The sequence below is a fragment of the Pelagibacterium mangrovi genome, from assembly GCF_036662815.1.
Taxonomy (GTDB): Bacteria; Pseudomonadota; Alphaproteobacteria; order Rhizobiales; family Devosiaceae; genus Pelagibacterium; species Pelagibacterium mangrovi.
In genome coordinates this window covers 165,850-279,240 of record NZ_JBAFXA010000005.1, presented here as the reverse complement: position 1 = coordinate 279,240, position 113,391 = coordinate 165,850, and the positions used below count along the sequence as shown (strand labels likewise).

Here is a 113,391-nt window from a genome sequence, read left to right as displayed (position 1 = left end):
GACGGTCTCGACGGTGGAGTTGGGGAGGGGCTGAAACTGGATTCCGGGAATGAATCCCGGAATGACAGACGGGAGAGGGGGTAGCGCCGTGCCTCAAACACTCGCTTGTTGCCCCGGGTGACAGCGGGGTGGGGAGAGGGACGGGGATAAGGTTCTGGCGGTGGTGGGCTTTTCGCATGGTTGCGAAATGGTAACCACTCGGGTGGTAATTTTGCATTCTGCAAGACGTGCGTCGGGGTTGGGCTGCCGCGTTTTGCTTGAAGTGATTATCTGGCCGCGTATCGGAGCCGTGCATTGACTGCTATTTCCGCCTGGTTTTCCCGAGAACGAAAAACCCCCATCGCCGAGTGGTGGTGGACCGTGGACCGCGAATTGCTGTTTGCGCTGGTCGCGTTGATGGGGTTCGGGGTGCTGCTGAGCTTTGCGGCGAGCCCGCCGGTGGCCGAGCGGATCGGGTTGGGGCCGTGGCATTTTACCCAGCGCCATGTGATGTTCTGCATTCCCGCGCTCGCCGTGATGATCTTGGCGTCGCTGGTCAATGCGCGCTGGGCGCGGGTGATCGCGCTCGTGACGCTGGTCGGGGGCATTGGGTTGCTGGCGATGACGCTGCGTTATGGCGTCGAGGTCAAGGGCGCGCGCCGCTGGGTGTCGTTCATGGGGCAATCGCTCCAGCCGTCCGAATTCGTCAAGCCCGCCTATGCGATCATGGCGGCGTGGTTCATTTCCGAGCGGATGAAGCGCAAGGATGTGCCCGGGCATATCCTTGCCATGGCGACCACGGGGCTCATCGTGGCCTTGCTGCTGTTGCAGCCGGACGTGGGGCAGACCGCGCTCATGGTGGCGACCTATGGCGCGCTGCTGTTTCTTTCGGGAATTTCCTGGTGGGTGATCAGCGGGCTCGCCGCAGGGGCGGTGGGATTGGGCGGACTTGCCTATCTCGCTTTCCCACACGTGGCGCGCCGTATCGACGCCTTCGTCAATCCCGAGACAAGCGACAACTATCAGGCCGAGCGGGCGCTTGAATCGCTTTTGGAGGGCGGATGGTTCGGGATGGGGCCGGGCGAGGGAATCGCCAAGCGCTACCTGCCGGACGCCCACGCCGACTTCGTATTCGCGGCGGGGGCGAGCGAGTTCGGTATCGTCTTCTGCCTGATGCTGGTGTGCCTCATCGCCTTTATCGTGGTGCGGGCGCTCAATCTGGCGCTGAGCCAGCAGAGCCTGTTCAACAGGTTGGCGGCGAGCGCGCTGGCCGTGCAGTTCGGCGTGCAGTCGGCGATCAATCTGACGGTGAACCTCAATCTGATCCCGCCCAAGGGGATGACGCTGCCCTTCGTCTCTTATGGCGGCACCTCGATGATTGCCATTGCGCTGGGCATGGGGTTATTGCTGGCGCTGACCCGCCGCAAGCCGGAAGAAACATTCGCCACCGGCCTGCCGATCCGCAGCGCGTTGAAGAACGGGTAATATGAGCACTTTTGCCTTGATGGCCGGGGGAACGGGAGGACATCTCTTTCCCGCCATGGCTCTGGCGCAGGAATTGCGCCGGCGCGGCCACGATATCCATCTGGTGACCGACGAACGGGTCACCCATTATGGCGCCGAATTTCCGGCGAGCGGCATCCATGTGGTGCCGGCGGCGACCCCCTCGATCCGCAACCCGGTCAAATTCGTCAAGGCCGGCGCGACGATAATGGGGGGTACGGCCAAGGCGATGGGTATTCTGCGCGAGATCAGACCCGAAGCCGTGGTGGGCTTTGGCGGGTATCCGTGCTTTCCGCCGTTCCTTGCAGCATCGCTTCTCGGAATTCCGGGCATATTGCACGAGCAGAACGCGGTGATGGGCCGGGCCAACCGGGCGCTGGCGCGGTTCGCCAAGGTGCTGGCGATGAGCTTTGCCGACACGGCGCATGCGGAAAAATTCAAGCTGCGGAAAGTGCTGGTCGGCAACCCGGTGCGCGACAGGGTGCGCGCCGTGGCGGGCACGTCCTATCCGGCGCTGACCGAGGACGGGCCGATCAATCTGCTGGTCTTCGGGGGCAGCCAAGGGGCGCGGGCCTTTTCCGACATCGTGCCGGCGGCGATCGCCGAGCTCGATGAAAAGCTGCGCCGGCGGCTCAACGTGACCCAGCAATGCCGGGAAGAAGACCTCGACCGGGTGACCGAGGCCTATCGCGCGGCGCGGGTGAATGTGGAACTGGCGGCGTTTTTCGCCGATTTGCCCGAGCGGATCACCAATAGCCATCTTGTGATCGGGCGGGCGGGTGCCTCGACCGTCGCCGAACTGGCGGTTCTGGGCCGGCCGGCCATCCTCGTGCCGCTCCCCGGTTCGCTCGATCAGGACCAGCGCGCCAATGCGCTGGTGATGGAGCGGGCGGGAGGGGCGTGGGTGGCCGACCAAGCCACGCTTTCACCGCAATCTCTTGCCACCCAGCTTCACGATCTCTTCCTCGCTCCGGATCGTCTCGCCGTCGCGGCCCAGGCCGCGCAATCGGTGGGCGTGGCCGACGCCGTCGAACGGCTGGCCGATCTCGTCGAGCAAACCGCCAAAGGACAATCATGAACACCAAGATGCCACGCGATATCGGGCCCGTGCACTTCATCGGCATCGGCGGGATCGGGATGAGCGGTATCGCCGAGGTGCTGCACACCCAACGTTACGTGGTGCGCGGCTCGGACGCGGCCATGAACGCCAATGTTGGGCGGCTTCAGGCGATGGGCATCGAGGTCAAGATCGGGCAGAAGGCCGAAAACATCGGCGACGCGGCGGTGGTGGTGGTCTCTTCGGCCATCAAGAAGGACAATCCCGAGCTCAAGGCGGCGCGTGCCAGGGGATTGCCGATCGTGCGCCGGGCCGAGATGCTGGCCGAGATCATGCGGCTCAAGAACTGCATCGCCATCGGGGGTACGCATGGCAAGACGACGACGACCTCGATGGTCGCGGCGCTGCTCGATGCGGGCCAGTTCGATCCGACGGTGATCAATGGCGGCATCATCAATGCCTATGGTACCAATGCGCGGCTGGGGCAGGGCGACTGGATGGTGGTCGAGGCCGACGAGAGCGACGGCACCTTCGTGAAGTTGCCCGCCGACGTGGCGGTGGTGACCAATATCGATCCCGAACACCTCGATCATTATCACGATTTCGACGGGGTCAAGAAAGCGTTCCGCAATTTCGTGGAGAACGTGCCGTTCTATGGCTTCGCGGTGATGTGCCTCGACCATCCCACGGTGCAGGCGCTGGTGGGCGAGATCGAAGACCGGCGGATGATTACCTATGGCCGCAACCCGCAGGCCGACGTGCGGGTGATCGATGTGACCAACGACAACGGGCTATCGAGATTTTCGGTGGTGATCCGGGACCGGGTGAGCGGCAGGACGCGCACCATCGCCGGGCTGGAACTGCCCATGCCGGGGATGCACAATGTGCTCAACGCGACGGCGGCGATTACCGTGGCGCAGGAACTCAAGATTTCCGACGAGCAGATCCGTGCGGGGCTCAAGGGGTTCGGCGGGGTCAAGCGCCGCTTCACCAAGACCGGGGACGTCAACGGGATCACGGTGATCGACGATTACGGGCACCATCCTGTCGAGATCGCCTCGGTGCTGCGCGCGGCGCGGCAATCGGCGCGGCGCGACGTGATAGCCGTGGTGCAGCCACACCGCTATTCGCGGCTCAAGGACCTGTTCGACGATTTTTCCGCGTGCTTCAACGAGGCCGATACCGTTCTGGTGGCGCCGGTTTATGCGGCGGGCGAAGCACCGATCGAGGGGGTGACCCATACCGAATTGGTCGACCGGATCAGGGCGCGCGGGCATCGGGATGCACGCGTGATCGCCGGGCCGGAAGATTTGGCCGGGCTGCTCGCAAAGCGGGCCGCCGCCGGCGATTATGTGGTGCTGCTGGGGGCCGGAAACATTACGCTCTGGGCGGCGGCGCTGCCGGGCGAACTGGAAGCCGAACTGGCCGGCAAGGCGCGGGCCAGCGCATGAGCTTTCCTGATCTTCTTGTGCAATTTGCCGGCTGGATCGGCGAGGTGCGGGGCACGCTCATCGCCAATCATCCGCTGGCCAAGGTGAGCTGGTTCCGCGTGGGCGGGCCGGCGCAGCTCTATTTCGAGCCGGCCGACGAGGCCGATCTGGCGCTGTTCCTCAAGAATTTGCCCGCCGAGATCATGGTGACGGTGATCGGGCTGGGCTCGAACCTTCTGATCCGCGATGGCGGGATCGATGGGGTGGTGATCAAGCTGCCGGCCAAGGCGTTCGGGGGAACCGAAATCCTCGAGGGGCACCGCATCCGGGTCGGGGCGGGGCTGCCGGACGTCAAGGTGGCGACGGCGGCGGCCAAGGCTGGGATCGACGGGATGCAGTTTTATCGCGGCATTCCGGGGGCCATCGGCGGAGCGCTTTACATGAACGCGGGATGCTACGGCACGGAAACCCATGAACGGGTGGTGAGTCTGCGGGGCGTCGACCGGAGCGGCGAGATCGTCGAATTGTCCAACGCCGAGATGGGCTACAGATACCGCAAATCGAACGGACCCAAGGGCGTGATCTTCACGTCGGCGGTGTTCGAGGGAAGCGCGGGGGATGGCGAGGAAATCCTCGCCAAGATGCGCGAGATCACCGACCGGCGCGAGTCGACGCAGCCGACCAATACGCGCACGGGTGGATCGACCTTCAAGAACCCCGATGGGCTTTCGGCCTGGAGGCTGGTCGATGAGGCTGGGTGCAGGGGATTGCGGATCGGGGATGCCCAGGTTTCCGAGATGCACACCAATTTTCTCATCAACCTCGATGCGGCGAGCGCCCATGATATCGAGACGCTGGGGGAGACCGTGCGCGCGAAAGTGCGGGAAAAGCACGGGATCGACCTGGTGTGGGAAATCCGGCGGATGGGGCATTTCGAGGCCGGGCGGGAAGTCCGGGAATTTCTCGATGGGGATGTGTTTGGCGGCGTGAAATAGCGGGTGGGGTGATCGGGGCTGACTCAGAGCACCCCTCACCCCGGCCCTCTCCCCTCATGAGGGGAGAGGGGCGAAGACGGCAGGCGATTAGGACAATGAAGGCGGGACGGGTGATGGCCAAACATGTTGCGGTGCTCAAGGGCGGGTGGTCGCATGAGCGTGAGGTGTCGCTCAATTCGGGCGCCGAATGTGCCGAGGCGCTGCGGCGGGCCGGGTATGAGGTGACCGAGATCGACGTCGGCCGCGATATCGCCGACGTGCTGACCCGGCTTAAGCCCGATGTGGCGTTCAACGCGCTGCACGGGCGGTTCGGGGAAGACGGGACCATCCAGGGGCTGCTGGAGATTTTGGGGATTCCCTATACCCATTCGGGCGTGCTGGCCTCCTCGCTGGCCATGGACAAGCATCAGGCCAAGGTGATGTTCAAGGCGGCGGGGGTCAACGTCACCGATCACGTGATCGCGACGCGCGACGAGATCGCGCGGACCCATGTGATGGCGCCACCCTATGTGGTGAAGCCCTATAATGACGGGTCGAGCGTCAACGTGTTCATCGTCAAGGACGGGCAGGAGCATCCGCCGCAGGAGATCCTGCGCACCGATTGGGACGGGGACGAGGAGTTGATGGTCGAGCGGTTCATCCCGGGGCGCGAGCTTACCTGCGCGGTGATGGGCGATGTGGCGCTGGGGGTGATCGAGATCGTCACCGACCTGTCTTTCTATAATTATGAGGCCAAATACGTCTCGGGTGGGTCGCGGCATGAGTTGCCGGCGCAGGTTTCACCGAAAATTTACGAAAAAGTTCAGAAAATGTCGTTGATGGCGCATGCTGCTTTGGGCTGTCGCGGCGTAACGCGGAGCGACTTCCGGTACGACCCGCGCGGAGGCGACGACGGCGAGCTGGTGTGCCTGGAGATCAATACCCAGCCGGGCATGACCAAGACCTCTCTGGTGCCCGAGCTGGCGGCCCATGCCGGCCATTCGTTCGAAGAGCTGGTCAGCTGGATCGTGGAGGACGCAAGTTGCAACAGGTGAGGCGCAAGGAGTCCCTGATGGACGCGCCCGTTTCAGCGCCTCTCGCGCCGCCTGCGCCGCGGATCGAGCGCCCCGCCCTGCGCGTGGTCTCCAGCCTTTCCCCCACGACGCGTGATCGGGCGCTGGTTCCGGGCGGACGGACCATGCTGGTGCCGGTGCGCCGGCGTGGCGGGATGCTGGTCACGCTGGGCAATTGGTGGGTGCTGCACAAGCGGCTGGCGCTGCGGGTCATCGCGCTGCTGGTGGCGGTGACGCTGGCGATCGGCGGCTATCTGATGCGCGAGGATCTGGGCGAGGGCCTGGGGGTCGTCGCCGCTCTCATGAACGGGCAGATGGCCGATGTGGGCTTTTCGATAGCGAGCATCGAGATCAACGGGCTGTCGCTGACGCGGGAGGCCGATGTCGCCCATGCGCTGGGGATCGAGGAAGGCTCGACGAGCCTGGGTTTCGATATCGCGGCGGCGCGGCTGCGGGTGGAAGAAATTCCGTCCATCGCGGAAGCGACGATCCGCAAGGTCTATCCGGATTCGCTGGTCGTCTCGATCACAGAAAAACAGCCGGTGGCGCGCTGGCGGATCGATGGCGCGACGATGCTTGTCGACGCCTCGGGTTCGCCCATAGCCCCGGCGGGGATCGAGAACGCAGAGCTGCCGCTGGTGATCGGGGAAGGGGCCGGGGACGACGCGCTGGCGATGATCAATCTCGTCAACCGCTATCCGGACCTGACGTTCGACCTCGCGGCGCTGAACCGGGTTGCCGATCGGCGCTGGGATTTGATCTTTTATTCCGGCCTGCGCGTACAACTGCCCGAAACCGGGGTGGTGGATGCCCTGGGCCGGCTCAACGACTATCAGTTGGATCACCAATTGCTACAGCGTGACCTCGATCTGATCGACATGCGCGTGGCGCAGTATGTGGCCGTGCGGCCGACCGTTCGCGAAGAAGACGACCAATGATGACCTCTGCGATGACAGCGCGTTTGAAGCCCGTTCAGCCCGGACGGTCTTCGCTTGTGACGGTGCTCGACATCGGATCGACCAAGATTTGCTGCGTGATCGCGCGGCTGGTGCCGCGCCCCGAGGGCAGGGCGCTGCGCGGGCGCACCCATGTGGCCGAAATCATCGGCTTCGGATACGGACCCTCGGCGGGGGTCAAGAGCGGGGTGGTGACCGATCTGGACAAGGCCGAGCAGGCAATCCGTTCGGTGGTCGGCATGGCCGAGCGCGCGGCGGGGATCACCGTGCAGTCGGTGGTGGTCAACGTAACGGCGGGGCGGCTGGGATCGGAGACGTTCTCGGCGACGGTTTCGCTCGACGGCCATGAGGTCGAGCCGTCCGATATTTCCCGCGTGCTGATCGCTGTCAACGAGCGCAGCGTGCGCGACGAGCGCTCGATCATACACGCGCTGCCGATCGGCTATGCGCTGGACGGGCAGAAGGGCGTGCGCGATCCGCGCGGCATGGTGGGCGAGACGCTCGGCGTCGATGTGGCGGTGATTTCGGCCGAAACGCTGGCCATGCGCAATATCGAACTGGCGCTCAACAAATGTCACCTGGAAGTCGAGGCGCTGATGGCGACGCCTTATGCTTCGGGGCTGGCGACGCTGGTGGACGACGAGGCCGATTTGGGCGTTGCGTGCATCGACATGGGTGGGGCGACGACGACGGTTTCGGTGTTCGCCGACGGGCATCTGGTCTATGCCGACGCGCTGGCGATCGGCGGGCATCACATCACCCTCGATATCGCGCGCCAGCTCTCTGTGAGCGTGGCGGATGCCGAACGGCTCAAGACCCTTTACGGCTCTTGCCTGCCGGGGCAGACCGACGAGACCGACGTGATTACCGTGATGCCCATCGGGGCCAATTCCCATGAATCGCCCAATTCGATATCGCGCGAGATGCTGACGCGGGTGATCCGGCCGCGCGTCGAGGAAATTCTCGAAGCGATCCGCGACCGGATGCAGGCGACGGGCATGATGGACATTTCCGGCCGGCGTTTCGTGCTGACCGGCGGTGGGTCCGACCTGACCGGATTGCCCGAGCTTGCCCGGCGCATGCTGGCGCGCAATGTGCGCAACGGGCGTCCGTTGGGGATTTCGGGGTTGCCTGACCGTGCCAAGGGACCGGCCTTCGCGACAGTTGCAGGCATGCTGGTCTATCCGCAGGTGTGCGGGGCCGAATACGTCCAGCCGCGCCCGATGCGCAAGATCACCGGCTCGGACGGCTATCTCGCCAAGGTGGGAAGCTGGCTCAAGTCGGGCTTCGTGTAGCGCCGTCGCCTTTTCGCCATTCGCGGGCGAGTAGCCAGATCAGGTAAATTCCGCCCATAGCGCCCGTCAGCAAGCCCACGGGAATTTGCAGAGGCGCGAGAAGGCGCTGGGCGAGCAGGTCGGCGGCCACGACCAACAGGCTTCCCATCGTCGCCGAGGACACGACGCCCATGCCGGGCGTACGCGTCAGGCGGCGCGCAAGCTGCGGTGCGGCCAGGGCGACGAAGCCGATGGGTCCAGCGCCGGCGATGGCGAGGGCCGTCAACCCGACGGCAAGGCTCAGCAGGACGAGCTTGGACCGCCCGAGCGGCAGGCCCAGGGCCGAGGCGAGGTCATCGCCCATTTCGAGAATCCGCAATTTGTCCGAGAACGCGAGTATGGCGGGCAGCAAGACGAGGCAGCCGAGGGCCAGCATGGTGGTCACTTCCCAACCGGTGGCGTGAAGCGAGCCGAAAAGCCAGGTTTTGGCGGCCTGGGCGCGTTCCAGTTCGGCGCGGGTGATGAGGAAATCATTGGCCGCGCCGAGCATGGCGGCGATGGCGATGCCGACGACGATCAGCTTCTGGCCGACCACGCCGCGTTCGAGCGCGATGAGATAGACGAGCAATGCGGTGGCAAAGCCGCCGATCAGCGCGCCAACAGCGATACCCATGCCGCCCTGTCCAGCAATGAGAATGATGACCAGCGCGCCGCTGGCCGAACCGGTGGTGAAGCCCACGATATCGGGGCTGGCCAGGGGATTTCGGGCGATGGACTGGAAGACCGCGCCGGCAACGCCAAGTGCCGCCCCTACGAAAATTGCGGCGAGAAGGCGTGGCAGGCGCAGGCCGAGGACGATCATGCCGCCCACAGGATCGTCGGGGGCCGTAAGGATCCGCCAGATTTCGGCGAGCGTCAGTTGGTATTGTCCGGTGGTCATGGTGACGACACCGAGGGCGAAAATCGCGAGGACGAGCACGGACACAGCGATGATCGTCCGGCGGTCGTAGAGGATGGACACCCCGGCCGATGGGCGCCACGCCCGGCGCAGGGGAGTCATGGCCGCTCCTTTCGGGTGGAAGTCACCAGTTTGAGCAGGACCGGCGCGCCGATGAAGGCGGTGACGATGCCAACTTCGATTTCGCCGGGCGGAGCGATGACCCTGCCCACGATATCGCTGGCCAGAACGAGAATGGGGCCGGCGAGCAGCGAATAGGGCAGCACCCAGCGCCAATCGGGGCCGAGCAGCAGCCGAAGGGTGTGGGGGATGACGAGGCCGACAAAGCCGATGGGACCCGCAGCGGCAGTGGCCGCGCCGCAGAGGAGGGCGATGGATGCGAAGCCGGCGGCCTTGAGCAGGCCCAGCCGGACGCCGAGGGCGCGGGCGACATCGTCGCCCAGGGCAACGGCGTTGAGCTGGCCGGACAGGGCAAGGCCGATAAGGCCGCCCGAGGCCGCGAAGGGGATCACCTGCCACAGGCTGTCGACGGTTTGTCCGTTGAGCGCGCCGACCACCCAGAAGCGATAGGAATCGAACGCCTGGCTATCGACCATGGTGATGATGCCGGTGACGGCGCCCAGACTGGCGCTGATGGCCGCGCCGGCGAGGATGAGGCGCACGCGCTCGACCGAGGATGCCGGGCTCACGGCCAGAAGATAGACCATGACGGCGACGGCCATGGCCCCGAGAATCGCGAACCAGACGAGGCCGGAATAGCTGGTGATGGAAAAAACCGAGATGGCGATGACCACGCAGAAGGACGCTCCGGCATTGATGCCCAGCAAGCCCGGATCGGCGAGTGGATTGCGCGTCAGCGCCTGCATGAGTGCGCCGGCCAACCCCAGAGCCGCGCCAACGACGATGCCGAGCGCGGTGCGCGGAAGGCGCAATTGCCAGACGACGAGCGCGTCGCGCCCGGCATCGGGATGGAGGAGGGCGTCGATGACCGTGGGCAGCGATATCGGCCGGGCGCCGACGGCAATGCTGACGAGGACGAGCAGGCAAAAGAGGATTGCCAGCATGACGAAGCCGGTGATCCGGCGCTCCATCCGCGCGCGCAACGAGCCGTTTTGTTCCGGGATACCGGCGGGCAATGTCTGCGACGGTCGGGTTGCGGCAGGTGGCATTGATTTCGTCTATTTAACTTGACTGTATATATCAAGAATAATACGCCGATGGCAGAGCCGGCGTCGCAAGCCAACGTTGGCCGGCTTGCCGCTCGCTAGCAGAGAGATCCCAGATGCAGCCGTTTTCCAAAGCCTTCCTTTTCGCCGGATTGATCCTGTCGCTCGGAGCCGGGCCGGTGCTGGCGCAATCCAATGCAGATTATGCCGCGCCCCGGTTTCTGGAGGGCACGGGAAGCCAAGAGCCCGATGGGGTGTTTCCCCGGGTGGTGACCGACGAGGTGGGGGAGGTGACCATCGAGGCCGAACCGCAGCGGATCGTCGTGATCCAGACGGGCCAGCTCGATGGCGCTCTCAATCTGGGCGTCATGCCGGTGGGCGCGGCACGGGGCTTGAGCCTGGACGTTTATGGCGACTACATGCTGGAGGCGTTTCCCGACCTCGCCGGCCAGATCGTCGAGATCGCCGATGTCGGTGCGCGCCAGGAGCCCGATATCGAGGCGATCGCGCAGCTCGATCCGGATTTGATTTTCATCAATGCCGCCGCGATGGAAGAAGCGACCTATACGGCCATGCAGCAGATCGCACCGGTGGTGGTGACCAAGGGCACGGGCGTCAACTGGAAGGTGGACTTCCTTTTGATGGCGCATGCGCTGGGCAAGGCGCAAGAGGCGCAGGCCCTGCTGGACCAGTATCATGCCGACGCGGAAGCTGTGGCCGAGCGGCTGGGGGACGCGGCGCCGGCCGTATCGTTCGTGCATTCGAACGGCACGCGTACGCGGGTGATGGGGATTTCCTCGTTTGCCGGATCGATCGCCGAGGACATGGGGCTCGACCGGCCCGAGGCGCAGGCGTTCTACGAGACTTCGGAAGATATCAGCCCCGAATTGCTCGATATCGCCGATGCAGACTGGATTTTCTATTCAGGGCAGGGCGACGGCATTTCGCTGATCGCAGAGGCGCCGCTCTGGCCCACGCTGGAGGGTGTGGCCGCCGGGCAGGCGGTGTTCGTGGAATATGAGCCGTTCTATTTCAATGCCGGGCCGAGCGCTGCGCGCATCGTGCTCGAAACGATTGCCGAAACGATCGAATGATCCTTGGCGTCTCCGTCGCAGTGGGCGGCGGGGGCCTTGCAACCTAGGCAAGGATTGGGGAACTGGCCCGAGTTGGGGGCATTGGTCCGGGGGGCTCATTATCTGGCACCCAAGTTTCGGAGGACCATGTCCATGAAGTCCCTATTGGTTGGCGCAGTCGCGGGCTGTGCGCTTTTCGTATCGCCGGCTCTGGCCCAGGAGCAGACCGCGAGCGCCACTTTCATCGACGCCGAAGGGCAGGAGGCCGGGACGGCCAGCCTGACCGGAACGCCCAATGGGGTGTTGATCGAACTCGAAGCGACAGGGTTGCCGGCCGAACAATGGGTGGCTTTCCACGTGCATGAAACCGGCAGTTGCGACGCCGAGACCGATCATGAATCGGCGGGCGAGCATTTCAATCCCGCCGATGTCGAGCACGGCTATTTCAGCGAAACCGGCCCCCACGCGGGGGATATGCCCAATCAATATGTCGATGCACAAGGCGCGCTCAACGCCCATGTGTTCAACCCCTTCGTCACGCTCGACGAGGGAGAGGCCGGGATCATTGGGCGGGCGCTTATGATCCACGGTGGGGGCGACGACTATCAGAGCCAGCCGTCGGGCGACGCGGGCGACAGGATTGCCTGCGCGGTGATCGAATAGACAAGAGAGACTGCGGGATGGCTCCCGCAGCCTTATGGATCACTCGCCTCGATAGGCCTTTTCGAGGTCGGCCACGATCAGCTTCTTCATGCCGACCATGGCCTTGGTGGCGCGTTCGGAGCCGGCCTTGTCCTTGCCAGTGACCGTATCGTAGAGCGCCCGGGGGATGATCTGCCAGGACAAGCCGAACCTGTCCTTAAGCCAACCGCATTCGACTTCGGCGCCCCCGCCTTCACGGAGCTTGTCCCAGTAATAGTCGACCTCGGTCTGGTCCTTGCAGTCGACGATGAATGAGACGGCCTCGGAGAATTTGAAGTGCGGGCCACCGTTAATGGCGTTGAAGCGCTGGCCGAGCAATTCGAAATCGCCGGTCATGACCTTTCCCGGCTCGCCCATGCCGCCTTCTACATAGCGGGTCGTGCCGTGGATTTTGGTGTCGGGGAAAATGGAAGCGTAAAATTCCATCGCCTCCTCCAGATTGTTGTCGAACCACAGGCTCGGGGTGATCTTGGACATCGTTCGCTCCTCCATTTAGAACCATAAAGTTATATTCTGATTTGGTTATATACATGGAAACGCGAATGTCAAGCGGCGGTTCCCGCCTGGCGGTGCAAATCATGCTTAACGTGCGGTAACTTTGTGGCTGTCAACCCTGGCATTTTGCAGTTTGGTTAACGAATTCGGTAGCTTTGTTAGGGTCCGGTTAACGAATTGAGCGCTACATCTTGCCCATACAGCCACGATGGGGCCAGAGATGACAATCAACCTACAGATTCCGGGAATCCAAGAACTTAAGCCGAGAATCACCGTCTTTGGCGTCGGTGGTGCAGGCGGCAACGCGGTCAACAACATGATTAATTCGGGCCTTGAAGGCGTCGAGTTCGTCGTGGCCAATACCGACGCTCAGGCGTTGGCGCTTTCCCGCGCCCAGCGCGTGATACAGCTCGGTGTCGGTGTTACCGAAGGCCTCGGTGCGGGGTCGCACCCCGAGGTGGGCCGTGCGGCCGCCGAAGAAAGTTTCGATGAACTCAACGACCACCTTTCCGGCTCGCACATGGTGTTCATCACCGGCGGCATGGGCGGTGGCACGGGGACGGGCGCCGCGCCCGTGGTTGCCCGCGCCGCTCGCGAGCAGGGGATATTGACGGTCGGCGTGGTGACCAAGCCCTTCCAGTTCGAAGGCAATCGCCGCATGAAGCTGGCCGATGAGGGGATCGACGAGCTGCATCGCCATGTCGATACCCTGATCGTCATTCCCAACCAGAACCTTTTCCGTGTTGCCAACGAAAAGACCACCTTCGCCGACGCGTTCGCGATGGCCGACGAAGTGCTGTTCTCTGGCGTTGCCTGCATCACCGATTTGATGGTCAAGGAAGGCCTCATCAACCTCGATTTCGCTGACGTGCGCGCCGTGATGCGCGGCATGGGCAAGGCGATGATGGGGACCGGCGAGGCCGAGGGCGAAGATCGTGCCCGCCACGCCGCCGAGGCGGCAATCGCCAATCCGCTGCTCGACGACGTTTCGATGCAGGGCGCGCGCGGCCTGTTGATCTCGATCACCGGCGGCAAGGACATGACGCTCTACGAAGTCGACGAAGCTGCTTCGCGTATCCGCGAGGAAGTCGACTCCGATGCCAACATCATCCTCGGCGCGACGTTCGACGATTCGCTGCAGGGCAAGGTCCGCGTTTCGGTCGTTGCCACCGGCACCGATGCGCTGATGGTTCAGGCGCTCGACCCGGTCAAGCCCAATGCTTCGCGTCAGCCGTTGCAGGCGCGTCGTCCCGGTGAAGGTCCGGCCCAGCCGCAGCAGTCTGCGCCCGTGCCGGCTCAGGCTCCCCGCGCCCAGCAGGTAGCTCCTGCGGCTCCGGCCGAGGTTGCCGCCGATATGGGCGACGATCAGTTCGAGGCTGCCGTTGCCCAGGCGATCAAGAGCAACAATTCGGCTGCCGCCGACGCGATGGCCCAGCAGGCGCCGGACAATGGCGTCACCATCGAGCCCTATACCCCGGCCGCCCATGCGCGCCAGGCGGTGGAAGAAACCCAGCGTGCGCCCGAAGCGGCAATGCCGCGGCCTTACGTGCCTTCCGGTGCGGAACGTCCGCAGCTTCAGCGCCGCGCCGTGCGTCCCGACGATCTTCCGCCGGTCGCTCGTGCGCAGATGGAGCAGCCCCGGGGTGACGAGCCGCGCAATGCGCGGGCCCTGTTCCGCCGGCTCGCGTCCAATGTTGGGCTGAATCTTGGCGGTGAAGCCGATACGCAACCCGAACCCCAACGCGTGCAGCCTCAGTTCGACGACGCTGCAGCGCGCAGCGCGATCGAAGCTGCTCCCTCCCGTCAGGCGCCGCGCCAGCAGCAGCCGGAAGGGGCAGCGGGACATCTCGACGCACACGGCCGGGCCCCGGCGCGGGCGCCGCAGAAAGAGCAGCTGGAAATTCCGGCGTTTCTCAAACGCCACGGTTAGTCCTAAATCTGGTGCTACACATTGAATCGGCCTGGCGCGTCTTTCGCGTCAGGCCGAACTTCGTTAGTAAGGCGATTGGGCCGCCGACCAACCAGAGGGCCCGGAGTACCAATGAAAAACCCGACAGTGCGTCAATGTACGCTGACCCGCCCGGCCGAGTTCGCCGGAATCGGCGTTCACAATGGCAAGCCTTCCCGCCTCACGATCAAACCCGCCCCCGCCGACAGCGGCTATACGCTGACGAGTATCGCGGAAGATGGAACCGTGTTGGGTAGCGCCAGGATCGACCATACGCGCGTTAGCCGCACCTCGCTGTGCACGGTCATCGACCTTGGACAATCGGTCAGCGTCGCGACGGTTGAGCACGTGCTTTCGGCTCTCAACGGGCTGGGCGTCGACAACGCCGAAATCGTCGTGAACGGCGAAGAGTGCCCGATCATCGATGGCAGCGCCGAGCCCTTCGTGGAAGCGGTGCTGGATGCGGGGTTGTCGATCCAGCCGCAGCGCAAGAAGTTCATCCGTATCCTGCGCTCGGTGACGGTGCGGGACAATGATGCATTCGCCATGCTCGAGCCCTATAATGGGCGCGCCTTCGACGTCGAGATCGATTTCAACTCAAAGGTCATCGGCCGACAGCGGATGATCTTCGACTGGTCGCCGCGCAAATTCGCCATCGAGGTGGCGCCGGCCCGTACGTTCGGGTTTTTCGCGCAGGCCAGAGTGTTGCGGCAGGCGGGATATGCTCTCGGTTCGAGCCTCGAAAACTCGATCGCCATCGAGGAAGAAAGGATCGTCAATCCGGACGGGCTTCGCTTCGAGGACGAGTTCGTGCGCCACAAGCTGCTCGATGCCGTGGGGGACCTCGCGCTGGCGGGCCTGCCCATCTATGGCCGGTTCCGCTCGTACAAGGGTGGCCATGGGCTCAATGCGCTGGTGCTCAAGTCGCTGTTTGCCAGCGAAGCCAATTTCGAGATCGTGGAAGCCGATGCTCTGCCGCTCGAAATGGAGGCGCTAGGCGACCTGCCCGAAAGGCTGACGGTCGAGCCCTACTTGCGTTCGATCGGCTGAATAGGCCATAACCCCCGTCACAGTTTTGAACATATTCCCCGCTAGCGGGGAAACATGGACGTGCGGGTCACGGTTTTTGCCGGGCCATGAGAGGACGGAGTATTTCGTGAATATCATAGCCAGACAGAGCAAATCGCCCGCGCTTGTGCGGATGGCAATGGCCATCACCCTGGTGGGCGCGCTTGCCGCCTGTTCGCCGTTCAGCATGTTTTCCCGCGAGGATGACGCGCCGCTGGTGCCGCCCGAACAGCTTTACGCGAGCGCGCTCGAAAATATGGAGAACGATCGCTACAACGCAGCGATCGAGGATCTCGAGACGCTGGAGCGGCAAAATCCGTTCTCGGACGTCAACGAACGGGCCAAGGTGATGCTCACCTTCGCCAATTTCCGTTCGGGACGGTTCGAGGAAGCTGTGATGTCAGCCGACCGGTTCCTGGCGCTCTATCCCAATTCGTCGGAACGGCCGTACGTTCTGTTTCTCAAGGGCAGCGCGTATTACCAGCAGATCACCGATATCACGCGCGATCAGGAACTGGCGGCCAACGCCATCGAAACCTTCACGCAGTTGCAATCGGCCTATCCCGATTCCCGCTACGCCGAAGAATCGCGCCAGATGATGTTGGTTTCGCGCGATCAGGTGGCCGGCAAGGAAATGAGCGTCGGGCGCTATTATCTGGGCAATGGCCAATATACCGCCGCGATCAACCGCTTCCGGGTGGTGGTCGAGGACCATCAGACCAGCACCCATGTGGAAGAAGCGCTTTATCGCCTTGTCGAGGCCTATCTCGCGATCGGGCTCGTGGGCGAAGCACAGACTGCGGCGGCGGTGCTGGGCACCAATTATCCGGGTTCGGAATGGTATCAGCGCGGATTTACCCTGCTGCAGAATCAGGGGCTTTCGCCTCAGATGATGACCGGAAACTGGATGTCGGACTGACACATCGGCTTTTGTTGCCAATCTATCGACGCCTCGGCCGATGTGCCGAGGCGTTTTCGTTTCGGCTTGCGGACGGCAAAATGTTCTTGTAATGTTCCGGTCGGTTAAGCTGTGGATCGCGAGGTGGCAGAGGCTCAAGCGGTTTGCGCGGCCGGGCGCGGGCGGGGTAAAACGGACGCCGCAACCACCATGGGAGCAGTTGGGGCGATGCTAAACACGCTGTCGGTCCGCAACATCGTTCTGATCGATCAACTCGACCTCGCCTTCGAGACGGGGCTGACGGTGCTGACCGGCGAGACGGGCGCGGGCAAATCGATCCTGCTCGACGCGCTGACCCTGGCGCTGGGGGGGCGCGGCGACGCGGCGCTGGTGCGCAAGGGTGCGGATAGCGGCCAGGTGGTGGCGGTGCTGGCGCTGGCCGAAAACCATCCGGCCAGGGTGCTGCTACGCGAAAACGAGATCGCCGACGATGCCGAAATCATCCTGCGTCGCGTGCAACACGCCGATGGGCGCACGAGGGCTTTCATCAACGATCAGCCGGTTTCGGCTGGGCTGCTGAAATCGGTCGGCGCGTTGCTGGTGGAGATCCATGGCCAGCATGACGACCGGGCGCTGATCGACGCGGCGACGCATCGGCTGCTGCTCGACAGTTTCGGGGGATATGAGAGCGAGCTGGATGCCGTTGCGAACGCTTATGCGAAGCTGACGGCGGCGCAAAAGGCGGTGGATGTGCAGCGTGCGCGCGTGGAGCAGGCGGCGCGTGAGGAGGATTACGCGCGGCACGTGGTTGAGGAGCTTTCCGCGCTCAAGCCCGAGGCAGGGGAGGAAGAGGGGCTGTCCGAGCGCCGGCAATGGCTCATGGGCCTCGAAAAGGCGGCGGGGGAAGTCAACGACGCCGACGAGATTCTCAACGGCACCAATGCCCCTGGGCCGACGCTGGCCATGCTGCTGCGGCGGCTGACGCGGAAATCGGACGCCGAGGCGGCCCTGTTTGCTTCCATGGCGGAAGCCGTGGATCAGGCCCTGGTGGCGCTCGATACCGCCAGCGAGGCGCTTGAGGCGATCCGGCGCGAAATGGCGTTCGATCCGCGCGAGCTCGAACAGGTGGAGGAGCGGCTGTTCGGGCTGAGGGCAGCGGCGCGCAAGCATCAGGTTGAGTGCGATGAATTGGCGGACGTGCTGGCCAGATACCAGGCCGATATAGAAGCGCTCGAATCGGGCGCCGAGACGCTGGCGGCGCTGGAGGTCGAACTTACGGTCGCCGATAGCGAATACCGCAAGGCCGCAGGGGTGTTGAGCAAGGTTCGCGAGAAGGCGGCAGGGGCCCTGAGCAAGGCGGTGGAAGCCGAATTGCCGGACCTCAAGCTGGGTGCGGCCCGGTTCATCGTCGACCGGCAGGTGGAGGCCGAGCGGGTATCGGCGCATGGGTTCGACCAGATCGCGTTTCACGTCCAGACCAATCCCGGCACCTCGCCGGGGCCGATGATGAAGGTCGCTTCGGGGGGCGAGCTTTCCCGCTTCCTGCTGGCTCTCAAGGTGGTGCTGGCCGACAAGGGCTCGGTGCCCGTGCTCATTTTCGACGAAATCGACACCGGGGTCGGCGGCGCGGTGGCCGATGCGATTGGAAAGCGACTGGCGCGGCTGGCCCAATCGGTGCAGGTTGTGACCGTGACCCACGCGCCGCAGGTGGCGGCGCGGGCCGGAACGCACCTTCTCATCGAAAAACAGGCGATCGAGGAGGGGGCGTTCATGCGCACGCATGTGCGGCCGCTCGATCCCGATACGCGGAGCGAGGAGGTGGCGCGCATGCTTGCCGGCGCGACAATTACGGATGAAGCGCGGGCGGCGGCAAGGCGGCTGATGCGCGAAGTTGGCGTTTGATTTGAGGGTGGTTCGATGAGTGTCGAGGTGCGTGTGGACGAGCTGTCGCTGGAGGGCGCCAAGGCCGAACTCGACAGGCTGCATGCGCTGATCGAGAAGGCGGACCGGGCCTATTATCAGGATGACGCGCCCGAGATCACCGACGCCGAATATGATGCCGCACGCCGGCGTTACGCGCAGATCGAGGCGGAGTTTCCCGAATTGCGGCGGCACGATTCGCTGTCGGACCGGGTCGGTGCTGCTCCCGCCGAAGGCTTTGCCAAGGTGCGCCATGCGGTGCCCATGCTTTCGCTGGGCAATGCGTTCGACGATGAGGACGTCGCCGATTTCGTGCAGCGTGGGCGGAAATTCTTCGAGCGGGACAAGGGGCTCGAACTGGCGTTTACCGCCGAGCCCAAGATCGACGGCCTATCGGCTTCATTGCGGTATGAAAACGGTGTTTTCGTGCGCGGCGCGACGCGCGGCGATGGGACCGAGGGGGAGGATATAACCGAAAACCTCAGGACCATCGCGCAGGTGCCCCATAAGCTTTCCGGTTCGGGCTGGCCCGACGTGCTCGAGGTGCGCGGCGAGGTTTACATGACCCATGCCGATTTCGCGGCGCTCAAGGAGCGCTCGGCGGCCGAGGGGGGGCAGGATTACGTCAATCCGCGCAACACGGCGGCGGGCTCGCTGCGCCAGAAGGACCCGACGGTTACGGCAAAGCGCAACCTGAAGTTCTTTGCCTATGGCTGGGGGGAGGCGAGCGGGGCGATCGCCGACACTCAATATGAGGCGGTTCAAAGGCTGGAGGAATGGGGGTTCACCATCAACCCGCTGATGATCCGCACGACGAGCGTTGAGGAAATGCTTGAGCATTACCGCACGATCGAGGCGCAGCGGGCGACGCTGGGCTACGATATCGACGGCGTCGTCTATAAGCTCGACCGGCTGGATCTACAGCAGCGATGGGGTTTCGTGGCCCGCGCGCCGCGTTGGGCTATTGCGCATAAATTTCCCGCCGAACAGGCGACGACCATTCTGCGCAAGATCGATATTCAGGTAGGTAGAACCGGTACGCTGACGCCGGTGGCGCGGCTGCAACCGGTGACCGTGGGCGGCGTGGTCGTCGAGAACGCGACGCTGCACAATGAGGACTATATCGCCGGGCGCGACAGCACCGGCGCGCCGATCCGTGACGGCTACGACATCCGCGAGGGCGATACGGTGATCGTGCAGCGGGCCGGTGATGTGATCCCGCAAATCGTCGCCGTCGTACCCGACAAGCGCCCGGCGGATGCGCAGCCTTTCGTATTTCCCGAGCGTTGCCCGATCTGCGATTCCGAAGCGGTGCGCGAGACCAATCCCAAGACGGGCAAGCTCGATGCGCGGCGGCGGTGCAGCGGCGAATTGATCTGTCCGGCCCAGCAGGTGGAAAATTTGAGGCATTTCGTGGCGCGGGACGCGATGGATATCGACGGGTTCGGTGCCGAGAATGTGGATCTGTTCCATTCCGAAGGTCTGATCCGCACGCCGGCCGATATCTTTACTCTTCACGACCAACGCGATGCCGTCCAGGCGGCGCTTTTCAAACGCCGCGAGGAGCAGGCCGCCGAACGCGAGCGGACAACGGGCAAGGTGCGCAAGAATGTGAGGGCCGCCGAGCAGCGCAATTATGCCGGTTTGGATAAGCTGTTCGCGGCAATCGACGCGCGGCGCGAACCCGAGCTCGATCGCTTCATCTTCGCGCTGGGCATCCGGCATGTGGGCGAGACGACGGCGGCGCTGTTCGCCAAGGCATTCGGAACATTCGAGGCTTTCCGCGAGGCAGCGTACACTGCGGGGCACGGCGACGAGGAGGCGCGTGGGGCGCTGATCGGGATCGACGGAATTGGGGAAACCGTCGTGCAGTCGGTCTGCGCCTTTTTCGCCAATGAGCGGAACGAAAAAGCCATCGATGCGCTGCTCGCCGAGGTGAGGCCCAAAGAATATGTGGTGACGATTTCCGCCGATAGCGTCGTGGCGGGCAAGACTGTGGTGTTCACAGGCAGTCTCGAGCGGATGTCGCGGACCGAAGCCAAGGCCATGGCAGAACGGCTGGGGGCCAAGGTCTCCGGGTCGGTCTCGGCCAAGACCGATCTTGTCGTGGCCGGGCCGGGGGCGGGAAGCAAGCTCAAGCAGGCGGAAAGCCATGGCATTGAAGTGATTTCGGAGGATGAGTGGTTCACGCGGACGGGGCAGGGCTGATGGTTCGTTTGCTGGCCGTTGCCGTGCTGCTGTGCAGCATGGCGGCAAGCGCGATGGCGCAGGAGACGACTGCAGACAGTCTGCGGCAGCATCTCTATGAGGGGCGGCTGGCCGATGGGCGGGCGGCCATGGAAGCGCGGGACGATGCGACGGCTGCGTTCGGGCTGGGGCTTTTTACGGTGCTCGAGGGCGTCGAAAGGCTGGCGCAACGGCTATACGCCCATGGGTTCGATCCCGAAGGGGGCATTGCGGTCAGCCCGTTTTTCGGGATGCCGGCTGGAGACGATGACGTTGCCCGCCGGGTTGAGCCGCTGACGTATGGATCATTGCGCGGTTATCTCGAAATTTTTTCGGCCGATATGGACGCGGCTCTGCCGCTGCTGAGCGCGGCGGGCGAGGGAGATTTCGCCGTCGAAATCGACGTTTCCCGGATACGGATCGATATCGATGGAGACGGGATGGCCAGCGAGACGGAATCGGTCGGGGCGTTCTGGGCCATGGCCGCCGGAATGGGACAGCGGCTCGATATGGGGGCGGGGCTGGCGCCCGGAGCGGAGATGCCCGAGACGATTTTCGCGTTCGATGGCTCGGACGCGATCTGGCTGGCGGGGTATTCGCAGATATTGGCCACGCAGGCGGATTTCCTGCTCGCCCATGATTTTGAAACCTTCTTCGAAGCGGGTTTCCATCGCCTGTTTCCCGGTGCAGGGCTGCCGATGGAGCGCGAAGGCGAACGGGGTTCGCTGTTTATGGACCGCGACACCGATGCACTGCTCGCCGATGCGATTGCCATGATCCATACGGTCAACTGGCCGATCACCGAGCGGGACCGGTTGATAGCCGTGCAGGAGCGCGTGTTGCGCGTGATGGATTTGTCGCGGCGCAATTGGGAATTGGTTCTGGCCGAGACCGATGACAATCGCGAGTTCATGCCCTCGCCGCGCCAGACGCCGCTCATCGCTCAGATGACGGTCAGCAAGGCGATGGTGGAGGCGTGGCTGGAAACGCTCGATGTGGCAGAAGCGATCGTTCGGGGTGAGTTGCTCGTGCCGCACTGGCGTTATCGGGATGTCGGTTTCGATCTCGCCGCGTGGGTCGAAGGGGCCGAGCGGACCGATTTCGTGCTGTTGTTCACCGGCCTCGATGCGTTGCCCTATCTTCGGGAAGGCGAAATCGCCGACGCAGAATCCTTTGCGGCGGCCAACGATGTGTTCGGCAGCTCGATCTGGAATTACGCGATCTGGTTCAACTAGCGTTGTCGATTGGTGATATGCCGCTGCCGGACCCCGGGAATAAATCCCGGGGTGACGGGAAGGTGAGTGTGGAGGCAATGAGCCGAAAATTCACTCCCGAAAGGGCTGATCTCGTCTGAACCTAAAGCGCCGCTGTCGCCTTATCCAGCCATGCGCGCGTTGACGCGTCGAGATGGGGGCCGATCTCGCGGGCGACGCGGGCGTGATAGGTATTGAGCCAGTCGCGTTCGACCGGTTCGAGCATATCGACGGCGATCAGGCGGCGATCGATGGGGGCGAGGGTGAGGGTTTCGAATTCCAGATAACCCGGGGCGACGCCGCTTTCCCTGACCACTATAAGGTTCTCGATGCGGATGCCGTATTGGCCTTCGAGGTAAAAGCCGGGTTCGTTCGAGAGCACCATGCCGGGCTCGAAGGGAACGGTATAGCGCGGAGAAATGCCGGCCGGGCCTTCATGAACCGAGAGGAAGGCACCGACGCCGTGGCCCGTGCCGTGATTATAGGTCAGGCCCACCTGCCAGAGAAACTGTCGGGCAAGGATATCGATCTGCGCGCCGTTGGTGCCCTTGGGGAAACGCGCGCGGGAAATGGCGATCATGCCCTTGAGGACACGGGTGAAATGATCCTTCTGGCGGTCGGTGACCGAACCGGTGGCCATTGTGCGCGTGATGTCGGTGGTTCCGGAGAGATATTGGGCGCCGGAATCGAGCAGCATCAATTCGCCGGGGGCGAGGGTGCGATTGGTTTTTTCCGAGACGCGGTAGTGGACGATGGCGCCATTGGGGCCTGACCCGGAAATGGTCTCGAAGCTGACGTCGACCGCTGTGGGGTCCTCGCGGCGGAAGGCTTCGAGCATCTTGACGATGTCGATTTCGGTCAGGCCACCCTGGGGGGCGGTCTCGTCGAACCATGCGAGGAATTTGGCAAGGGCGATGCCGTCGATCTTGTGGGCCTCGCGCATGCCGGAGAGTTCGGCATCGTTCTTTCTGGCCTTGGGCAGCAACACCGGATCGCGCTTTTCGATGAGGCGAGCGCCGTTGTCCGAGAGGACCGATTTGACCTGAAGGGGGGCGGTTTCCGGGTCGAACCAGACCGATTTTCCTCCGGCGGCCAGACCGCTCAGCGCCGCTTCGAAACCCGATTTCTCGACAAGCTGGGCGACATCGCCCAGCGCCGCGCGATTTTCGTCGGTGAGTTTGTTGTCGGCAACAAACAGCGTCGGCGTGCCTTCGGCGGGGACGATGGCGAAACCCAGAACGAAGGGGTTGTGGGGGATATCGCGGCCACGCACGTTGAACAGCCAGCACATCGATTCCGGCAGGGTGAAGACAACGGCGTCCGCTCCCTCCTTATCCATGGAGGCGCGTAGATCGGCGAGCTTTTCAGCCGCCGCTTTGCCGGTGCGGTTGTGGCCGAGCACCTCGAGCGGGCCCTGGGGCGCGGCGGGACGATCGGTCCAGATGGCATCCACGGGGTTGGCGATGGCAACGAGTTCGATCCCGGTCTTGTTCAGCGGCTCGCTCAGGGCGGCCAACTGGCGTGGCGTGTGCAGCCAGGGGTCGAAGCCGACGCGGCTGCCCGAGGGCAGGTTGGCCGCCATCCACTCGCCGGGATTGACGGTCGTCGTGTCGTGGACCGAAACCAAGGCGGTGTCGGTCTGGCCCGGCGCCTGGAGCGTATAGCGGCTGTCGACAAAAAGGGCGGCGGTGTCGCGCGTCACGAGCGCCAGTCCGGCCGAACCGGTAAAGCCCGTGACATAGGCAAGCCGCGCATCGCGGTCCGGGACATATTCGCCCTGATGAACGTCCGAACGCGGCACGAGAAAACCATCTATGTCCAGTTCGGCGAGGCGGGCGCGAAGGGCCGCCAAGCGCGGCGCCACCTGTGCGGGATCGGATTTTTCCTCGAAGGTTTGGAACTGGGCGTCGGGGATCGCTGATTGGGCGGGCATAATGGGCTTTCTCGTTAACCGTCCATGCGCGTCGGGCATGGCTGGGTTTCGTTTTGAGGTCTAACTATCAGAGCCGATTGGGGCTATCTATCCATTCGACGGTCAGGTTACCTCAATTTGCCGTCGGACCAAGGAGAGATGACATGGTTGAAGACAAGAGCTTCTTCCGCAAGGCCCTGGACGCCATGATCGAAGCGCGCAGCCGTGAAGCGGCCCGCCAGGTCGATCGTTATTCGCGGATCTACGGGTGCGACTTCGGGACGTCCAAAAAGGGCACGAACTGAAGTATCGGAGCCTAAAGCTCCTCACACCGTAACGACGAGCCCCACGGCACCCGCCGGCGGGGCTTTTTGTTATGATTTTTCCAGAATCAGCGTCGTCCAATCCTTGCGCACGATGCGGTCCTTGAGCACCATTCCCTGCAAATTATAGGCGGCGATGACGCGCTGGGCCTGGGTGGTGAGCAGACCCGAAAGGATGATGGCGGCGCCCTTGTCGGCGATGCGGCCAATATCGGGCGACAGCGTCACCAGCGGTCCGGCGAGAATGTTAGCGATGACCAGATCGTAGGGCGCGTTGCCCTGGATGGTGGAATGGTCGAGACCGGCGGCATCGACCTCGACGATCAAGTGGCCGACCCCGTTGGCCTTGGCGTTGTCGCGCGTGATGCGCACGGCGAGGGGGTCGATATCGGAGGCGATGACCGGAACCTTGCGCTTCTTGGCCACGGCGATGGCGAGGATGCCCGTGCCGGTTCCCACGTCGATCGGACGGACGGGACGCTTGCGCTTCAATACTTTCTGGATGGCTTCGAGGCACCCTGTGGTGGTCTCGTGATGGCCTGTGCCAAAGGCCTGGGCGGCGTCGATATGGATGGGAATGAGGCCACGCGGAAGGCTGTCGGCGTCATGGCTGCCATAGACGTAAAACCCGCCGGCGGTGACCGGCTTCAATCCCTCGAGCGAGCGCGAGACCCAATCGGCATCGGCATCGATGGGATCGACCGAGAAAGTCACCTCGCCGCCGAGAACCGCCTTGGCGAGCGCCTGGAACGCCGCCATGTCGGGCGGGCTGTCGCAGGTGGCTTCGAAAAACCACTCGCCGGTCTCCTCGTTCTCATGGGCCGAGGCGGTGAGCGCCAGGTCGTCGCGTTCCATGACGGCGTCGACGAGGGCGTAGGCCTGGTCCTTGGTGAGCGGGGTCGAAATCTGGTCCTGGGGCATGGAAAACTCGTCGGTGAGGGCTTGGCGGGTTGTGGGGCCGGTGGCGGGGGAAGTCAACAATCTCGGCGTGACGGGGTGGACATGGGCGGAAAATCGTTCTTTATTTGTTCGCGAAAGGGAGAGCGATATGTATGGTTTGATCGGGCGGATGATTGCCGTGGAGGGGCGGCGCGAGGAACTGCTCGCCATTCTCAAGGAGAGTGTGGGCGACTATATGCCGGGGTGTCACAGCTACATCGTGGCGCGCTGCAAGGAGCATCCCGAGGGGGTGTGGGTCACCGAAGTGTGGGACAATCCGGAAAGCCACAAGGCTTCGCTCGATCTGCAACAGGTGCGCGATGCGATTGCGGCGGCAAAGCCCCTGATCGCCGGGTTCGACAACCGGTTCGAAACCGACCCGGTGGCCGGGATCGGGCTTTAGGCTCAATCGACACTCGGAAGACCCGGGTTTGCGCGACACTGGATTCCGGAAGGCCCTTCGAGCGTAGTTCTCAGGGCGTTCGTGCGCTGTCAAAGCTCCACCGGAGCTTTGACTTCGGCTACACCGAACCGCTTCTCACTCCCGGAATGACAAACTGGGTTTTGGGCCGTGCCTTTGAACTCTGCGCGAGCCTGACGGCGATCCAGCCTTTGGCGCTCGCGGCTAGTCTTTCAGGGCTTCGATCAGGGCGCCCAGTTCGGCCAGGGACCCGATCTTTGTGAAACGCGGCGCGTCGGTGGGTTCGTCGGCCCGTTCGTAATCCCAGGTGAGTTCATGGGGCACATATGTGCCCCAGCCACCGGCTTCGATGGCGGGGAGGACATCGGAGCGGAGCGAATTGCCGACCATCATGGCGTGCGCCGGTCCGTCGCCGTGACGGGAGAAGGCGCGTTCATAGGTGGCGGCGGATTTGTCCGAGACGATCTCGACGGCATCGAAGAAGTCGCCAAGGCCCGATTGGGCCAGCTTGCGTTCCTGATCGAACAGATCGCCCTTGGTGATGAGCACGAGGCGGTGGGTGCCGGTCAGAGCTTCGAGCGTGTCGTGGACGTGAGGCAGGGTCTCGATGGGGTGGCTGAGCATTTCGCGGCCAGCCGAAACGATCCGGCCGATGATTTCGCCCGGCACCTTGCCGTCGGTTACCTCCAGGGCGGTTTCGATCATCGAAAGCGTGAAGCCTTTGATGCCGAAACCGTAATGGGCGAGGTTGCGCTTTTCGGCGTCGAGAAGCCGGGTGGTCAGGTGCTCATGTTCAGCGAAATCGGCCAGGAGCTCGGCGAAGTGCCGCTCGGTCAAGCGGAAGAAATGCTCGTTTTCCCAGAGCGTGTCGTCGGCATCGAAGCCGATGGTGGTGAGTTTCATCATGGCCGGTATTTGCCACGGACGGAACGTTGGCGGTAGTCCTTTCAGCCGTCGAGCTTGCGCTTGAGCAGTTTGATGCGGTTGGCCGCCTCGATGCTGGTGAGATCATCTCCATAGGCATCGAATTCCTCGGCGCGCTGGGAAAGGCACAGCAGTTCGGCGGCTTGCGTGGCCGTCATGGGGCCGTCGCCGGGAATATAATCGTCCCGGTCGGTGCGGAGCGCGTCGGGATTGGCGATGGCGATGCCTGGATGGATATCGGACATGAAGGGACTCCAATTATATGCCGGGAAACGGGTTTTTCCGAGCACGGGTTCCCTCGGAAAAGAAGATGAGGATGCGCGATGCCTGAACCGCCGGTTCGTTGGCCGCGACCTGAACGCAGGTTAATGCGGGAATGGGCAAAAAGCGTGACGGATCAGGGGCTAAGCGCGGCATAATTGCGGCGCGAGCCGGGCACCTCAGCCGAGCTTGACTGCGGTGCCGGAGACCGAGACCATGAGAATGGAGCCCTTGTCGCCCACCACTTCATAATCGAGATCTACGCCCACGACGGCATCGGCGCCCAGGGCACGGGCTTCGTGTTCGAGTTCGGCGATCGCTTCGCGGCGTGCGTCGCGCATGGCGTTTTCATAAGAGCCGGCTCGGCCGCCCACGATGTCGCGGATGCCCGCAAAGAGATCGCGGAAGATGTTGGCGCCGATGATGACCTCTCCCACCACGATTCCCAAATATTCCCGGACCGGACGGCCTTCGAGGACGGCTGTGGTGGTGATGATCATGGGGTTCTCCTTATCCGGCGGGTCGGTGCCGGGCCGTAACGAAGCAAGGCCCCAAGTGGTTGCATGTCCGGTTCAGCCTCGCTTGACGAAGCTGTCGAGAACCTTTTTGGGGCCGGCCTTTTCGAAATCGATCGAGAGCTTGTTGCCTTCGGTGGCCGTTACCGTGCCGTAGCCGAATTTCAGGTGGAAGACACGCTCGCCGACCGAATAGGCGGCGGTGGGGCCCGAGGAGCGGGCGACCAGATCGCCCTCGATCGTCAGGGGGCCGGGGCCCTTGCGCTGGGATTGCTGGCGTTGGGCGCGTTGCCAGCCGGGCGTTTCGTAAACGCTTTCGAACGGGTCTCGCTTGTCGAAGCGGGTGGCGGCGCGGCTGCCATAGGTATAGCCGCCGTAGGAGGAGCCGGTGTCGGTGACCTCGACCACATGGGCCGGCAATTCATCGAGGAAGCGCGAGGGGATGGCCGATTGCCAGAGGCCGTGGATGCGGCGGTTCTGGGCGAGGGATATCCGGCAGCGCTTCCGGGCGCGGGTGATGCCGACATAGGCGAGGCGACGTTCTTCTTCGAGGCCGGCCATGCCGGATTCATCGAGCGAACGCTGATGGGGGAACAGCCCTTCCTCCCAGCCGGGGAGGAAGACGGTATCGAATTCGAGGCCCTTGGCTGAATGGAGCGTCATGATGGAAACCGCGTCTCCGCCTTCGCCGGAATCGCGGTCCATGACCAGGGCGATATGTTCGAGGAAGCCGTTCAGATTTTCGAACTCTTCCATGGAGCGGACGAGTTCCTTGAGGTTTTCGAGCCGGCCCGGCGCGTCGGCGGATTTGTCGTTCTGCCACATGGCGGTGTAGCCGGATTCATCGAGAATCTGCTCGGCTAATTCGTGGTGGGGGATGGTGCGCAGCCGATCGGCCCAATCGTCGATCTGGCGGACGAGTTCGCGGAAGGTGGAACGCTGTTTGGGCTTGAGCTCTTCGGTTTCGACCAGATCGCGGATGGCGGCCAATAGCGGGATGTTGGCGGCGCGGGCGGTATCGTGGACGATCTGAAGCGTTGCGTCGCCCAGGCCGCGCTTGGGGACGTTGACGATGCGCTCGAACGCCAAATCGTCGGCCGGTTGGGCGACTATGCGCAGATAGGCCAGCGCGTCGCGGATTTCCTTGCGTTCGTAAAAGCGCGGGCCGCCGATGACGCGGTAGTTGAGACCAAGCGTGATGAAGCGCTCTTCGAACTCGCGCATCTGGAACGAGGCGCGCACGAGGATGGCCATGTCGTCGAGATTGTCGCCCTCGCGCTGGTATTGTTCGATCTGTTCGCCGATCTGGCGCGCTTCTTCTTCGCTGTCCCAGACCGAGGTTACGGAGAGTTTTTCACCTTCTTCTCCAACGTCGGTCTGTAACGTCTTGCCCAGGCGGGATTCATTGTTGGCGATGAGGTGCGAGGCGGCGGAGAGGATATTGGAGGTCGAGCGGTAGTTGCGTTCGAGCTTGATGATTTTCGCGCCGGGAAAGTCCTTTTCGAAGCGCAGGATGTTGTCGACCTCGGCGCCGCGCCAGCCATAGATGGACTGGTCGTCGTCGCCCACCACGCAGATGTTGGCGGACGTCTTGCCATCGCGGCTCTGGGCGAGAAGGCGGAGCCAGAGATATTGGGCGGTGTTGGAATCCTGATATTCGTCGACCAGCATGTAGCGGAAACGGTCGTGATATTCGGCGAGCACTTCGGCATTTTCCTTGAACAGCCTTATGCCTTCGAGCAGCAAATCGCCGAAATCGGCGGCGTTCAGGGTTTTGAGACGGGCCTGATAATCGGCGTAGATCTTCTGTCCCTTGCCATTGGCGAAATAGCCGGCGTCGGCAGGGGAGATGTCTTTGGGCAGCAGGCCGCGGTTTTTCCAATTGTCGAGCATGCCGGCGAACTGGCGGGCCGGCCAGCGCTTCTCGTCGATGTTTTCGGCCGAGAGAAGTTGCTTGATGAGACGTATCTGATCGTCGGTATCGAGGATGGTGAAATCGGGGCGCAGGCCGACCAACTCGGCATGACGGCGGATGATGCGCGCGCCGATGGAGTGGAAGGTGCCCAGCCAGGGCATGCCCTCGACCGAGGCGCCGACCAGCTTGCCGATCCGGTCCTTCATCTCGCGGGCGGCCTTGTTGGTGAATGTCACCGCCAGAATCTGCCCGCCACGCGCCTTGCGGGAGGCGAGGATGTGGGCGATGCGGGTGGTCAGAACGCGTGTCTTGCCGGTGCCGGCCCCGGCGAGAACCAGAAGCGGCCCTTCCGTGGTTTCCACCGCCTCGCGCTGTTCGGCGTTCAGCCCAGCGAGATAGCCCGGTTCGCGCGGGGCGAACTGGGACGTGATGGGGCCTTGCGGGCGATGTGGTGGAACTGCCGACATACTGACTTGACGAATCTCTTTTTGTTCTCCTGCCGAATATATAGGCGCGATGGGGCCAAAAGTATATCCACAGCGCCAAATCGGGCTGTCACAGAAGTGTTGCCTAGGGGGCCTATCACGCCAGCCGTGAACATCTCACGCCTTACGGGGGACCCCATGAACAAATCCGTTCTGCTTGCCGCCATCGCGACAGGGCTTCTGGCCAGCGCGGCCGTACCGGCCAGCGCGCAGACCTATTTCAACCGCATCGCCAGCTTCCCGGTGGCGCTCAACACGCCCGATATCGAAGCCGAGGAAAATTCGGCCGAAATCATCACCGCCACCGAAGACGGCATGACGCTGGTTTATTCCAATGCGCTGCTGGGCGGCGTCGGGTTCATCGACATCACCGATCCGGCCAATCCGCAGCCGGGTGGCTTCGTTGAACTCGAAGGCGGCCCGACTTCGGTTTCGGTGATCGGCAACAAGGCTCTGGTGAGCGTCGACACCACCGAGGATTTCACCGCGCCGACCGGCTATCTGGCCGTTATCGATATCGAGACGCTTGAAGTCGAATCCGAATGCGATCTGGGCGGCCAGCCCGACGCGATCGCCCGCAATGCCGATGGATCGCTGATCGCCATCTCGATGGAAAACCAGCGTGACGAAGACTTCAACGACGGCGTTATTCCGCAGCTTCCCAGCGGCAACGTCACCTTCCTTGACGTCACCGACGGCACGCCCGATTGCGGCACCCTGCGCGTGACCGAACTGGCCGGGCTTGCCGATGTGGCCGGTGAAGACGCCGAGCCCGAATATACCGATTTCAACAGCGCCAACGAACTTGCCGTGACGCTGCAGGAAAACAACTACATCGTCGTCATCGACGGCCCGAGCGGCGAAGTGATCAACCACTTCTCGGCCGGTTCGACCGACCTTGCCGGCATCGACACCGAGGAAGACGGCCAGCTCTCCTTCACCGACAGCATCGAGGGCGCGCTGCGTGAGCCCGATGCCATCCAGTGGCTGGACGACGACCGGTTCGTCATCGCCAATGAAGGCGACTATGAAGGCGGTTCGCGCGGCTTCACCATCTTCAACAAGGACGGCACCGAGCTTTACGAGAGCGGCCCGTCGATGGAGTACATTTCCGCGCAGCTCGGCCATTATCCCGAAGGGCGTTCGGATGCCAAGGGCATCGAGCCCGAAGGCATGGAAGTGGGCTTCTGGGAAGACGAAACGCTGATCTTCGTCAACCAGGAACGCGCTTCGCTGGTCGCAATCTACCGCGATACGGGCGCCGAGCCGGAATACATCCAGTCGCTCCCCTCGGGCATCGGGCCTGAAGGTGCGCTGGCGATCCCTGCGCGCAACCTCTATGTCACCGCCAACGAAACCGACGTTTCCGCCGATGGCGGCGCTCCCGCGCACGTCATGATCTTCGAGCGTCAGGACGTGGAAGCGCCTGATTATCCGCAGATCATGTCGGCCATGAACGACGATGGCACGCCGATCGGCTGGGCCGCCCTTTCGGGCCTTGTGGCCGATGCGGAAGAAGCCGGCAAGCTCTATGCCGTGTCCGACTCCTTCTTCTCGATCATGCCCACGATCTATACGATCGACGCGACGCAGACCCCGGCGATGATCACCGAAGCGCGTCTCGTGACCCGTGACGGCGCCGCTGCCGAGGCACTCGATCTCGAAGGCATCGCGCTCGATGGTGAAGGCGGATTCTGGCTGGCGTCGGAAGGCGACAGCGAGGAAGAAATCCCGCACGCTCTCTACCACGTCGATGCCGAGGGTGCGATCGTCGAGGAAGTGATGTTCCCCGAAGCGCTTCTGGCCAACCAAACCCGCTCCGCGTCCGAAGGCGTTTCCGCCATCGGCGAAGGTGACGATATGGTGCTCTGGATCGCGATCCAGCGCGAATGGGGCGACGATCCCGAAGGCATGGTGAAGCTGGTTTCATACCAGCCCTCGACCGGCGAATGGGGTGCGGTGCACTATCCGCTCGAAGCCCCGGCCGAAGGTGCCTGGGTTGGCCTGTCGGAAATCACCATCCACGGCGACTACGCTTATATCGTCGAGCGTGACAACCAGATCGCTGCCAATGCGCAGCTCAAGAAGCTCTACCGCGTGCCGGTCGCCGAACTGGTCGGGGCCGAGCTCGGTTCGGACCTGCCGGTGGTCAGCAAGGAAGAAGTCCGCGACTTCATTCCGGACCTTCTGGCGCTCAACGGCTATGTGCTCGACAAGGTCGAAGGCTTTGCCATCGATGCCGCCGGCGAAGGCTGGGTCGTCACCGACAATGACGGCGTGGACGACAGCTCGGGTGAGACCAATTTCTGGTCGATCGGCACTGTCGAATAAACTTCCGTTTCCATAGGACACGGAAAAAAGGGGTCGGGCCAAAGCCCGGCCCTTTTTCTTGGTCAGGATGTGAAAATCTCGCCGCCACAATGGTTAAGCCGGGTGACGCGGTGGATTGTTATGCCTAATGTTCGCACGGATATGCCCAGCTTCAGGTGATGGCGGGCTGCAAATGGCTTCTTTCTGCGCTTCCGGTACTCACGTACTCAAAGTACGCTCCGTTCCGGTTCTCGAAAGCCACCATTTTCGCCGCGTCCTCACCTGAATCTCGACACATCGGTATTCAACGCAAGGGTTCTCCGGGCTTTGGCCAACCGCATCTACATTGCCATCGGGTTGATCGCGATCCTCATTATGGGTGGGGCTTTCGTCATTCCGTGGTTTATCGACTGGAACGCCTATAAGCCCCGGATGGAGCAGATGGCGGCCGAAGCGCTGGGGATCGAAGTCGAAATCGCCGGGGACATGGAATTCACCCTGTTGCCCCAGCCGCGCCTGCATTTCGAGAATGCCCGGCTGGGGCCCGCCGATGCGCCGGTGGGCGCGGCGCGGCTGGTCGAGGCCGATTTCTCGCTGATGGATTTCCTGCGCGACCGGTTCACCGTCACCCAGTTGCGGCTGACCGAACCCGAACTCAATCTGGTGATCGGCGAGGACGGCGAACTGCAAACGCCAATCGCGCTGGCGCAGGACCCGACGGTGTCCAACGTCTCAATCGCCAATGCGCGCTTCGACGACGGCACTCTGCGCCTGACCGACATGCGCAGCGGAGAAGCCTGGGAGGCGCAGGGATTTACCGGCGACATGCAGCTCACCGCCATTCGCGGCCCGTTCGCGCTGGAGGGGCAGGCCAGCCATGAAGGGACCCGCTATGCCGTTCGGGTCGGGACGTCGACCATCAATGCGGATGGGGACATGCAGATCAACGGCTTCGTGCGGCCGCTGGATGGGCGGTTTTCGGTTGCGGTCGATGGGCTTGTGGAAACCGGAGATGTCCCGCGGCTGACGGGGGCATTGACCTATCGTCAGGCTCCCTTGACGCAGGGCGATGCGGCGGTTGGCGCGCTGGTGCTGAGCAGCCCCATAACCGCCGATACCAATTCGATCCGGCTCGAGGAATTCACGCTGCTTCCCGATGAAAACCAGACAGCGACGCGCCTGACGGGCGAGGCAGCGGTGACGCTGGGCGCCGAACCGGCCTTCGATGCCACCGTCTCGGGGGGCGTTGTGACGCTGCAGGCCAATTCGCTGGCCGATGAGGGCGCGCAGCCGTTCGAGATTGTCAGACTGCTGCGCGGCATGCCAGAGCCGGTGATCCCGCCACTACCGGGGCGGATCGATATGTCGATCAACGAACTCGTGGTACGCGGCATTTCGGTGCGTGATGTCAGCCTCGACGCTTCGAGCGATGGCGAACTCTGGGCCATCGAGGAATTTTCCGGTCGGCTGGCGGGCGATACGACGCTCAAGCTCACCGGATCGCTGGGCCGTGGGGCGGGATGGCCGGCGTTCGAAGGTACGCTGGCGATGGCATCCTCGCGGCTCGACGCGCTGTCGCTGCTTTGGTCGCGGCCGGAGGAGGGCAACCCGCTGTTCGGGATTTCGGGTTCGCTCAACAGCAATGTGCAATTGGTCAACGACCGGTTGCGGCTGGAAAACGGAATTCTCGTCGTCGACGATACGGCACATACGGTTTCGGGCACCATGCGCTTTGGCGAGGCGCCCTCGCTTGAGCTCGCAGCGAACCTTTCGGCGCTCAATGGCCGGCAGAGCGCGGCGTTTCGTGCGCTGTTGCCGCCGATCGAACCTTCGGGTGCCTTTGGATTGAGCTTTCCCGAAGGCCGGCTCGATATCGATTTGGAAGCCGCGCAGCTTGGCGGGCAGGCGGTGAGCGGGCTTTCGCTGCGCTCGGCATGGAATGGTGCGGGAGTGACGGTCGAAGATCTCGACGTTCAATCCTTCGGAGGCATAGGTTTTTCAGGGAATGGGGCGCTATCGGGCACGATGGCGGCGCCGGTTGTCGTCGCCAATGGCGATCTCGACGTTGCCGCCGGTGCGCGGGCGCTCGACGCGGTGTTCGGCACCGCCCAGGCGGGAAATCCGGTGCGGCAGGCGATTATGGGAAGTTTGCCGGCGCAATTGGCGCTTGCGCTGGAGTCTCCGGGGCGCGATGGCATGCAATCCATGTCGCTCGCGGGTATGGCCGGGGCGGCGGAAATTTCCGTGGGGCTGGAAATGACCGGCGGGATTGCGGGGCTCGGGCGCGAAAATCTGGGCATCTCGATCGAGGCGGCAGCCGATAGCGGTGCGGCGATGCTCGAACAGGTGGGGCTCGCGCCGTTGATACCGGGAACCGACGGAGCCATTGCCAGCGTGCGGCTGGATGGAAATCCGCGCGGCAATATGGAGGCCGAGCTTTCGCTTGAAGGCGGCGGGGAGCGGATCGATTTTTCGGGAACGCTGGTGCTTTCCGATCTCGCTTCGATCCGGGGGCAGGGGCAGACCTCGTTTCTGTTTGCCGACGGCGCGGCGCTGGCCGAATTGGCCGGGGCGCAGGGAGTGTGGTTTCCCGCGCTGGAAGGGCAGGCCGATATCGGCTTTGTGGGTTCGGAAAGCGTGCGGCTGTCCGAGATCACGGCCTTTGCCGGGGACAGGTCGGTGCAAGGTGAGCTGACGTTTTCGGCGCAGCGGAACGCCGCTCTGGTCAACGGATCGCTGGCTTTGGATGCTGTCGATGTGGAAACGCTGGCGGCCATGCTGGCGGGGCCGGCGGGCGTGCTCAATCTTTCTGACGGCCTTTGGCCGGATGGGCCGATCGACCTTGGCGGCGCTCCGCGCGCGACGCGGGGACGGATCGCGGTGACGGCGCCGGTGTTGATGGCTGGCGAGCAGCGGCTGATCGAAGCACTGGCGTTCGATTATGCCTGGAGCGAAGAGGATGTGGGGCTGCGGGGACTGTTCGGCGAATTCGGCGGCGGCACGGTGCAGCTCGACGCAACGGCGTGTTGCGCTTCGGCGCTGCCCGACAAAAGCGTTACCGGGCGGCTGACGCTCAACGGGGTGGCGCTGGACGCCATTTTGCCGCAAAGCCCCTCCGATGCGCTGGGCGGGACGTTGACGCTGGGGACCCAGTTCCAGGGCAGCGGCGACAGCTATCGCGCGCTGGCTGCTTCGCTCAATGGCGAGGGGAGCTTTTCGGTTTCCGATGTGCGGATCGAGGGTTTGTCACCGGCGGCGTTCGATGCGGCGGCGGATGTGGACAATCTGGTCGAGATCGCGCCCGATGCGCTGGAAACACTGGTGGCGACGGCGCTCGATTCCGGACCGTTCCTTGCCGACGATGCCGGCGGGTTGGTGAGCCTGATCGGCGGAAATGCGCGCATTTCCAATATCGCTATCGATGGCGACGGGGCCCGATTGGTGGGCGGGGGGAGCCTCGGGCTGGAAACGGGGGAACTCGACGCAAACTGGACGTTGGCGCTGACCCGGGCGTTGACCGGCAATGGACTGATCACCGAAACCACCGGGCGGATCGGGGTCGGTGTGGACGGCACGCTGTTTGCGCCGGAACGGGCGCTCGACCTGGGGCCGATGGTCGATGCCATTCAGATGCGGGCCTATGAGATCGAGTTGGACGAACTCGAAGCGCTGCGGGCCGAGCAGGAAGCGCGGCAGCGGGCGGCGGCCGAAGAGCAGGCACGGCTGATGGAGGAAGAGGCGCGGCGGCAGGCTGAATTGCTGTTGCAGCAACAGCAGGAAGAAGCCGAGCGCCTGCGGCTGGAAGCCGAACAGCAGCGGCTTGAAGAGATCGAACAGCAATTGAGTGGTCCGGCCGCCGCGCCGTCCTCGCCCCTTACCTCGCCGAGCCCTTCGGTGACCGTCTTCGACGCTCCGCCATTCAATTTCGACCTGTCGCCGCCTCCGAACGGGCCTGGTACCAGACCAATACCGCAACTCTGATGGACGAGGATAGGTTCGTGTCCTGCCGCTGCTCGTCGATTTCGGCGATCAGGGTGGGCAGGGACATGTCGCGCTCGGCGGCGATGGCTTCGAGCGCGGTCCAGAACTGGGGTTCGAGCGCAATTGACGTGCGGTGGCCCGCAATGGTGAGCGAGCGCTTACGCACTGAAAACGTTCTTATTTTTTTCGGAAGGAATCGAGGCTGACGACCTTTTCGCCGCCGCCTTCGGGGGCAGGTTCGTCATCGTCATTGGGGGCGTCTTGTGCATCGTCAACCTCATCGGAGACCGCCACGGGGCCGGTGCCCGGCTGGGCTTCGGCAACCTCGAACTGGAGGCCGAACTGAACGGAGGGGTCGAAGAAACCCTTGATGGCCGAGAAGGGGATGTAGAGAATTTCGTTAATGCCATCAAAGGACAAGCCGACTTCGAAGCCGGTTTCGGTGACCTTGAGATCCCAGAACTGGTTCTGGAGAACGATGGTCATTTCCTTGTCGTACTGGCCGAGCAGCTTTTGGCTCAGGCGGACGCCAGGGGCTTGAGTTACAAAGGAAATAAAGAAGTGATGGTCGCCGGGAAGGCCGGTGCGGGCGACTTCGGAGAGGACTTTCCGGACGACGCCGCGCAGGGCTTCCTGGGCCAGAATGTCGTAGCGGATATGGTCCTGTGCCATCGATGGCGGCTCCCGAGTGCAGAATCTGAAGGGGCATAACAGCCCCAATTCGCGAGATATTTCAAGGGAAAAGGAATGCAGGCTTCTGTTGCCAGGTGCCTGCGGACCCCGCCTGATTCCTGCTACAGAATCAGGGCTTTAATTCGAGGTATCGCGCCGCATTACGCAGCGAGACGTGCCTCAGCATAGTTGTCGTTGGCAACTATAATTGTAGCCCGATAACGGTGGTACAATGCCGAGCGAAAGAACACCTTTTACGCCCTCGTCGATCCTGTTTCGCCCCCATAAGCCTCTGAAACCAGAGGGAAATTTGGTGGAGGCGCCGGGTACTGCCCCCGGGTCCGATGGGTTTATTACGATGACAGTTTATCGCCATAGCCGTTGCCGGCACGCTCAATATAGGGACCTTGCGCCGCGATGAAAAGGGGGCTCAACATATCGGTGGGAAGCGGTGCAATGTTGAGGGTATTGAACGGGTAGAATCACGGTATTGAACGAGTCATGAAGCAATATCTCGATCTTATGCGTCACGTGATGGAAAACGGGGTCGACCGGGCCGACCGGACCGGCACCGGCACGCGTTCCGTTTTCGGCTACCAGATGCGGTTCGACCTCGCCGATGGCTTCCCGCTGCTGACGACCAAAAAGCTCCATATCCGATCCATCGTCTATGAACTGCTCTGGTTTCTGCGCGGGGACACAAATGTGCGCTGGCTGCAGGAACGGGGGGTGAAGATCTGGGACGAGTGGGCCGACGAGAACGGCGACCTCGGGCCGGTCTATGGCAGCCAGTGGCGGAGCTGGCCGGCGCCGGACGGGCGGCACATCGACCAGATTTCCAATCTCGTCAGCCAGATCAAGACCAAGCCCGATTCGCGGCGGCACATCGTTTCGGCCTGGAACCCGGCGGAAGTGGATGAGATGGCGCTGCCGCCATGCCACTGCCTGTTCCAGTTCTACGTGGCCGATGGCAAATTGTCGTGCCAGCTCTACCAGCGTTCGGCGGACATTTTCCTCGGCGTGCCGTTCAACATCGCCTCCTATGCGCTGCTGACGCATATGATGGCGGAGGTGACGGGGCTGGAGGTGGGCGATTTCGTCCACACCTTCGGGGACGCGCATATCTACCACAATCATTTCGAGCAGGCGCAGACGCAATTGGCGCGCACACCCAAGGCGCTGCCGCGGCTGGAGATCAGGACCAAGCGGAGCTCGATCTTCGATTTCGAGTTCGAGGATTTCGAGATCGTGGATTACGATCCAGAACCTCACATCAAGGCACCGGTGGCGGTATGAGGCTGAGGGCGGCAGTTGCGATAGCGGCGGGGCTGGCTGCCCCGGTCTGGGCCAACGATACGACGGCGACGATCGGCGTGGGCGGTCTGGAGTTCGTCCAGAACCACAATGTGCGGATGGTTTCCGAGGACCTCTATCTGTCAATGGAGGAAGTTCGGGTGGTCTATCGGTTCGAGAACCTGACCGATAGCGACCAGAGCGTGATGGTCGCGTTTCCCATGCCCGACATGCAATCCGATTTCTATTCGGACCAGGGATATCCGACTGACGATCCGGACAACATCTTTGGATTTTCCACCCTGTTCGACGGCGAGCCGGTGGACGCGCAATTGCACCAATCGGCGTTCGTCCTGGGCGTCGACCGCACCAAGGACCTCACCAGGCTCGACATTCCGCTGACGCCGCAGGCGATCGGGACCGATGCAGCGCTCAACGCGCTCGACGCCGACGATCTGGCCCATCTCGAACATATCGGCGCGGTGGTCAATTGGGGCGGGGAGGGCGACAATGCCTATTACTATCCGGCCTGGACGCTGAAATCGGCCTATGTGTGGGATGCGGTGTTTCCGGCCGGGGAAACAGTGACGGTGGAACATCGCTATACGCCCGGGCTGGGCGGCACCGTGGCGACGACGTTTCTGGACGATGACGAGGACTATTCGACGCGCGGAGCTTACGAGACCCGCTATTGCCTCGATGACAGTTTCGTCGCGGCGGTCGAGCGCAATCTGACCGATCCCAACGATTTGTGGTCGGCACCCTATACGGAAACCTGGCTCGAATACGTGCTGTCGAGCGGCGCCAATTGGGCCAATTCGATCGGCACGTTCCGGCTGGTGGTGGACAAGGGCGATCCGGACAATCTCGTGTCGTTCTGCGGCGAGGGCGTGACCAAGACGGGGCCGACCACGTTCGAAATGGTTCACGAGGACTTCGTCCCGTGGGAGGATATCGAGGTGTTGTTCCTGGTGCGCAGGCCCGATGAGTGATCGGGCGGGGTGAGGTGGCTTCATGTCGACCGGCTCGGTAGCGCTCGTTCCACGTCCAACTGGCTTTGTTCCCGCCCCCGAGCGAATTGAAGCCGGCGTGGCCTTGCTTGAGGCGACCGCCGCCGGGGCGGTGCGGGTTGTCCGTCATCGCGGCATCGAGCTTTTCGATTGCGGCGAAAATTTCAGCGGCGTGCTGTGCCCGCATTGCGGCGCGGAAATCGATGATTCCCGGTGGGGAGACATGATGAGCGCCGACTATGTCGCCACTTCCAAGAGCTCCTTGCCGGATGAAGGCGAGACCGGATTTCAGTTGAAAGCCTTTGCCCTGCCGTGTTGCGGGAAGACCGCGTCGGTGGATCAATTGGCTTATCGCTGGCCCATGGCCTTCGGGCGGTTCGGGCTGGTCATCGAGCGCCGGGATGCGGTGCCGGGCGATGGCGATCTGGAACGGCTGGAGGCAGCGCTGGGGTGCGAGCTGACAATGGTGGAGGGGCATTGGTAGCGGCGCGTGGGGGGAGTTCGCGTTTGTTTTTCAAGGTGGAATCGGAAAGGGTTCGAGGGTCGACCACGATAGAGTAGAGCAATGCCCCTCATAATCCGCCGAGCCGGCCCAACAGACGCCGGGCTGGTGCTCGAATTCATCATCAAGCTGGCTGAATATGAAAAGCTCAACGACGAGGTGAGCGCGACCGAGGTCGATATCGAAAAGCATCTGTTCGGGCCCGAGCCGAAGGTGTTTTGCGAGATCGCCGAATATGATGGCAAGCCGGTGGGGTTCGCGCTGTGGTTCTATACGTTCTCGACCTTTCAGGGTCGGCACGGGATCTGGCTGGAAGACCTTTATGTGGAACCGGGCGTGCGCGGCAACGGGATCGGCAAGGCGCTGCTGCGGCATCTGGCGCGGCGATGCCGGGACGAAGGGCTGGGGCGGCTGAGCTGGTGGGTGCTCAACTGGAACGAACCGGCGATCAAATTCTATAAGGCGCAGGGTGCGGTGATGCACGACGAATGGACGGTGTGCCGGGTGAGCGGGGCCGAACTCGACGCGCTGGCGGAGGAGAAATAATGGCAAGGATTGCGATGATCGCGGCGGTGGGGCGGAATGGCGCCATCGGGTCCGATGGCAAGCTGCCCTGGCGGCTGCCGTCCGATTTCGCGTTCTACAAGCACACGACAATGGGCAAGCCGCTGATCGTGGGGCGCAAGACTTTCGAATCCATCGGCAAGCCACTGCCGGGGCGCACCAATATCGTGGTGACGCGGCAGGGCGGCTATGCGCCCGAGGGGGCCGAGGTTTTCTCCGATCTGGACGCGGCCATAGCGCGGGGCAAACAGATTGCCGAGCGCGATGGGGTGGACGAGATTTTCATTAATGGCGGGGCGGAAATCTACCGCGCGGCGATGGAGAAGGCGGACCGGCTCTATATCACGCATGTGGATGCCGAACCCGAGGGCGATACGTTTTTTCCCGAGATCGATCCGGCGGTGTGGGACGGGCGCGATTTGCCGGACGTGGTGCCGGGGGAAAAGGATAGCGCAGGGTTCGTGGTGAGGGTTTACGAGCGGCGCTGAGGCGGTATCGCAATAAGGTCGTCGATGGTGGTGGTGCTGACAGGGGAGCGGTACGGGGACGGGATATGGATACCAAAGAAGTCGCGCGCCATTGGGAGAGCAATGCCGAGAATTGGACGATCTATTCGCGGGCCGGCTATGACAGATATCGCGATGCGCTCAACACTCCGGCTTTTATGGAGATGCTGCCGGCCGTAGAGGGGCTGGCGGGGCTCGATCTGGGGTGCGGGGAAGGGACCAACACGCGCACGGTGGCGCGCCGGGGCGCCCGGATGACGGGACTGGACGTGGCGCCGACCTTCATCGCCCATGCCCGGCAAACCGAGGCCGAAGACCCGATGGGGATCGAATATATGGTCGGTGACGGCGAGGACCTGCCGTTTGAGGCCGAAAGTTTCGACTTCGTTACGGCGTTCATGTCGCTGATGGACATGGCCGACCAGCAAAAGGTTCTCCGGGGCGTGGCGCGCGTTCTCAAGCCGGGCGGTTTTTTGCAGTTTTCGATCCTGCATCCATGCTTTGTGCCGCCCAGGCGCCGGAATGTCCGCAATGCGGAGGGGGACGTCGTGGCGGTGGAAGTGGCCGATTATTTCGAGGAAACCGACGGGACGATCGACCGGTGGATATTTTCGTCGATCCCCAAAGAGGAGCGCGACACGCTCGAACCGTTTTCGGTGCCGCGCTTTCACCGCACGCTGACGAACTGGGTGTCGATGATCGTGGGGGCAGGGCTGACCATCGAGGCGTTCGGGGAACCCAGGGCTTCGGAGGCGGTCGCGCGGAGCGAACCTGTCGTCGCGGACACGCGCGTGGCTCCGATCTTTCTGCATGTGCGGGCGCGCCGGCGTTCACCATAGCGTAAGCGCGGCAATGCCGCGCCCGGTTTCGATTGATCCCTCCGTCGCGCTTCCCTATATAAAACCGAGACATAAGTGGTCGCGGTTTCGAGCCGAAACCGCTCTGGGCACAAAAAGCGTTTTCACGACAACCGAAAGGGACCAAATGCCGTGGGAAGACAATAGGGGCGGCCGCCGGAGCCGCAGCGGCGGCCCGTGGGGCCAGGCGCCGGGCGGGGGAGGTGGCGGTGGGCCACGTCGGCCCAGCGGTGGGAATACTCCCAATCTCGAAGACATTCTCGCCCGTGGGCGCCAGCAATTCGGCGGCGGGGCGAACATTCCCGGCGGCGGGCGGTGGATCGTCATCGGCGTCATCGCGGCGGGGCTGATCTTCTGGGCCAGCCAGTCGATCTACACCATCGCGCCCAACGAAGTGGGCGTGGAGCTGCTGTTCGGGGAACCCAAGGACGAGTTCTCCAATCCGGGCCTGCATTTCCATTGGTGGCCGCTCGAACGCGTCGAACGCGCCTCGACCACGGAAAACCAGACCCGCGTCGGGACCAACACCAGAGCGGGCAACGCCAACGATGGGCGTGCAGATGGGCTGATGCTTTCGGGCGACCAGAACATCGTCAACATGAGCTTTTCGATCCTGTGGCGGATCGCCGATCCGCGCCTTTATCTGTTCGAGGTCCGCGACCCCGACGAAATGGTGCGCCAGGCTGCCGAAAGCGCGATGCGCGAAGTGGTGGGGCGCCGCACGGCGCAGGACGTGTTCCGTGACGACCGTACCGGCATCGCGCTCGAAGTGCAGCAGATCACCCAATCCATCCTCGACAGCTACGGGGTTGGCGTGACGATTTCGAACATCTCGATCGAAAACGTTGCACCGCCGGCCGAAGTTGCCGATGCGTTCGACGAAGTGCAGCGCGCGCTGCAGGACGAAGACCGCTTCCAGGAAGAAGCGCGGCAATATGCCAATACCCTGCTCGGCAGCGCCCGAGGCCAGGCGGCGGCGATTCGCGAAGAGGCAGCCGCCTATCGCGACCGCGTCGTCAACGAAGCCCAGGGTCAGGCGGCACGCTTCGTCGCCATCTACAACGAATACCGCAATGCGCCCGAAGTCACCCGTCAGCGCATCTTCCTCGAAACCATGCAGGAAGTGCTGGGCGGCACCAACAAGGTGCTTCTCGAAGGCGGAGAGCAGGGACAGGGGGTGATCCCCTATCTGCCGCTGCCGGAATTGCGACCCACGCCGTCGGCCAACCCGTCTTCGGGAGGTAACCAGTGATGAACAGGCTCGTTATCGCAATCATCGCGCTGGTCATCGCCGGCTACGTGCTGCTCTCCTCGATCTTCGTGGTCAACGAACGCGAACAGGCGATCGTCATGCGCTTCGGCGAGATCACGCGCGAAATCCAGGAGCCGGGGCTTTACTTCAAGATCCCGACCGATTTCGTCGAGACGGTGCAGTATATCGACAAGCGCCTGCTGCGCTACGATCTGGAGCGTATCCGGCTTCAGGTTTCGGGCGGCCAGTTCTATATCGTGGACGCTTTCATCACCTATCGCATCGCCGATCCGATCCGGTTCCGGCAATCGGTGCTGGGCAGCTTGCAGCTTGCCGAGCAGCGTATCTCCACGCGTCTGGAATCGGCACTGCGTGCGGTTTACGGTCTGCGCGAATTCGATGCGGCGCTCTCCGAGCAGCGCAACGAAATGATGCGTGAGGCGCGGGACCTGGTGGCCGCCGACATGGTGGAACTGGGGGTCGAGGTTGTCGACGTGCGGGTGCTGGTCACAGACCTCACGCCGGAAGTCAGCCAGCAGACCTATGAGCGCATGCAGGCTGAACGTAACGCTGAAGCGGCGTTGATCCGGGCACGCGGCCAGGAGCAGGCGCAAATCCTGCGGGCGATCGCCGACCGTCAGGCGGTCGAGGTCGTTTCGGCGGCCAACCGCGACTCGGAAATCATCCGAGGCGAGGGTGACGCCGAGCAGAACCGGCTGTTTGCCGAGGCCTTCTCGCAGGACGAGTCGTTCTTCCGTTTCTACCGTTCGATGGAAGCCTATCGTGGGGCGCTGACGGATGGGAACACCACCATGGTGCTCTCGCCCAATTCGGCCTTCTTCAGCTATTTCGGTTCGAACGGGGAGCTGCCGGAGTTTTCGGCGCCGACAGCAACTCCGATCGATATCGGGGTGCAGGGGCCGACCGAGCAGCCGGTCGACGCGACTGAAATCGACGACCTGCTGGCCACGGACGCGCTGGTTTCGGGCGAAGAAAATACCGATCTGGAAACCGAGGTTCAAAATCTCGAGACGCTGATCGAGACCGAAAACCTGGGAACCGAAGTGCTGCCCGAGGGCGAAACGCCGGCGACCGAGGTGACTCCGGAGGGTGAAGCAGCCCCCGAAGCGCCGGTTGAAGAGGCGCCTGCGCCTGCCCAGTAAGAGGCTCGCACCATGAACAGAAGGCGCGCCTTGCCGGGCGCGCCTTTTTCGTTTTGACAGAGGAATTTCAAGTTGAGCGACCTGTTTGCCGCGCTGGCTTTGGCGGTGTTTATCGAAGGGCTGCTTTATGCGGCGTTTCCCGAGCAGATGAAGCGCATGATCGCGCAGGTGCTCGCCATGCCCGCCGGACAGCTTCGCATGGGCGCGCTGGTGATGGCGGCGGCTGGGCTGGTGCTGCTGTCGATCGTGCGGGTTTAGGGCGCGTTGCCGGCCCTTACCACTGGTTGCGGCCGTCGAGGTGTTCGATGGGGAGAGCTTCGACGTCGAAATCGTCGAGGACCCAGAGGTTGATCGAGATGCGGCGTCTGGTGGGGTCGAAACTGGCCTGGGCGGCTTCCCAATCGCCGGAGGCGAAATCGGAATAGTCGGGGTTGTCCGAATAGGTGGTGCAGCCGCAGGTCGGGCAGAAATAATGCCGGTTCTCGGGCGTGGTGGGGGAATATTGCCGCGCGTTGCGCATGGGGGTGAGCAGGCGGAACTGGTCGGGCTCGCAATAGGCCCAGAGCGCGCCGCGCTTGGTGCAGAAGCTGCAATTGCAGCGGGTGGCGGTTTGCGGCGTGAAATCGACCTCGAATTTGGTCGCGCCGCAGTGGCAACTGCCTTTGAGGGTGGTCATGGCCAATCTCCTTGTTCGATGGGAAGAGAGTAGCCGGGTGTCTTGACAGGGCCTGTCAGGAGAGATGCGGGTTGGCGAGGCGGTAGAGGACGTGCGGGCGGAGCCTGTGGCCTTCCTCGATGCGCGGATGGAGGAAATCGCCCTGCGGGTCGCGCGTCATGCCGAGTTTTTCCATGACGCGTTGGGAGGGCGTATTGATTTCGGCAGTGAAGGCGACGAGTTCGGGCAGGCCGCGTTGCCAGGCGTGGGCGATGTGGGCGGCGGCGCCTTCGGGGGCGTAGCCCTGGCCCCAATAGGGACGGCCGAGAACCCAGCCGATTTCCTCGGGCGGGTTGCCGCGCAGGGGCATGTCGATGCGTCCGGTGCCGATCAGGCCCAGCAGCGCGCCATCGGATTTTCGCTCGGCGGCAAGAAAGGCGGAGCTGCCTTCCGAAAGGTTGGCGATCATCCTGTCGATCCAGGCATCGGAAGCGGCGCGGTCGCGCGTGGATGTGTAAAAACGCATGACGTGCGGATCGCCGACGATTGCGGCGAAGGGCTCGCGGTCACGCTCCTGCCAGGGGCGCAGGACGAGGCGCTCCGTTTGGAGCTTCATCTAACGATTTCGTCTTCGGAATAGCCCTGGAGGTAGAGGAGAGCTGTCAGATCGCCGTGGTCGATGCGGACTGCTGCCTGTTCGGCGACGATGGGCTTGGCGTGGATCGCGACGCCGAGGCCGGCGGCCTGCAGCATGTCGAGGTCGTTGGCACCGTCGCCCACGGCCATGGTCTGGGCGGTGGTGAGGTGCTTTTCGGCAGTGAGCGCCATCAGGCGGTTGCGCTTCGTGGTCTTGTCGACGATGGGCTTTTCGACGGTGCCCGTGAGGGTGTCGGCCTCGTCGAAGACGAGGACGTTGGCGACAAATTCGTCAAAGCCGATGCGCTTGGCAAAATGTTCGGCGAACAGGGTGAAACCGCCCGAGACGAGGGAGGTATAGGCGCCATAGGCCTTCATGGTCTGGACGAGGGCGCGGCCGCCGGGGGCGAGTGTAATCCGCTCGCGGCGGATGGCTTCGACCATTTTGCGCTCGAGGCCCTTGAGCAGGGCGACGCGGGTATCGAGCGCGGCTTCGAAATCGAGCTCGCCGCGCATGGCGCGTTCGGTGATTTCGGCGACCTGGGGCTTGAGATCGAGGGCGTCGGCGAGTTCGTCGATGCATTCCTGCTCGATCATGGTGGAATCCATGTCGGCGACGAGGAGCTGCTTCTTGCGGTTGGCGGCGGGGACGAGGGCGGCGTCGATGGGGTGGCCATCAAGGACATCGCGGGCCATTTCGACCGGATTGCCGGCGCGAGGACCAACGATCTCGCAGGCTATGCCTTGCGCGAGCCAGTTGATTTCGCCATGGGTTTGCCGTTGCACGGCCTCGACAAGCGCATTGGACAGCGCGGCTTGGGCAGGATTGGCGATCAGGACGAGAACGGACATCGGGCCAGGCCATGGTTGAAACGGACAAGAAGCGAGCGGTGTTGATAGCGGGTCCCACGGCGAGCGGCAAGACGGCGCTGGCGGTGGAGAGGGCGCAAAAAAGCGGCGCGCGCATCGTCAATGCGGATTCCATGCAGGTCTATGGCGTGCTGGACCGACTGACGGCGCGGCCCAACGCGGAGGAATTGGCGGCGGCACGGCATGAGATGTTCGGGCATGTGCCCCCATCGGTCCGGTATTCTACGGGGGCGTGGCTGGCCGATGTTGAGAAACAGATTCAAGACGCTGAGAAAGAGAATCAGGAGCTGATTTTCGTTGGCGGGACAGGGCTTTACTTCGATGCGCTGACCAAGGGATTCGCCGATGTTCCGGCGGTCGGGGCAGAGTTCGTCGCTCAAGCTGAAGCTTTGATTCAAGGGCTCGATGCGGACGGGCGGATGGCATTGCTGGCGGAGCGGGACCCGGAAACGGCGAGGCGGATCAAGGTGGCCGATCCGCAGCGGGTGGTGCGGGCGCTGTCGGTGCTGATGGCGACGGGGAGGCCGCTGAGCGAATTTGCGCAAAGCACCGGGCCGGGGCTGCTGGCGGGATATGAGGTGGAGAGGATCGTGCTCATGCCCGAGCGGGGGTTGCTGCGCCGGCGCATCGGGGAGCGGTTCGCGGCCATGATGGAGGCGGGGGCGGTCGAAGAGGTGGAGGCGCTGTTGACGCTCGGACTCGATCCGTCGCTGCCGGCGATGAAGGCGATCGGGGTGGGGGAGATTGCCGACATGCTCTCGGGAGTGATGACGCGCGAGGAGGCGGTGGAGAAGGCAGTTACGGCGACGCGGCAATATGCCAAGCGGCAATCGACGTGGTTTCGGAACCGGTTTGGGGATTGGAGGTTCGTCGATCCGTTCGGGGGGTGAGCGGCTGAGGGGGCGGACTCGGGGCATGAGCCGGAGCTCTGCCGGGATAACCGGGACGGGCTGGGGAACACATTTCTACTGAGATTGTCGGAGCCTTGCGGGTCTCCGGGTCGAGCCCGAAGACGACGAGGTGGAGGGGTGGGGGAAGGTTCTGGCGGTTGTGTGTGGCGTTAGCTCGGCGCACCCTTCATCCGCCCCTTCGGGGCACCTTCTCCCTCAAGGGGAGAAGGGGGCGGAAGCGTTACGGCAGGGGTTTCTATATCTTCGCAATGTGCAGCGTTTATGCGCCGATAGCCAGCCAGCCGACATAGGCGATATAGGCGATGAGGAAGGCGATGCCTTCCCAGCGGACGATTTCGCGGCCCGTATAGGCGAAGGCGAGAAGAAGGGCCGTGGCGCCGAGCATGACCCAGATGTCGAGGCGGGCGATTTCCGGGGGAACCGGGATGGGCTGGACGAGGGCGGTGGCACCGAGGATGAACAGCACGTTGAAAATGTTGGAGCCAAGAATATTGCCCAGAGCCAGATCGGTATGGCGCCGGACGGCGGCGATGACCGAGGTGACCAGTTCGGGGAGCGAGGTGCCCACCGCGACGACCGTCAAACCGATGATGGTTTCGGAAACGCCGAGCGCGGTGGCGATTTCAACGGCGCTGGAAACCAGAAGACGGGCGCCGAAGATGGTGAGGGCCAGGCCGGCGACGACGAACAGGATCGAGACGGGCATCGGTTGGTGGCCGCCGGTGGCTTCGACTTCGGCCTCGGCGCCCGGCGAGGCCTGGGCCTTGCGGTCGGCGAAATAGCTGTAGATGACATAGGCGATCAGCATCGCGATGAGGACCACGCCGGCGATGCGGCCCAGATTGCCGATCATGACGATGGCGAGCGCGGCAAGGGCGGCGATAACCAGGACCAGCCCGTCGCGGCGCAGGACGGCCTTGTCCACGAGGATCGGATAGATCAGCGCCGTGATGCCCAGGATCAAGAGGATGTTGGCGATGTTGGAGCCCACCACATTGCCCACGGCAATGCCGGGAGCCCCATCGAGGGCGGCCTGAACGGAGGTGACCAGCTCGGGGAGCGAGGTGCCGAAGCCGACGAGCGTCAACCCGATGAGGAGCGAGGACATGCCCAGGCGACGGGCTATGGCGACCGAGCCGCGCACAAAACCTTCGCCACCGGCCACGAGGAGGACGAGGCCGGCAAAAAGGGTGAGATAGACCATTTGAGCTCCCAAGGAATCAGGTGACTGAAATACGGACCGCGCCGGTGGTGCGGGCGAGGTCGGAAGGCGTAATCTCGAACACCGAGCGTGCGTTCCCTGCCGCGGCCCAGATCGTTTCGAAAGCGAAGAGATCGTCGTCCATATAGATGGGTATCTCGCGCAGATGACCGAAGGGCGACACGCCGCCGATGGCAAAGCCAGTGGCCTCGCGCACGAGGTCGGCATCGGCGCGGCCGAGTTTGGCGCCGATCTGGCGGCCGGTGCGTTTTTCGTGGACGCGGTTGGCGCCCGATACCAGCACCATGATGGGGGTGCCGGTTTCCTCGGCGACAAAGAGCAGGGATTTGACGATGCGGCCCACTTCGATGCCCAGCGCCTCGGCGGCCATTTGCGCGGTGGTGGCGAGCTGATCGAGGACGGTGACCTGCCCGGACAGCTTGTGGCGGGCGAGTTCGGCGGCGACGCGGAGTTCGGATTGGCGCAATTGAGTCATGGACGGAAAGGAACTCTATCGCCGCGTGAGCGTCAAGCGGGTGGATGCTGACATGGCGTGTCAGGGCGATCCGGTAGGGTCGCGCCCGAACCGATGACAAAGGAGAGCGTGATGAGCGCGATAATTATCGTTTTGACGCAAGGGTATTCGGATTGGGAAATCGCCGTGCTGGCGGGGACCGGCAGGGCGTTTTTCGAAGCGGACATACGATTTGCGAGCGCCGATGGCGGGGCGGTGACATCGGTTGGGGGAATCACGACGCAGGATCTGGAGCGGTTCGAAGCGCCGGACGAGGGCGTGGTGGTGGTGTGCGGTGGATCGGCGTTCGAGGGCGACAATCCGCCTGACCTTTCCGACCGGCTGCGGCGGGCGCGGGAGAATGGATGCGTGATCGCCGGGATTTGCGGGGGGACGCTGGCGCTGGCGCGGGCGGGGCTGCTCGATGGGGTGCGGCATACTTCGAACGGGCGCGGGTATCTCGATGCGGCCGCGGGGTATCGGGGTGTTGCGCATTATGTGGACCAGCCACAGGCGCTGCGTGATGGGGCGATCATCACCGCGCCTGCGCCGGCTCCGGGCAGCTTTGCGGTGGAAGTGCTGACGGCGGCGGGCGTGCCGCCCGAAGCGGCGGGGAGCGTCATGGATATGCTGGCGAAAGAGCACACAATGCGCGCGGGGAGTTGACGCGGACCTTCTGGCTTGCACTATGCGGCTGCTCTGAGATCAGGAGGTTTCCATGGCCGGCAAAGTGCTTATCGTCATCGACGTACAGAATGATTTCTGTCCCGGCGGGGCGCTGGCGGTGGACGAGGGGGACCAGGTGGTGCCGGTGATCAACCGGCTGATGGGCGAATTCGACCATGTGATCCTGACCCAGGACTGGCACCCGGCCGGCCATTCGAGCTTTGCGTCCCAGCATGCGGGCAAGGCGCCGTTCGACGACATCGAAATGCCCTATGGGATGCAGCGGCTGTGGCCGGACCATTGCGTGCAGGGCAGTCCGGGCGCCGATTTCCACCCCGAGCTTTATCTGGACCGGGCCGAGCTGGTGATCCGCAAGGGGTTTCGCAAGGCTATCGATTCCTATTCGGCGTTTTTCGAGAACGACCATGAGACGCCGACCGGGCTTGCCGGATATCTGCGCGAGCGCGGGCTGGACGATCTGACGTTCGCGGGGCTGGCGACCGATTTCTGCGTGGCCTATTCGGCGATCGATGCACGGCGCGAAGGGTTTTCGGCGCGGGTGGTGATGGAGGGATCGCGCGGGATCGACCTTGCCGGATCGATGGCGGCGATGACCGAAAAGATGCGCGAAGCCGGGGTGGACCTGGTTTGAGCACGTCAAAGACTGATATCGCGCGGCGGGTTTTCAACCATACGTTCAAGCTCGATCCGATCATCCGGTCGCTGCTCGACACCGATTTCTACAAGCTCCTGATGCTGCAGATGATCTGGGGGCTGTATCGGGACGTGGACGCGACATTCTCGCTGACCAACCGGACGACTTCGGTCAAGCTCGCCGAGGAGATCGACATCGCGGAATTGCGCGAGCAGCTCGACCATGCGCGCGAGATCCGGTTCACGAAAAAGGAAATGATCTGGCTGGCCGGTAACAGTTTTTACGGCACCAAGCAGATCTTTTCGCCGCAGTTTCTTGCCTGGCTGGAGGATTTCCAGCTTCCCGAATATGAGTTGAGCCAGCGCGACGGGCAGTTCGAGCTGCACTTTCCCGGCAAATGGGTCGAGACGGCGATGTGGGAAATCCCGGCGCTGGCGATCATCAACGAATTGCGCTCGCGCAGGGCGATGCGGGGGATGGGGCGGTTCGCGCTCGACGTGCTCTATGCGCGGGCCAAGGCCAAGACCTGGGAGAAGGTGGAACGGCTCAAGCAATTGCCCGATCTCAAGATTTCCGATTTCGGGACGCGGCGGCGGCACAGTTTTCTCTGGCAGCGCTGGTGTGTGGAAGCGCTCAAGGAGGGGTTGGGGGATGCGCTGACGGGGACGTCCAACGTGCTTTTGGCCATGGATACCGATCTCGAGGCGCTGGGGACCAATGCGCATGAATTGCCGATGGTGGCTGCCGCGCTGGCCGAGGGGGACGAGGCGCTGAGGGTGTCGCCCTATAAGGTGCTCCAGGACTGGCAGAGCTATTATGGCGGCAATTTGCTGATCGTTTTGCCCGATGCGTTCGGGACGGCATCGTTTCTCGAAAACGCGCCGGACTGGGTGGCGGACTGGACCGGGTTCAGGCCGGATTCGGCGCCGGCCATTTCGGGCGGGGAAAAGATCATCGAATGGTGGCGCGAGCGCGGGCGCGATCCGCGCGAGAAGCTGCTGATCTTTTCCGATGGGCTCGATATCGAGACGATCGAGGCGGCGTACAGGCATTTCGAGGGGCGGGTGCGGATGAGCTTTGGCTGGGGGACGAACCTCACCAATGATTTCGCCGGAACGGCGCCGATGGAGACGCCGCAGCTCAAGCCGATTTCGCTGGTGATCAAGGTTTCGAGCGCCAATGGGCGACCAGCGGTCAAGCTCTCGGACAACCCGGCCAAGGCAGTGGGCGATCCCGACGAGATCGCCCGTTATCTGCGGGTGTTCGGCAGCGCGGACATGACGGAGCTGCCGGTGGTGGTTTAAGCCGTGCCGACGATGCGGCGGCGGTCGAGGAGGCCGAGCCGATCACGCATGGCGAAGCGGGCGGTGAGGACGACGGCGCAGAAGGCCAGACCCACGGCAAGGCCGGTCCAGATGCCGACGCCGGCCAGCCGCTCGGGCGCGCCAAGGAACCAGGCCGTGGGCATGCCGACGCACCAATAGCCGAACAGCGCGATGAACATGGGCACCTTGGTGTCGCTCAACCCGCGCAGCACGTTGACGGCGACCACTTGCGCTCCATCGACGATCTGGAACAGGCCGGCGATGCCCAGGAACGTCGTCGCCATGGCGAGCGCGGCGGCGTTGGCGGGGTCGGCCGGGGAGAGAAAGAGGCGGGTAAATACCTGCGGGACCGTGAGAAACAGCATGCAGGTGACGGCCATGAACCCCACGCCGATGGCGAGGGACGTCCAACCGGCCAGCGCGATGCCGCGATCATTGCCCGCCCCGAAGGCAAGGCCGACGCGGACGGTGGAGGCCTGAGCGAGGCCGAGCGGCACCATGAAGGAAAAGGATGCGCATTGGAGGGCCACCGCATGGGCGGCCAACGCGTCGGTGCCGTGCCAGCCCATCAGGATGACGGCGACGGCGAACATGCCGACCTCGGCCATCAGCGTCAGGCCGATGGGGGTGCCGATCCTGAAGATTTCGGCAAAGCGCGGCCAATCCGGCTTCCAGAAGCGGACCAGGATGTGGAAGCGGCGATAGCGGCGGTGGGTGACGGCATAGGCGAGCAGCAGGCCGAACATGGCGAAATTGGTGACCAATGTTCCGATCGCCGCGCCTCGCAGTTCGAGGCGGGGGAAGCCGAAATTGCCGAAGATCAGCGCGTAGTTGATCACCGCGTTGAGGACGACACCGGCAAGGGTGACGTAGAGGATGACGCGGGTGACCGAGAGCGCCGAAAGGAACGAGCGGATGACGAAAAGGCCCAGGCCGGGAAACAGCACGAAGACCGCGATGTGCATATATTCGGCGGCCATGCGGGAGAGATCGGGCGCCTGACCGGTGGCGAGCAGGATGGGCTCGATCTGCCAGATGAGCGGCAGCAGGACCAGCGCGATGACGATGGCCGCCCAGAAACCCTGGCGCACCGTGCGGCGCACATTCTTGATCTTGCGCCCGCCTATGGCCTGGGCGGCAAGGGGCGCGACGGCCGAAACGATGCCGCCGCCGAGCAGCAGGAAGGGGGTAAAGAACGAGGTGGCGAGCGTGCTGGCGGCAAGATATTGCGGGCCGAGCCAGCCCATCATGATGACGTCTGTGGTGAACAGCGCATTCTGGGCGACCTGGGCCACGACCAGCGGCCACGCCAACATGAATGTGGCGCGCAACTCGGTCGTCCAGCCCGAACCGGCGCGTGTCGAATCGGTCGTACTCATCTCAAAAAAGGCCTTCCCAAGCCACCGGCGCGGCGTGATGGCCACGGGCCGGACGGCATCCGATACACGCGAATCGTGACGTTGTCAGCGTTAATGGTGCGGGGCGAATGGGAGCGATGGGCGGGAAGCGCGCGCCAAAGCTCTTGAAAAAATTCAGAAAATGGAGAAAGTTAATGCATTCTCAACGGCGTTCAGTTTCGCTTCAGGTTGAAAACTGTATGCCTGAGGCCCCCGTCGGCGGAACCAAAACCGACATACCGCATTTATGGGCGAGGGAACTCTAGAGTAAGTCGCAGGAGGCTTTGGAAATGAAAAAACTTTTGATTATTGGTGTTGCCCTTACTTCTTTGATGGCCGTTTCGGCCTGCACCCGCACCCAGGAAACCGCTGCTATCGGCGCCGGCGCCGGTGCTGTTATCGGTGGCGTGACCACGGGTTCGGTTCAGGGCGCTGTTGTTGGTGGCGTGGTCGGCGGTGTTGCCGGTGCGCTGGTTGGCCAGGTGGCCGGCGAGCCGAACCAGTGCTACTTCCGCGCCTCGGACGGCACCCTGTACAAGGATGCCTGCCCGCGCAGCTAATCGCTGTAGCAAGGCTTTTGGAAAGGCTCGTGCTGTCCCGGCACGGGCCTTTTTTCGTGCGCGGGGGAAGGGCGAGGGTTTTGGGTCCTCGGGGCGAGCCCGACGACGACGAGGAGCAGGGTGGGGGAGGAGCGATAGCGGGGCGCATACCTTGCCCCGGGACAGGCCCGGGGTGACGCGGTGGGTGTGGTGGGCGTCGGGCTTACATCAACTCGGCGTTGTCCCGGGCGCGAGGCCGGGATGATGGTGGGTATGGGGCGAGGGGGCATTTAGCGCTTGACCATTGGTGTACCCGGCAGTACGAATGGTGCCGAATTTTGGAGAAGCTCCGTGAAGACGGTACTCATTCTTGTAGTAGGTTGGCGCATCGCGACATGAGGGAATAACCCTCGTGCGAATTGCGGTGCGCCGAAAACAGGTCCCTGACGGGGCCTTTTTTATTATCCGGATTCCTGTCAGGCAGGACGAATAAAAGTAGGGAGTGGCTGAGATGGCCGAACAAATGACCGGCGCCGAAATGGTGGTCCGAGCACTGATCGATCAGGGAGTGGAGCATATTTTCGGCTATCCCGGCGGGGCCGTGCTGCCGATCTATGACGCTATCTTCCAGCAGGAAAAGCTTCAGCACATTCTCGTCCGTCACGAGCAGGGCGCCACGCATATGGCCGAGGGCTATGCCCGCTCGACCGGGAAATGCGGCGTCGTGCTGGTGACATCGGGGCCGGGGGCGACCAATGCGGTGACCGGGCTGGCCGATGCGCTGCTGGATTCGATCCCGCTGGTCTGCATTTCGGGGCAGGTGGCGACGCCGCTGATCGGGTCGGACGCCTTTCAGGAGTGCGATACTGTCGGGATCACCCGCAACTGCACCAAGCACAATTATCTGGTCAAATCGATCGAGGACCTGCCGCGTATCCTGCACGAGGCGTTCTATATCGCGACCTCGGGGCGGCCGGGGCCGGTGGTTATCGACATTCCCAAGGACATCCAGTTCGCGATGGGCAAATATCTCAAGCCCCAGAGCGAGCCGAGCCACCCGACCTACAAGCCGCAGATCGAAGGCGACATGGAGGCGATCCGCGTTGCCGTCGACCTGATGCTGCGTGCCGAGCGTCCGGTGTTCTATACCGGGGGCGGGGTGATCAATTCCGGCGTCGAGGCGAGCCGGAATTTGCGCGAGCTGGCCGAGCTGACGGGCTTTCCCGTCACCTCCACGCTGATGGGGCTGGGGGCGTTTCCGGCCTCCAACAACCAGTGGCTGGGCATGCTGGGCATGCACGGGACCTATGAAGCCAACATGGCGATGCACGATTGCGACCTGATGATCAATCTGGGCGCGCGGTTCGACGACCGGATCACCGGCCGGATCGACGCGTTCTCGCCGGGAAGCCGGAAGATCCATGTCGATATCGATGCATCCTCGATCAACAAGAACATCACTGTCGACGTGCCCATCGTGGGCGACGTCAACGCCGTGCTCGAAGAGATGATCCGCATCTGGCGGGCCAAGACCAATCAGCCGCGCGCCGAGGCCATCGCGCCGTGGTGGGGGCAAATCGAGAAATGGCGGAGCGTCAATTCGCTGGGCTTCACCAATTCGGATACGATCATCAAGCCCCAGCACGCGATCCGGCGGTTGTATGAGGCGACGAAGGGGCGTGATGTCTATATCACGACCGAGGTCGGCCAGCATCAGATGTGGGCGGCGCAGCATTTCCATTTCGACGAGCCTAACCGCTGGATGACTTCGGGCGGGCTGGGAACGATGGGCTATGGCCTGCCGGCTTCGATCGGGGTGCAGGTGGCCCATCCGGACGCGCTGGTCATCGACATCGCGGGCGAAGCCTCGGTGCAGATGACCATGCAGGAGATGTCGACGGCCATTCAGTACGAATTGCCGGTCAAGATCTTCATTTTGAACAATGAGTATATGGGCATGGTGCGCCAGTGGCAGGAATTGCTGCATGGCGGGCGGTATTCGCATTCCTATTCGGATGCGCTGCCCGATTTCGTGAAGATGGCCGAGGCGTTCGGCGGGCACGGGATACGGTGCGAAGACCCCAAGAAGCTCGATGATGCGATCGACGAGATGATCAATATTCGCAAGCCGGTGATTTTCGATTGCCGGGTGAGCAAGGAAGAGAACTGCTTCCCGATGATCCCGTCGGGCAAGCCGCACAATGAGATGATCCTGCCCGATACGGCGGATATCGGGAATATTATCGATGAGAAGGGGAAGGTGCTGGTTTGATTTCAAGTGAGGGCGGGTTTTCGGCCTTTGGCCGACGCATCGGTAATGCCGATGCGGCACCCCTCACCCCCGGCCCCTCTCCCTCAGGGGGAGAGGGGGGCTCCTGTGGCAGCTTTGGAGTTCTTGCCGAGACGCTGCCAAGGGCTACCCTTCTCCCCTTGAGGGAGAAGGTGGGCCGGCGAAGGCGGGTCGGATGAGGGGTGTGCCGAGACTGCCTGGAACTGCACGATCAGAAAATTTCGAGGAACAATGAACATGAACGCCAATTTGCTGCCGACCGGGTCGGTCTATTTCATGCCGTCGCAGACCGAGGCGGAAGAGCGCCATACGTTGACCGTGCTGGTCGATAACGAACCGGGGGTTCTAGCCCGCGTCGTGGGACTGTTTTCCGCGCGGGGGTACAATATCGACTCGCTGACCGTGAGCGAGACCGAGCATGACAAGCATCGCTCGCGCATTACCGTGGTGACCGTGGCGACACCGAAAACGGTGACGCAGATCAAGGCGCAGCTCGAGCGGCTGGTGCCGGTGCACAAGGTTCACGACCTGACCGAAGAGGGCGGCGCCATCGAGCGGGAGCTGGCGCTGGTGAAGGTCGCGGGGCTTGGCGACAGCCGGGTGGAGGCGCTGCGGCTGGCCGATGCGTTCCGGGCGCAGGTGATCGATGCGACGACGGAGAGCTTCGTTTTCGAGATCACAGGCAAATCGTCCAAGGTCGAACAGTTCGTGGCGCTGATGGTGCCGCTGGGGCTGGTCGAGGTGGTGCGGACCGGGCTGGCGGCGATCACGCGCGGGCCGGAGGGGATGTAAGCTATTTGCCTTGAGGGCAATTCGCGATAGATGAGGGCCATACGTTTCATTCGTATGGCCCTTTGTTTTTCAGTGCGTTGTCATGACCAAACTTTCCGTCAATCTCAATGCCGTGGCGCAATTGCGCAATCGGCGGAACCTGCCCTGGCCCAGCGTCGTCGGTATCGCGCGGATCGTGCTCGATGCGGGGGCGGTGGGGGTGACGGTGCATCCGCGTCCCGACGAGCGTCACATCAGGCGCACTGACGTGTTCGATCTGGTCAATCTGCTGCGGACCGAATATCCGCATGCCGAACTCAATATCGAGGGTTACCCGACCGAGAGCTTTCTCGATCTGGTGGCGGCGGCCAATCCCAATCAGGTGACGCTGGTGCCCGATGCGCCCGAGCAGGCGACATCGGACCATGGCTGGGATTTCCTGACCCACAAGGAGCTTCTGGGCGATGTGGTGGCCCAACTCGCGGCGCGGGGGCGGCGGGTGTCGCTGTTTTGCGATCCCGATGCTGGGCGCGAGCAGATCGAGGCGGCAAAGGAGACGGGGGCCGACCGGGTGGAGCTTTATACCGGGCCCTATGGCGGCTGCTACGACAACAGCGAAGCGGCGGTTTCAGCCCTGGCGGATCTCGCCGAAACCGCCCACGCCGCCCATGCGGCGGGGCTCGGGATCAATGCGGGCCATGACTTGACGCTGGCCAATCTGCCGGCCTTCCAGAATGCGGTGCCGTTCGTGGACGAGGTTTCGATCGGACATGGAATTACGGCCGACGCGCTGATTTTCGGATTCGCCGATACCGTGCAGAAATATCTCGGCGTGCTCGGAAACGGGCGATAACGGCAGGGAGATTGTCGTTTCCGAGGGCTGGTTGGTTCGTTCGGCGATGACGAACAGTGGTCGGAAGGGCCGGAAATCTCGCGTGATTGATCCGAAATACTGATTACATATCAATGGCTTGCCTGTTCGTGCGTGCAGCCGGGCGCTTGAGCCGTCGCGAGCGAGCCAGCCTTGCTTACAAAAATGTGCCTACTTGCGAGTCGGGTGAGAAGGCACATATTCAGCCCTACTTACTGTTCGTAACCAACCCCGTAGGGAATCATCGAAAATGTCCAAGCTCAAGATCGGTGTCATCATCTCGTCGACGCGCGACACCCGCTTTGCCGACAAGCCCGCCAACTGGATCGTCGAAAAGGCAAAAGAGCGTCCCGAACTCGACGTGGAAGTGCTCGATCTGCGCGATTTCAACCTGCCGTTCTTCAATGAAGTCGCCTCCAACGCCTGGGCGCCCACGCAGGACGCCAACGCAACTGCCTGGCAGAACAAGCTGGCCGAATTCGATGGCTTCATCTTCGTGGTTGCCGAATACAACCGTGCGATCACCGGCGCGCTCAAGAACGCGATCGACCAGGCTTATGTCGAGTGGAACAAGAAGGTCGGCGGCATCGTTGCTTATGGCTCGATGGGTGGCGCCCGCGCTGCCGAAAACCTGCGCACCATCCTGGTCGAACTTCAGATGGTTCCGACCCGTTCGGCGGTTCACATCGGCGGCGGCGAGTTCATGAAGGTTTCGCCGATGGGCGAGAACGCCGATATGTCGGCGATCGAAGGCGTGATCGGCGCCAGCGCCAAGGACATGCTCGACCAGCTTACCTGGTGGGGCAATGCTGCCAAGACCGCTCGCCAGAACGATCTGCAGCAGGCTGCCGAATAACGGACGCATCCTCCTCCTGCCGTCCGTTTCGAAGGGTCACCCGTTGGGTGGCCCTTTTTTCGTGCGTGGTTGGAAGAGGAGAGACTCTGTGGTCCGTTCGGCCTACCGGGGCATGTCGGGGCAGACGAAGGGAACGGCGGCGACGGTGTAGCGCTTTTCGACGATTTCCTCGCCCAGATGCAGGGCAAGGACGAGCTGGGCCTCGTCGAGTTCGACGATGTCGGCTTCGATGGTCATGGTGTCCTCCTCCCAGCTCAGGGATTCTTCGCCGGTCATCTGCCAGTTGGAGAGGCGGTAGGTTTCCCAGCACGAATCCTGGAGCATGGTGCCTTCGGAGAGGAACACCACCATCGAGCCGGGCAGGCCGGCATCGGCCTCGGACTGAACCCAGAACCGATCGGTGAGCGAGGCGCCGATCATGGGGGCAGAGGTCATCACCTCCTCAAGGTCCTGAGCGGCGGCGGGAAGCGCAAAGAGAGTTGCGGCGAGGGCGAGGGCGGGGACGGCGGAGCGAAACATGGCAAGATCCTCATTGTGCGATTGCCGCACGTTCGGGTCCGAGTTTGCCCAAACTGTGGTGATCGGGGAAGACCTAAATCCCGAGAGAGGATGGGGGAGGGGCGGAACCGTCCCTCCCGAGAGCGGTCAGACGCGCAGGAGCGTCTTGATGGCGCGGCGTTCGTCCATCGCCTTATAGCCTTCGGCCACGTCGGCAAGCGGCAGGGTCAGGTCGAAGACCTTTCCCGGATTGATCTTGCGCGAGAGGACGAGATCCATGAGGTGGGGCAGGAAGCGGCGGACGGGGGCCGGGCCGCCGAGCATGCCGACCTGCTTGTAGAACAGGTTCTGGCCGTCGAACTGGACCCCGTGCGGAACGCCGACATAGCCGATCATCGACCCCGGACGCGCCACTTGCAGGGCCTGGTCCATGGACTGCTGGGTGCCCACGCATTCGAGAACGGCGTCGGCGCCGATGCGGTTGGTGAGGTCCTTGATTCTGGCGATGCCTTCCTCGCCGCGCTCGGCGACGATATCGGTGGCGCCATATTCGAGGGCGAGATCCTGACGGCTCTTGTGCCGGCTCATGGCGATGATCCGCTCGGCGCCCATCTGCCTGGCGGCGAGGACGCCCATGAGGCCGACAGCGCCGTCGCCCACGACCACGACCGTCGAGCCGGGCTGCACGCGGGCGGCGTCGGCGGCGTACCAGCCGGTGCCGAGCACGTCGGACACGGCGAGCAGGCTGGGGATCAGGTCTTCATCGGGCATCTGCTCGGTCGCGACCAGCGTGCCGTCGGCAAGTGGGACGCGGGCAAAGCTCGCCTGGGCCCCGGTCATGAACTCGCGCTGTTCGCAGGAGGACTGGAAGCCGTGGGCGCAGTGAGGGCACGTGTTGTCGGAAAGAACGAACGAGCCGACGACGAACTGGCCGGGCTTGACGGTTTTGACCTCGTCGCCGACCTCGACGACCACGCCGCAATATTCATGGCCCATGTGAAGGGGCTTGGTGATGGGGTTCGCGCCGCGATAGGGCCAGAGGTCGGAACCGCAGATGCAGGTTGCCGAGAGCTTGATGATGGCGTCGGTGGGCTTGAGGATCGTAGGCTCGGCGACTTCCTCGAAGCGGACGTCGCCGGGGCCGTGGAGAACGGTTGCAAGCATTGATAACTCTCCGTTTGGTTTTTGTATTTTCAGGCGCCGTATTCGGCGTCGGTGACTTTTTCCATCCAGTCGACGACCTTGCCGTTCTGGACTTCCTGAAGGGCGATGTGGGTCATCGCGGTTTGCGGGGCGGCTCCGTGCCAGTGCTTTTCGCCCGGCGCGAACCAGACGACGTCGCCGGGATGAATCTCTTCGATCGGCCCGCCCAGGCGCTGGGCGCGGCCCGAACCGGACACGACGATCAAAGTCTGGCCCAGCGGATGGGTGTGCCAGGCGGTCCGCGCTCCCGGCTCGAAGGTGACCTGCGCGCCCTGGACGCGATCGGCGTCGAACGGATTGAAGAGGGGGTCGATGCGGACGGTGCCGGTGAACCAGTCCTCGGGGCCCTTGCCGGAGGGGCGTGAGCCCGAGCGTAAAATTTCCATTGTCCGGTCTCCTGTTGAATGGGTTCGATGCGAGGCGGGGCGCGTCGTGCGCGAGGGGAGGGGCGGGCAGCGAACCGGACGAAAAATCTATCCGCCGGCTGTGTCGAAATGCTGACGGTCCGCGATCGCGCCGATGAGTCGACACCACTATAGACCGGCAGGACTTGTCTGATTAGCCATTGCAATCGGCATGGACTTATTCATTCTGGATATGAATAAGGAGCGATATGCCATGAACCGGCAGGATTTGCACGACATGCTGTGGTTTCTGGCGGTGGCCGAGGAACGCAGCTTTACCAAGGCGGCGGCGAGGTTGGGGACGTCGCAATCGACGATCAGCCATACCATCAAGAAGCTGGAGGCACGGCTGGGCCTGCAGCTTCTGACCCGGACGACGCGGAGCGTATCGCCGACCGAGGCAGGAGAGCGATTGCTGCGGGCATTGTCGCCGCGCATTCAGGATATCGAGCACGATGTCGACGCGCTGATGGCGTTTCGCGACAAGCCTTCGGGCAGCGTGAGGATCACCCTTTCAGACCATGCGCTCGACTGGATCGTCTGGCCCAAGCTCAAGCCCGTGCTGGAAGACCATCCGGACATTCACGTCGAACTCAATATCGACAACGGCTTTCGCAACATCGTCGAGGAGCGGTTCGACGCCGGGGTTCGATTGGGGGAGAGTTTGGACAAGGACATGATCGCGGTGCGGATCAGCCCGGACTGGCGGCTGGTGGCGGTCGCCTCGCCCGATTATCTGGCCCGGCACCCCGCGCCACGGACTCCGCAGGAACTGGTCGAACACAATTGCATCAACCATCGCCATTCCCGATCGGGTGGCCTTTATGCTTGGGAATTCGCCAGGGACGGGCGGGAGGTGCGCGTGCGCGTCGGGGGGCAACTGACCTTCAATACGATCCTGAGCATGATCGATGCGGCGGTCAGTGGTTTGGGGGTCGGCTACGTGCCCGAAAATGCGGTGGCCGATGAAATCAAAGCCGGGCGGCTCGTGCAGGTGCTGGACGAGTGGTCGCCGATGTTTGCCGGGTATTATCTCTATTATCCGCGCCGGCGGCAGAACTCGCCGGCCTTTGCAGTGGTCGTCAACGCGTTGCGGCAGACGAGCGCGCGGTAGTGCAGATGGCATGAGACGGCCGACGGCGCAAAGCGAGCCGTCGGCCGGGTTTTTAGGCGCCTTCGACGAAGGAGAAGCCTTCGAACTGGGGATGGCCGACATAGATGTCGCGCCCGGCGCCGGAGCCGCCATGGGCGTCGCGGAAATTCTGCGAGCGCGTCCAGTTTTCGAAATCCTCGCGGCTCTTCCAGAGCGTGTGCGAAGCGTAGAGCACGTAATTTTCTTCGGTGTTTTCAGGTCCGCGCAGCAGGTGGAATTCGACGAAACCGGGATTATCGGCGAGCTTGGAATCGCGCGATTTCCAGATCTGCTCGAAGGTTTCGGCGGCGTCCGGCTTCACCTTGAAGCGGTTCATGGCAATGAACATGAGGCGTTGTCCCTTTTGATTGTAAAAAAGCGGCGGAGCTGAAGACTCCGCCACCTTGGAGGAAATCAGAAGCGCACGGTGGCGCCGAGCTTCACGCTGAAGCCGGGTTCGTAGACACTGGATTGTGCGTCGTTAAGGGGACTCTCATAGGCAACATCGAAAAGGTTATCGACACGCACGTTGAATGAGACGTTTTCGGAGGCCTCGTAGCTGGCGAAGAGGTTGACGAGCGTATAGTCGTCAGCATCGACGCCTTCGGGCTGCCAGTTGTGCTGGACCTCGCCGCCGACCGTGAGGGCGTCATCGAGCAGACGGAAGCCTGCCGTACCGGTGACCTGGGTGGTGGGGATCGACATCAGCGGGGATTCGATGCCGTCTTCGATGGTGTGGCCATCGATCACCGATGCGCTGAGGCCTGCGAACCAGGTCTGCTGGTCGTAGAGGGCTTCGAACTCGAAACCCTGAATCTCGGCGGAGGCGAAATTGTCGTACTGGTAGCAGATCGGAGCATATTCAACGTCAGGATTTCCAAGTAGCGGGAAGTTTACCGGGCAGGCCGAATTAAGCGGAAATCCAGCAAGAGTGCGCCCCCCAATATAATTGCTAATGGAATTGTCGAAATAGGCTGCCTTGAGCCGCAAACTGTCATCGGGCGTAACCAAGCCATCGAGCGCATAGTTGATACCGAACTCCCAGGTCCGGGCCGTTTCTGGCTGTAAATCTGGATTGGGCAGGAAGGGGAAGGCGACACCGGAGGGGTGCAGGCCGCTCATCAGCGTTTCGGTGGTCGAGGGCGAGCGGTAGCCTTCGGCATAGGTGCCATAGACCTGCAAACCGGCGAAGGGACCTTCATCGAAGGGCGAGATGCCGACGGTCAGACGCGGAGAAATGCGGTCGCCCGAGGCGGAATTCGTGTCGCTCTCCAGGCTATAGGCGTCATAGCGCAGCGCGCCGATGACCTCGAGCCAGTCATAGGTCAGCTTGTCCTGGATATAGGCGCCCCAGACGGTGCGGTTGCCCGAGGGAGTATAGACGTCGCTGCCGCCGGTCGGTGAGGTGGTGACGACATCGTCGAACACCCAGTCGCCGCCATAGGTCAGTTCATGTTCGACCGCGCCGGTTGAAAAGCGCGAGGTGTTCCAGATGTCGAGCCCATAGGTGGTCAGGTCGTAATCTGTGGAGGACCCGGCCGGGATCGTGATGGGCAATCCGGTTACCGAGTCGTACTGGCTGCGATCCACCAGCGTGGTGGAGGTCAGGTTGGCGCTATTGAGCGACCCGTTGATGTGCAGGTCGAGCAGCGGGTTGTCCGGATCGGTGAGTTCGTACTGGGCGGTGAGCGTGTTCTGGAGCACGTCGATATTGGTCTCGCCGCCGCTTTCTTCCCAACTGTCGTCGGTGCCGCTCCAGCCCAGGTTGAGTTCGCTGTATTCGGTGGGACGGATCGTGGCTTTGACGAGGCCGCTCAGCGTATCGAAGCTGGTGCCCTCGACGGTGTCGCCATTGCCGTCGCTGTAATCGCCATAGCCGCGCAAGACGATGTTGGCGAGGACCTCGACGTTTTCGTTAAGACGCACGGCGCCGGTGGTGCTGCTGGTGAGCCCGGTCGCGTTGCTGTCAAAGTTGAGCGAGCTTTCGAGCGCGTATTGCTCGGAGGGGAGGAGGAAGCTGTCGGCGGTCTTGGTGTTGAACATCACCACGCCGCCGATGGCGCCCGAGCCGTAGGTGTTGGCGACGGGGCCGCGCACGACTTCGACCGATTCAAGCAGGTTGGGATCGACGAAGAACATCGAGGACGTGCCGTGACCCGAACGGGAGAAATTCTGCCGGGCGCCGTCGACGATCACCTGCACACGGCCGAAATCCTGGAGGCCGCGGATGTTGGCGGCGGAGCCGGCGCGGCGGGCGTCGGTCTGGATGGCGATGCCGGGGGTGCCGAAGAAGACGTCATTGGCGGTGGCGGGCATGCGCCGGGCCAGGGTTTCGGCGTCGATCTGGCTCACCGAGGCCATGGATTCGATGGCCGTCTCGCCGGTGCGGCTGATGACGGTGATGCGGTCGAGCAGCATCGAGCCCTGCGCAACGTCACATAGCGCCACATCGGATGCCTGGACCGGCTCGGCGCAATAATCGGGCTGGGGCAGGGCCTGGGCATAGGCGATGCCCGAGATGGCGCCATAGGCTACGCCCGCCAAAAGGGCTCCACGGAGAAGCTGGCCGGAAACGTTATATCCGCCTGTGCCACCCCCAAAAATCAAACTGCCTGTCGCACGCGCGCGGACCTGCATCTCGCATTGCTCCTTAGATCGGATTGGTAAAACGCGATGCTGGCTGGCTTCAGGCTGGCTTGCTTCGACTGATCCCGCGCCTCCGTTTGGCCATAATCGGGAATGGGTGCGTTATAAAACATGATTCCAAGAGTCAACTATTGACATGAAATTTAACATGACTAATGAAGTCAGAAATTGAAATGTCCGTGGAAACGGGCAGAGCACACGGGTTTTGATACGCCTGCGATGACCTGGAATTCACCTTCTAACGACGACCCCGACCCAGTGGACACAGGACGCGACCGTCCGCAGACGGTTTCGACGACCGAGCTGTTCGGCAAGGAGCGGGAGATTGCGATCGACCATGAAGGAACGATCTACCGGCTCAGGATCACCCGGCAGGGCAAGCTGATTTTGAACAAATAGGACGCTGAGATGACCTCACCTTTGACGCCTTCCGAAATCCTTCAGTTGCGGGCCAGCCAGCCGCAGATGCGCGAACGCGATTTCGCGCGGATACACAAGATCACCGAAGCCCAATTGGTGGCGGCCCATGTGGGCACGAGCGCGACGCGCCTCAATGTGGACGTCGCGGCGCTGCTCGAGGGCGCCAAGACGCTGGGCACGGTGATGGCGCTCACCCGCAACGAAAGCGCGGTGCACGAGAAGATCGGGCCCTATGAGAAGGTGCTCGTGGGCGAGCGCGGCGCGATGGTGCTGGGTGAGCAGATCGATCTGCGCATCTTCCAGGGCAAGTGGGCGTGCGGGTTTGCTGTCACCAAGCAGGGGGACGAGGGGGTGCGGCACTCGCTGCAATTCTTCGACGCTGCGGGGGATGCGGTTCACAAAATTCATCTGCGGCCCGAATCCGATCTCGATGCGTACCATGCCCTGGTGGCCAAGCTGCGCGCCGCCGACCAGAGCGCCGAGCAGGAGACGGGCACAGTCGGCGATTCCGAAGCCGTGGACGCCTCCCGGCCGCAGGCCGATGCCGACGCGCTGCGGGATGCCTGGGGCCGGCTGACCGATACGCACCAGTTCTTCGGCATGCTGCGCGATCTCAACCTGCCGCGCCATCAGGCGCTGCGCATGGTGGGGCCGGACTACGTGCGCGAAGTGGGCACGGACGCCGTGGAAGCGATGTTCAACCTGGTCACCGAAAACGGGCTGCCGCTGATGGCGTTCGTGGGCAATGCGGGGTGCATCCAGATCCATTCGGGACCGGTACACAAGGTGGCGCGCATGGGGCCGTGGCTCAACGTGATGGACGAGACATTCCATATGCATCTGCGGACCGACCACATCGTCAACGCCTATGTGGTGAAGAAGCCCACGAGCTCGGGCTTCGTCTCGTCGCTGGAAGCCTATGACGCTAACGACAAGCTCATCATCCAGTTTTTCGGAAAGCGTATCGAGGGGCATGACGAGCGTCCGCTGTGGCGCGAGACGCTTGCGACCTTGCCCGAATTCAACGCCTCCGCAGCCGCTTGAGGTTCATCATGCGCCAAATTCTTTTTGCCCTGACCGTCATTGCCGCTCCCGCCGTCGCCAACGCACAGGACGTCACGCCCTTTGCCGATCCCTCGCGTCTGGTGACGATCGGCGGCTCGCTTACCGAAATCGTCTTCGAACTGGGGGCCGAGGATTATCTCGTCGCCCGCGATTCCACCGGGACCTATCCCGAGGCGGCGACCGAATTGCCCGATGTGGGCTATATGCGGGCTCTGGCGCCCGAGGGTGTGCTGTCGGTCGAGCCGACGGCGATCCTGATGCTCGAAGGGGCGGGGCCGCTCGAGGCGATCGAGGTGCTGCAAAGCGCCAGCGTTCCCATCGTCACGGTTCCGGAAACCTTTGACGCGGCCGGGGTTGCGACCAAGGTTCAGATGGTGGGCGCCGCGCTGGGGCTCGATGAGGCGGCCGAAGAACTCAATGCCCGGATCGCCGCCGATTTCGCGGCGGTCGAAGAGCTGACGGCGCAGAATTCGGAGCGCAAATCGGTGCTGTTCATCCTGTCGATGACCGGCGGGCGGATCAACGCATCGGGCACCGGAACGGCGGCGAACGGGATCATCGCGCTGGCGGGCGCCGACAACGCCATCACCGAATATGAGGGCTACAAGCAGCTGACCGAGGAAGCGATCATCACTGCCAATCCCGATGTCATCCTGATGATGGATCGGGGTGGAGATCACGCGGCGAGCGACAACGAGCTTCTCAACCATCCTGCGGTTTCGCTGACGACCGCCGGGCAGAATGCGGCGATCGTCCGCATCGATGGAGAATATGCGCTCGGGTTCGGTCCGCGCGCCGCGTCGGCGGCACGGGATCTCTCCGAGGCCATATACAACCGAGAAAACTGAGCCATGAGCATGATTGCCATAAGGCATGCCATCGCGTCGGGCCACCAGGGTGACCGGAGCGCGCTTGCCCGTGTCGTGCTCGTTGGATTGGTGGGGTTGCTCGCGCTGGCGATGATGGTGAGCCTTTTCACCGGCGCGTCGGGTGTTTCGGCCATCGACGCGGCGACGATCTGGCTGGGGCTGGGTGGCGCCGAGGACGTTTCGGCGGCGCGGGCCATGCTGATCATCAACGAAATCCGGCTTCCCCGCATGGTGCTCGGCGCCATGGTGGGGGCGGGGTTGGCGATATCGGGCGTGGTCATGCAGGGCCTGTTCCGCAACCCGCTGGCCGATCCGGGGCTGGTGGGCGTTTCGGCGGGTGCGGGGCTTGGCGCCGTGCTGTTCATCGTGCTGGGCGGCACGATACTGGCGCCGATCAGCGCCGTGCTGGGGATCTATGCGGTCCCGATCGCCGCGTTTGCCGGCGGGGCGCTGACGACGATCATTCTCTATCGGGTGGCGACCGAGCGCGGGCAGACGGCGATTGCTACGATGCTTTTGGCCGGCATCGCCATCGGCGCGCTGTCGGGCGCGGTGACGGGCATGCTGGTCTATATCGCCAACGACGTGCAGCTTCGCGACCTCACCTTCTGGGGGCTGGGCTCGCTGGCCGGGGCCAATTGGTCCAAGGTGCTCGCCAGCGCTCCTTTCATGATAGGCGGGGTGGCCGTGTCGCTGATGCTGTGGCGGGGGCTCAACGCGCTGACGCTGGGTGAGGCTTCGGCCCACCACATGGGCGTGGACGTCCAGAAGCTCAAGAACATCGCGATCGGCGCCGTTGCCGCCTGTGTGGGCGCGGCGGTGGCCGTGAGCGGGGGCATCGGGTTCGTCGGCATCGTGGTGCCGCACCTGCTGCGCATCCTCATCGGGCCCGATCATCGCTATCTGCTGCCCGCATCAGGATTGCTGGGAGCGGCGTTCCTGCTGGGCGCCGACGCGATCAGCCGCGTGATCGTGGCTCCGGCGGAATTGCCTATCGGCATCATCACGGCGAGCGTGGGGGGGCCGTTCTTCCTTTACATCCTTCTGCGCCGCAGAAATCAGTTGGCCTGGTAGGGCGCCATGTATCAAGCACGCGATATCAGATATGGGATCGGACGGCGCGAGATTTTGCGCGGCGTCGATTTTAGCGCGCGGCCGGGCGAGCTGACGGTGATCGTCGGGCCGAACGGCTCGGGGAAATCCACGCTGCTCAAGGCGTTGACGGGGGAAATTGCCGCAGAGGGTGAAGTTTCCATCAACGGAAAGCCGCTTTCGGCCCTGCGGCCATGGCAGAGCGCGGCGATCCGCGCCGTGCTGCCGCAATCGAGCGTTTTGACCTTTCCGTTTTCCGTCCATGAAGTGGTGCGGCTGGGGCTTTCGGGGGGCGTGCCGGGTCTGAGCGAAAGCGAGGCGGCGCGCTTGCCCGAACAGGCGCTGGCGCGGGTCGATCTCGGCGGCTTCGGCGGGCGGTATTACAACGAGCTGTCCGGTGGTGAACAACAGCGCGTGCAGCTTGCGCGCGTGCTGTGCCAGGTGTGGGCGCCGGTGCTGGATGGGGAGCCGCGCTATCTGCTGCTCGACGAGCCTATATCGAGCCTCGATATCCGGCACCAATTGCTGATCATGGATGTGGCGCGCGATTATGCCGAAGCCGGGGGCGGGGTGATCGCCGTGCTCCACGACCTCAATCTGGCGGTGATGTATGCCGACCGGATCGCGGTGATGAGCAAGGGGCAGATCGTCTCCCAGGGGACGAGCGGCACGGCGATCACCGATAGCGTGATCGAATCCGTTTTTGCCTGCCCGCTGCGCCTCAACAGCACGCCGCCGGGCGGATTGCCCTTTCTTCTTCCCCAATCGGCGAGATGAGGGGCTATCGGATGCATGACAGGATTTGGACCATGATCGAGGGGGCGCGTTTGCGCCTGGGGCTCGGTATCGCGGGCGTGCTGGTTTCGGCGCGTTCGGCGGTCGGGCAGGACGAAGCGACAGCGCCGATGGTCGAGACCGGGCTGGGGCATGACCTATCGGTCTGGGGCATGTTCCTGGCCGCCGATATGGTGGTCAAGACGGTGATGGTCGGGCTTGCGGCCGCGGCGCTGATCACCTGGATCATCTGGCTGGGGAAATCGCTTCAGCTCATGGGGGCCAAGCAGCGGGCGCGTCGTGCCTTGCGCATCGTGCACAAGGCGGCCAGCCTTGACGATGCCATCGGGCAGATGGAGCGGCGCAAGGGCGTGGGGGCGTTGCTGGTGCGGGCCGCCGAGGAAGAGCGGCGTGCGTCTTCGGACTTTGCGGCACATGCCCAGGCCGCCGGGCTCAAGGAGCGTATTTCATCGAGCCTGGGGCGGATCGAAGTCGCCGCCGGACGCAAGATGTCCCGGGGGACGGGAATTCTGGCGTCGGTGGGCTCGGTGGCGCCGTTCGTGGGGCTTTTCGGCACGGTCTGGGGGATCATGAATTCGTTCATTTCGATTGCCGAAACCCAGACGACCAATCTGGCCGTGGTGGCGCCGGGCATTGCCGAGGCGCTGCTGGCAACGGGGATCGGGCTGGTGGCGGCCATACCGGCGGTGGTGATCTACAACGCGTTCGCGCGGGCCATCACCGGATACAGGCAATCGCTGGCCGATATTTCGGCGGCGATCGAGCGGCTGGTGAGCCGGGACCTCGATCGCAGCGCGGTTTCGGGCAGGGCGGTTCACCACGAGGCGGCGGAGTAGGACGATGGCGGCGCGCATCAGGGAAGGTGTCGACGACGATCTGGACGTCAACCACGAGATCAACGTCACCCCGTTCATCGACGTCATGCTGGTGCTGCTCATCATCTTCATGGTGGCGGCGCCGTTGGCGACTGTCGATATCAATGTCGACCTGCCGGTTTCGACGGCGCAGCCGGCGCCACGGCCCGATGAGCCGCTGTATGTGACGCTCAAGGACGATCTGTCGATTGCGCTGGGCGATGACGTCGTGGCGCGCGATGGGTTGGCGGACGCCATCGATGGGGTCACCCAGGGGGACCGCGAAACGCGCGTGTTCCTGCGCGCCGACCGGGCGGTGGAATATGGCGAGCTGATGGAGCTGATGAACCTGCTGCGCGCGTCCGGTTATGTGAGGCTGGCGCTTGTCGGCCTCGAGAGCGCAGAGCCCGCGTCCGCGCCGGCCATGGACTAGCGATAGCATGAATACGCGCAGGCCGGTCTCCGAGCACATATTGAGGACCGGGTGGACCGATGTTGCCTTGTGGGGGACGGCGAGCGCGCTGGTCATCGCCGCCTGCATCGGCGGGGCGGTTGCCTTCGATCGGCTTCGCGTTCCCCAGGAACCGGGCGGGACGCTGGAGACCCCGATCTTTATCGAATTCGCCGAGTTCGAAGCGTCTCCGGTTGCCGAGAGCATCGACGTGCCGACGGGCGATCCGATGATGCAGGCGGAAGGCAGTCCCGAGCCGGTGGAAGAGATCGAGGACGAGGTGGAGCCGGAACCTGAACCCGAGCCCGAGCCCGAGCCAGAGCCAGAGCCAGAGCCAGAACCAGAGCCGGAGCCGGAGCCCGAGCCAGAGCCAGAACCAGAGCCTGAACCAGAGCCGGAGCCGGAACCCGAGCCTGAGCCGGAACCCGATGAGCCTGTGGAGGAGATTCCAGAGGCCGATGTTCCGGACCCGGCGGTTCCCATGCCCATGCCGATCCCGCGTGAAATTGCCGAACTGCGCGAAAATACCCCTGCGACGGATTTTTCGCCTCCGCCACAGCCGCGACCCGCTGCGTCACCTCCGCCCCAGCAGGCGGCCAGCCAGACCTCCGCGCCGCCTCCCGCCGAGCGACAGGCCGAGCAGGCAGCGGCACCGCAATCGGTGGCCGGGACGCAGCCCAGCACGACGATGATCCAGCGCTGGCAGGCCGATGTGTTGCGGCATCTGGCGCAGCGGCGCCAATATCCGCCGGGTGCCGAGCGGCGGCGCGAGCAGGGCATCGCCGTGGTGCGGTTTTCGATCAATGCGGGCGGACAGGTGTTGTCGGCAGCGCTTGTGCAGTCGAGCGGGTTTGCCGAGCTGGATCAGGCGGCGGTGCAGCTCGTGCATCGCAGCTCGCCCTTGCCTCCGCCGCCGGCCGGATTGCGCCAGGCGATGCTTACGCTGACAGCGCCCATCGAATATTCATCACGGCGATAGACTGAGGAAGAACGTCGCGGATGAGACTTCGGGCTTGAAAAATGCCGAACCGTACCGTACGGTACGCCTAATGCGAGAAGCCGAGGCCCGCGGAAACGGGGCTCGGCATCTTTTTAGAGCCTAGAGACGAAATCGCCAAGAGAATATTTGTGACGCCGCCGACCCTGACGATCAGCGACGATACCCTGACCGACCGGCAGAAGGATGTGCTGGATGCGGCGCTCGGCCTGTTGGTCGAGGGCGGGGACGGGCTGACCATGACGGGCGTGGCCCGGCGGGCGAGCTGTTCGAAGGAAACGCTCTATAAATGGTTCGGCGACCGGGACGGACTGCTGACGGCGACGGTGCAATGGCAGGCCTCGCGCGTGCGGATGGTGCTGGTGGACCGCGAAACGCTGGACAAGCGGACGCTGGCCATAGCGCTGGAAAAGTTCGGGCGCGACTGGCTGACCGTCCTGACCGGGGACATTTCGGTGGCGCTCAACCGGCTGGCGGTGAACCATGCCGGGCAGGAAAAGCGCAATCTGGGGCGGATCGTGCTGGAAAACGGCCCGATCGGCATGGCCCGGCGCTGCATTCCCATGCTGGAGGCGGGGCGCGAGGCCGGGCTTTTGAAGTTCGAGGATTCGGACCAGACCTTCAGGACATTTTTCGGGCTGGTGGTGCGCGATACGCAAATCCGCATGCTGCTCGGGGAACAGAGACAGCCGAGTGAGGAAAAGATCGTCGCACAGGCCCGACGGGCTCGCGAACAGTTCTTCACGCTCTTCGGCGCGTAATTTCAACAACGGACAAGCGAGCTAGGGAGAGACCAATGCGCGTTTATTACGATCGGGATGCCGATCTCAACCTTTTGAAATCCAAGAAGGTCGCCATCATCGGTTATGGCAGCCAGGGCCGCGCCCATGCGCTCAACCTGCGCGATTCCGGGGTGACCGACATCGCCATCGGCCTGCGCCCGGGCTCCTCGACCGCCAAGAAGGTCGAAGCCGACGGCCTCAAGGTGATGAGCGTCGCCGAAGTGGCCGGCTGGGCCGACATCATGATGATGGCGACCCCCGACGAGCTTCAGGCCGATATCTACCGCGACGAAATCGCTCCCAATATCCGTGACGGCGCGGCGCTGGCCTTCGCCCATGGGCTCAACGTCCATTTCGGGCTGATCGAGCCCAAGGACACAGTCGACGTGCTGATGATCGCCCCCAAGGGCCCCGGCCACACGGTGCGCGGCGAATACGAGAAGGGCGGCGGGGTGCCGTGCCTGATCGCCATCCATCACGATGCGACGGGCAATGCCCACGACCTCGGGCTGGCCTACGCCTCGGGCGTTGGTGGCGGGCGTTCGGGCATCATCGAAACCACCTTCAAGGAAGAGTGCGAGACCGATCTGTTCGGTGAGCAGGCCGTGCTTTGCGGCGGTCTGGTCGAATTGATCCGCGCCGGTTTCGAAACGCTGGTGGAAGCCGGCTATGCGCCGGAAATGGCCTATTTCGAGTGCCTGCACGAAGTGAAGCTGATCGTCGACCTGATCTACCAGGGCGGCATCGCCAACATGAACTACTCGATTTCCAACACCGCCGAGTGGGGCGAGTACGTCACCGGGCCGCGCATCATCACGTCCGAGACCAAGGCCGAGATGAAGCGGGTTCTGGCCGACATTCAGTCGGGCAAGTTCACCTCGGACTGGATGCAGGAATATCGCGCCGGCTCCGCCCGCTTCAAGGGCATCCGCCGCAACAACGACGCGCACCAGATCGAGGAAGTCGGCGCCAAGCTGCGCGACATGATGCCCTGGATCAAGGCCGGTGCCTTGGTGGACAAGGCGCGGAACTAGCGAACGCTGAGGCTTCCCGATCCATGGCTTCTTGCGTTGGTCGGTTGCCGAACTGGAAAAGTGCGGCGCACTTTTCCAGTCAACCTCCGATGGATCAAGGCCGGTGCCTTGGTGGACAAGGCGCGGAACTAGCGAACCTTGAGGTTTCCCGAAGCGCTGCTGCTGGATTCCGGGAATAAATCCCGGAATGACAGAGGTGGGTGAGGCGAGACAGTGTTTTGAAAAAGCGTGGAGGGCCGGTTCGCCGGCCCTTTTTCTTGCCCGCTATTCCTTGAGCGGCCAGATTTCGATGACGCCATGGGCGACGGCGCAAGGGGATTTCGAGGCGAGTTCAATCGCTTCATCGATGTCGCGGGCTTCCATGAGGGAAAAGCCGGCGATGGGCAGGGCCGAGGACAGGTAAGGGCCGGTTTCGGTCCGGACACCTTCGCCGTTCGGGTTGCGCACCTGAACCGGGGTTCCGGCGATGCCCATCACGACGCCGCGCTGCACGAGCGAGGCATCGTGCTCATGGGCTGCCTGCCTGACGTCTTCGGGCGTTCGGTCATAACCGGCGCGTTCGTCGTAGCCGATGGTGATGTATTTTGGCATTTGCTGTCCTCGTTGGGGCGCGGCATATCACCGGACCGCTCAAATCGCGGTTCCCAGTCCGTAGTAGAGAACGATCCCGCCGTTTTTGAGAGGCTGGGATTTGAGCAGCTTGAGGTCGATCCGCTGATCGGCCGGCTTGAACAGGGGATTGCCGCGGCCCAGGAGCAGCGGGGCGATGCAGAGGCGGTATTCGTCGATCAGCCCGGCGGAGAGGAGCGTCGAGAGCAGGTCGGCGCTGCCGAAGACGTAGATATTGCGGGAGGCTTTGCGCTTGAGTTCGGTGACAGAGGCGACGATGTCGCCGCTGACGATCCCGGTGTTGTTCCAGACCGCTTCGGCGAGGGTGTCGGAGACTGCGTATTTTCTTATCGCGTTCATGCCATCGGCGATTGTGCCTGTCTGTCCGGGCCAGTGGTCGGCGAAGCCCTGATAGGTTTTGCGGCCGAACATCAGGGCATCGGCTTCCTCGAGCTGGGCGATGGAGAGCGTTTGCAGCTCGTCGCCCCAGACTGTTTCATGAAGAGCGAGGTCCCACGGCTCGGTGCCTTCGAAATAGCCGTCGACGCTTGCGATGTTCCAGACGATGAGCTTGCCCATTTATTCCTCCACTGCTTTGGCCAGATTGGCCAACAGGTCCACGGTGCCGACTTCGCGCATTTTCGGGTCGTCATAGCCATCGAGGAATGCGCCCTGCTCGGTCAGTTTGAGCCGCGTGCCGCCGTCGGTATCGGTGAGTTCGATGGTGGTGAGGGAGGCCGAAATGTGCTGGCTATCGGCGTCCATGTCATAGGCGTAGATGATGCGCTCATTCTCGATGATATCGAGATAGATGGCATCGAACCGGTAGGAATGGACGCGGCCATGGGAGTCGGCGACCCCGTGGCTGTGCTCGCGGCCGCCGACGCGGAAATCCATCGAAGCGTTTTCGCTTCCGAACCATTTTCGCTTGGTCTCGATATCGGAAAAGGCGGTGAAGACTTTGGAGCGGGGTGCCTTGTAGGTCCGCTCGAGCGTAAAAGTGGCGTGGATGACATTGCGCTCAGTCATGTGTCTGCTCTCCGGTGTCGGTTTCCAAAAGGACGCCCAGCGCGTCGAGACGCCGGCCCCACAGATTGCGGCGTTCGTTGATCCATTGTTCGGCGCGGCTCAGGGCCTGGGTGTCGAGGGTGCAGGTGCGCACCCGTCCGACCTTTCGCGACGACACCAGCCCGGCCTGTTCGAGAACCGAGAGGTGTTGCAGGACGGTGGGAAGCGAAACTCCCAACTGGCCGGCAAAATCGCTGACCTTGGCGTCGGACTTGCTGAGCCGGTCGATGATGGCACGGCGTTTTCCATCCGCGAGGGCCTGGAACATGCGATCGAGTTGTTGCTGTTGGTTAGTCATGTGCCTAACTATCGCATATTAATTGTTAGGTCAATGACTAAGTTTTTGCCTTTTGCCGGAAACTCGTTAGAGAGGTGCCGAAAAGGCCGTCCCGTGGGAGGCGGGTGGCCATCTGCCGATTGGGGGCAATGATGCCGATGAAACTTCCCTATTATCTTCTCGACGTGTTCACGCGCGACCGGCTCAACGGCAATCCGCTGGCCGTGGTGCTCAAGGCCGATGAGCTTTCCAGCGCGCGCATGCAGGCGATCGCCGCCGAGTTCAACCTGTCGGAGACGGTGTTCGTGCTCGCGCCCAAGAACGAGCGGCACACGGCGGCGCTGCGGATTTTCAGCCCCGTCAACGAGATGCCGTTTGCCGGCCATCCCACTGTGGGGGCGTCGGTGTTGCTGGGGTTGCAGAACCGGTTGAGCGCGGTGCGGCTGGAACTGGGCGTGGGCATCGTCACCGCCGTGATGGAGAAGATCGACAAGCGGACGGGAGAGGCGAAGTTCGCACTGCCCAGGCTTCCCGAGCGGGTCGGGGAATTGACCGATATTGCAGAGGTTGCCGCGCGGCTTGGGTTGGATGAAAGCGACATCGGATGCGAAGGCATGATGCCGGCGCAGTATTCGGCGGGCAATGCGTTCTATCTGGTGCCGATCGCCAATGCGAAGGCGCTAGAAGCGATAAAGCTCGAGCGGCGCGGGTGGACGGATACGTTTTCGGGCCAGCGCAACTCGGTTTACGTCTTCGCCAAAACGCCCAGGGAGCGCGGCAATGATTATGCGGCGCGCATGTTCCATATCGCGCATGGCTCGGGCGAGGACGCGGCGACGGGATCGGCTGCGGCGGCGTTGATCGGGCTGTTGGCCGAGCATGGCGGCTATGGCGAGGGGCATCACGCCCTCAGGATACGGCAGGGCAGGGAGATGGGACGGCCGAGCGAAATCGGCGTGCAGTTCAATATCGAGGGTGGCGCGCTCAAGCATGCCGGGATCGGCGGGGCTGCCGTCGTTCTCGCCGAAGGGGTGATCGACCTGGACGATTGATCCTTTGCGCGTGCGCGCCGGTTGACATCGGGGGGTGGAGGCGCCACCTCTCGTCAACGGCTATTTCGGGAGGACATCATGGCCATTGTCAATTCCCTGCTGCTCGCCGCCCATCTGGCCGGGCTGGCGATGATCGTGGGCGCCACGCTGGTGCTATGGCGCGCAGGCGGCGTTCTGGCGCGGGGAGAAGCCAGTCCGGGCATGACGCGGCTCGGCAAGCGGGTGATCGCTTTGGGCGATATCGGATTGGCGCTCAACTGGATCAGTGGGCCGGTGATGATCTTCACCAAATATGGCGGGTTCGGCGCGTTCGTAGCGCTGGGTCCTTGGTTTTGGCTCAAGCTGGCCTTTGTCGTGGCCCTGAGCGGGATGCTGGGCGTTGCCGGCGGGAATTTTCGCCGCGCGAGCGCGGGCCCGGCCGAAGCGGGGAGCCGTGTCGAGCGCACCGGGGCAATTGCGGCCCTGTGCGCGCTCGGGGTGATTGTTGCGGCCGTATTCACTTTTGGGTAGACCGAACCGACCAACGGGGTTGCAAGGCGCGCCACTTTTGCCCATGATGGAAATGTAGAACGCAACCAGGCAGGACGAATGCGCCGTCGTACCAACCGCGCCATTGCCATAGCCGCCAGCAAGCAGAAGGCTTTGCAGGTCCGTATCCTTATGGGATCGGCGCTGCTGCTTTCCGCCGCGCTTCTACTCCTCCTTATCAGCCCCTGATTACCGGCAGTCCGCTCGATGTGAAGCGGACGGGTCTTCAGGGGAGTGCCGCAACTGCCGAACAGATCGATAATGTCCGGCCACAACCTGCTGCATTTGCAAGGCTTTCTGCGCAGGGGCCGATAGAGGAAGACCCAAGATGAGTACCAATACAGACCGCGTCTATATTTTCGACACCACGCTGCGCGATGGCGAGCAGAGTCCCGGCGCGACGATGACGCTGGAAGAAAAACTCCAGGTGGCCGAGATTTTGGACACCATGGGCGTCGACATCATCGAGGCCGGGTTCCCCATCGCGTCGAATGGCGACTTCGAGGCGGTGGCGACCATTGCCAAGCGCTCCAAGAACGCGGTGATCGCCGGGCTGGCGCGAGCCATTCCTGCCGATATCGACAGGGCCGGCGAGGCGGTGAGGTTCGCACCGCGCGGGCGCATCCACACCTTCGTTTCGACCTCGCCCATCCATCTGGCCCACCAGATGAAAAAGACCGAGGACGAGGTACTCGAAATCGTCACCAAGACGGTGGCGCAGGCGCGCAATTTGATCGACGACGTGGAATGGTCGGGGATGGATGCGACGCGCACGCCGATCGAATTTCTCGCCCGCTGTACGGAAGCGGCGATCAAGGCCGGAGCCACTACGATCAATATCCCCGATACGGTGGGGTATTCGACGCCGGAGGATTATTACCGTCTGATCAAGGATTTGATCGAGATGGTTCCCAATTCGGATCAGGCGATCTTTTCGACCCATTGCCATAACGATCTGGGTATGGCGGTGGCCAACTCGGTGGCCGGCGTACGGGCCGGGGCGCGGCAGGTGGAATGCACCATCAACGGCATCGGCGAACGCGCGGGCAATGCGGCGCTCGAAGAGATCGTGATGGCTTTGAAGACCCGCGTGGACGCGCTGCCGTTCCACACCAATATCGAATCGACCGCGCTGTCGCGCGCTTCGAGGGTGGTGTCGGCGGCGGCCAATTTCCCCGTACAGTACAACAAGGCCATCGTGGGCAAGAACGCCTTCGCCCACGAAAGCGGCATCCATCAGGATGGGATGCTCAAGAACGCGCTGACCTATGAGATCATGACGCCCGAAAGCGTGGGGATCAAATCCACATCGCTGGTGATGGGCAAGCATTCGGGCCGGCACGCGTTCAAGGAAAAGCTCAAGGATCTGGGGTACGAGCTGGCCGACAATCAGTTCCAGGAAGCCTTCCAGCGCTTCAAGGACCTCGCCGACCGCAAGAAGCACGTTTATGACGACGATATCGTCGCGCTGGTCGATGACGAGATGGGTTCGGGCGCCGACCGGATCAAGCTGGTCGACATGAGCGTCACGTCCAAGACGGGCGGGGTACACCGGTGCGAGCTCAAGGTGGCCGTGGACGGCCAGCCGGTGGACGTTGCCTTCGACGGCACGGGGTCTGTCGATGCGATCTTCAACGCCATCAAGGCGGCGGTGGATGCCGACCCGCATCTGGTGCTCTATGCGGTCGATGGCGTCACCGGGGGCACGGATGCGCAGGCCAACGCGCATGTGCGGCTGGAGATGAACGGACGGATCGCCTCGGGCAATGCTACCGAGCCCGACACGCTGGTGGCTTCGGCGCGCGCTTATCTCAACGCGTATAACCGGCTGTTGGTGGAACGCGGCGCGCCGGCGCAGGGTGCGTTGGCGGGTTGAAATAGCTTAATCGATTGCGGAGATGCTGCTGGACCCCGGGAACGAGTCCCGGGGTGACAGAGGATTGGCTGGGGTAGCGACGCTGCCCTAAATCCGGCTTGTTATTCCGGGATTTATTCCCGGAATCCAGTGCGGCTAGGGATCAATCCGAAGGTAAGACAGGTTCCCATGCGGCGGTTTCGGCAAGGGTGAAGGATGCCGTCCACGGTCCCACCGGGGCGGTGGTGCGGGCCGGGGTCTTGAGCAGCGCCATATAGTCGGCGCGGGGGAGCACGGTGCCGCCCAACGCCTGGACCCAGGGGGACATGATCTGGTGATCGACGGCGGTGAAACCGGCATCGGCCAGATGATGATAGAGGCTGACGATGGCGAATTTCGATGCATTGTCGGCGGTGTGGAACATCGACAGCGCCGAAAAGACAGGGCCGATGGCGACGCCGAACAGGCCGCCGACGAGGTTGTTCTCGGTATCGTAGATCTCGACCGAATGGGCGTGGCCCTCGGCGTGCAGCCGGGTATAGAGCGCCTTGGCCTTGGGGGTGATCCAGGTGAGGTGCAAGCGGGATGCGTCGCGGGGCGCGGCGCAGCCATCGAGCACGCCGGCGAAATCGGTATCGAAAGCGACGCGCATGTCGGTGCCACGCATGGTGCGACGGAAGCGCTTGGCGATGTGAACCGCGCCCAGATCCATTATGGCGCGCTGTGGCGGTGACCACCATTTCATCGAGCCCCAATGACCCTGCGGGTAAAAGCCAAGTTCCATGGCGCGCAGGACAGTCGGGGTCGAAAGATCGCGCGCGATGCTGGCAAAGCCGGGCGGGACGTCGCGAATTTTGGCGGGATCTGGGACGGGGGCCGGGGGAACGATCCTGTCGCGAACCAGATTCCAGACGACAAACGGAAAATAGCGCGCACGCGGCGGGCGCATCCAATAGGCGGTCGCCAGCGCAAGGCGCCGCAGGCTCCACGATCCGGGCATTCTGCTACCCGGCGGCACCAAACTGGTCATTGCATTGGACTCGCTGCGGCAGTCGACGCAATCATTTATAATGAAACCAAAGAGCCCGGCGTATCGTATTGCACTTTATGGTTACCGGCGGGCTCACGGCGGATTGACTTGCGGGGGGCGCTGTCCGGGTCCAGCTTGCAATGGAGAGGAGATTATCCATGCGCGGAACATTGATTGCCTTGAGCGTGGCCGGAGCGAGCCTTTTTGCCGCCGCGCCGGCTTTTGCCGACACGGCGCTGTTTGCCGGAGGGTGCTTCTGGAGCGTGGAATCCAATTTCGACAAGGTCGATGGGGTGACCGCGACGATCTCGGGTTTCGCTGGCGGGCATGTCGAAAACCCTAGTTACGAGCAGGTGGTTTTCGAAGATACCGGGCACTATGAGGTGGTCGAGATCGAATACGACCCCGAGGTGGTCAGTTTCGAGCAATTGCTGACGGTCTTCTGGCACACGACGGACCCGACAGATGCCGGCGGACAGTTCTGCGACCGGGGAGATGGGTATCGCACGGCGGTCTTCGCCCTGACGCCCGAGCAGCGCGATGTGGCCGAGGCGAGCAAGGCCGCGCTGGGCGAGGAGACGGGGCTGACGATCGTGACGGAAATCAAGGAGGCGGCGCCGTTCTACGCCGCCGAGGATTACCATCAGGATTTCCACACCAACAATCCCGAGCGCTACGAGGCCTATCGGGTGGGGTGCGGGCGCGACATCCGCATCAACGAACTCTGGGGTGATCAGGCATTTCTGGGCACGAGCGACAATCCGTTCCCCGAAGGATAAAAAACGCAGCTCGGTGGGTGGACAGGGGGCGGTGCGTTTGATAGAGAGGCCCCACTTCGGCGGTGCGCTGAGCGCGCTGCCCGATGGTTTGGGTGTATAGCTCAGTTGGTAGAGCAGCTGACTCTTAATCAGCGGGTCCAAGGTTCGAGCCCTTGTACACCCACCAAACTTCTCCTCGATCAGTACTTTGCGCCGCACGGGCCGTATCGGTCCCGTGGGAAGCGGTGTGCGCGGCCTTTGGCGGCCGCGCACGGCTGTGTCAGAGGGCGTCGACGACCAGGGCCTTGATGGCCGGGGCGTCGGGCACGTCGGTGAAGTCGAGGTCTTCGCGACCGAAATAATTCTTCTGATTGGTGGCCGACCAATCGTTGGCGGCGATCACGTAGGTGTCCTGATCCGGCAGATCGGTGGGCGCGGCGTAGAGGAAGTCGCCGGTGCGGTTTTCGAGCGGGATGTCACCATCCTGATTGGTGCGGGTGAGGATTTCCGCGAGCACTTCGCGGCTCACTTCGGCGGTTCTGAGCGTGCCGTCGAATCTCACTATAGAATCGAAGGCGTATTTGGTGACTTCGCCCTGCGGGAAGCCCGTACCGAAGGTGGTGTGGCCGATAAAGCCGATATCGGCGCCGGCGGCCTGGGCCATTGCGGCGGCGGCGAAACGGGCGCTGTCGGCGAGCGAGAGGGCGCTTTCGCTGGTGCCGACGACGGCGCGTTCTTCATCGGTGAGATGAGTGTCCATCATGGTCGCGATCAGGGCGGCCAGGGTTTCATCGGCCCTGCCGGAGAGGTCGATTTCGCGGCGTTCGACCGCGAGGGGACCGGATGGGTCCATATCGACCACTGTGTAGAGGCTCGACCATGAGCCGGTGTGGACATAGCGCGTGGCGCCCTGGGTGTGATCGAGAACAACGTGATCGTGCCCGCCTATCAGCAGCGTGCCGTCGGCCAGGGTGGGCAGGATGGCGCGGTCGGCGGTGATGCCGGCATGGCTGAGGACGACACGAAGGCTCGAGGGATCGAGCAGGCTATCGAGGTTTTCCTCGGCCCATTGAACGGGCTCGGGAACATCGATCATTTCGCGGGTCGCGGCGGGGTAGGTGTTGACCGCCGCCGTGCCCAGCCCGACGATGGTGACCGGCGTTCCGTCGAGGTCGAGTGACAGCGATGCGGGGGCGTAGGGCTCGCCGGTGCGCGAATCGAGAATGTTGGAAATCACAGTAACGCCGCGATCCTCGGCCTTGGCGATCACGTTGTGAAGATCGTTGTCGAGGTCGGGTTCGTGGTTGCCGATGTTGAGGATCGTGGGCGCGAGGCCGGCGAAGGCTTCGAGCAGCGCCCAGTCGATCTCTCCTTCCGAACGAACCGTCACGACATTGCCGAGTTCGAAGACGTCGCCATTGATCAGGATGGCGACCGGCACTTCGCTGGCCTCGACCTCGTCGGCGATGGCGGCGAGAAGCTGGGCCGAACGCTCGTAAGCGGAGTGGAGGTCGGAGAGGACAATGAGCCGGACCGCAGGGTTCTGGCTTTGCGCCATGGCGGGGATGGCGAGGGGGAGGAGCGCCGTCGAGCTCATCAGCATGAGAATCTGGCGGCGATTGAGAGTGAATTGGGACACGATCGAATCCTGTCGAGCGGTGATGCGATGGGGCGGCGTTGCCGCCGGTCGCAACTGACTAGGGGCGAGCGGTGACATTGCGATGACGCGATGCGTGCAATTGCGGAGCGGACCGAAAGCCTGAGTTTACCACATCAACCGGAATCCCGGCGAGACGCCCAAACGAAAGCATTTGTGAGGGCGGTGGGCTGTAGAACGGGCAGGCAATCACGCGATCGGTCAAAGCCATGTCCCTGATCAGCCAAACCTCCGTTCTTGCCCGGCCCGCCGCGGATAATTCCGCGCCGACGAAGAAAGATTTGCCGCCGCTCGATCACCGGATCGTCGATGGGGCGCGCTGGGATCGTTCGGTGTCGGCCTTCGATGGCGTATGTCAGGAGCAGCTTTTCGCCTATGCGAAACTGCGCTGGCCCGGCGTGGCGTTGGAGCCTGTGCTGTTTTCCGAACGGGGCGAGTTGCTGGGCGGCGCGCTGGTGATGCTGCAGCGCCTGCCGCTCGGGCTGGCCACCATCGCGCTGGTCAAATGGGGACCGTTTCTGGCTGACAACCGGACCGGGGATGCCGAGGCGACGATGCGGCGGATCGTCGATGCGATGGTTGCCGAATATGCCGACCGGCGCGGGATGATGGTTTCGATCATGCCCAAGGCAGAGGCGGGCGAGGACAACCGGCTGCTGTGGGCGCTGGCCGAGCGCGGATTCAAGCCGGGCGTGAAGGTGAAATATCCGCTGCGCTATATCGTGGACGTGACGCTCGATGACGATGCGCGCATGGCCGCGTTCGGGCAGAAATGGCGGTATAATCTGCGCAAGTCGCTAAAGGCGGGGCTCGATTTCGAACGGGGAACTGCGGACCAGATCGGGCGGTTCATGACGCTTTATCAGGCGATGAGCGAGCGCAAGCTGTTTCCCGATTTTTCCGGGATCGCGACCATCGAGGGCCTTATGGCCATGCCCGATGGGACGGCGCGGCCGGAGTTGTTTTTCGTCAATCACAAAGGACGTCCCGTGGCCGGAGCGGTTATTTTTACGCGCGGCGACACGGCTTGTTACCTCTACGGGGCGACGGACGATGCGGCGCTGGGGCTGCGGGCCGGATATTTCCTGCACTGGCACGTGATCCGCTGGCTGCGTGACCATACGCGCGCAACCTATTACGATCTGGGCGGCACCGATGGATTTGCCGGGTTGCATCAGTTCAAGAATGGGATGGTGGGCGAGGCGGGTTACATCAACCCGCTGCCGCCGGTGATGAACCATGCGACCCACCGGCGAGCCTACGCGATCGGGACGGCCGCGTACAAGGCCAGGGAAGTGATGACGCGCGGCCGGGACGCGGTGCTGGCGGCAAAGCTGGGCCTGCAGCGGCGGTTCAAACGATAAATGACGGGGCAGGGCAAACCATGTCGGTAACCCGCAAGCTGGCATCGAAATCGGTGCTGATCTTTGGCCTGCGCATATTCGGCGCGGGGTTTATCTTCATAGTGCAGGCGGCCATTTCGCGGGTGTGGGGCGCGCAATCGCTTGGCGATTTCCTGCTCGTCATCGCGGCGGCCAATCTGCTTGCCGTTGTTCTGCCGCTGGGTTTTCAGACCGTGGGGACCTATTTTTCCGCCGAATATGGATCGCGCGGAGAGGGCGCGCATTTGCGGCGGTTCGTCGGGCTTTCCTATTGGCAGATGGTGGGCATGGGGATCGCGCTGCTGGCGCTGGGCTGGCCGCTGACGTTCCTTCTGGGCGAGGCCGGCGAGCATCTGCGTCCGCTTTGGGTGCCGACCGTGCTGATCGGGATCGCTACGGCCATCACCTATGTGAGCACGATGGTGCTGGTGGGGCTCAAGCAGCCGATGGCGGGATATCTGCCCGACATGATCTTCAGGCCCGGACTGACGCTCCTGGCGTTCGGGGCGGTGGCGCTGCTCAGCCCCGTGCCCAATATCGCGCATATGCTCTGGTTGCTGGCATTCCTGCTTCTGGCGCTGTTTCTCGTGCAGTGTATCTGGGTGCAACGCGCCGTGGCCTTGGTGCCCAAGACCGATACGGTGCGGACCACCGAGCCGCGCCGCTGGTGGCGGTTCGCGGCGCCCTGGGTGCTGATCACGCTGGCCTCGGACTATTTTTTCGACATCAACCTGATCCTGCTAGCGGGACTGCTGGATCGTACCGATCTGGCAATCTTCGGGGTGTCGACGCGCATTTTTGCGCTGGCGGCGTTCGGCGTGGTCGCCGTCTATTCGCTGACCTTGCCCAATATGTTCGATGCGGAGCGGGATGCGGACAAGGGCGCTTATGGCCGCCGCGTCGGCGAGGCCAATCTGGTCGCGACTGGTCTGGCCTTGCTGCTTTTCCTCGGCGTGCTGGTGATGGGCCCGTATGTGCTGATGCTTTTCGGGCCGGAATTTTCCGATGGTGCCGTGCCGGTTGCCATTCTGTGCCTGGGGCTGGTGGTGCGCGCCGCGTTCGGGCCGGCTTCGCTGGTGCTTTCCATGCGCGATCGGCCATGGGACAGCCTGCCGTCGGTCGGGCTCGGGCTGGCGGCGCTGATTATCGGCAATCAGATGCTGGTGTCCGATTATGGGCTGATGGGGGCAGCGATCTCGGCGTTCATCGCCATTTCGCTGTGGTCGGTGTCGCTGTGGCTGACGGCGCTCTTTCGGGCCGGGATCGATGTTTCGATCTTCGGGCTGCTGCGGAAGACACCGGCAGCGGCTTGACGTTTAGCGGTCTAGCAATGCCCTTGCCTTGAGCTTCAGCCGGGTTCGCAAAGGCAGGGAGATGCCGTTGTCGTAGCCCTCGACCGCCTTGGTAAACTTGCGCTCCATGACGAGGTAGTCCTCGCCGAAGATGTGGTCTTCGAGGTGGGCGACTTCGCGGTAGCCATAGCGCTTCAAAAGCACGAGGGCGGGGCGGTTGTCGGGGCGGGTGTAGGTCGAGGCCTTGTGGAAGCGCGAATTGTCCCAATGGGCGATGAAGGCATCCATGCCGAACCGGCCGAGCGGGGTGCCGCGATAAGCGGGGTAGATGGCCGACCAGAACTGGAAGATGGTGCCGTTGGCCGGGCCGGAAATCGAGAATCCGCCGGTTTTCCCATCCATTTCGAACAGCATGATATGCCAGGGGTCGATTTCGATCAGGGTGCGCAGGAAGGTCTTGTCGAAACGGGTCTTTTCGAAGGCTTTGAAGCGCTCGCCGTAATAGGGCATCGAATCGATCAACTCCATCAGCTCGTGATGGACGTCGCCGATATCGGCGTGCGTGGCGGCGCGCGAAGTCATCTGCGCTTCGGTCATGGCTCGAACCCCCGATCAGGGACCGACCATAAGGGCGGGCCCGCTAAGAAAAGGTGAGCGATGCGGGGCGCGCCTTGCGGGGGCCGAAAGCGGCGGGTTAAGAGTGGGGTTCAAAAGAATAGCATAAGGAGGATGCCGTGAATCCAGAGGCTCTTTTCCCCCCGTCCGCCGAAGCAGTCGCGAACACGCACGTCACCGCCTCGCAATATGAGGAGATGTACGCGCGTTCGGTTGCCGATCCGGATGGGTTCTGGGGCGAGCAGGCGCGGCGGCTCGACTGGATCAAACCATTCACCAGGGTCAAGAACACCAGCTTTGCCTGGCCCGACATCTCGATCAAATGGTTCGAGGATGGCCAGCTCAACGTCGCGGCCAATTGTATCGACCGGCATCTGGAGACGCGTGGGGAGCAGACGGCGATCATCTTCGAACCCGACGACCCGCAGGCCGAAGCGCGCCACATCACCTATCGCCAGTTGCATGACGAGGTGGGCCGGTTCGCCAATGTGCTCAAGGGACTGGGGGTGAGGAAGGGCCATCGGGTGACCATCTACATGCCGATGATCCCTGAAACCGCCTATGCCATGCTGGCCTGCGCCCGGATCGGGGCTGTTCACTCAGTGGTATTCGGCGGATTTTCGCCCGACGCGCTGGCCGGACGGATCAACGATTGCGACAGCGCGGTGGTCATCACCGCCGATGAGGGGCGGCGTGGCGGCAAGACCGTGCCGCTCAAGGCCAATGTCGATACCGCGCTCGAGGACTGTCCGGGGGTGGAAAAGGTGCTGGTGGTCAAAAACACTGGCGCCGACATCGCCATGAAGGGCAGCCGCGACCTCTGGTGGCATGAGGCTGCAAAGACCGTCGAGCCGGTCTGCGAACCCGAGGCGATGGGCGCCGAGGACCCGCTGTTCATCCTCTATACCTCGGGCTCGACCGGCAAGCCCAAGGGCGTGCTGCACACGACGGGCGGCTATCTGGTTTATGCGTCGCTTACCCATGAGCTGACCTTCGACTATCACGAGGGCGAGGTCTATTGGTGCACCGCCGATGTGGGGTGGGTGACCGGGCACAGCTACATTCTCTATGGCCCGCTGGCCAACGGGGCGACGACGCTGATGTTCGAGGGCGTGCCCAACTTCCCGGATTCGGGGCGGTTCTGGGACGTTGTCGATAAGCACAAGGTCAACATCTTCTATACCGCCCCCACCGCCATCCGGGCGCTGATGGGGGCGGGCGATCAGTTCGTGGAGCGAGCCGACCTCTCCAGCCTGCGGTTGCTTGGTTCGGTGGGCGAGCCGATCAACCCCGAGGCGTGGCTGTGGTATCACCGGGTGGTGGGGCGCGAGCGCTGCACGGTGGTCGATACCTGGTGGCAGACCGAGACCGGCGGGTTCATGATCGCGCCGCTGCCGGGCGCCATTGCCACCAAGCCGGGTTCTGCGACCAAGCCGTTCTTTGGCGTGCAGCCTGTGGTGCTGGACCCCGAAAGCGGCAAGGTGCTGGAGGGCGAGGCCTCCGGGGTTCTGGCCATCGCCGATAGCTGGCCGGGGCAGATGCGCACCGTCTATGGCGACCATCAGCGATTTCGGGAAACCTATTTCCAGCAATACAAGGGCTTCTACTTTTCCGGCGACGGCTGCCGGCGGGACGCTGACGGCTATTACTGGATCACCGGGCGGGTCGATGACGTGCTCAACGTTTCCGGGCACCGGCTGGGCACGGCGGAAGTGGAAAGCGCGCTTGTGGCGCATCCGAAGGTGTCCGAGGCTGCGGTTGTCGGCTTTCCGCACGATCTCAAGGGGCAGGGCATTTACTGCTATGTGACGCTGATGGCGGGAGAGGCCGCCTCGGACGATCTGGCGACCGAATTGCGCAATTGGGTGCGCAAGGAGATCGGGCCGATCGCTTCGCCTGACCACATCCAGTTCGCGCCGGGCTTGCCCAAGACGCGCTCGGGCAAGATCATGCGGCGCATCCTGCGCAAGGTGGCCGAGAACGATTATGGCGCTCTCGGCGATACCTCCACACTGGCCGATCCCGGCGTCGTCGATGACCTGATCGCCAACAGAAAAAATCGCTGAATGGGAAGCGCCGGGCCGGGAAGGTCCGGCGCTTTCGTTTTGGGACGGGCTGATTTGTGCCTCAAAGGTCGGAAAGTGTGAGCGCATCCCGCCGCGCCAATGAAGGATAATCATGCGATTTGTAGTTTCGGCCTGCCTCGCCTTAGGTCTTTTCGCCGCGCCTGCCGCATGGGCGCAAAGCATCGAGGAAATGGCGGGGCAGATGGTGATGGTGGGGTTCTCGGGAACCGCGCTGGACGATTCCGGCGTGCGCGCCATACGCGATCAGGTGGGGCGCGGCGAGATCGGTGGGGTCATGTATCTGCGCACCAATGTCGAGAGTCTGGCGGCAGTGCGGGCGATCAACGGGGCGCTGGTTTCGGCGCGGCCGTGGTTGCCGCCGTTCATCGCGCTCGATCAGGAAGGTGGGCAGATCGAGCGGCTGACGGCCGGCGTCGGGTTCGAGGAAATCCCGTCTGCGCGCAATATCGCCAGGGACACACCCGATGCGGCGCGCGTGGTTTACCAGGATTTGGCGGTCGATCTGGCGCGTGAGGGGTTCAATCTCAATTTCGGGCCGGTGGTCGATCTCGATCTCAACCCGGCCAATCCCATCATCGCCCGATACCAGCGCGCCTATGGCGACGACCCGGAAACGGTGAGTGCGTTCGCGGCGGCCTTTGTCGAGGGGCATCATCAGGCGGGCATGGCGACGGCGCTCAAGCATTTTCCAGGGCACGGGTCGAGCCGGGACGACAGCCATGAAGGGTTTGTCGATATAACCGGGCTTTGGCAGCCGGTGGAGCTGGAGCCATATCGCTCACTGATCGGCGCGGGACTGGCCGATATGGTGATGGTGGCGCATCTGTTTAACGCCGATATTCAAAGAGGCGACGCCGACCAATTGCCCGCCAGCCTGTCCCAGGCCTGGATCGGGGGCGTGTTGAGGAACGAATTGGGATATGACGGCGTGGTGATCACCGACGATCTGGAAATGGCCGCCATTCGCTCGCGGTTCGATCTGCACGACACCATCGTGCGGGCGGTGGAGGCGGGGGTCGATATCCTGCTGTTTTCCAATACGGCTGCCTACGATCCGGAACTGGGACCGGAGATTTCCGAAATCCTTGTCGCCGAGGCGGATGGAAACCCTGCATTTGCCGAGCGGATTGCCCAAAGCTATGCCCGGATCATCGCACTCAAGCGCGATGTGGGGATCATTCCCTAGAGCTTGTTTGCCGTGCGGCCGAACCGGAAAAGTCCGCAACTTTTCCTGGCCGTACTCTCGATAACCGGTTTTGCCGGGCTGGCCGGTCGTTTAAAGTGACGTGGCCGCGCGACCGGGAATCGGGGACGCGGATCGGCAGAACGAGGGTGCCTTCCGTATGGAAGAAACAGGGACCGTCCGGCACGTCAGGGCGCTCTTTATCAGCGACGTCCATCTGGGGATGCAGGCGATCCAGGTCGGGGAACTGCTCAAGTTCCTCGCGCTTTACGACGCCGACACGATCTATATCGTCGGCGATCTGATCGACGGGTGGCGGTTGCAGAAGGAATGGAACTGGCCGCCCGAATATGACGCGCTGGCCAATGCGCTGTTCGCCAAGGCGAGGGCGGGTACGCGCATGGTCTATCTCGCCGGCAATCACGATGAATTCCTGCGCGACTATCTGGGCACCTATTTCGGCGGCGTCGAGATCGTCGACCGGATGATCCACATCACGGCGGACGGCAAACGGTATCTGGTGATCCACGGGGACCAGTTCGACGTGGTGGTGGCCAATGCCAAATGGCTCGCCCATATAGGGGATTGGGCCTATAATTTCGCGCTCAAGATCAACGCGCCGATCAATTGGGTGCGCCGGCGGATGGGGCTTTCCTACTGGTCGCTTTCGGCTTGGGCCAAGCAGAAGGTCAAAAGCGCGGTTTCCGTCATGGGGCGGTTCGAGGAAGCGCTGTCGCTCGAAGCGCGCACCAGCCAGGTCGACGGGGTGATCTGCGGGCATATCCACCACGCGGCGATGCACCATAAATTCGGCATCCACTACATCAATTCGGGCGATTGGGTGGAAAGCTGCACGGCGATCGTCGAGGGTCATGACGGCGCTTTCGAGCTGATCCGCTGGAAGGATGTTTCGGCCCCTCCGCGCAAGCGGCGCGGGCTGGGACGGCTGCGCGCGGGCTGATCCCGGCGCCGGAGCGCGTTCTTACGAAATTGACGGAGCTTGCCGCTTGCCAGTTCGGGCGGGCCAGCGCATGGTCTGGGTTCCTACGCCTGCCTGCCGGATTTCCCATTCATGTTGCCGAACCTGCCTGCGCGGTTCACCACGCCCGAGATGCGCACGGGCCTTTATTATGCGGCGATGTTTCTTCCGGCCGGCGTGTCGACGCTGCTTTTGCCCATCTGGTTGGATGGACGGGGGATCGGCGAAGAGCAGATCAGTATCGTCAGTGCCACCCCGATCATGATCATGATCGGGCTCAATCTGTTCGTGGGCCGTATCGCCGACCGGGCGAAGGATTGGCGCAGCGTCATCGTCGCCGGATCGCTGGTGAGTGCGGTCGTGTCGTTGGGGTTCGTCTTCGTCGATGATTTCTGGGGCGTGCTGCTGTTCAATACCCTGGTCGTCATCCCCATCATGGCGATCGAGCCGGTGATCGATGCGGCGGCGATCCGCATGACCCGGCGGCGAGGGACCGATTTCGCCAGGGTCAGGATCTGGGGCACGTTCGGCTACATCGCGATGACGGCCACGGCGGGGCTGTTGTTCGGGTGGCTGGGCATCGCCGTGTTCGTGCCGCTGTTCATCGCCACCTGCCTGATGCGCGGGGCGGCGGCGCTGCCGCTGCCGTTTTTCCACGCGCCCGAGAATGCCCAAAGCGCCGCGGCGCCCTTGGCGCTTTCGCCCGATACGGCCATGACATTGCGTCAGGTGTTTCGGCCCTGGTTCATCCTGACCCTGGCGGGAACGGCGCTTTTGCAGGCCAGCCACATGCTGATGATCAGCTTCGGCGCGCTGCTCTGGGTGCGGGCCGGCGTGCCCGAGGCGGCACTGGGCGTGCTCTGGATCGTGGCACCGGTCTGCGAGATCGTCACCATGCTGTTCTTTTCCCATTTCGCGCGGCGGTTTTCGGCGCGCCATTTGCTGCTCGCGGCGTGCATCGGGGGCGTCGTCCGCTGGACGGGCATGGCAATGGCGACGGAAATCTGGCAGTTGGCGCTGCTGCAGGGACTGCATATGACGAGCTTTGGGCTGGCCTATATGGGCATCCTCAATTTCATCGCCAATTGGACGGACGAGAAGATCGCCGCCGAGGCGCAGAGCTTTTACGTGGTGCTGCGGCAGGTTGCGTCGGTTGCTGCGCTGCTGCTGTTCGGATCGCTGGTTTCGCGGCTGGGGCTGGAGAGCTTTTATGCAGCGGCCGCGATGGCGGCGGCGGGAGCGGTGATGGTTTTCGTCTCGCTCGCGATCAAGGACACGAAGCGCTAGATCGCGCACTGTCACAATAGGGTTGCGCAAATCAGGCATTCACCCGTCTCGCGAGCCAATTGCCTTGCGGACAAGGGTCATGCAACCAGCAATCTCCCGAACGCCCCTGCGCACGCTTTTCATCAGCGATACGCATCTGGGCATGCGCGGCGCCCAAGCCGAGGCGCTGCTCGAGTTTTTGAATTCGGTCGATCCTCAAACTATCTATCTGGTCGGCGATATCGTTGACGGCTGGAAGCTCAGGAAAACCTGGCATTGGCCGCCCACCTGCAACCGCGTGGTGCAGCATTTGCTCGAGAAGCTGCGTAACGGCGTGCGGGTGATCTACCTTTCGGGCAATCACGACGGGTTTCTGCGCGAGTTTTCAGCGCTCAGATTCGGCGGCATCGACGTGCGCGAGCGGGCCATCCATGCGGGGGCCGACGGGCGGCGGTATCTGGTGATCCATGGGGATCAGTTCGACGTGGTGGTGCGCCACGCCCGCTGGGTCTCCTGGCTCGGCGATATTTCATACAACGCTGCATTGCGCACGGCACTGGCGGTCAATCGGGTGCGGTCGCGGCTGGGGCATCCGCGCTGGTCGCTGTCGGCCTGGGCGCGCGCCAATGTGGGCAAGGCGGCGGCGCTGGTCGAGCGCTTCGAAACCGCGCTGTCCCGGGCGGCGGTGGAGGCCGGCGTCGATGGGGTGATCTGCGGGCACATCCACGCGGCGGCGATCCGCGAGCGCGATGGGGTGCGCTATCTCAATTGCGGCGACTGGGTCGAGAACTGCACGGCGATCGCCGAGCATGCCGATGGCCGGTTCGAGCTGATCCGCTGGGCGGGCAAGCCAAAACCCGCGCCTTCAATGGAGTCGACGGAAACCTGGGAGTTTGCAGATGGCGCGCCTGCTCATCGCATCTGACGCCTGGCATCCCCAGGTCAACGGGGTGGTCCGCTCGCTCGATACCGTGGGGCGCACGCTCGCGGGGCGGGGTTATGAGCTGTCCTACCTCACGCCCGAAACCTTCTGGACAGTGCCGCTGCCGACCTATCCCGAAATTCGGGTGTCGATGCCATCGCTGCGGGGCGTGCACGAGTTCATCGAAGGGTTCTCGCCCGATCATATCCATATCGCCACCGAGGGACCGCTGGGGCTGGCGGTGCGGGGGTATTGCGTGATGCGGGGCCTGGCCTTCACCACCAGCTATCACACACGTTTTCCCGAATATGTCGCGGCGCGGCTGCCGGTGCCGATGGAATGGAGCTATGGCTATTTGCGCTGGTTCCATGCGGCGGCGTCTGTGACCATGGTGCCAACGGTTTCGGTGCTGCGCGACCTGCGACGTAAATTTTTCCGGCATCTGGCCATCTGGTCGCGCGGGGTGGACCTCCTGGCCTTCAGCCCTGGACCCAAGGCGATGTTTGCGGGCCTGCCGGGTCCGCACCTGCTCTATGTGGGGCGCGTGGCGGTGGAAAAGAACATCGAGGCGTTTCTCGAGATCGATCATCCGGGGACCAAGATCGTCGTCGGCGAAGGGCCTCAGCGCGCGGCGCTGGCGGATCGGTATCGCGATGTCGTCTTTACCGGCAAGCTGACCGGCACCGCGCTGCGCGATGCCTATCGGAGCGCCGATGTGCTGGTGTTTCCCTCACGGACCGATACGTTCGGCAATGTGATGCTCGAAGCCATGGCGTGCGGGACGCCAGTGGCCGCCTATCCGGTGATGGGGCCGATCGACGTCGTCTCCGAGGGCAGGGGCGGGGCATTGGATGAGGAACTGGGAGCAGCCGTGAGACGGGCACTAGCCATTCCGCGGGACCGGGCGTTGACCCGAGCGCGGGAATTCACCTGGGAAGCGGCGGCCGATCAGTTCGCGCGGCAACTGGTTCCTCTCCACCGCCAGATCGCCAACGTCGCGTAAACGAAAACGCGCCCCGGAAAGGGGCGCGTGTTCGGAATCGATGTTTCAAAAAATCAGCCGAGACGGCCGCTGGCATGGGCCAGCATGGTATAGACCTTGCCGCGATTACTGGTCAGCAGATTGTGGGTCTGCGCCATGCCGTTGGGGCTATTGACCGCCTCGCCGAGCAACTGCTCGAACTCGCTCATATAAGCACCCGCCGTGCGCGAGAATTCAGCATCGCGCTGGAGCTTGCGGCGGACTTCATCGAAGGTCGACTGCCCGGTGATGGTATAGAGCCGGCGATTGAACGCACCCGAATGGCCGTCCTGATAACGGTTCCAGGCCGTGGACAGGGCGTTATCGTCGATGGCGCGGGCGATATCCTCGGTGAGGCTCGAAAGGTTCAGCGGGCGCTGGTTGCCTGCCTGATTGGCCGAGGCATTGCGCAGCACGTCGCGTAGCCATCCGCCCTCCTGCTGCGTCGCCGGGGCGGCCTGCTGGCTCGAACCGCGCGACTGGGCGAGCGCTTCGTTGAGGCGTTCGGAGGGCGATTTCTGCGCTTCGACCGGGCGGGCAGGGGCCATGACCGGGGCCTGCTGCTGGCGGGCCGGTTCGGGTTCGCGAGCCGGGGCCGGACGCTGCGGCTGGGGTGCGGGCTCACGGCGAGCCGGTTCTGCCAGGCGCTGGGACGGCGTGCGGGGCGTCGAACGGCTGGAAACCTCGTGAGTGCCCGGCTGGGCGCGCACGATGGCGTTGAGCTCGGACAGAGCCTCGATCTGTTCGGCAACGACGCGGCGCATGGCGGCGGCGCTGGCCCGGGTTTCCTCGGGCAGGTCGAGCACCGAGCGCTGCAGTTCGTTGCGGGTGGCTTCGAGCTCCTGGCCGAGCTGGGAGGCGGTCATGCGCATCGCGTCGGCGGTATCGGTAAAGCGCCGCGTGGCGTCCGAATAGGCGCGCTCGACATCGGCAAGCAAATCGGCCTGTGTCTGGCGCAGGGCCTCGCTGGCGCGCTGGCCTTCACCCGAGGCGAGATCGCCAATGGTCGAAATCTGACCGGAGACGGCGTCCGACGTGGAGGCGAGGGCGTCTTCCATCGCCTTGCGGGCGGAGATGAGGCGCCGTTCGGTTTGGTTGACGGTGTCGGCGATCGACTGGGCGAAACCGCGCAGGCGCGTGTCGATTTCGTCGGTGCGGGCGGCAAAGCCGTCGGCCAGCGATTCCATGGCGCCGCGCCGGTTTTCTAGCGTCTCCATCGTGGAGTTCGACACTTCGGCGAGCGAAGCGGCGGCGGCGGTGAACCCGTCGGTTTCCGCATGCAGCTTGCCCGACATCTGGCCGAACTGTTCAAGCATGGACGAGATGGTGTTTTGCAGTGCCTCGACGTGCTGGCCCATGACGCTGCCGGCCTGTTCGGTGCCCGACAGGGCCTCGCGCACGGCGTTGGTATAGGCCTCGGTCTGTTCGCCGACATTGCCCTGCAGGCGGGCGAGGTTGCCGGTCGAAGCTTCGAGAACGCGCTGGAGCAGGAGGTTGGCGTCGTTGAGCTTGCGCAGCGACTCGGTGGCCTCGTGCTGGATGCGGCTGGAGGATTCCGCCATGATCTCTTCGGAATCACGGGCGTTTGCTTCTAGCGCGGCGCGGAGCAGATTGGTCTGCGAGCCCAGCGCGTTGGTAAGCTGGTTCTGCTTGCTGTCGATCAGTTCGGCGAATTTGTCGGAATGTTCCGACACGATCCGGTTGATTTCCGACGCCTTGCGGCCGAGCTCGTCGGCGGTGTGGACGGCACGGACTTCCACCAGGTCCTCGATATGGACGGCTGCGGTGCGCAGCTCTTCCATCGCCTTGCGGACGACGGCGTCCATGCGCATCGTGGTCTGTTCGACATCGGCGGAAATGTTGGCCGTGACATTGGCGAGTTTGTCGTTGAGCACTTCTTCGATGCGGCTCGCGCCCGATTCCAGATCGGCCATGGACTGGCCGATGGCGCTGTGGATGGAGCCGGTAAGCGTGGATTCGATGCGGTCGGCGCCCGCTTCGAGATCGCGCATGGAATCGGTGATCGTGCCGTGAATGGCCTCGTTGAGACCGGCAAGACGCTCGGCGGTGATTTCGGCGCGGGTGGTGATGGCCTCGGGCAGGGTGCCCAGACGGTCATCGACCATTTCGGTAATGGCGGAGCGGGCCTCGGTGAGGCGCGATTCGACGAGGTCGGCGGCGTCGCGGGCGCTCTTGCCCACCGATGTCGCGGCCTCGCCGATCTTGGCGGTGACACCGGATTCTGCGTCCGTGATGCGGGCCACGGCGGTATCGATCTCGCGGCCGATATTGGAGTTGAGCTCGGAAACCTTGCTCTCGATGAGCTCGGAAACCTGGGTGGAACGCTCCTCCATAGTCCCGGTGACCTGGGACAGGCTGCCATCGATGGTGGCGCGGATGCGTTCGCCCGATGCGTCGACGGCCTCGGTGAGGTCGTTGGCGCTGCCGGAAATGGCGGCGGACATGTTCTGGGCGCGCTCGTCGAGGGTTTCTTCGAGGCGGCGCGAGCGCTCCGAAATCGTCCGGTCGAGGCGATCGGCGGCTTCGTCGATGGCTCCCCCCATATAGCGCGTGCGCTCGGTCAGCGTTTCCGAGAGCTGGCTGGAGGTGATATCGAGCATCGAGTTCATGGCGTTGGAGCGTTCGGCCAACGTATCGTCGATCTGGGTCGTGCGGGCGGCGAGGGTGGTGTCGAGCTGCACCGTGCGCGCGTCGAGCGCGGAGGTGAGCTGTTCGGACCGGTTGTCGAGCGCCGAGGTAAACTGTTCGGCACGGCCATCCAGAGCGGATGTGAACCGCTCGGTGCGGCTGTCGAGGGCCGCGTTGAACTGCTCGGTGCGATTGTCCAGAGCCGAGGTGAGCTCGGCGGAGTGGCCTTCGAGCGACTCGGCGAACTGGCGGGCGCTGGCGTCGATGGACGAAGCGAGGCTTTCCGAACGGCCGTCGAAGGCTTCGCCGAACTGCTCGGCGCGGCTGTCGAGCGCCGTGGTGAGCGCTTCGGTGCGAGTATCGATGGCCGAGGTGAGCCGGCCAGCCCGGCTTTCGATTGCCGAGGCGATCTCTTCGGCGCGGCCATCAAGGGCGGCACCGATTTGCTCGGCGCGTCCGTCGAAGGTGGCCGTGAGGGCTTCAGTGCGGATATCGAGGCTGGAATTGAGGGCATCGGCCCGAGTGTCGAGCGCCGTGGTGAGCGCTTCGGTACGGGTATCGATGGCCGAAGCGATCTCTTCTGCACGCCCATCGAGTGCGGCGCCGATCTGCTCGGCGCGGCCATCGAAGGTGGCGGTCAGGGCTTCTGTGCGGATGTCGAGGCTGGAATTGAGGGCATCGGCACGGGTATCGAGCGCGGAGGTGAGCGCTTCGGCGCGGGTATCGATTGCCGATGTGAGACGGCCCGTGCGGCTTTCGATTGCCGAGGCGATTTCTTCAGCGCGGCCATCGAGGGCGGCGCCGATCTGTTCGGCCCGGCCATCAAACGCCGAGGTCAGTGCTTCGGTGCGGGTGTCGAGGCTGGAATTGAGGGCATCGGCACGGGTATCGAGAGCCGAGGTCAGGGCATCGGTGCGGATATCGAGGCTGGAATTGATCGCGTCGGCGCGATTGTCGATGGCCGAGGACAGGGCGTCCGTGCGGATGTCGATGGCCGAAACGAAGGCGTCCGAACGCTGGTCGAGCGCTTCGGTGAGCGAGGCGGTGCGGGCTTCGGCCATGGCCGCAAAGCTCTCGGCGCCGGTTTCGAGGGCCGTCGAGAGCGCGCGGCCCTTTTCGTCGAGCAGGGTTTCAAGGCGGTTGGAGCGTTCGGCGATTTCGCCAGTGTGGCTGTCGAGCGAGGAGATGAGCTTTTCGCCCTTTTCGCCCACGATGCTGTCGACCTGGCCGATCCGGTTGTCGAGGATGAACGAGATTTCATCGACCCGGGAATTGAGGCGGGCGAGGGTATCGGTGCCGGCGCGGGTCAGCGCTTCGCGCGCCTGCTCAGTCGACTCCCCAAGGGCTCCGTCAAGCCGCAGGGTCATGGATTCGATCTGGCTTTCCAAGGCATTGGACTGGATCGAGAAGGTTTCGTCCAGACGATCGGTGATGCGGCCAAGCGCAGTCTGAGCCTCTTCGGCGCGGGAGGCGATATCGCCCGAAACCCTTTCGCCCAGGGCGGCGAAGGTCGAGCCCAGCACTTCGGAGCGGCGGGAGAAATCGACCAGAATGGATTCGGTCGAGCCCTTGAGGACTTCGCCGATGGTGGCGGACTTTTCCTCGATCGCCGCGGAAATCGACACAGTGTGCGAGTCCAGGGCATTGACGAGTGTGTTGATGCGTGTGTCGACGGTGTCGGCGACAGTGCGCGCCCGCTCGTCGAGCGCCTGGGTGAGAGCATCGGTGCGGCCGGCGAATGCCGTTTCGACCTGCTCGACTCCAAGGCCCAACGCTTCGGCCAGGGCCTCGGCGCGGCCTTCGAAGGCGGCCTGAACGTCCTGGACGCCGGTTCCCAGTGTTGCGGCCAGCGCTTCGGCGCGGCCGGCGAAGGCGGATTCGACCTGTTCGACACCCAGGCCCAGCGCATCGGCCAGGGCTTCAGCACGGCCTTCGAACGCGGCCTTGACCTCTTCCACGCCAGTTCCCAGCGTGGCGGCGAGGGCTTCGGCGCGGCCGGAGAAGACGTTTTCGATGCGCTCGACGCCGGTGCCGAGGGCTTCGGCGATGGCTTCGGTTTTGCCGTGGAAGGCATTCTCGATGCGATCGGCGCCGCCGCCCAGGGTTTCGGCCAGCGCTTCGGCGCGGGAATCGAGAGCGGTGGTCAGGGCGCCGGTGCGCTCGTCGAGCAGGGTGTTGAGACGGCCGGTGGTGTCGGTGAGCGCGGCTTCGACCATGTTGGAATGGCCTTCGAGCGCGATTTCGACGCTGCTGGCGCTGGAGGTGAGGACGGTATCGAGCCGGTCCGTCGAGGCATCGACGGCGGTGGCGAGCGCGTTGGCTTTGTCGGTCAGCGTGCCGTCGAGGCGGCTGGCGCTGTCGTCGAGGGCCATGATCAGGTCGGCGGTGCGGCTGTCGACGGTTTCCACAAACGACTGGCTGCGGCGCTCGAAGCTGGTTTCGATGGTGGTGCCGGCGGATTCGATGGAATCGGCCATGGCGGTGCCGCGCTCGGCGATGGCGGCGGTGATTTCGCCGCCAGTGGTGCGCAGGCGCTCGGTGAGCGTGGTGCCGATCTGGTCGAGATCGGTGGTCACGTTGCCGTGGACGGCGGCGATGGCGTCGCGCATGCGCTCGGAATTGGTCACCACCGACTCGCGCTGGTTGGCCAGTTCCTCGATCAGTTGCCGCATGCGGGTTTCATTGTCGGAATAGGTGCGCTCGAGGGCGGTCACTTCATTGTGGACCATTACTTCGAGCTCGCCGGCGCGGGAGAGGGCGCGTTCGAGGCCGTCGCCGATGGCGTTGACCTCGCGGCGGACAGCCTGGCCGACGGTGGCGATCTTGTGGGCGGCGGCGGATTCGGGCTCGGAAAGCCGCATGGCGGCCTGGGTCATCGAAGCGGCGGCGAGACGCAGATCCTGGGCGCGGCGGACAAGGAAGGCGATGGAGATCATCGCCAGGATGGGCAGCGCGATGATGGCGGCAAGCGCTGCAAAATCAAGGGTCTGCACGAATTCGGCGACCGTCAGGCCCTCGGCGAATTGATTTCCGTAGCGCATTGCGGCGATGACGCCGACGCCGACGAACCAAAGAACGGAGGCGATGATGGCGAACCAGACGGGGGCATTGGAAGCGCGGGTCTGGAGTGCATAAAAGGCCGACGCGGCGGGGGAGCGGTCGTCATTGGCGACGGAAGACGCCTGGGCGGCGATCTTGTCGGCGGCGCGCAAACGCTCGGTATTGGTCGGTGTTTCCCGACGCTGTTCGCGCTTGGCCGGCTGACTTTCGACCTTGCGGGCGGGCTTATCGTCCATCGAGAAGACCGAGTCCTTGAGTGCGTTTTCGACAGCGGAGAACGCAAGCGCTGCCGGATCGTCCTTTGGGGTGGTCGACTTGTTCGCCATACTCTAACTACTCTTTACTCATGCGCCGCACATGCAGAAACGGCTTTTGCGGCAACGGGTTAGCGAGAGCGTTCTGCCCGCGCGCGTTGCCGGAAAGGTGGGAAAAAGCGCGGAGACGTCCCCCGCAGTGGCCCACTCTGCCGCCTGCTTACCATAGAGTTATACACCGTTTGGCGCCATTGCTGAAATCTTTATTAAAAGACCGTTAACGACTTTTTTCCCGCTGAACCCCGTGCAGGAAACCATAGCAGATATCAGTGATTAAGGGTCTTTTTATCCAATCAGGGTTAAGGTTTGCGCTGTGTTTGTGACAGTGGATACGAGGGGTTAATCATGGTGCAGCCGAGACCGGGGCCGGTGCTCGATTCCCCGCGGATCGACAGAACCAACAGGCCCATCGATCTGGTGTTTCTGGCGCGGCAGACAATGGGCGACCGGCGGCTCGAATGCGAGGTGCTGCGCATGTTCGAAACGCAGGTGGCACTCTATTTCGAGAGGGTGGCCTCTGCGATGGATGTCGAACAGATTGTCGTTGGACTTCATACACTTAAGGGTGCTGCGCTGAGCGTGGGCGCCATGGCACTGGCCGAGCAGGCCAAGGCTGCCGAGCAGGAATTCGCCGAGACCGGCAAGCTCGACGAGGAGACGCTGGCCGATCTGGGAATGGCCGTTTCCGAGGTGGTGGGCTACATCGGAGCGATCCTCGCCGAATAGGTGGCATGTTCCGGCATGTACGGGTCGAGATCGGCGCGGCTATTGGTCGTTGACTGCCATGCTTGTGCCAATGAGCGCGCGGACCTATATCCGGGGCACCTCACAGTACTTATCCCCGGAGCCTTTCCCATGCCTATGATCACCTTCATCGAGCCCGATGGCACGCGCCGCGAGATCGAAGCGGAGGTGGGATCGACGCTGATGGAAACGGCGATCCGCAACGGGGTGAGGGGAATCGTCGCCGAATGCGGCGGCGCATGCACTTGCGCGACGTGCCATGTGTATGTGGAGGAGGAATGGTTCGGGGTGACCGGCGGACCATCCTCGATGGAAGAGGACATGCTCGATTTCGCTTTCGACGTGCAGGATACCAGCCGACTGTCTTGCCAGATCAAGATTCGCGACGAGCTCGACGGACTGGTGGTCAATGTGCCGAGCCGGCAGGGGTAGCTTTTCGCGGCTGTCGGGTTCGAGGACAGGTTTGACATAAGGGATTGTTCTTGTAATGTTCTCATTGAACTTTGCATGAAGATTCGCCGTGCCCAAACGTCCGATTGTCATCACTCCCGCCCAGGTCCGCGCCATCTGGATGACCGCGCAGCGGCTCGACGCGGCCGAGCCGTTCGGGGCGGGGCCCGAGGCGGTGCAGGCGGCCATTGCACAATTGGGCTATGTGCAGATCGACACCATCAACGTGATCGAGCGCTGCCACCATCACATTCTCTATTCGCGTATTCCGGCCTATCGCCGGGGCGACCTGGCGCAACTGCAATCGGGCGACAAGTCGGTCTTCGAATACTGGACGCATGCGCTAAGCTATGTGCCGACCGCCGACCTACCGTTCTTCATACCGGCGATGAGGGCCTATCGGGAAAATCCCAGCGCCTGGTTCGGCTCGGTGACCAAAGCCGAAGTGAGCGCCATGACGCGGCGCCTCAAGGTCAATGGCCCGCTCACTATCCGGGACATCGATGATGACGAGCTGGTGGACAAGACCCATCCCTGGGCCAGCCGCAAGCCCTCCAAGCGCGTGCTGCAATTGATGTTCTATCAAGGACTGGTGGCGATTGCGGCGCGCGAGGGCATGGTCAAGACCTATGATCTGATGGCCCGGCATTTCGACTGGGAGAAAACCCCCAAGCCGGCAACCGGACGGCAGCGGACCGCTTATCTGCTCGACCGCGCGTTGCGCAGCCAGGGTGTGGTGAGCCTGGATTCGATCTGCCATCTCAATGCACCGGCCAAAGCGGCAGTTCGCGAGGCGATCGAGTCGCGGGTGAAACGACGGCTGCTGGTGCCGGTAACGATCGAGGGCGCCGAAAAGGTGCAGCATTGGGCGGCACCCTCCGCGCTGGAACAGCCCGTCGCCGCTCGGGCCAATCGCGTGCACATCCTCTCGCCGTTCGATCCGCTGATCATTCAGCGTAAAAGGCTGAAGCTCCTTTTCGGGTACGACCATATCTTCGAGGCTTACGTGCCGGCGGCCAAGCGCCGCCATGGCTATTTCGCGCTGCCGGTTCTGGTCGATGACCGCGTCGTTGCCGCGATCGACCTCAAGAGCGACCGGCAGAATGGCAAGCTGCTGGTGCAGAAATGGACCTGGCTGGAAGATGTGGGGAGCGAGGCCAGGGCCGTCATCGACGCTGAACTGGGGCGCTTCGAGCGGTTTCAACTGGACGTGTGAAGACCGCTGCCGCCAACTCACCCAAACGCCGCTTTTCTTTCAAGTCTAGTTATTAGGTAGTGTTTTGCGCAGGCAATCCCGGCGCGAAATTAATTGCGCTGCGGGCATGGGCGCCAAACGCGGTGTTCTATGGGAGGGGAGCGGAGGGAAATAACTCTCCGAACGCCCGGCGCGCGCTTGCTGGAAGGCCCGAAAAACCTTAATTTTCAGCATGTTTTGCGAGCGTGCGGTCTCCTCCCGATTGTCCTGCGCAATTCCGGATTTATCGTCGATCACCCAGATGCCAGGAGAGACCTCACCGTGGCACGGCTGAATACATTTCCGGTTTCGGTGAAAGTCGCCGGTCGTCGGATCGTCATCGTGGGCGGTGACGAGGAGGCGTTGGCCAAGGCGCGGCTGGCGGCCAAGACCAATGCCGAAGTCGTGGTGTTCGCCGCAGGGTTCGAGGCGGATTTTTCCGGATTGGACGTGACGCTGGTTTCGCGCGCGGTCGGGGCGGCGGATTTCGACAATGCGGCGCTGGCGTTCATTGCCGACCACGGGGCCGAGGGCGCGCAGGCGCTGGAAATGGCGCGGGCGGCGGGCGTGCCGGTCAACGAGGTGGACGTTCCCGAAAATTGCGATTTTTTCACCCCGGCCATTGTCGACCGGGCACCGATTTCGATCGCCATTTCGTCGGAAGGGGATGCACCGGTACTGGCGCGGCTGGTGCGGGCCAGGATCGAGGCGATGCTTTCGCCTCGGCTGGGCGATGTGGCGCGGCTGGCGGGCGCTATGCGGGAGAAGGTTGCGGCCCGGCTCGCCGATGGCGTGGCGCGGCGGCGGTATTATGAGGCGCTGGTGACGGCGCCGGGCATAGAGGGCGCGCTGGTGGCGGGGCAGGGCGAAGCGGCGGCGGATGCGCTGCTGGCCGAGCATGTGCGGGCCGAGGCGGGCAAGGGCGTGGTGTGGCTGATCGGGGCCGGGCCAGGGGCTGAGGATCTGCTGACACTGCGGGCGCAGCGGCTGCTGCAGGAGGCCGATGTTATCGTCCACGACCAATTGGTGCCGGGGGCGGTGGTCGAGATGGGGCGGCGCGACGCCGAGCGGATTTCGGTCGGCAAGGCCAAGGGGCATCATTCGTTTTCGCAGGCACAGATCAATACGCTGATCGTGCGGCTGGCGCGCGAGGGCAGGAAGGTGGCGCGGCTCAAATCCGGCGATCCGATGGTGTTCGGGCGCGCGGGCGAGGAAATCGCGGCGCTGCGCAAGGCGGGTATCGATTATGCCGTGGTGCCGGGCGTGACGGCGGCGCTGGCGGCTGCAGCGGATACGGCGACGCCGGTGACACTGCGCAAAGTGTCCTCGGGGTTCGTGTTTGCGACGGCGCACGGGGCCGATGACGGGGAATTGCAGCACTGGGCGGCGCTGGCCGGAGCCGGGCTGACGCTGGGGCTCTATATGGGCAAATCGATCGCGGGCGATGTGGGGCGGCGGTTGATGGCGCATGGGGTTTCGGGCGCGGTGCCGGTGGGGATCGTGGTCAATGCCGGGCGGGTGGATCGGGCGCTTTATGCCGGGACGCTTGGTGGGCTGGCGGCCGGTGAGGTGGCGTTCGCGGATGGGCCGGCGGTGATTTTCGTGGGCGAGGCCGTGGCGCAGGGAGATTGGGCGCGGGCCGAGACGATTGCGGCTGTGGCGGAGCGGGTGGCGTGATGGCGGGTGGAAGGGAACAAGCCGAGAGCGGCGGGCATACCTTGCCCCGGGGCAAGCCCGGGGTGATGGGGTTGGGTGAGGCAGGGCTGGTGGGCCGTTTGCTGGCGCGAGATTCGTGGGTCAGGCCTGCCAAACGCGCCTCGGTGCCTGCGGAAGCTCAGCGCACCCCTTATCCGCCCCTTCGGGGCACCTTCGCCCTTAAGGGAAGAAGGGGTTGGGAATGGCGCGCGGCGATGAGGCGGTGTCATGGGGCGGACATTGGACTTGGACAGATTGTGGGCTGAGTGAATCAGCCAGATGAAGAATTGAAAGACAGATGAAAATCCTCACAGGAAACGAATTGCTCTCGGGCGCGGCGGTCTATCTCGACGACAAGGGGAACTGGGTCGGCGATTTGCAGGCCGCGCGGGTGTTTGCCAAGGACGGGGCCGAGGCACTGGAGGCGGCGATGGCTGCGACCAAGGCGACCGGACGCGTCATCAGTCTCGAGAGCGAGGACGTGCAACTGACCGATGAGGGGATCTACCCCACCCGCATCCGCGAGCGCATCCGGGCCGAAGGGCCGACGGCGCCGCGATTTGAACGCCAGACACTGGCCGAGGACGAATATGTATCGATATGACGAGTTCGACGCCGCGTTCGTTGGCGAGCGGGTGGAGCAGTTTTCAGACCAGGTGCGGCGGCGGATTTCGGGTGAATTGACCGAAGACCAGTTCCGCCCGCTGCGGCTGATGAACGGGCTGTATCTGCAATTGCACGCCTATATGCTGCGCGTGGCGGTACCCTATGGAACGCTGAGCGCCCGGCAGGTGCGGATGCTCGCCCATATCGCGCGCAAATACGATCGCGGTTACGGGCATTTCACGACGCGGCAGAACATCCAGTACAACTGGCCCAAGCTGCGCGATATTCCGGCCATCCTCGCCGATCTGGCGAGCGTCGAGATGCACTCGATCCAGACGTCGGGCAATTGCATTCGCAACGTGACGGTGGACCAGTTCGCGGGGGCGGCGGCGGACGAGATCATCGATCCCAGGCCCGTGGCCGAGATCATCCGGCAATGGTCGAGCCTGCATCCTGAATTCATCTACCTGCCGCGCAAGTTCAAGATTGCCATGACCGGTTCGCCCAACGACAGGGCGGCGATCAAATTCCACGATATCGGGCTGATGGCGCAGACCAATGGTTCGGGCGAAATCGGCTGGGCCGTGTATGTCGGCGGCGGGCTGGGGCGCACGCCGATGGTGGCCAAACTCATCAACAGCTTCGTGGCGCACGAGCATTTGCTGGCGTATCTGGAATCGATCCTGCGCGTCTATAATCGCTATGGACGGCGGGACAACAAGTTCAAGGCGCGCATCAAGATTTTGGTGCATGAGGAAGGGCTGGAAAGTTTCAAGGGGCAGGTGGAGCAGGAGTTCGCCGAAATCCGTGGCGGGGTGCTGACCTTGCCCGAGGAGGAACTGGCGCGGATCGAAGCCTATTTCGCGCAGCCGGCCTATCGCGATATCGGGGTGGTGAACCTCGATGTCGAGCGGGAGAAAATCCTCGATCCGGCTTACGGACGGTTTTTGGAGAACAATACGTTTCCGCATGCGCGGCCCGGCTATACGTCGGTGACGATTTCATTGAAGCCCATCGGCGGGGCGCCGGGGGATGCGACGGCCGAGCAGATGGAAGCGGTGGCGGACCTCGCCGAGCGCTATTCGTTCGATGAGGTGCGGGTGACCCATGAGCAGAATCTGGTGCTGCCGCATGTGGCGCTGCCCGATCTTCGCGCCGTCTATGACGGGTTGGCGGAGGCCGGGCTGGCGGATGCCAATGCGGGGGAGATCACCGATATGATCACCTGCCCGGGGCTCGATTATTGCGCGCTGGCCAATGCGCGCTCGATCCCCATCGCCCAGGATATTTCGCGCCGGTTTGCGGCGCCGGAGCGGGCGAAGGAGATCGGCAAGCTCAAGATCAAGATTTCGGGCTGCATCAATGCCTGCGGGCATCACCATGTGGGCCATATCGGGATTTTGGGCGTCGAGAAGAAAGGCACCGAGCTTTACCAGATCACCGTGGGTGGGGATGGGAGCGAGGACGCGGCGGTGGGCAAGATTTTGGGGCCGGGGTTCGTGGCCGAGGACGTGCCGGAGGCTATCGAGCGGCTGGTGGATGCGTATATCGCGCGGCGGGAAGGCGAGGACGAGACGTTTATTTCGGCCTATCGGCGGTTGGGGGATGGGCCGTTCAAGGAGGCGTTGTATGGCAACGGGTAACAGGATCGTTGGCGAATGCGGAGGGGCTGCGCACCCCTCATCCGACCGCTTCGCGGCCACCTTCTCCCTCAAGGGGAGAAGGGGTGCCTGGGGCAGCGTTTCGGCTGGAGCACCAAGGCTGAAAGAGCCTACCTCTCCCCTTAAGGGAGTGGGGGGTGCGCTAGGCCTACCGCAGACGCAATACAAGGAGATTATCCATGGCCTTGGCTAATCCGATAGTGGCGACAGAACCCAAGCACGACAAGTTGCGGCAGCTTGGGATTGTGGCGCTTAACGGCATGTATGATGAGATGGATGCCGAGGGCGTGTTGCGGCAGGCGGTGGGGGAGTTGCTGCCGGGCGATATCGCCATGGTGTCCTCGTTCGGGGCGGATTCGGCGGTGCTGTTGCATCTGGTGTCGAAGGTCGATCCCAGCCTGCCGGTGTATTTCATCGAGACGGGGAAGCATTTTCCCCAGACGCTAGAGTATGTGGAAATGCTCAAGGCGCAGTTGGGGCTGGCCAATGTGATCGCGCTGCATCCCGATGCGGCGGATTTGAAGCGCTTCGATCCCGACGGGACGCTGTGGGAGACCGATCCGGATTCGTGCTGCCATATCCGCAAGACCGAACCGCTCGACAAGGTGGTTTCGGGCTATGGCGGGTGGGTGACCGGGCGCAAGCGGTTTCAGACCGCAGAGCGCGGGGTGCTGCCGCATTTCGAGTTGACGAGTGACGACCGCATCAAGGTCAATCCATTGGCCTACTTTACCAATGAGGATATCGAAGCGTACAAGGCGGCCAACGGATTGCCGGACCATCCGCTCTATAAGGAGGGGTACAAGTCGATCGGCTGCGCGCCTTGCACGAGCGCGGTGACCGAAGGCGAGGACCCCCGGGCGGGCCGGTGGCGCGGGCGCGACAAGCGCGAATGCGGCATCCATTTCGACTTCAACGGGAGCATCGCAAAGCCGGTGAGCCAATCGAAACTGACTTTGTTCCGGGACGGCGAATTCAAATCCGACCCCTGGCGGGCCTGGGAAGAGGGCGATCAGCCGGCCGATGTGCGCTATACGCATGTGCCGGTGGCCGTGTTCCTCGAACACCGCGAGGCGTTCCTGGCCAATCCGCATCCCATCGGCTTGCTGGTCAACCCGGGCGAGAAGGTGGAGAGCGTGGCCGACGATCTGGCACGGTTCTCCTCGGTGGCCATCAACTTTCCGGCCTTTACCGACGGGCGCGGCTATTCGAGTGCTCGGCTGGTGCGCGAACGGTATGGCTATGAGGGCGAATTGCGCGCGGTGGGCGATGTGCTGACCGACCAGATTCCCTTCATGCGCCGCTGCGGCATCAATGCTTTCGTCGTCACCAACGCGCCCACGCGGGCGGCGCTGGAAAAGGATGCGCTGGCCGAAGTTTCTCACTATTATCAGCCCGTGGGCGCACGCGTAGAAGTCCCGGCCGGGACACGACCCTTCCTGCGCAAACCTGCCACCCATTAACCTCCATACTTGACAGGCTTCGTCATATATTCCAAGCGAAGCCTTGATTATCTTTTGCTGACCAGGACTCCTTGTTATGAGCGGAAATGAAATCGTCACCGACGTCGTGATCATTGGCGCGGGCCCGGTGGGCCTGTTTGCCGTGTTCGAACTGGGGCTGGTCGACCTCAAATGTCACGTGATCGATATCCTCGACCGGGCGGGCGGGCAGTGCGCCGAGCTCTATCCGGAAAAGCCGATCTACGACATTCCGGCCTTCCCCGAGATTTCGGGGCAGGGGCTGACCGACAATCTCATGAAGCAGATTTCGCCGTTCGGGGCCGAGTTCCACTTTTCGCAGATGGTGACGAATGTGGAAAAGCTGGACGACGGGTCGTTCCGGGTGACGACGGATGCCGACGAGGTGTTCGTGGCCAAGGTGATCGTAATCGCGGCGGGCGGCGGATCGTTCCAGCCCAAGCGGCCTCCGGTGCCGGGAATCGAGCACTATGAAGGCAAGTCGGTTTTTTATGCCGTGCGCAAGATGGAAGAGTTCCGCGACCAGGATCTGGTGATCGTGGGCGGTGGGGATTCGGCGCTCGACTGGACGCTGAACCTGCAGCCGCTGGTCCGCTCGCTGACATTGGTACACAGGCGTGACGAATTCCGTGGGCATGCGGACAGCGTCAACAAGATGCGCAAGCTGGTCGAGGACGGCAAGATCAACTTCGTCATGGGTCAGCTCGGGCGGCTCGAGGGCGAGGATGGGCAGTTGTCCGAGGTGTTCCTGAAGACCGCCGGCGGGGAAATGGGCATTCCGGCCACGCGGCTGCTGCCGTTCTTCGGGTTGACCATGAAGCTCGGGCCGGTCGCCGATTGGGGGTTGGACCTGCACGACAACGCGCTGATCAAGGTCGATACCGAGAAGTTCGAGACGAGCGAACCGGGCATTTTCGCGATCGGGGATATCAACTGGTATCCGGGGAAATTGAAGCTGATCCTGTCGGGTTTCCACGAGGGCGCGCTGATGTCGCAGGCGGCCAAGCGGATCGTCCATCCCGATGCCAAAGTCGTCTTCCAATATACGACGAGCTCAACCAGCCTGCAGAAGAAACTCGGGGTCGCTTGACCCCGAGCGCCGGCATGCGCAATTAGAGCGGGCCTCACACTTAGCTTCCAGGACCTCACATGCGAATTTTCGTCGTCGACCAGACCGGCACCGAACATGAACTCGAAGCCCTCGAAGGGTGGCGGGTGATGGAGGTGATCCGCGACTGGGGGCTCAATATCAAGGCCGAGTGCGGAGGCGCGTGTTCGTGCGCGACCTGCCATGTGTTCGTCGACCCCGAATGGCAGGCCAAGCTGAACCCGCCCACCGACGAGGAAGAGGACATGCTGGATTCTGTGCCCGATTATGAGGCCAATTCGCGGCTGTCGTGCCAGATCCTGATGAGCGAGGATTTGGATGGGCTCAGGGTGCGATTGGCGGACTCGGCGAGCCAGGACGCGGCGGCATAAGGGAGCGGGGCGTTGTCCGAGCCATCGGCAGCTTTCGTCAAACTGCAGATCGACCGGCCCCGGCTGATCAACTGGCTGGCCGCCAAACCGCAGAGCACCGCGCGCTGGAACGATTGGCGGGACGTGGGCGGGCAGTGGTATTTCAACGACGGGCCTTCACCGCTGGCCGATCTGCCCGAAGACGAGTTGCAGGGCACGCTGGACGTCGTCGATGGATGGCTGGAGCGGTATGAGGACAATCTGGCGCTGCTACAATGGGTGCTGGACAGCGCACCGGTGGAGGCGCGCATAGCGGCGCTTTCGGCGACACAGGACATATTTGTCGCCGGCTCGCTGATGTTTTCGGAAAATCTCAGCGATCATCTGCTTTTCCTCACTCTCGTGCGCTCGGCTTCCGATTATCTGCCACAGGACGGGCATGGGCTGGCGCTCGTCCATAATTTCGTTTTCGGGTATCCCGAAGAGGAAAAGCCGACGGCCGCCTTGCGGCTGATGCCGGGTGGGCAATCGAGCTTTCTGGCGGGCGCGGAGAGGACGAGCGTGGTGCCGGCCTTTCAGCCGTTTGCCGATGCGATGCTCGAAAGCGTGCCTGTGCCGGATTTTCCGGACCCGCATCAATTCGATGAGCTGGTGGTGAAGGTGCGTGGGGTTTAGGCTGGACCGATATTGGGGAGATTTTGGCCCACGCCGGGCCTTTGCCGACTCTCCCGAGAACCCAGGATTTGTTCCCGTCCTTTTCAGTTTCTCGCGGCGGGTGTAAGAGCGAAGTTCCGTTGCCGTTCCGCGCTGAGTCCTCGCAATGAACCCGCTCGATTTTGTTCCCTATGCCGTCGCATTGGTGATTGCCGCCGCCATTCCCGGGCCGGGGATCGCGGCGTCCGTGGGCAAGGCGTTGGGATCGGGGTTCAGGCCGGCGGTGTGGTTCGGGACCGGGCTGGTGCTCGGGGATCTCACCTATCTGACGCTCGCCGTGCTGGGGCTGGCCGCCGTGGCGGCTGCGTTTTCCGAGATTTTCATCGTCATCAAGGTGCTGGGCGCGGCGTATTTGGTTTATCTCGCCTGGAGCTTCTGGCGGGCGGGGATCGATCCGGACAAGCTCGAAACGCGCAAGGGCAACGGGGCGCTGGCATCGATGCTCGGCGGATATTCGGTGACGCTGGGCAACCCCAAGACCATCATTTTCTATATGGCGCTGCTGCCGACGGTGGTCGACCTTGAAACGATGACGCTCGAACGTTTCGGCTGGCTGGTGGCGATCACCATCGTGGCGCTTTATCTGGTGGTCATTCCCTATGTCGCGGCGGCCTCCAAGGCGCGCGAATTCCTGCGCAATCCGCGTGCGCTCAAGCTGCTGAACCGTGGGGCGGCGGGTGCGATGGCCGGTGCGGCGGCCTATATCGTGCTCAAGCAGTAGCCTGCGGGCCTGTTGGCGATATTGATCTGGGATAAATTTTCGATCCTTTTCGATGGGATCGAACGCGTATCGGGCGTTCGTGAGCCCTGAATCTCGGGTGTTTCATATATCGGCAAGTTGACGCGCGGAGGTTCCATGCTCAGGCAAAAAACTATTCCTGCAACTCCATCGGGATGACGATCATTGTCTAGGCAACGCATCGCCGGCTTTACTTTTGTGTTCACGTAATCAAACCGGCCGGCAGCGCGTTAATCTTTCTCGGGGACATACCCTGTACGAGATATAATGGAGAATAACCATGAAACGCTCTGCTTTTTTCGCTTCTATCGCCCTTACGGCCGGTTTGGCCATGCCCGCCTTCGCCCAGGAAATCGGCGGCGTGACCGTATCGGAAGAAGATTGGGGTCTGGTTCAGCAGCGCTGCACTGAACTGCAAGGTGAGCCCATTCCTGAATTCCTCGAGGATGAACCGCTTGCCACCGAGCAGGTTGGTGCTCCCGAAGGCATCGACATTTCGCAGCTGACCCGTGAGGATTGCGAGGAAGCCGGTCTGATCGGCCCGACCGATCCGCTCGATACCGTGGGTGGTTCGTCCGATGATGATTCCGAGGACGGTGGCGATGATGACGACGACGCCGGTGAAGTCGCCCCGCAATAATCAGCGTTAAGCATTAGCTTAACGTTTGGGGACAGTGCCTTGAGGCGCTGTCCCTATTGTTTTGCGCGGTCCTGAAACACGCCATTGGCCAGATCGGCGGCGAAATCGGTGACGATGGGGGATTTCTGGGTCGAGAAGGGCAAGGGGCGGACGAGCTTGATGGCGGCGATGCCGACCCGGACGGTCATCAATCCGTTGAGGACGCCTTCGCCCAGGCGGGCGGAAAGCTTGGCGGCGAGGCCCTGGCCGATCAACTGCTCCATCACCCCATCGGTGAGGACGAGACCGCCGGTGACGGCGAGGTGCGAGAGGATGGCGCCGATGAGGCGCAGGAAGCCGAAAAAGCCGGGGCGCGCGCCATAAAGATCGGCAAGGTTGCGGGCGAGGCGGAAACTTTCGAAAACGACGAAGGCCAGATCGATCACGGCGCGCGGGGCGATGGCGGTGACCAGCGCCACCCGGCGGGCGCTGGAGGCGGTGAGGGCGCGGGCGCGCGCATCCAGGGGCGCCATCAAGGCGCGCTCGGCGGTGCGGATCAGTTCGGCGCCGTCGAGGATGGAGCGGACGTCGGTTTCCAGACCCGCGCGGGGGCGGGCCAGATCGGCGCGATCGGCATAAAGGGCGGTGAGTTCGGAGACGACTTTCTGGGCGATGGGCAGATCGTCTTCGAGCAAGGCAACGGCGGCGCGCTCGCGCAGGCGGTCCATGGTGCGCAGGCGGGCGAGTCCGATGAGTTCGCGCCCTGTGAGGACGACGAGAGCGAGAAGGAAGACCCCGAGAATGGCGAGGCCGAACCAACCCAGCCAGTCATAGGTGGCGAAGAGATCGCGGATCAGCCGTTCGGCGGCAAGGCCGAGGCCCAGGGAAACGAGGGTACCGCCGGTCCAGAGGGCGAGGTTGCGCCAGAAGCGGCCACGACGCTTGGGCGCCGGCGCCACGTCGGTATCGGCGAGGGCTTCGGGCGTGGCTTCGAAAACGTCGGGCGCGGGTTCGGCGAGGCTGGTTTCGAAGGCGCGCGGGGCGCGGGCGGGTTCGCCGGTTTCGGGGCGCGGCGTGGTGGGGATGGCGCGGGGCTCTCTCATTGCATCTTGTCCCCGATCAGGAAATCGAGCGCGCGGTCGAGCCGGATATGGGGAAAGACCGGATCGCCGGTTTCGCCCACGGGGAGATTGGTGGGCGGCAGGAAGCGCAGGAAATTGAGTTGAGGCGTTGATTCAACGGATTTGAAAAGCGATTCCGGGTTTTCCGGTAAGTCACCGGGAAATAAGGCGATTTCGGTTTTTCCATCATAGATGGTGTCGCCGAGGCGCTGGCCGTTCTCCGGGGTGCCAATGATGGTGGCGAGCGTTTCGCCGTTGTCCTTGACGGTGCCTTCGGTGGTGGCGCGGATGGCGGCGATGGCCAGAGAACGGGTTTCCGCGCCGGCGAATTTGGCGCGGCGAGAGGCGTTGGCGACGAGGCGGTTGAGGATGGCTTCGAGGCGCGGATGGGAGGTGTGGTGCAAGAGGTCGGCCTTGGTGGCGGCGAACAGGATGCGGTCGATCTTGCGGGTGAACAGTCGCGAGATGGGGTTGGACGCGCCCTGGCGGAAGCAGGAGAGGACCGAGGTGAGCGCGGTTTCCAGATCGGCGACGGCCTCGGGGCCCGCGTTGAGCGCGCGCAGGGCATCGACGAGGACGATCTGGCGGTCGAGGCGGGCGAAATGATCGCGGAAGAAGGGGCGGACGACGACGTTCTTATAGGCCTCGTAGCGGCGCTCCAGCATGGCATAGAGGCTCGAATGGCGGGGCGTCGAGACGGGTTCGGGCAGCGGCGCGAAGGTGAGGGCGGGCGAGCCTTCGAGATCGCCGGGCATGAGGAAGCGGCCTGGCGGCAGGGTGGAAAGCGCGCGGGCATCGGCCTTGGAGGCGCGCAGATATTGCGTGAAGGCGGTGGCCAGCGTTTCGGCGGTGGGGTCATCGGCCTCGCGCAGGGAATCGATGTGGGAGAGGGAGTCGAGGAAGGGCTGGGCTTCGTCGGTGCGGGAGGATCGGCGGGCGAGCGCCAGGGCTTCGGCGCTCCATTCGGCGTAGGATTTGGTGAGGAGCGGGAGGTCGAGCAGCCACTCGCCGGGGTAGTCGACGATATCGAGATTGAGGGTGGAGACGCCGAATTGCGATTTGAGCCAGGAGTTGGACTGGTAGCGCAGGGTGAGGCGGAGCTGGGATATGCGGCGGGTGGATTCGGGCCAGACCGGTGGCGTGCCGAGCAGGGCGGCGAGGTGGTTTTCGTAGGCGAAGCGCGGGGTGGCGTTGTCGGGGTGCTCGGCAAGGCGCACGCCGATGAGGCGGCCTTCGGCCATCGGCGTGAAGCCGGGGAGGCGGGCGCCGGTCAAGAGGTTATGGATGAGCGCGGTGATGAAGATGGTCTTGCCGGCGCGGGAAAGGCCGGTGACGCCCAGGCGCATGGTGGGCGTGATGGTGCCCGTGGCCGCATCTGTGAGGTTCCCCAGGGCGATGCCGAGTTCGTCGGTGATGGTGGTGGGGAGGCTGGGCAAGGCGGTTCGTCTCCTAGGGTCGCGGAGAAGGTAGGGGGTGGGCGGGGGAATGTGAAGGGGGAGCCTTTTGCCTCAGCGGCCCATCATCAGGGTGCCGCCCACCCTCTCCCCAGTAGGGAGAGGGTTAAAGTGCGTGGCTGGTGGTGGTTACCAACCGCCGGAGCCGACCTTTGAGAGGTCGTACGGCGTGGTTTGGTAGATCTCGTTGATCCAGTTCTGGAACAGCAGGTGGGCGTGGCTGCGCCAGCGGTTTTCGGGCTCGATTGAGGGATCGTCGTTGGGGAAGAGGTTGACGGGAGGTTCGGTTTCGAGCCCGGCGGCGATGTCGCGGTGGTATTCGTCGGCCAGCGAGCGGTTGTCGTATTCGAGGTGGTTGAGCATGTAGGCCGCGCGGAACTTGCGGTCTTCAAGCATGCACACCCCGATCTCCTCATTGTCGATGAGAACGGTGAGTTCGTCGGTGATGGTATCGCGGTCGATGTCGTTATAGCGCGACACTGGGATCATCGGGCTGTCGCTCATGCCGCGCAGCAGGGGCGAGCGGGTGTTGACAATCTGGTGCCGGAAGACGCCGAAGGCCTTTTCGGGCATGCGGTGACGCTTGACGCCGTGGAAATGGTGTAGCGCCGCCTGTGCACCCCAGCAGATGAAGAAGGTGTGGTGAACGTTGGTGTGCGTCCAATCCATGATTTCGAGCATTTCGGGCCAGTAGCGCACTTCCTCGAAGGGGATGTGGGCGATGGGCGCGCCGGTGACGATGAAGCCGTCGAACTTGCGCTCGCGGACTTCTTCCCAGGTCTTGTAGAAGGTCTGGAGGTATTTTTCGGATGTGTTGCGCGATTTGTGATCGGTGATGCGCACCAGGGTAAAATCGACCTGCAGCGGCGTGGCGCCGACCAGGCGCGCGAACTGGGTCTCGGTGCGCTCCTTGTTGGGCATCAGGTTCAAAAGCCCGATCTGGAGCGGGCGGATGTCCTGACGGGCCGAGCGGGTCTGGTCCATGACCACCACGCCCTCGTTTTCGAGGGTTTTTCGGGCGGGGAGCTGGTCTGGGATGCGGATAGGCATGGAAAAGTTCCTTTAGCGGAAGCTTATATAAGTGCAGGTTTGGCTTGTGGCGAACCGGAATCCGGTTCAGGCGCTTGCGGCCACCGCCGGGCGAGCGGCGATGGCCCTGCACATGAGCTCCATAAAGTCCTTTTCGTCGCGGACGTGCGAAAGGTCGGCGGCGTCGATCTGGTAGCCGAAATTGTCGGCGAGGGCCTGATAGCGGGGCAGGCGGTCGCGCAACAGCGCTTCGAAGCCCCAGACGGCGAAGGCGGCCGGATCGACGTCATCGTCGCGGGTGACCCCGTTCATCTGCTTGAATTCCTCCCATTTGACGATGAGGAATTGCGGCGGATAGTACATCGGCTTGGGGTTGGATTTGAACCTGTCGATCAGCCGCTGGGCGTCGGTTTCGGTGCCGCGCAGGTAGAGGAGCGCGGTGTTTTCAGTGAGCGCTTTGACCACCGGGTCTTCAGGGTTGTGGGGATCGAGGACCTCGATCAGCGAGCCGCCGGTGTCGCAGAGGAAATCGTCGTAGCCGTAGAGATCCTTGGCGCGCTCGATGAAATAGGGAACGTCGAGCAGGGCGTAGATTTCGGCTACCCGGTGCTGCTCCTGCCGGCGC

Annotated in this window: 106 protein-coding genes, 1 tRNA gene, 1 other RNA gene and 1 pseudogene (1 of these 109 only partly in view); 74 read left to right on the top strand and 35 right to left on the bottom strand. The window is 63.3% G+C overall.

Going from position 1 to position 113,391, the window contains the following annotated elements; translation table 11 throughout:
• Window positions 1-294 precede the first annotated feature (294 nt).
• The 7 genes from V4T21_RS10905 to ftsA all read left to right on the top strand — a co-directional run bounded on the left by V4T21_RS10905 (window position 295) and on the right by ftsA (window position 8,267).
• On the top strand, window positions 295-1,464 hold the full coding sequence (locus V4T21_RS10905; protein ID WP_332716449.1) for an FtsW/RodA/SpoVE family cell cycle protein: 1,170 nt from the start codon (window positions 295-297) through the stop codon (window positions 1,462-1,464).
• A gap of 1 nt (window position 1,465) precedes the next feature.
• Window positions 1,466-2,560 (top strand): undecaprenyldiphospho-muramoylpentapeptide beta-N-acetylglucosaminyltransferase, encoded by a 1,095-nt coding sequence (gene murG / locus V4T21_RS10900; RefSeq protein ID WP_332716447.1) that lies wholly within the window; start codon window positions 1,466-1,468, stop codon window positions 2,558-2,560.
• Window positions 2,557-3,990, top strand: a complete 1,434-nt coding sequence (gene murC, locus V4T21_RS10895; protein ID WP_332716445.1) for a UDP-N-acetylmuramate--L-alanine ligase — start codon at window positions 2,557-2,559, stop codon at window positions 3,988-3,990. Before murG ends, murC begins: the two co-directional genes overlap by 4 nt.
• On the top strand, window positions 3,987-4,964 hold the full coding sequence (gene murB / locus V4T21_RS10890; protein WP_332716442.1) for a UDP-N-acetylmuramate dehydrogenase: 978 nt from the start codon (window positions 3,987-3,989) through the stop codon (window positions 4,962-4,964). Before murC ends, murB begins: the two co-directional genes overlap by 4 nt.
• A 113-nt stretch (window positions 4,965-5,077) precedes the next feature.
• Complete coding sequence (locus tag V4T21_RS10885; protein ID WP_332716440.1) at window positions 5,078-5,998, top strand: D-alanine--D-alanine ligase; 921 nt, start codon at window positions 5,078-5,080, stop codon at window positions 5,996-5,998.
• A 17-nt stretch (window positions 5,999-6,015) separates the two neighbouring features.
• Window positions 6,016-6,954, top strand: a complete 939-nt coding sequence (locus V4T21_RS10880) for a cell division protein FtsQ/DivIB (protein ID WP_332716437.1) — start codon at window positions 6,016-6,018, stop codon at window positions 6,952-6,954.
• The gene (gene ftsA, locus V4T21_RS10875) at window positions 6,951-8,267 is read left to right on the top strand and encodes a cell division protein FtsA (RefSeq protein WP_332716436.1); all 1,317 of its coding nucleotides are present in this window, start codon (window positions 6,951-6,953) and stop codon (window positions 8,265-8,267) included. Before V4T21_RS10880 ends, ftsA begins: the two co-directional genes overlap by 4 nt.
• On the opposite strand, the gene V4T21_RS10870 is transcribed toward ftsA, so the two are convergent.
• Both V4T21_RS10870 and V4T21_RS10865 read right to left on the bottom strand, forming a co-directional pair.
• Entirely contained in the window at window positions 8,248-9,306 is a 1,059-nt protein-coding gene (locus V4T21_RS10870; protein ID WP_332716433.1) for a FecCD family ABC transporter permease, read from the bottom strand. The genes ftsA and V4T21_RS10870 overlap by 20 nt on opposite strands.
• Window positions 9,303-10,373, bottom strand: a complete 1,071-nt coding sequence (locus tag V4T21_RS10865) for a FecCD family ABC transporter permease (protein ID WP_332716430.1) — start codon at window positions 10,371-10,373, stop codon at window positions 9,303-9,305. Before V4T21_RS10865 ends, V4T21_RS10870 begins: the two co-directional genes overlap by 4 nt.
• A gap of 113 nt (window positions 10,374-10,486) precedes the next feature.
• Between V4T21_RS10865 and V4T21_RS10860 the strand changes: the two genes are divergently transcribed.
• Window positions 10,487-11,464 carry an ABC transporter substrate-binding protein gene (locus tag V4T21_RS10860; RefSeq protein WP_332716427.1) on the top strand — a complete coding sequence of 326 codons (978 nt, stop codon included), beginning with the start codon at window positions 10,487-10,489 and terminating at the stop codon, window positions 11,462-11,464.
• Between the two features lie 132 nt (window positions 11,465-11,596).
• Window positions 11,597-12,106 carry a superoxide dismutase family protein gene (locus V4T21_RS10855; protein ID WP_332716425.1) on the top strand — a complete coding sequence of 170 codons (510 nt, stop codon included), beginning with the start codon at window positions 11,597-11,599 and terminating at the stop codon, window positions 12,104-12,106.
• Window positions 12,107-12,145: 39 nt separating this feature from the next.
• Here the strand turns inward: V4T21_RS10855 and V4T21_RS10850 are convergent, their stop codons facing one another.
• Window positions 12,146-12,622, bottom strand: a complete 477-nt coding sequence (locus V4T21_RS10850; protein WP_332716423.1) for a VOC family protein — start codon at window positions 12,620-12,622, stop codon at window positions 12,146-12,148.
• Window positions 12,623-12,860: 238 nt separating this feature from the next.
• Here V4T21_RS10850 and ftsZ point away from each other — a divergent pair, with 238 nt between their 5' ends.
• The 6 genes from ftsZ to V4T21_RS10820 all read left to right on the top strand — a co-directional run bounded on the left by ftsZ (window position 12,861) and on the right by V4T21_RS10820 (window position 21,935).
• Window positions 12,861-14,570: a cell division protein FtsZ gene (gene ftsZ / locus V4T21_RS10845; RefSeq protein WP_332716421.1), complete on the top strand. Its 1,710-nt coding sequence runs from the start codon at window positions 12,861-12,863 to the stop codon at window positions 14,568-14,570.
• A gap of 111 nt (window positions 14,571-14,681) precedes the next feature.
• Window positions 14,682-15,638, top strand: coding sequence for a UDP-3-O-acyl-N-acetylglucosamine deacetylase (gene lpxC / locus V4T21_RS10840; protein ID WP_332716418.1), 957 nt, complete (start codon window positions 14,682-14,684; stop codon window positions 15,636-15,638).
• A 106-nt stretch (window positions 15,639-15,744) separates the two neighbouring features.
• Window positions 15,745-16,575 carry an outer membrane protein assembly factor BamD gene (locus V4T21_RS10835; RefSeq protein ID WP_332716416.1) on the top strand — a complete coding sequence of 277 codons (831 nt, stop codon included), beginning with the start codon at window positions 15,745-15,747 and terminating at the stop codon, window positions 16,573-16,575.
• 207 nt (window positions 16,576-16,782) lie between these two features.
• Window positions 16,783-18,456, top strand: a complete 1,674-nt coding sequence (gene recN, locus V4T21_RS10830) for a DNA repair protein RecN (RefSeq protein WP_332716414.1) — start codon at window positions 16,783-16,785, stop codon at window positions 18,454-18,456.
• A 15-nt stretch (window positions 18,457-18,471) separates the two neighbouring features.
• Window positions 18,472-20,682, top strand: a complete 2,211-nt coding sequence (gene ligA / locus V4T21_RS10825) for an NAD-dependent DNA ligase LigA (protein ID WP_332716412.1) — start codon at window positions 18,472-18,474, stop codon at window positions 20,680-20,682.
• Complete coding sequence (locus V4T21_RS10820) at window positions 20,682-21,935, top strand: hypothetical protein (RefSeq protein ID WP_332716409.1); 1,254 nt, start codon at window positions 20,682-20,684, stop codon at window positions 21,933-21,935. Before ligA ends, V4T21_RS10820 begins: the two co-directional genes overlap by 1 nt.
• Before the next feature lie 121 nt (window positions 21,936-22,056).
• Here V4T21_RS10820 and V4T21_RS10815 read toward each other — a convergent pair whose 3' ends face one another.
• On the bottom strand, window positions 22,057-23,886 hold the full coding sequence (locus tag V4T21_RS10815) for an aminopeptidase P family protein (protein ID WP_332716407.1): 1,830 nt from the start codon (window positions 23,884-23,886) through the stop codon (window positions 22,057-22,059).
• Between the two features lie 143 nt (window positions 23,887-24,029).
• On the opposite strand from V4T21_RS10815, the gene V4T21_RS10810 reads away from it, so the two are divergent.
• A complete protein-coding gene (locus V4T21_RS10810; RefSeq protein ID WP_332716404.1) occupies window positions 24,030-24,170 on the top strand; it encodes a hypothetical protein in 141 nt (46 codons plus the stop codon).
• Between the two features lie 69 nt (window positions 24,171-24,239).
• Here the strand turns inward: V4T21_RS10810 and V4T21_RS10805 are convergent, their stop codons facing one another.
• A complete protein-coding gene (locus V4T21_RS10805) occupies window positions 24,240-25,166 on the bottom strand; it encodes a 50S ribosomal protein L11 methyltransferase (RefSeq protein ID WP_332716402.1) in 927 nt (308 codons plus the stop codon).
• A gap of 70 nt (window positions 25,167-25,236) precedes the next feature.
• Here V4T21_RS10805 and V4T21_RS10800 point away from each other — a divergent pair, with 70 nt between their 5' ends.
• Window positions 25,237-25,530 (top strand): putative quinol monooxygenase, encoded by a 294-nt coding sequence (locus V4T21_RS10800; RefSeq protein ID WP_332716399.1) that lies wholly within the window; start codon window positions 25,237-25,239, stop codon window positions 25,528-25,530.
• Between the two features lie 222 nt (window positions 25,531-25,752).
• Here V4T21_RS10800 and V4T21_RS10795 read toward each other — a convergent pair whose 3' ends face one another.
• The 4 genes from V4T21_RS10795 to V4T21_RS10780 form a co-directional block, all read right to left on the bottom strand.
• Entirely contained in the window at window positions 25,753-26,454 is a 702-nt protein-coding gene (locus V4T21_RS10795) for an HAD family hydrolase (protein ID WP_332716397.1), read from the bottom strand.
• Between the two features lie 41 nt (window positions 26,455-26,495).
• Window positions 26,496-26,717 carry a DUF3072 domain-containing protein gene (locus V4T21_RS10790; protein WP_332716395.1) on the bottom strand — a complete coding sequence of 74 codons (222 nt, stop codon included), beginning with the start codon at window positions 26,715-26,717 and terminating at the stop codon, window positions 26,496-26,498.
• 195 nt (window positions 26,718-26,912) lie between these two features.
• Window positions 26,913-27,233, bottom strand: a complete 321-nt coding sequence (locus tag V4T21_RS10785; RefSeq protein ID WP_332716393.1) for a heavy metal-binding domain-containing protein — start codon at window positions 27,231-27,233, stop codon at window positions 26,913-26,915.
• 72 nt (window positions 27,234-27,305) lie between these two features.
• On the bottom strand, window positions 27,306-29,630 hold the full coding sequence (locus tag V4T21_RS10780; RefSeq protein ID WP_332716391.1) for an ATP-dependent helicase: 2,325 nt from the start codon (window positions 29,628-29,630) through the stop codon (window positions 27,306-27,308).
• 156 nt (window positions 29,631-29,786) lie between these two features.
• Here V4T21_RS10780 and V4T21_RS10775 point away from each other — a divergent pair, with 156 nt between their 5' ends.
• A complete protein-coding gene (locus V4T21_RS10775) occupies window positions 29,787-31,979 on the top strand; it encodes an esterase-like activity of phytase family protein (RefSeq protein WP_332716389.1) in 2,193 nt (730 codons plus the stop codon).
• Between the two features lie 306 nt (window positions 31,980-32,285).
• Window positions 32,286-35,939, top strand: a complete 3,654-nt coding sequence (locus tag V4T21_RS10770; protein WP_332716387.1) for an AsmA family protein — start codon at window positions 32,286-32,288, stop codon at window positions 35,937-35,939.
• Here the strand turns inward: V4T21_RS10770 and V4T21_RS10765 are convergent.
• The 3 genes from V4T21_RS10765 to ssrA all read right to left on the bottom strand — a co-directional run bounded on the left by V4T21_RS10765 (window position 35,878) and on the right by ssrA (window position 37,039).
• A complete protein-coding gene (locus V4T21_RS10765) occupies window positions 35,878-36,105 on the bottom strand; it encodes a ribbon-helix-helix domain-containing protein (RefSeq protein WP_332716384.1) in 228 nt (75 codons plus the stop codon). The genes V4T21_RS10770 and V4T21_RS10765 overlap by 62 nt on opposite strands.
• 11 nt (window positions 36,106-36,116) lie before the next feature.
• On the bottom strand, window positions 36,117-36,611 hold the full coding sequence (locus V4T21_RS10760; protein WP_332716381.1) for an SspB family protein: 495 nt from the start codon (window positions 36,609-36,611) through the stop codon (window positions 36,117-36,119).
• A gap of 74 nt (window positions 36,612-36,685) precedes the next feature.
• Window positions 36,686-37,039: a transfer-messenger RNA gene (gene ssrA / locus V4T21_RS10755) on the bottom strand.
• A gap of 73 nt (window positions 37,040-37,112) precedes the next feature.
• Here ssrA and V4T21_RS10750 point away from each other — a divergent pair.
• The 9 genes and pseudogenes from V4T21_RS10750 (at window position 37,113) to V4T21_RS10710 (ending at window position 44,016) form a co-directional block, all read left to right on the top strand.
• Window positions 37,113-37,907: a thymidylate synthase gene (locus tag V4T21_RS10750; protein WP_332716379.1), complete on the top strand. Its 795-nt coding sequence runs from the start codon at window positions 37,113-37,115 to the stop codon at window positions 37,905-37,907.
• Window positions 37,904-38,896 carry a DUF4424 domain-containing protein gene (locus tag V4T21_RS10745; RefSeq protein WP_332716377.1) on the top strand — a complete coding sequence of 331 codons (993 nt, stop codon included), beginning with the start codon at window positions 37,904-37,906 and terminating at the stop codon, window positions 38,894-38,896. The genes V4T21_RS10750 and V4T21_RS10745 overlap by 4 nt, the downstream gene beginning before the upstream one ends.
• Window positions 38,897-38,918: 22 nt before the next feature.
• Entirely contained in the window at window positions 38,919-39,398 is a 480-nt protein-coding gene (locus V4T21_RS10740; RefSeq protein WP_332716375.1) for a hypothetical protein, read from the top strand.
• Between the two features lie 81 nt (window positions 39,399-39,479).
• Window positions 39,480-39,962 carry a GNAT family N-acetyltransferase gene (locus tag V4T21_RS10735; RefSeq protein ID WP_332716373.1) on the top strand — a complete coding sequence of 161 codons (483 nt, stop codon included), beginning with the start codon at window positions 39,480-39,482 and terminating at the stop codon, window positions 39,960-39,962.
• A complete protein-coding gene (locus V4T21_RS10730) occupies window positions 39,962-40,468 on the top strand; it encodes a dihydrofolate reductase (protein WP_332716371.1) in 507 nt (168 codons plus the stop codon). Before V4T21_RS10735 ends, V4T21_RS10730 begins: the two co-directional genes overlap by 1 nt.
• A 65-nt stretch (window positions 40,469-40,533) precedes the next feature.
• Entirely contained in the window at window positions 40,534-41,325 is a 792-nt protein-coding gene (locus tag V4T21_RS10725; protein ID WP_332716369.1) for a class I SAM-dependent methyltransferase, read from the top strand.
• A gap of 145 nt (window positions 41,326-41,470) precedes the next feature.
• Window positions 41,471-42,595, top strand: a complete 1,125-nt coding sequence (hflK, locus tag V4T21_RS10720; RefSeq protein WP_332716367.1) for an FtsH protease activity modulator HflK — start codon at window positions 41,471-41,473, stop codon at window positions 42,593-42,595.
• A pseudogene (gene hflC, locus V4T21_RS10715) lies at window positions 42,595-43,494 on the top strand (protease modulator HflC); the annotation flags it as partial. The gene hflK and the pseudogene hflC, both read left to right, overlap by 1 nt.
• 336 nt (window positions 43,495-43,830) lie before the next feature.
• Entirely contained in the window at window positions 43,831-44,016 is a 186-nt protein-coding gene (locus tag V4T21_RS10710; RefSeq protein WP_332716365.1) for a DUF2065 domain-containing protein, read from the top strand.
• Between the two features lie 16 nt (window positions 44,017-44,032).
• Here V4T21_RS10710 and V4T21_RS10705 read toward each other — a convergent pair whose 3' ends face one another.
• Genes V4T21_RS10705 through serB form a run of 3 tightly spaced genes read right to left on the bottom strand, consistent with a single transcriptional unit; the run spans window position 44,033 to window position 45,901 of the window.
• Window positions 44,033-44,434: a GFA family protein gene (locus tag V4T21_RS10705; protein ID WP_332716362.1), complete on the bottom strand. Its 402-nt coding sequence runs from the start codon at window positions 44,432-44,434 to the stop codon at window positions 44,033-44,035.
• A 55-nt stretch (window positions 44,435-44,489) separates the two neighbouring features.
• Window positions 44,490-45,029 carry a GNAT family N-acetyltransferase gene (locus V4T21_RS10700; protein ID WP_332716360.1) on the bottom strand — a complete coding sequence of 180 codons (540 nt, stop codon included), beginning with the start codon at window positions 45,027-45,029 and terminating at the stop codon, window positions 44,490-44,492.
• A complete protein-coding gene (gene serB, locus V4T21_RS10695; RefSeq protein ID WP_332716359.1) occupies window positions 45,026-45,901 on the bottom strand; it encodes a phosphoserine phosphatase SerB in 876 nt (291 codons plus the stop codon). The genes V4T21_RS10700 and serB overlap by 4 nt, the downstream gene beginning before the upstream one ends.
• A gap of 11 nt (window positions 45,902-45,912) precedes the next feature.
• Here serB and miaA point away from each other — a divergent pair, with 11 nt between their 5' ends.
• Window positions 45,913-46,809 carry a tRNA (adenosine(37)-N6)-dimethylallyltransferase MiaA gene (gene miaA, locus V4T21_RS10690; protein WP_332716357.1) on the top strand — a complete coding sequence of 299 codons (897 nt, stop codon included), beginning with the start codon at window positions 45,913-45,915 and terminating at the stop codon, window positions 46,807-46,809.
• 280 nt (window positions 46,810-47,089) lie between these two features.
• Here miaA and V4T21_RS10685 read toward each other — a convergent pair whose 3' ends face one another.
• Window positions 47,090-48,034 (bottom strand): calcium/sodium antiporter, encoded by a 945-nt coding sequence (locus V4T21_RS10685; protein ID WP_332716355.1) that lies wholly within the window; start codon window positions 48,032-48,034, stop codon window positions 47,090-47,092.
• Window positions 48,035-48,050: 16 nt separating this feature from the next.
• The gene (locus tag V4T21_RS10680; protein WP_332716352.1) at window positions 48,051-48,527 is read right to left on the bottom strand and encodes a YbaK/EbsC family protein; all 477 of its coding nucleotides are present in this window, start codon (window positions 48,525-48,527) and stop codon (window positions 48,051-48,053) included.
• 111 nt (window positions 48,528-48,638) lie between these two features.
• Here V4T21_RS10680 and V4T21_RS10675 point away from each other — a divergent pair, with 111 nt between their 5' ends.
• The 3 genes from V4T21_RS10675 to pncB are packed head-to-tail and all read left to right on the top strand — an operon-like array spanning window position 48,639 to window position 51,170.
• On the top strand, window positions 48,639-49,211 hold the full coding sequence (locus V4T21_RS10675; RefSeq protein ID WP_332716349.1) for a DJ-1/PfpI family protein: 573 nt from the start codon (window positions 48,639-48,641) through the stop codon (window positions 49,209-49,211).
• A 52-nt stretch (window positions 49,212-49,263) separates the two neighbouring features.
• Window positions 49,264-49,863, top strand: a complete 600-nt coding sequence (pncA, locus tag V4T21_RS10670) for a bifunctional nicotinamidase/pyrazinamidase (RefSeq protein WP_332716347.1) — start codon at window positions 49,264-49,266, stop codon at window positions 49,861-49,863.
• Window positions 49,860-51,170 carry a nicotinate phosphoribosyltransferase gene (gene pncB, locus V4T21_RS10665; protein ID WP_332716344.1) on the top strand — a complete coding sequence of 437 codons (1,311 nt, stop codon included), beginning with the start codon at window positions 49,860-49,862 and terminating at the stop codon, window positions 51,168-51,170. The genes pncA and pncB overlap by 4 nt, the downstream gene beginning before the upstream one ends.
• On the opposite strand, the gene V4T21_RS10660 is transcribed toward pncB, so the two are convergent.
• Window positions 51,167-52,570 carry an MATE family efflux transporter gene (locus V4T21_RS10660; protein WP_332716342.1) on the bottom strand — a complete coding sequence of 468 codons (1,404 nt, stop codon included), beginning with the start codon at window positions 52,568-52,570 and terminating at the stop codon, window positions 51,167-51,169. The genes pncB and V4T21_RS10660 overlap by 4 nt on opposite strands.
• A gap of 308 nt (window positions 52,571-52,878) precedes the next feature.
• Here V4T21_RS10660 and V4T21_RS10655 point away from each other — a divergent pair, with 308 nt between their 5' ends.
• From V4T21_RS10655 to V4T21_RS10635, 5 genes are all read left to right on the top strand, one after another.
• The gene (locus tag V4T21_RS10655) at window positions 52,879-53,148 is read left to right on the top strand and encodes a YMGG-like glycine zipper-containing protein (RefSeq protein WP_332716339.1); all 270 of its coding nucleotides are present in this window, start codon (window positions 52,879-52,881) and stop codon (window positions 53,146-53,148) included.
• 490 nt (window positions 53,149-53,638) lie between these two features.
• Window positions 53,639-55,399 (top strand): acetolactate synthase 3 large subunit, encoded by a 1,761-nt coding sequence (locus V4T21_RS10650; protein WP_332716337.1) that lies wholly within the window; start codon window positions 53,639-53,641, stop codon window positions 55,397-55,399.
• 255 nt (window positions 55,400-55,654) lie between these two features.
• Window positions 55,655-56,209: an acetolactate synthase small subunit gene (gene ilvN / locus V4T21_RS10645; RefSeq protein WP_332716335.1), complete on the top strand. Its 555-nt coding sequence runs from the start codon at window positions 55,655-55,657 to the stop codon at window positions 56,207-56,209.
• An 82-nt stretch (window positions 56,210-56,291) separates the two neighbouring features.
• On the top strand, window positions 56,292-57,041 hold the full coding sequence (locus V4T21_RS10640; protein ID WP_332716333.1) for a pyridoxine 5'-phosphate synthase: 750 nt from the start codon (window positions 56,292-56,294) through the stop codon (window positions 57,039-57,041).
• 268 nt (window positions 57,042-57,309) lie between these two features.
• Complete coding sequence (locus V4T21_RS10635) at window positions 57,310-57,915, top strand: NADPH-dependent FMN reductase (protein ID WP_332716331.1); 606 nt, start codon at window positions 57,310-57,312, stop codon at window positions 57,913-57,915.
• A gap of 102 nt (window positions 57,916-58,017) precedes the next feature.
• Here the strand turns inward: V4T21_RS10635 and V4T21_RS10630 are convergent, their stop codons facing one another.
• The 3 genes from V4T21_RS10630 to V4T21_RS10620 form a co-directional block, all read right to left on the bottom strand.
• Entirely contained in the window at window positions 58,018-58,434 is a 417-nt protein-coding gene (locus V4T21_RS10630) for a hypothetical protein (RefSeq protein WP_332716328.1), read from the bottom strand.
• A gap of 126 nt (window positions 58,435-58,560) precedes the next feature.
• Window positions 58,561-59,577 (bottom strand): zinc-dependent alcohol dehydrogenase family protein, encoded by a 1,017-nt coding sequence (locus tag V4T21_RS10625; RefSeq protein WP_332716326.1) that lies wholly within the window; start codon window positions 59,575-59,577, stop codon window positions 58,561-58,563.
• Window positions 59,578-59,606: 29 nt separating this feature from the next.
• Complete coding sequence (locus V4T21_RS10620; RefSeq protein WP_332716324.1) at window positions 59,607-60,002, bottom strand: (R)-mandelonitrile lyase; 396 nt, start codon at window positions 60,000-60,002, stop codon at window positions 59,607-59,609.
• A 232-nt stretch (window positions 60,003-60,234) separates the two neighbouring features.
• Between V4T21_RS10620 and V4T21_RS10615 the strand changes: the two genes are divergently transcribed.
• Entirely contained in the window at window positions 60,235-61,134 is a 900-nt protein-coding gene (locus tag V4T21_RS10615; RefSeq protein WP_332716322.1) for a LysR family transcriptional regulator, read from the top strand.
• Window positions 61,135-61,186: 52 nt separating this feature from the next.
• Here V4T21_RS10615 and hmuQ read toward each other — a convergent pair whose 3' ends face one another.
• Both hmuQ and V4T21_RS10605 read right to left on the bottom strand, forming a co-directional pair.
• Window positions 61,187-61,501, bottom strand: coding sequence for a heme-degrading protein HmuQ (gene hmuQ / locus V4T21_RS10610; protein WP_332716320.1), 315 nt, complete (start codon window positions 61,499-61,501; stop codon window positions 61,187-61,189).
• A gap of 65 nt (window positions 61,502-61,566) precedes the next feature.
• Window positions 61,567-63,696, bottom strand: a complete 2,130-nt coding sequence (locus tag V4T21_RS10605; protein WP_332716318.1) for a TonB-dependent receptor domain-containing protein — start codon at window positions 63,694-63,696, stop codon at window positions 61,567-61,569.
• 360 nt (window positions 63,697-64,056) lie between these two features.
• Between V4T21_RS10605 and hemP the strand changes: the two genes are divergently transcribed.
• The 10 genes from hemP (at window position 64,057) to ilvC (ending at window position 72,157) form a co-directional block, all read left to right on the top strand.
• Window positions 64,057-64,197 carry a hemin uptake protein HemP gene (hemP, locus tag V4T21_RS10600; RefSeq protein ID WP_440589647.1) on the top strand — a complete coding sequence of 47 codons (141 nt, stop codon included), beginning with the start codon at window positions 64,057-64,059 and terminating at the stop codon, window positions 64,195-64,197.
• A gap of 9 nt (window positions 64,198-64,206) precedes the next feature.
• Window positions 64,207-65,262 (top strand): hemin-degrading factor, encoded by a 1,056-nt coding sequence (locus V4T21_RS10595; protein ID WP_332716313.1) that lies wholly within the window; start codon window positions 64,207-64,209, stop codon window positions 65,260-65,262.
• 8 nt (window positions 65,263-65,270) lie between these two features.
• Complete coding sequence (locus tag V4T21_RS10590) at window positions 65,271-66,131, top strand: heme/hemin ABC transporter substrate-binding protein (RefSeq protein ID WP_332716312.1); 861 nt, start codon at window positions 65,271-65,273, stop codon at window positions 66,129-66,131.
• Between the two features lie 3 nt (window positions 66,132-66,134).
• Complete coding sequence (locus V4T21_RS10585) at window positions 66,135-67,226, top strand: FecCD family ABC transporter permease (RefSeq protein WP_332716310.1); 1,092 nt, start codon at window positions 66,135-66,137, stop codon at window positions 67,224-67,226.
• A gap of 6 nt (window positions 67,227-67,232) precedes the next feature.
• Window positions 67,233-68,021 (top strand): heme ABC transporter ATP-binding protein, encoded by a 789-nt coding sequence (locus tag V4T21_RS10580; protein WP_332716307.1) that lies wholly within the window; start codon window positions 67,233-67,235, stop codon window positions 68,019-68,021.
• A gap of 11 nt (window positions 68,022-68,032) precedes the next feature.
• Window positions 68,033-68,875 (top strand): tonB-system energizer ExbB, encoded by an 843-nt coding sequence (gene exbB / locus V4T21_RS10575; RefSeq protein ID WP_332716306.1) that lies wholly within the window; start codon window positions 68,033-68,035, stop codon window positions 68,873-68,875.
• Between the two features lie 4 nt (window positions 68,876-68,879).
• Window positions 68,880-69,326: a TonB system transport protein ExbD gene (gene exbD / locus V4T21_RS10570; protein ID WP_332716304.1), complete on the top strand. Its 447-nt coding sequence runs from the start codon at window positions 68,880-68,882 to the stop codon at window positions 69,324-69,326.
• Between the two features lie 7 nt (window positions 69,327-69,333).
• Window positions 69,334-70,323, top strand: a complete 990-nt coding sequence (locus V4T21_RS10565) for an energy transducer TonB family protein (protein ID WP_332716301.1) — start codon at window positions 69,334-69,336, stop codon at window positions 70,321-70,323.
• Window positions 70,324-70,472: 149 nt separating this feature from the next.
• A complete protein-coding gene (locus V4T21_RS10560) occupies window positions 70,473-71,102 on the top strand; it encodes a TetR/AcrR family transcriptional regulator (RefSeq protein ID WP_332716299.1) in 630 nt (209 codons plus the stop codon).
• Between the two features lie 35 nt (window positions 71,103-71,137).
• The gene (ilvC, locus tag V4T21_RS10555) at window positions 71,138-72,157 is read left to right on the top strand and encodes a ketol-acid reductoisomerase (RefSeq protein ID WP_332716296.1); all 1,020 of its coding nucleotides are present in this window, start codon (window positions 71,138-71,140) and stop codon (window positions 72,155-72,157) included.
• A gap of 264 nt (window positions 72,158-72,421) precedes the next feature.
• Here ilvC and V4T21_RS10550 read toward each other — a convergent pair whose 3' ends face one another.
• The 4 genes from V4T21_RS10550 to V4T21_RS10535 are packed head-to-tail and all read right to left on the bottom strand — an operon-like array spanning window position 72,422 to window position 74,132.
• Window positions 72,422-72,748, bottom strand: coding sequence for a YciI family protein (locus V4T21_RS10550; RefSeq protein ID WP_332716295.1), 327 nt, complete (start codon window positions 72,746-72,748; stop codon window positions 72,422-72,424).
• Window positions 72,749-72,787: 39 nt separating this feature from the next.
• Window positions 72,788-73,345 (bottom strand): dihydrofolate reductase family protein, encoded by a 558-nt coding sequence (locus V4T21_RS10545; RefSeq protein WP_332716294.1) that lies wholly within the window; start codon window positions 73,343-73,345, stop codon window positions 72,788-72,790.
• Entirely contained in the window at window positions 73,346-73,795 is a 450-nt protein-coding gene (locus V4T21_RS10540) for an SRPBCC family protein (RefSeq protein ID WP_332716293.1), read from the bottom strand. It lies immediately after the preceding gene.
• On the bottom strand, window positions 73,788-74,132 hold the full coding sequence (locus V4T21_RS10535) for an ArsR/SmtB family transcription factor (protein ID WP_332716292.1): 345 nt from the start codon (window positions 74,130-74,132) through the stop codon (window positions 73,788-73,790). Before V4T21_RS10535 ends, V4T21_RS10540 begins: the two co-directional genes overlap by 8 nt.
• Before the next feature lie 137 nt (window positions 74,133-74,269).
• Here V4T21_RS10535 and V4T21_RS10530 point away from each other — a divergent pair, with 137 nt between their 5' ends.
• The 4 genes from V4T21_RS10530 (at window position 74,270) to V4T21_RS10515 (ending at window position 77,567) form a co-directional block, all read left to right on the top strand.
• A complete protein-coding gene (locus tag V4T21_RS10530) occupies window positions 74,270-75,163 on the top strand; it encodes a PhzF family phenazine biosynthesis protein (RefSeq protein ID WP_332716289.1) in 894 nt (297 codons plus the stop codon).
• Window positions 75,164-75,241: 78 nt separating this feature from the next.
• Window positions 75,242-75,673 (top strand): hypothetical protein, encoded by a 432-nt coding sequence (locus V4T21_RS10525; protein WP_332716286.1) that lies wholly within the window; start codon window positions 75,242-75,244, stop codon window positions 75,671-75,673.
• Window positions 75,674-75,751: 78 nt separating this feature from the next.
• The gene (locus tag V4T21_RS10520) at window positions 75,752-75,880 is read left to right on the top strand and encodes a hypothetical protein (RefSeq protein ID WP_332716284.1); all 129 of its coding nucleotides are present in this window, start codon (window positions 75,752-75,754) and stop codon (window positions 75,878-75,880) included.
• Between the two features lie 139 nt (window positions 75,881-76,019).
• Window positions 76,020-77,567, top strand: coding sequence for a 2-isopropylmalate synthase (locus tag V4T21_RS10515; RefSeq protein ID WP_332716281.1), 1,548 nt, complete (start codon window positions 76,020-76,022; stop codon window positions 77,565-77,567).
• Between the two features lie 142 nt (window positions 77,568-77,709).
• On the opposite strand, the gene V4T21_RS10510 is transcribed toward V4T21_RS10515, so the two are convergent.
• Window positions 77,710-78,546 carry a leucyl/phenylalanyl-tRNA--protein transferase gene (locus tag V4T21_RS10510; protein ID WP_332716279.1) on the bottom strand — a complete coding sequence of 279 codons (837 nt, stop codon included), beginning with the start codon at window positions 78,544-78,546 and terminating at the stop codon, window positions 77,710-77,712.
• A 188-nt stretch (window positions 78,547-78,734) separates the two neighbouring features.
• On the opposite strand from V4T21_RS10510, the gene msrA reads away from it, so the two are divergent.
• Window positions 78,735-79,355 carry a peptide-methionine (S)-S-oxide reductase MsrA gene (gene msrA, locus V4T21_RS10505; protein WP_332716277.1) on the top strand — a complete coding sequence of 207 codons (621 nt, stop codon included), beginning with the start codon at window positions 78,735-78,737 and terminating at the stop codon, window positions 79,353-79,355.
• Between the two features lie 90 nt (window positions 79,356-79,445).
• Window positions 79,446-79,521 (top strand) — tRNA-Lys (locus V4T21_RS10500).
• Between the two features lie 93 nt (window positions 79,522-79,614).
• Here the strand turns inward: V4T21_RS10500 and V4T21_RS10495 are convergent.
• Window positions 79,615-80,973, bottom strand: coding sequence for a metallophosphoesterase (locus V4T21_RS10495; protein ID WP_332716276.1), 1,359 nt, complete (start codon window positions 80,971-80,973; stop codon window positions 79,615-79,617).
• 299 nt (window positions 80,974-81,272) lie between these two features.
• Here V4T21_RS10495 and V4T21_RS10490 point away from each other — a divergent pair, with 299 nt between their 5' ends.
• Both V4T21_RS10490 and V4T21_RS10485 read left to right on the top strand, forming a co-directional pair.
• Entirely contained in the window at window positions 81,273-82,355 is a 1,083-nt protein-coding gene (locus V4T21_RS10490; protein ID WP_332716275.1) for a lipid II:glycine glycyltransferase FemX, read from the top strand.
• 20 nt (window positions 82,356-82,375) lie between these two features.
• A complete protein-coding gene (locus V4T21_RS10485) occupies window positions 82,376-83,686 on the top strand; it encodes a lipopolysaccharide biosynthesis protein (RefSeq protein ID WP_332716274.1) in 1,311 nt (436 codons plus the stop codon).
• A 3-nt stretch (window positions 83,687-83,689) separates the two neighbouring features.
• Here V4T21_RS10485 and V4T21_RS10480 read toward each other — a convergent pair whose 3' ends face one another.
• A complete protein-coding gene (locus tag V4T21_RS10480) occupies window positions 83,690-84,262 on the bottom strand; it encodes a GNAT family N-acetyltransferase (RefSeq protein WP_332716272.1) in 573 nt (190 codons plus the stop codon).
• A 137-nt stretch (window positions 84,263-84,399) separates the two neighbouring features.
• On the opposite strand from V4T21_RS10480, the gene acs reads away from it, so the two are divergent.
• The 6 genes from acs (at window position 84,400) to V4T21_RS10450 (ending at window position 91,720) form a co-directional block, all read left to right on the top strand.
• Window positions 84,400-86,346, top strand: coding sequence for an acetate--CoA ligase (gene acs, locus V4T21_RS10475; protein ID WP_332716270.1), 1,947 nt, complete (start codon window positions 84,400-84,402; stop codon window positions 86,344-86,346).
• Between the two features lie 112 nt (window positions 86,347-86,458).
• On the top strand, window positions 86,459-87,553 hold the full coding sequence (locus tag V4T21_RS10470; RefSeq protein WP_332716268.1) for a glycoside hydrolase family 3 N-terminal domain-containing protein: 1,095 nt from the start codon (window positions 86,459-86,461) through the stop codon (window positions 87,551-87,553).
• 157 nt (window positions 87,554-87,710) lie between these two features.
• Window positions 87,711-88,511, top strand: coding sequence for a UDP-2,3-diacylglucosamine diphosphatase (locus tag V4T21_RS10465; RefSeq protein WP_332716265.1), 801 nt, complete (start codon window positions 87,711-87,713; stop codon window positions 88,509-88,511).
• A 111-nt stretch (window positions 88,512-88,622) separates the two neighbouring features.
• Window positions 88,623-89,816 carry an MFS transporter gene (locus V4T21_RS10460; RefSeq protein ID WP_332716262.1) on the top strand — a complete coding sequence of 398 codons (1,194 nt, stop codon included), beginning with the start codon at window positions 88,623-88,625 and terminating at the stop codon, window positions 89,814-89,816.
• 79 nt (window positions 89,817-89,895) lie between these two features.
• The gene (locus V4T21_RS10455; RefSeq protein ID WP_332716260.1) at window positions 89,896-90,720 is read left to right on the top strand and encodes a UDP-2,3-diacylglucosamine diphosphatase; all 825 of its coding nucleotides are present in this window, start codon (window positions 89,896-89,898) and stop codon (window positions 90,718-90,720) included.
• Entirely contained in the window at window positions 90,695-91,720 is a 1,026-nt protein-coding gene (locus V4T21_RS10450; protein ID WP_332716258.1) for a glycosyltransferase family 4 protein, read from the top strand. The genes V4T21_RS10455 and V4T21_RS10450 overlap by 26 nt, the downstream gene beginning before the upstream one ends.
• Window positions 91,721-91,773: 53 nt before the next feature.
• On the opposite strand, the gene V4T21_RS10445 is transcribed toward V4T21_RS10450, so the two are convergent.
• Window positions 91,774-97,773, bottom strand: a complete 6,000-nt coding sequence (locus V4T21_RS10445) for an apolipoprotein A-IV repeat region-like domain-containing protein (protein ID WP_332716255.1) — start codon at window positions 97,771-97,773, stop codon at window positions 91,774-91,776.
• A gap of 333 nt (window positions 97,774-98,106) precedes the next feature.
• On the opposite strand from V4T21_RS10445, the gene V4T21_RS10440 reads away from it, so the two are divergent.
• The 12 genes from V4T21_RS10440 (at window position 98,107) to V4T21_RS10385 (ending at window position 109,183) form a co-directional block, all read left to right on the top strand.
• Window positions 98,107-98,487 carry an Hpt domain-containing protein gene (locus V4T21_RS10440; RefSeq protein WP_332716254.1) on the top strand — a complete coding sequence of 127 codons (381 nt, stop codon included), beginning with the start codon at window positions 98,107-98,109 and terminating at the stop codon, window positions 98,485-98,487.
• A gap of 129 nt (window positions 98,488-98,616) precedes the next feature.
• Window positions 98,617-98,937, top strand: a complete 321-nt coding sequence (locus V4T21_RS10435; protein ID WP_332716252.1) for a 2Fe-2S iron-sulfur cluster-binding protein — start codon at window positions 98,617-98,619, stop codon at window positions 98,935-98,937.
• A gap of 139 nt (window positions 98,938-99,076) precedes the next feature.
• Window positions 99,077-100,171, top strand: coding sequence for a winged helix-turn-helix domain-containing protein (locus V4T21_RS10430; RefSeq protein WP_332716601.1), 1,095 nt, complete (start codon window positions 99,077-99,079; stop codon window positions 100,169-100,171).
• Between the two features lie 300 nt (window positions 100,172-100,471).
• Window positions 100,472-101,866, top strand: a complete 1,395-nt coding sequence (cysG, locus tag V4T21_RS10425; protein WP_332716251.1) for a siroheme synthase CysG — start codon at window positions 100,472-100,474, stop codon at window positions 101,864-101,866.
• A gap of 316 nt (window positions 101,867-102,182) precedes the next feature.
• Window positions 102,183-102,488, top strand: a complete 306-nt coding sequence (locus V4T21_RS10420) for a DUF2849 domain-containing protein (RefSeq protein WP_332716250.1) — start codon at window positions 102,183-102,185, stop codon at window positions 102,486-102,488.
• Complete coding sequence (locus tag V4T21_RS10415; RefSeq protein WP_332716249.1) at window positions 102,475-104,133, top strand: nitrite/sulfite reductase; 1,659 nt, start codon at window positions 102,475-102,477, stop codon at window positions 104,131-104,133. Before V4T21_RS10420 ends, V4T21_RS10415 begins: the two co-directional genes overlap by 14 nt.
• A gap of 197 nt (window positions 104,134-104,330) precedes the next feature.
• A complete protein-coding gene (locus V4T21_RS10410) occupies window positions 104,331-105,614 on the top strand; it encodes a phosphoadenylyl-sulfate reductase (RefSeq protein WP_332716247.1) in 1,284 nt (427 codons plus the stop codon).
• Between the two features lie 76 nt (window positions 105,615-105,690).
• Window positions 105,691-106,722, top strand: a complete 1,032-nt coding sequence (locus V4T21_RS10405) for an NAD(P)/FAD-dependent oxidoreductase (RefSeq protein ID WP_332716245.1) — start codon at window positions 105,691-105,693, stop codon at window positions 106,720-106,722.
• A gap of 59 nt (window positions 106,723-106,781) precedes the next feature.
• Window positions 106,782-107,111 carry a 2Fe-2S iron-sulfur cluster-binding protein gene (locus V4T21_RS10400; protein ID WP_332716243.1) on the top strand — a complete coding sequence of 110 codons (330 nt, stop codon included), beginning with the start codon at window positions 106,782-106,784 and terminating at the stop codon, window positions 107,109-107,111.
• A gap of 12 nt (window positions 107,112-107,123) precedes the next feature.
• On the top strand, window positions 107,124-107,765 hold the full coding sequence (locus V4T21_RS10395; RefSeq protein WP_332716242.1) for a hypothetical protein: 642 nt from the start codon (window positions 107,124-107,126) through the stop codon (window positions 107,763-107,765).
• A 145-nt stretch (window positions 107,766-107,910) separates the two neighbouring features.
• The gene (locus tag V4T21_RS10390; RefSeq protein WP_332716241.1) at window positions 107,911-108,525 is read left to right on the top strand and encodes a LysE family translocator; all 615 of its coding nucleotides are present in this window, start codon (window positions 107,911-107,913) and stop codon (window positions 108,523-108,525) included.
• 298 nt (window positions 108,526-108,823) lie between these two features.
• A complete protein-coding gene (locus V4T21_RS10385; protein ID WP_332716240.1) occupies window positions 108,824-109,183 on the top strand; it encodes a hypothetical protein in 360 nt (119 codons plus the stop codon).
• A 53-nt stretch (window positions 109,184-109,236) separates the two neighbouring features.
• On the opposite strand, the gene V4T21_RS10380 is transcribed toward V4T21_RS10385, so the two are convergent.
• The 4 genes from V4T21_RS10380 to V4T21_RS10365 all read right to left on the bottom strand — a co-directional run.
• Window positions 109,237-110,265 (bottom strand): YcjF family protein, encoded by a 1,029-nt coding sequence (locus V4T21_RS10380; RefSeq protein ID WP_332716239.1) that lies wholly within the window; start codon window positions 110,263-110,265, stop codon window positions 109,237-109,239.
• Entirely contained in the window at window positions 110,262-111,719 is a 1,458-nt protein-coding gene (locus V4T21_RS10375) for a YcjX family GTP-binding protein (RefSeq protein WP_332716237.1), read from the bottom strand. Before V4T21_RS10375 ends, V4T21_RS10380 begins: the two co-directional genes overlap by 4 nt.
• Before the next feature lie 147 nt (window positions 111,720-111,866).
• Window positions 111,867-112,787: a homoserine O-succinyltransferase gene (locus tag V4T21_RS10370; RefSeq protein ID WP_332716235.1), complete on the bottom strand. Its 921-nt coding sequence runs from the start codon at window positions 112,785-112,787 to the stop codon at window positions 111,867-111,869.
• A 66-nt stretch (window positions 112,788-112,853) separates the two neighbouring features.
• Window positions 112,854-113,391, bottom strand: partial view of an ATPase gene (locus tag V4T21_RS10365; protein WP_332716232.1) — the 3' portion only. 344 nt of this gene lie beyond the right edge of the window; only the last 538 of its 882 coding nucleotides appear in the window; the start codon falls outside the window, past its right edge; the stop codon is at window positions 112,854-112,856.

Coding starts and splice junctions, on each gene's coding strand:
- V4T21_RS10485 (WP_332716274.1), top strand. CDS start 82,376: ATGTCGGTAACCCGCAAGCTGGCATCGAAATCGGTGCTGATCTTTGGC.
- V4T21_RS10785 (WP_332716393.1), bottom strand. CDS start 27,233: ATGATCATCACCACCACAGCCGTCCTCGAAGGCCGTCCGGTCCGGGAA.
- V4T21_RS10880 (WP_332716437.1), top strand. CDS start 6,016: ATGGACGCGCCCGTTTCAGCGCCTCTCGCGCCGCCTGCGCCGCGGATC.
- V4T21_RS10445 (WP_332716255.1), bottom strand. CDS start 97,773: ATGGCGAACAAGTCGACCACCCCAAAGGACGATCCGGCAGCGCTTGCG.
- miaA (WP_332716357.1), top strand. CDS start 45,913: ATGGTTGAAACGGACAAGAAGCGAGCGGTGTTGATAGCGGGTCCCACG.
- V4T21_RS10450 (WP_332716258.1), top strand. CDS start 90,695: ATGGCGCGCCTGCTCATCGCATCTGACGCCTGGCATCCCCAGGTCAAC.
- V4T21_RS10460 (WP_332716262.1), top strand. CDS start 88,623: ATGTTGCCGAACCTGCCTGCGCGGTTCACCACGCCCGAGATGCGCACG.
- V4T21_RS10630 (WP_332716328.1), bottom strand. CDS start 58,434: ATGTTTCGCTCCGCCGTCCCCGCCCTCGCCCTCGCCGCAACTCTCTTT.
- recN (WP_332716414.1), top strand. CDS start 16,783: ATGCTAAACACGCTGTCGGTCCGCAACATCGTTCTGATCGATCAACTC.
- hmuQ (WP_332716320.1), bottom strand. CDS start 61,501: ATGTTCATTGCCATGAACCGCTTCAAGGTGAAGCCGGACGCCGCCGAA.
- V4T21_RS10730 (WP_332716371.1), top strand. CDS start 39,962: ATGGCAAGGATTGCGATGATCGCGGCGGTGGGGCGGAATGGCGCCATC.
- ftsZ (WP_332716421.1), top strand. CDS start 12,861: ATGACAATCAACCTACAGATTCCGGGAATCCAAGAACTTAAGCCGAGA.
- V4T21_RS10370 (WP_332716235.1), bottom strand. CDS start 112,787: ATGCCTATCCGCATCCCAGACCAGCTCCCCGCCCGAAAAACCCTCGAA.
- V4T21_RS10480 (WP_332716272.1), bottom strand. CDS start 84,262: ATGACCGAAGCGCAGATGACTTCGCGCGCCGCCACGCACGCCGATATC.
- V4T21_RS10435 (WP_332716252.1), top strand. CDS start 98,617: ATGCCTATGATCACCTTCATCGAGCCCGATGGCACGCGCCGCGAGATC.
- V4T21_RS10680 (WP_332716352.1), bottom strand. CDS start 48,527: ATGACTCAATTGCGCCAATCCGAACTCCGCGTCGCCGCCGAACTCGCC.
- V4T21_RS10700 (WP_332716360.1), bottom strand. CDS start 45,029: ATGAAGCTCCAAACGGAGCGCCTCGTCCTGCGCCCCTGGCAGGAGCGT.
- V4T21_RS10415 (WP_332716249.1), top strand. CDS start 102,475: ATGTATCGATATGACGAGTTCGACGCCGCGTTCGTTGGCGAGCGGGTG.
- V4T21_RS10420 (WP_332716250.1), top strand. CDS start 102,183: ATGAAAATCCTCACAGGAAACGAATTGCTCTCGGGCGCGGCGGTCTAT.
- V4T21_RS10515 (WP_332716281.1), top strand. CDS start 76,020: ATGAGTACCAATACAGACCGCGTCTATATTTTCGACACCACGCTGCGC.
- V4T21_RS10675 (WP_332716349.1), top strand. CDS start 48,639: ATGAGCGCGATAATTATCGTTTTGACGCAAGGGTATTCGGATTGGGAA.
- V4T21_RS10635 (WP_332716331.1), top strand. CDS start 57,310: ATGTCCAAGCTCAAGATCGGTGTCATCATCTCGTCGACGCGCGACACC.
- V4T21_RS10815 (WP_332716407.1), bottom strand. CDS start 23,886: ATGCCCGCCCAATCAGCGATCCCCGACGCCCAGTTCCAAACCTTCGAG.
- V4T21_RS10650 (WP_332716337.1), top strand. CDS start 53,639: ATGGCCGAACAAATGACCGGCGCCGAAATGGTGGTCCGAGCACTGATC.
- exbD (WP_332716304.1), top strand. CDS start 68,880: ATGGCGGCGCGCATCAGGGAAGGTGTCGACGACGATCTGGACGTCAAC.
- V4T21_RS10405 (WP_332716245.1), top strand. CDS start 105,691: ATGAGCGGAAATGAAATCGTCACCGACGTCGTGATCATTGGCGCGGGC.
- V4T21_RS10580 (WP_332716307.1), top strand. CDS start 67,233: ATGTATCAAGCACGCGATATCAGATATGGGATCGGACGGCGCGAGATT.
- V4T21_RS10455 (WP_332716260.1), top strand. CDS start 89,896: ATGCAACCAGCAATCTCCCGAACGCCCCTGCGCACGCTTTTCATCAGC.
- V4T21_RS10760 (WP_332716381.1), bottom strand. CDS start 36,611: ATGGCACAGGACCATATCCGCTACGACATTCTGGCCCAGGAAGCCCTG.
- V4T21_RS10545 (WP_332716294.1), bottom strand. CDS start 73,345: ATGGGCAAGCTCATCGTCTGGAACATCGCAAGCGTCGACGGCTATTTC.
- V4T21_RS10800 (WP_332716399.1), top strand. CDS start 25,237: ATGTATGGTTTGATCGGGCGGATGATTGCCGTGGAGGGGCGGCGCGAG.
- V4T21_RS10725 (WP_332716369.1), top strand. CDS start 40,534: ATGGATACCAAAGAAGTCGCGCGCCATTGGGAGAGCAATGCCGAGAAT.
- V4T21_RS10465 (WP_332716265.1), top strand. CDS start 87,711: ATGGAAGAAACAGGGACCGTCCGGCACGTCAGGGCGCTCTTTATCAGC.
- V4T21_RS10625 (WP_332716326.1), bottom strand. CDS start 59,577: ATGCTTGCAACCGTTCTCCACGGCCCCGGCGACGTCCGCTTCGAGGAA.
- V4T21_RS10855 (WP_332716425.1), top strand. CDS start 11,597: ATGAAGTCCCTATTGGTTGGCGCAGTCGCGGGCTGTGCGCTTTTCGTA.
- V4T21_RS10540 (WP_332716293.1), bottom strand. CDS start 73,795: ATGACTGAGCGCAATGTCATCCACGCCACTTTTACGCTCGAGCGGACC.
- V4T21_RS10810 (WP_332716404.1), top strand. CDS start 24,030: ATGGTTGAAGACAAGAGCTTCTTCCGCAAGGCCCTGGACGCCATGATC.
- V4T21_RS10820 (WP_332716409.1), top strand. CDS start 20,682: ATGGTTCGTTTGCTGGCCGTTGCCGTGCTGCTGTGCAGCATGGCGGCA.
- V4T21_RS10850 (WP_332716423.1), bottom strand. CDS start 12,622: ATGTCCAAGATCACCCCGAGCCTGTGGTTCGACAACAATCTGGAGGAG.
- hflK (WP_332716367.1), top strand. CDS start 41,471: ATGCCGTGGGAAGACAATAGGGGCGGCCGCCGGAGCCGCAGCGGCGGC.
- V4T21_RS10380 (WP_332716239.1), bottom strand. CDS start 110,265: ATGAGAGAGCCCCGCGCCATCCCCACCACGCCGCGCCCCGAAACCGGC.
- serB (WP_332716359.1), bottom strand. CDS start 45,901: ATGTCCGTTCTCGTCCTGATCGCCAATCCTGCCCAAGCCGCGCTGTCC.
- V4T21_RS10430 (WP_332716601.1), top strand. CDS start 99,077: ATGACCGCGCAGCGGCTCGACGCGGCCGAGCCGTTCGGGGCGGGGCCC.
- V4T21_RS10870 (WP_332716433.1), bottom strand. CDS start 9,306: ATGACTCCCCTGCGCCGGGCGTGGCGCCCATCGGCCGGGGTGTCCATC.
- V4T21_RS10865 (WP_332716430.1), bottom strand. CDS start 10,373: ATGCCACCTGCCGCAACCCGACCGTCGCAGACATTGCCCGCCGGTATC.
- V4T21_RS10525 (WP_332716286.1), top strand. CDS start 75,242: ATGGCCATTGTCAATTCCCTGCTGCTCGCCGCCCATCTGGCCGGGCTG.
- V4T21_RS10640 (WP_332716333.1), top strand. CDS start 56,292: ATGACCAAACTTTCCGTCAATCTCAATGCCGTGGCGCAATTGCGCAAT.
- ligA (WP_332716412.1), top strand. CDS start 18,472: ATGAGTGTCGAGGTGCGTGTGGACGAGCTGTCGCTGGAGGGCGCCAAG.
- exbB (WP_332716306.1), top strand. CDS start 68,033: ATGCATGACAGGATTTGGACCATGATCGAGGGGGCGCGTTTGCGCCTG.
- V4T21_RS10390 (WP_332716241.1), top strand. CDS start 107,911: ATGAACCCGCTCGATTTTGTTCCCTATGCCGTCGCATTGGTGATTGCC.
- V4T21_RS10745 (WP_332716377.1), top strand. CDS start 37,904: ATGAGGCTGAGGGCGGCAGTTGCGATAGCGGCGGGGCTGGCTGCCCCG.
- murC (WP_332716445.1), top strand. CDS start 2,557: ATGAACACCAAGATGCCACGCGATATCGGGCCCGTGCACTTCATCGGC.
- lpxC (WP_332716418.1), top strand. CDS start 14,682: ATGAAAAACCCGACAGTGCGTCAATGTACGCTGACCCGCCCGGCCGAG.
- V4T21_RS10615 (WP_332716322.1), top strand. CDS start 60,235: ATGAACCGGCAGGATTTGCACGACATGCTGTGGTTTCTGGCGGTGGCC.
- V4T21_RS10685 (WP_332716355.1), bottom strand. CDS start 48,034: ATGGTCTATCTCACCCTTTTTGCCGGCCTCGTCCTCCTCGTGGCCGGT.
- murG (WP_332716447.1), top strand. CDS start 1,466: ATGAGCACTTTTGCCTTGATGGCCGGGGGAACGGGAGGACATCTCTTT.
- V4T21_RS10620 (WP_332716324.1), bottom strand. CDS start 60,002: ATGGAAATTTTACGCTCGGGCTCACGCCCCTCCGGCAAGGGCCCCGAG.
- V4T21_RS10565 (WP_332716301.1), top strand. CDS start 69,334: ATGAATACGCGCAGGCCGGTCTCCGAGCACATATTGAGGACCGGGTGG.
- V4T21_RS10550 (WP_332716295.1), bottom strand. CDS start 72,748: ATGCCAAAATACATCACCATCGGCTACGACGAACGCGCCGGTTATGAC.
- V4T21_RS10400 (WP_332716243.1), top strand. CDS start 106,782: ATGCGAATTTTCGTCGTCGACCAGACCGGCACCGAACATGAACTCGAA.
- V4T21_RS10530 (WP_332716289.1), top strand. CDS start 74,270: ATGAAACTTCCCTATTATCTTCTCGACGTGTTCACGCGCGACCGGCTC.
- V4T21_RS10860 (WP_332716427.1), top strand. CDS start 10,487: ATGCAGCCGTTTTCCAAAGCCTTCCTTTTCGCCGGATTGATCCTGTCG.
- V4T21_RS10410 (WP_332716247.1), top strand. CDS start 104,331: ATGGCCTTGGCTAATCCGATAGTGGCGACAGAACCCAAGCACGACAAG.
- V4T21_RS10735 (WP_332716373.1), top strand. CDS start 39,480: ATGCCCCTCATAATCCGCCGAGCCGGCCCAACAGACGCCGGGCTGGTG.
- V4T21_RS10510 (WP_332716279.1), bottom strand. CDS start 78,546: ATGCCCGGATCGTGGAGCCTGCGGCGCCTTGCGCTGGCGACCGCCTAT.
- murB (WP_332716442.1), top strand. CDS start 3,987: ATGAGCTTTCCTGATCTTCTTGTGCAATTTGCCGGCTGGATCGGCGAG.
- V4T21_RS10885 (WP_332716440.1), top strand. CDS start 5,078: ATGGCCAAACATGTTGCGGTGCTCAAGGGCGGGTGGTCGCATGAGCGT.
- V4T21_RS10595 (WP_332716313.1), top strand. CDS start 64,207: ATGACCTCACCTTTGACGCCTTCCGAAATCCTTCAGTTGCGGGCCAGC.
- V4T21_RS10790 (WP_332716395.1), bottom strand. CDS start 26,717: ATGTCCGATATCCATCCAGGCATCGCCATCGCCAATCCCGACGCGCTC.
- V4T21_RS10655 (WP_332716339.1), top strand. CDS start 52,879: ATGAAAAAACTTTTGATTATTGGTGTTGCCCTTACTTCTTTGATGGCC.
- V4T21_RS10740 (WP_332716375.1), top strand. CDS start 38,919: ATGTCGACCGGCTCGGTAGCGCTCGTTCCACGTCCAACTGGCTTTGTT.
- ilvC (WP_332716296.1), top strand. CDS start 71,138: ATGCGCGTTTATTACGATCGGGATGCCGATCTCAACCTTTTGAAATCC.
- V4T21_RS10705 (WP_332716362.1), bottom strand. CDS start 44,434: ATGACCACCCTCAAAGGCAGTTGCCACTGCGGCGCGACCAAATTCGAG.
- ilvN (WP_332716335.1), top strand. CDS start 55,655: ATGAACGCCAATTTGCTGCCGACCGGGTCGGTCTATTTCATGCCGTCG.
- ftsA (WP_332716436.1), top strand. CDS start 6,951: ATGATGACCTCTGCGATGACAGCGCGTTTGAAGCCCGTTCAGCCCGGA.
- V4T21_RS10385 (WP_332716240.1), top strand. CDS start 108,824: ATGAAACGCTCTGCTTTTTTCGCTTCTATCGCCCTTACGGCCGGTTTG.
- V4T21_RS10750 (WP_332716379.1), top strand. CDS start 37,113: ATGAAGCAATATCTCGATCTTATGCGTCACGTGATGGAAAACGGGGTC.
- V4T21_RS10660 (WP_332716342.1), bottom strand. CDS start 52,570: ATGAGTACGACCGATTCGACACGCGCCGGTTCGGGCTGGACGACCGAG.
- V4T21_RS10440 (WP_332716254.1), top strand. CDS start 98,107: ATGGTGCAGCCGAGACCGGGGCCGGTGCTCGATTCCCCGCGGATCGAC.
- V4T21_RS10780 (WP_332716391.1), bottom strand. CDS start 29,630: ATGTCGGCAGTTCCACCACATCGCCCGCAAGGCCCCATCACGTCCCAG.
- V4T21_RS10775 (WP_332716389.1), top strand. CDS start 29,787: ATGAACAAATCCGTTCTGCTTGCCGCCATCGCGACAGGGCTTCTGGCC.
- V4T21_RS10520 (WP_332716284.1), top strand. CDS start 75,752: ATGCGCCGTCGTACCAACCGCGCCATTGCCATAGCCGCCAGCAAGCAG.
- V4T21_RS10470 (WP_332716268.1), top strand. CDS start 86,459: ATGCGATTTGTAGTTTCGGCCTGCCTCGCCTTAGGTCTTTTCGCCGCG.
- V4T21_RS10535 (WP_332716292.1), bottom strand. CDS start 74,132: ATGACTAACCAACAGCAACAACTCGATCGCATGTTCCAGGCCCTCGCG.
- msrA (WP_332716277.1), top strand. CDS start 78,735: ATGCGCGGAACATTGATTGCCTTGAGCGTGGCCGGAGCGAGCCTTTTT.
- V4T21_RS10590 (WP_332716312.1), top strand. CDS start 65,271: ATGCGCCAAATTCTTTTTGCCCTGACCGTCATTGCCGCTCCCGCCGTC.
- pncA (WP_332716347.1), top strand. CDS start 49,264: ATGGCCGGCAAAGTGCTTATCGTCATCGACGTACAGAATGATTTCTGT.
- V4T21_RS10795 (WP_332716397.1), bottom strand. CDS start 26,454: ATGATGAAACTCACCACCATCGGCTTCGATGCCGACGACACGCTCTGG.
- V4T21_RS10585 (WP_332716310.1), top strand. CDS start 66,135: ATGAGCATGATTGCCATAAGGCATGCCATCGCGTCGGGCCACCAGGGT.